The organism is Flavobacterium microcysteis (assembly GCF_006385255.1).
Taxonomy (GTDB): domain Bacteria; phylum Bacteroidota; class Bacteroidia; order Flavobacteriales; family Flavobacteriaceae; genus Flavobacterium; species Flavobacterium microcysteis.
This window is the reverse complement of sequence record NZ_VFJE01000051.1, coordinates 1-115,343: the sequence shown is the minus strand read 5'-3', so window position 1 is coordinate 115,343 and position 115,343 is coordinate 1. Positions and strand designations below refer to the sequence as shown.

Genomic DNA, 115,343 nt, shown 5'->3' with positions numbered 1-115,343 from the left:
CCAAAGACTCCGTAAATCCTTGTACGGCAAATTTGGTCGCACAATAGATTCCAAACCCAGGAAAAGCTCCCGTGAATCCTCCAATAGAAGATACATTAAAGATATGTCCTGATTGCTGCTCTCTCAGATAAGGCAATGCTTTTCGGATTACATTTAAAGACCCGAAAACATTGACATCGAAGTTCTGTCTTGCTTCCGCATCGCTCAGTTCTTCCAAAGCACCTGCAAGACCGTAACCTGCATTGTTTACGACTACATCAATACTTCCAAATTGGCCCACTGTTGCTTGTATGCTTTTTTCTATACTTTCTTCACTAAGAAGATTTACCTGCAAAGGCAAAAAGTTATCCGCATCTCCTATCGCTTTTCTAAGTTCTTCTAAACTTCTTGATGTGGCCGCCACTTTTTTACCTTCGCTTAGTAACTGTTTCACCAGAGCCAAGCCCAAGCCTTTTGATGCTCCTGTGATATACCAAACTTTCTGATTTGAATTTTCCATGATTTAGTTTTTTAAAGATTAATGATTCTGTTTGAATTTGATAAGGCAAAATTATTGTCAAAGTGGAATGCGGTTATTGCGCTGAGCAAAGCAAAAATTGCGAAATTCAAACAATTCTTAATTTCAGGTGGATTGTACTAAGCAAAAAGTAAATGGCTCACTTTAAGATCTCATAATAAACTTTGCGCCTCTGCGCCTTTGCGAGCAACTATTTTCACGCAAAGTCGCAAAGACGCAAAAGCCCGATTACTAAGCACTTTCCGAGGGCGATAAAAACTTTAATCAAAAATTAACAAATAATACCAATCGGTATATTTACCTTTGTTTCGAAATTTAATCCTATCATGGGCAAGGCAGAAAAAACCAGATCCTACATCATAGAAAAAACAGCACCCATCTTTAACGTTAAAGGTTATGCGGGCACCTCTATGAATGATATTACGGAAGCTACTGGTCTTACCAAAGGGAGTATCTATGGAAATTTCAAAAACAAGGATGAAGTTGCCTTGGAAGTTTTTGAGCACAACAAAAAGAAAATGCAGGACTTGTTTGCTTTGGAAATCAGCAAAAAGAAAACCTATAAAGACAAGCTCCTTACTTTTCCCGAATTATACGAGCAATTTTTCACCCGACATTTTATTCTTGGCGGCTGCCCGATTATGAATACGGCAATTGAAGCAGACGACACCCACCCACAACTGAAAGAAGCAGCCAAAAAAGGATTTTTGACATGGAAAGACAGCCTGGCGCATATTATCCAGAATGGAATTGACAACAAAGAATTTAAGCCCGAAACCAATCCCGAAGAAGCGGCCTTATTGATGTTATCTATCATAGAAGGTACCGTAATGATTGCAAAGCTTACCGGAAAAATAAATTACCTTAATACACTGATGCTTTCCTTGCGAAACATCATAAACGAATTCTAATTTTTTTTAATCAAAAATATACCGATTGGTATAAATAATTTACAACATGAAAACGAGCAAAAACACAATCTTAATTACAGGCGGCGGTTCCGGTATTGGATATGAATTCGCCAAAATATTCTCCCAAAATGACAATCAAGTCATTATTACAGGAAGAAATGAAGAAAAGCTTAACAAGGCTGCGGCTTCACTAAAAAATACTACAGCTATAGCTGCGGATATTACTAAAGAAGAAGATATAGACAGGCTGGCACAAATAATCGCAAAGGAATATCCTAATCTGAATGTACTAATCAATAATGCCGGAAATGCTTCATATTACGATGTTTTGGAATTAAATACCGACGCCTTTGCAAAAGCCTCAGATGAAATCAATACCAATTATCTTTCTATCGTACGACTTACGGAAAAATTGCTGCCGGTACTGAACTCACAAAAGGAATCCGCAATCGTAAACGTATCTTCTATCGTAGCATTGGTTCCAAGTAAAACCCTGATTACGTATTCTGCCAGCAAAGCTGCGTTGCATTCTTATACCCAATCTTTGCGAATTGCTTTGGACAGAAGCACTTATGCGACACAAGTCTATGAAATAATGCCGCCTTTGGTAAATACTGATTTTTCAAAAGAAATAGGCGGTGAAAACGGAATCAGCCCGGAAATAGTAGCACAGGATTTATTGCGTGCATTTGAAGAAAACCAATACGAAATTCATGTTGGACAGACATCCTATATCTATGAACTATCGCTCTCATCTCCAAAGGATGCCTTACTGACGATGAATTCTCAATCTTAAACAGAAAACGATGAATAACGACGCTTTTATTTTTTTAGAACAGCATATTGGCAAAGAAGTAACGCAATCTCCTTCTCCATTCATGAATTGGCTAAAACCAAAAATGCTTGCTGTTACTGAAGGTAGCCTTTCTTTTGAATATACAGTCAGGAAAGAAATGACCAATCCTTTTGGAACAATGCATGGTGGCGTCATAGGTGCTATTATTGATGATGCCATAGGTGCCACGCTAATTTCTTATGGCGAACCTCATTTTTATGTCACAATCAACAATGTGATCGATTATTTTGCTTCGGCCAAAGAAAACGATATCATTATTGCCACAACTGCCATCAACAAAAAAGGAAAAACCATTGTCAATGCCCAGTGCGAAATCTGGAACAACGATAGGACAAAATTGCTGGCAAAAGGCTATACCAACCTGCTAAAAACAGAAATAAAATGAAACGAGTAGCAATAACAGGCTTAGGAGCCATAACACCATTAGGAAATTCTGTCGATGAATTCTGGAACAATATCATTGCAGGAAAAAGCGGAGCAGGATTGCTGACCAAATTTGATACTTCAAAATTCAAAACCCAATTTGGATGCGAAGTAAAAAATTTCAACCCTGAAGACTATATGGATCGGAAAGAAAGCAGAAAATATGACCTGTTTACGCAATATGCCGTAGCAGCTTCTGATCAGGCCATTAAAGATTCTGGATTGGACTTTGCTTCCATGTCCCAAAAAGAACGCTCTGATGTTGGTGTTATTTGGGCCTCCGGAAACGGAGGTATTTCGACTTTTGAAGAACAGTTAAAAGAATTCTTTACAGGCGACGGCACGCCTCATTTCAATCCGTTCTTTATCCCAAAAATGATTGTAGATATTGCAGCAGGCGTGATTTCAATCCGACACAAACTACACGGCCCAAATTATGCCACCGTTTCGGCTTGTGCTTCCAGTAATACGGCACTGATTAATGCTTTTGACACCATCCGTTTAGGCAAGGCAAAAATCATGATTGCTGGTGGATCTGAAGCGGCAATCACAGCAGCTTCTGTTGGTGGTTTTAATGCATCCCAGGCATTATCAAAAAGAAATGACAAGCCTCAAAAAGCATCACGCCCTTTTGATCAGAATCGGGATGGTTTTGTTATTGGTGAAGGTGCCGGAGCGTTGATTCTTGAAGATTGGGATTATGCAATAGCCAGAGGTGCCACAATCTATGCCGAAATGGTGGGTGGCGGTATGGCAGCCGATGCCTACCATCTGACAGGAACTCCCGAAAATGGATTTGGAGCTGCCCTTGGTATGCAAAAAGCCTTGGATGAAGCCGGTATAACTGCAAAAGATGTAGATTATGTCAATGCTCATGCGACCTCAACACCGCAAGGCGATAGTAGTGAGTTGAATGCAATTCGTGAAGTTTTTGGGAGTCATGAAGTAGCTATTAGCGCAACCAAATCAATGACCGGACACTTGTTAGGAGCCGCCGGAGCCGTTGAAAGTATCATCACGGTTTTAGCCTTAAAAAATGATATCATTCCTCCTACTATTAATACAACAGACATTGATGAAGCCATGGCAGGACTGAATATTGTTTTGGGTAATTCTGTACGCAAAAAAATGAATTACGCCCTAAACAATACGTTTGGTTTTGGAGGCCATACAGCCAGTACCGTTTTCAAAAAATATACGGATGGAGCTACTGCCTCTTAAGGCGTTTTTCTATAAACAGGTTGATTTCATTGCTAACAGGAGAAACTTCAAGTTTTTCCTGTTCTTTCATTCTGTCCGTAAAAAGTATACCTTTAAGATGGTCGGTTTCATGCTGGAAGATTACTGCCGTAAAACCCTCAATGATTTCTTCTTGCTGCTTTCCGTTTTTGTCTTGGTAGGCTAATTTTATCGTATAATTTCTTAAGACATTACCGCTGATATCCGGAATGGATAGACAGCCTTCCATTCCTTTACGAAGCAAGGCTGAACTCCATACAATTTTTGGATTTAGATACAGTTCAAAAGGCTCACCTTCCTTATCAAAACGCTGTACCCAGATGACATTTCTATTAATTCCTACCTGTGGTGCCGCAATTCCTATTCCCGGATTGGCAGGATCACGCATTGCCAGGTACATTCTTTCTGCCAATAACGGAAGTAGCTTGTCTTTAGGGTCAATATCGGCAGAAACCGATTTGAGTATTTTTAATTCCTTTTCCTCCGTAATCTGGATTACCTTGAGCATTGCTTTTGTATCTCCGGACTGGATCAGGTCTTTTTCCGACTTTGTAAAGTTCTGAGCCGAAACGCCAATCGCCAGAAACAAAAACACATATAACAAGATTCTCTTTTTCATGATAAAAAGGTATTAATTTAATCAACTTCCTAAATTAGGTAATAGCTGCCAAAACAAAAACAAAAGCTAAAAATATAAGGAATAAAGAGCCTAGCGACAATCCGATAATAGCACAAACCCTTCCGGCACTTAAATTCGGATAACCGTCATATTCACCTGGATTTTCACGGTGCAATCGCATATCATTTTTAGAAATAACGAGTGCAATAATTCCCAACACAACTCCAAAAAAACCGTAGCAAAATGCTGCTACTATTGACATGATTCCTAAAATGAGTACAGTTACTGCATTAGGAAGTTGTTTTCTGTAATAGAGTTGCCTGTATTGTTCTTGCCTAAGCGGCTCTGGTCTGGGTGGTTCCGGCCTATATGATTCTGGTCTATTTGGTTCCGACCTATGCGATTCAGCCCCATAATTTCCCTGATGTTGCTCTTCCATTACTTATATTCCTGCTATTATTTTAATTTCATCTATAATTCTCAAAGCTAAAGCATCGGCTTCTGCCTGGCTTTTTGCTTCGGTATAAATCCTGATAATTGGTTCTGTGTTTGATTTTCTTAAATGCACCCAGTTTTGAGGAAAGTCTATTTTTACTCCGTCTACCGTTGAAATATTCTCCGATTTATACTTATCTGTCATAGCCGTCAAAATAGCATCAACATCAATCTGAGGTGTCAATTCAATTTTGTTCTTGCTCATGAAATATTCCGGATAAGAAGCTCTCAATTCAGAAACTTTCATCTTTTTATTGGCCAAATGCGTCAAAAACAAAGCGATTCCTACGATAGAATCACGACCATAATGCAACTCAGGATAAATAATACCTCCATTTCCTTCTCCTCCAATCACGGCATTATTCTTCTTCATCAGTTCTACTACATTGACTTCACCAACAGCACTTGCTTCATAATTTCCACCGTGATTGTTGGTCACATCGCTCAAAGCACGGGAAGAAGACATATTGGATACTGTATTTCCTGGCGTCTTGCTTAGTACATAATCAGCTACAGCAACCAAGGTATATTCTTCTCCAAACATTTCGCCATCTTCAGAAATAAAGGCCAAACGGTCTACATCCGGGTCAACTACAATTCCAAAATCTGCTTTTTCGCTTACAACTAGTTCGGAAATATCGGTCAAATGCTCCTTTAAAGGTTCCGGATTATGCGGAAAATGTCCGTTTGGCTCGCAATACAATTTTACAACCTCAACTCCCATCAATTCTAGTAATTTAGGAACAATTATTCCTCCTGAAGAATTCACGCCATCAACCACAACCTTGAATTTGGCTTGTTTCACGGCTTCAACATCTACCAAAGGAAGTTCCAACACTTCATCGATATGAATATCCATATAAGCGTCATTAGGAGTGATTTCTCCTAAGCTGTCCACATCAGAAAAATCAAAGGCTTCTCTTTCGGCAATATCTAAAATTTTAGCTCCTTCGGCACCGCTAAGGAATTCTCCTTTTTCATTTAGTAATTTCAAGGCATTCCATTGTTTCGGGTTATGGCTGGCTGTCAAGATAATTCCGCCATCTGCTTTTTCCAACGGAACGGCAACCTCAACAGTTGGTGTTGTCGATAATCCCAAATCAATAACATCAATTCCCAATCCGATAAGTGTATTCACTACCAGATTATGAATCATAGGCCCTGAAATTCTGGCATCACGGCCAATTACTACAGTCAGTTTTTCTTTCTTAGAGTAGTTTTTCAACCAGGTTCCATAAGCCGATGCAAATTTTACAGCGTCAACCGGAGTCAGGTTATCTCCTACTTTACCTCCGATAGTGCCTCGGATTCCTGATATTGATTTGATTAATGTCATATTTTAGGTTTGATATTTTGTTTAAAATTTAAATTGTTAGCAAATATATGAATTGCACTTTAAGTAATATAAAATTCATAAATTAGGCGAATGAATTTTCTAGCCCATATTTATCTTTCAGGCAATAACGACTTCATGAAAATAGGTGGTTTCATGGCTGACGGCGTGCGTGGAAAAGATTACGAACATTTCCCTGACGATATCCGAAAAGGAATTATCCTGCATCGTGCCATCGATACGTTTACGGATGCACATTCCGTTTTTCGAATCAGCAAACATAGGCTTCATGAGCGCTATGGCCATTATTCCGGAGTAATTATCGATGTTTTTTACGACCATTTTTTAGCCAAAAACTGGCACGTCTATTCGGATGAAAAACTAGATGTTTTTGTGCGAAATTTTTATCAGTCCTTAGAAGACAATTTTGATGTCCTCACCCCTAAAGTCCAAAATATGCTGCCACACATGGAACGAGGCAACTGGCTTTGGAACTACCAGTTTGTTGATGGAATTGGAACTATTTTATCGCAAATGGACCGCCGTACCAAAGGCACTTCTAAAATGGGCGAATCTGTAAAAGAATTAGAAGAATACTATATCCAATTCGAACAGGAATTCACCTTGTTTTTTAAAGAGCTAAGGGAGTTTGTAGCTGAAAAAATTAAAACTTTATAGTAGTTTTATCAGTAAGATTTTAACAAAAGGCTTATTTTAGCGATTCTTAATCGTAATTTTTCCAAAAGAAAAAATGTCAGCCAAAAAAGCACCTAAAATAAAAGTATTTTTCAGAAATATCTTCCGACAAATTGAAACCTTGTTTTTTTTGTTCAAGAATTTTCTTTCTGAAAGGCATTTTATTTATTTATCCTGCGTTGTCGTAGGGATTTCGTGTGCTTTTGCCGTAATTGTGCTGAAAGGTTTTGCACACTCCGTTTTTGTGTTTGCTACCTATGTCAATGGATATTTAAAGCTGCCTTATATCAACAGTATACTTCCCATCATAGGAATCCTGCTGACGGTTTTTGTTGTCAAAAATGTATTGGATGGAAGTTTAGAAAAGGGAAGTTCCAGAATATTGTATGCTGTTGCAAAAAAAGGAGGCATATTACCAAAAAAGCAGATGTATGCACAGATAATCACCAGTTCCTTAACTGTAGGTTTAGGTGGATCAGCAGGATTAGAGTCACCTATTACGATTACCGGAGCTGCTTTTGGTTCTAACTTTGCCCAAAAATACCGACTCTCTCAAAAAGACAGGATACTATTGCTCGCCTGTGGTGTGGCTTCGGGTATTGCAGCGGCCTTTAATGCTCCTATTGCCGGAGTATTATTTGCTATTGAAGTCGTATTGACCGATGTTGCTATTACCGCTTTTATTCCGATTATGATTTCTGCTGCGACAGGAGCCTTGATTTCAACAATCGTTTTAAACGAAGACGTGCTTTTGTCCTTCAAACAGCAACAAACGTTTGACTATCACAATATTCCTTTTTATGTCCTTCTAGGAATTTTGGCCGGATTGGTTTCTGTCTATCATGCCAGAAAGTTTCAAAAAATAGAAGGCTTTTTTAAGAAATTTAAAAACGGAGCTTATAAAAAGGCGTTGTTTGGTGCTTCTATATTGGCCGTGCTTATTTTCTTCTTTCCAACACTTTTTGGTGAAGGTTATGAAAGCATCAAAACGTTATCTAATGCAAATCCCCAGATGCTTTTAGAAAACACCTTACTCGACGAATATAAGAGCAACGAATGGATTTTACTGTTGTTTGTAGGAATTACGATGTTATTGAAAGTGTACGCCACAGGACTCACGCTAGGCAGTGGCGGTAACGGAGGTAACTTTGCTCCTTCCCTTTTTGTGGGTTCTTATCTGGGATTTTTTGTTGCCAAATTCTTCAACATATTAGGCGTTGGAAAAGAACTTCCGGTTGGAAACTTCACCATTGTAGGAATGGCGGGAATATTGAGCGGATTGTTTCACGCACCATTAACAGCCATCTTCCTTATTGGCGAAATCACAGGAGGTTATAATTTGATGGTACCTCTGATGATTGTATCGTCTATAAGCTTTGCCGTTTCCAAACGATTTGAAACGCATTCTATGGATGTCAAGCATCTGGCAGATAAAGGCGATGTGTTTACCAGCGACAAAGACAAAAACATTCTTTCTAATATTGATATCTTAAGCCATATCAATTCAGAATACAAGACCGTTAGACGGGAAGACAAACTCGATAGTCTGGTCGAATACCTTACCAATTCCAGACAGGAAGTTTTCCCGGTTGTTAACACCAAAAATGAATTGATTGGAATCATTGACTTTGAAGACCTTAAACCTATTGTATTCAATGCTTTCCGATTAAAATACACAACCATTCCTGAAGTCATGAAACCGCCTTTGGACGTGATTTCTTATGAAGACGGAATGGAAGTAGTTATGGAAAAATTTGAAAATGCCCATCTGGAACAGCTTCCCGTTACCAAAAACGGCAAGTATTTCGGGTTTATCTCTAAGGTTCATGTGCTTGAAACCTACAGGAAGAAATTAAAAGAAATGGTTATCGAATAAAACCAGGCAGCGAAACGGTTTAAACGCTAAACTTTGCGGCTCTGTGCCTTTGCGTGAAAATAATTGCTTGCAAAGCATACAGATCTAAAAACTTTAAACCAAAAGCCTTACCGTTTTTCGAACTCATTTTGTTTTTAATAAATTTTAAGTTTTGGACATCAGTCTTTAACTAAAAATAAATTACAAAAACGTACCTTTGCGTTTTGCAAAAAAAGCTATGCTAGACACTGAAAATACGATTGAAGTTTTGGGCGCCCGCGTCCACAATCTGAAAAATATTGACGTTACAATTCCGCGTGAAAAACTGGTAGTAATTACCGGACTTTCGGGTTCGGGAAAATCGTCTTTAGCCTTCGATACGATTTATGCCGAAGGACAACGCCGTTATATTGAGACTTTTTCTGCTTATGCAAGACAGTTTCTTGGCGGTTTGGAACGTCCGGATGTAGATAAAATCGATGGACTTTCGCCGGTTATCGCAATCGAACAAAAAACCACAAGCAAAAGCCCACGCTCTACTGTAGGAACCATTACGGAAATTTACGATTTTCTGCGTTTGTTATACGCCAGAGCAGGTGACGCCTATAGTTATGTGACCGGAGAAAAAATGGTGAGCTATAGCGACGAACAAATCAAGGAGCTTATCTTCGAGCAGTTCAAAGGAAAGCGAATCAACATACTGGCTCCAATAATCCGTTCCAGAAAAGGACACTACCGTGAATTATTTGAGCAGATTACAAAACAGGGATTCCTGAAAGTCCGCATCAATGGCGAAATCAAGGATATTACTGCCGGAATGAAGCTGGACCGTTACAAGACACATGATATTGAAACGGTTATCGACAGAATGCAGATTGAAAATACGCCAGAAAATGACAAGCGTCTGACGGAAAGTATCAAGACAGCGATGTATCACGGTGATGATATTTTGATGATTATCGACCAGGACAGCCAAGAAATACGCTATTTTAGCCGAAACCTGATGTGTCCTACCTCAGGTATTTCCTATCCAAATCCGGAACCGAATAATTTTTCGTTCAACTCGCCTAAAGGCGCTTGCGACCATTGCAATGGCTTAGGAACCGTGAACGAAATCAACATGAAAAAGATCGTTCCAAATCCGAAACTTTCTATCAAACAAGGCGGTTTTGCTCCTTTGGGAGAATACAAAAGCTCTTGGATTTTCAAGCAGTTGGAAATTATTGGAGAAAAATTCGGTTTTAAATTGACGGATCCTATTGAGAAAATCTCTGACGAAGCCATGGAAGTTATCATGTATGGCGGCAAAGAGAAATTTGAGGTTTCTTCAAAAACATTAGGTGTTACAAAAGACTATAAGATTGATTTTGAAGGAATTTCAAACTTTATAAAAAACCAATTTGACGAAAGCGGTTCTACAACCATCAGACGTTGGGCTAAAGAATTCATGGACGAAGTAAAATGTCCTGTTTGCGAGGGTTCCCGTCTGAAAAAAGAATCCTTATATTTCAAAGTAAACGGAAAAAATATTGCAGAACTGACCGATATGGATATTTCTGATCTGGCTGTTTGGTTTGAGCAGCTGGACAAAGACTTAACTGAAAAACAAAGGAAAATTGCTTCAGAAGTTGTCAAGGAAATCAAATCCAGATTGAGCTTTTTGGTCAATGTAGGATTGAATTATCTGGCCCTAAGCCGAAGCTCAAAATCACTTTCCGGTGGAGAAGCTCAGCGAATTCGTCTGGCTACTCAAATCGGTTCGCAATTGGTTGGAGTGCTTTATATTCTGGATGAGCCAAGCATTGGGTTACATCAAAGAGACAATGAAAAGCTAATCCACTCATTAGAGCAGCTACGTGACATCGGAAATTCAGTTATTGTTGTAGAACACGACAAAGACATGATTGAAAGAGCTGATTATGTCATCGACATAGGTCCCAAAGCAGGACGATTTGGCGGACAGATTATCAGCAAAGGAACACCAAAGGAACTTTTGAAAGAACATACGCTTACCGCCTCCTATATCAATGGAGAAATGGAAATTGCAGTTCCGAAAAAGCGACGCGAAGGCAACGGAAAACTCCTAAAATTAACAGGAGCAACCGGAAATAACCTGAAAAATGTTTCTATTGAACTGCCTTTAGGCAAAATGATATGTGTGACGGGAGTTTCCGGAAGTGGAAAATCAACGCTCATCAATGAAACGCTTTATCCTATTTTAAACGCCCATTTCTTTAATGGCGTCAAAAAACCTCAGCCTTATAAAAAGATTGAAGGATTGGAGAATATTGACAAGATTATTGATATTGACCAGTCGCCAATTGGAAGAACACCACGTTCGAACCCTGCGACCTATACCGAAGTTTTTTCTGAAATCAGAAGCCTGTTTACGCAAACACCTGAAGCCATGATACGCGGTTACAAACCGGGGCGTTTTAGCTTTAATGTTTCGGGAGGAAGATGTGAAACCTGCGAAGGTTCAGGTGTACGCACCATTGAAATGAGCTTCCTGCCGGATGTTTATGTAGAATGCGAAACCTGTCAGGGAAAACGTTTTAACCGTGAAACTTTAGAAATACGATATAAAGGAAAATCCATTTCTGATGTATTGAACATGACTGTTGATGAAGGCGTGGAGTTTTTTGAAAATATCCCTAAAATCTATAGAAAGGTCAAAGCCTTGCAAGATGTTGGTTTAGGATACATTACACTTGGACAACAAAGCACAACATTATCCGGAGGAGAAGCCCAACGAATCAAGCTGGCAGGCGAACTGTCTAAAAAAGATACCGGAAATACGTTTTATATTCTGGATGAGCCAACAACAGGTTTGCATTTTGAAGACATTCGTGTTTTGATGGAAGTAATTGACAAGCTGGTTGACAAAGGAAATACCGTCCTGATTATTGAACATAACATGGATGTAATCAAGTTAGCTGACTATATTATTGACATTGGACCTGAAGGTGGAAAAGGTGGCGGACAGCTGATTGCCAAAGGAACGCCGGAAGAAGTAGCTAAAAATAAAAACAGCTACACCGCCCAATTCCTGAAAAAAGAGCTATCTTAGCAGGCTGATTAATTTTTTAAGAAAGATGAAAAAAGAGACATTCGAAAACGAAGACGACAAAATACAAGAAGTATTTAAACAAAAAACCTGGAACGAAATACGAAGCAATGATTCTTGGGCAATTTTCAAGATCATGTCCGAGTTTGTTAACGGTTACGAAAATATGGGAAGAATAGGTCCTTGCGTTTCCATTTTTGGATCGGCAAGAACCAAACCGGAAGACAAATATTACCTGCTTGCTGAAAAAATTGCCTATAAAATAAGTAAAGCCGGCTATGGCGTAATTACTGGCGGTGGTCCTGGAATCATGGAAGCCGGAAATAAAGGTGCCCACTTAGGCGGTGGAACCTCTGTAGGTTTAAACATTGAATTGCCATTTGAACAGCATTTCAATCCTTATATCGATAAAGACAAAAACCTGAACTTTGACTATTTCTTCGTACGCAAGGTAATGTTCGTAAAATATTCACAAGGTTTCGTGGTTATGCCGGGAGGTTTTGGAACTTTAGACGAACTTTTTGAAGCGATTACATTGATTCAGACCAAAAAAATCGGGAAATTCCCTATTATCCTGGTAGGAAGAGATTTCTGGGCAGGACTTATTGACTGGGTTAAGACCGTTCTGATTGAAAAATACAGCAACGTAAGCCCTGGTGATATGGATCTTATCAAAATTGTAGACAATGAAGACGAAGTATTGGATGTACTGGATAACTTCTACAAAAAATACAATTTAAGTCCTAACTTCTAATCCAAGAATTAATAGTTATACAATAAAGAGCATCCTCAAACAGGATGCTTTTTTGTTTTTGCATCTTTAAGCCAATCTTAAGCAACCTTTATTAGGAATTGTATCTAATTATAAGTAAACTTGCTATACTATAAAATCATAATTTGAGGACTTTCGCTAAAATTGCTATTGCTTGCCTGTCTTTATTTTTTTCCTTTAAGGGAAATGCCCAACATTATTCAAGGATGAATGTTGAAATCAACAGCGAAGAAAAGTCTGCCTACGTTCAGCAAGAAATCACTTTTAATAACCAGACTGGCGATACGCTGACCTCCATAATAATAAACGATTGGAATCAGGCCTATTCTGATAAAAACACGCCTTTGGCCAGACGATTTTCGGATGAATTTGTACGAAGCTTTCATTTGGCCCATGATGAAGATAGAGGAAAAACAGAAAACATAACCATTATCGATCAGGAGAACCTGTTTTTGAAATGGCATCGTTTTGAGAAACATCCTGATGTTATCGAAATCAATCTTCGAGAAAGAGTAGCACCAAACGAAAAAATAACGCTAAAACTGACCTATAGTGTCAAATTCCCCAATGATCGTTTTACCAAATACGGATGGAACGACAAGGGCGAATTCAACCTAAAAAACTGGTGCCTCACTCCTGCCCGTTATGAAAACCATCAGTTTATAAAATACAGCAATAACAATCTCGATGATATTGCTAATGCCGCTACAGATTTTGACATAACCTTAAAACTGCCTCCCGGACTTGTAGCAACCTCGGACCTGGATCAATTAAATTTGGTAAAAGACGCTGCTTTTTCGACCTATGAGTTGACAGGAAAAAATCGCATGGACTTTAACTTGTTTATTGAGCCAAAAATGACATTTTACAGTTACAAAAACAATAACGTTACTGTAGAAACCAATTTGAAGGAAAATAGACTAAATGATATCCAAAAGGCTATTGTTATTGACAGAATTGTAAATTTTGTTCACGAAAATATTGGGAATTATCCGTTTGAAAAAATAACCGTCTCCCAAACCGATTATGAAAGGAATCCTTTTTATGGGCTTAACCAGCTTCCTTCTTTTATAAGTCCGTTTCCGGATGAGTTTATGTTTGAGATAAAATTCCTGAAAACCTATCTGAACAACTTCCTAAAAACCAGCCTGCACCTGAATGCCAGAGACGACAACTGGATTTATGACGGTATTCAGATTTATACCATGATGAAATACATAGACGAAAACCATCCCAACAGCAAAATGATGGGCAACTTGTCACAATGGTGGCTTTTGCGCGGCTATAACCTCACTACTATTGACTTTAATGAGCAATACAGCTATTTCTATATGCTGATGGCCCGAAAAAATCTGGATCAACCTATTGGGGACCCTAAAAACACTTTTATTAAGTTCAACGAACAAATTGCAAGTAAATACAGAGCCGGACTCAGCCTTAAATATTTAGACAATTATCTTGGAAACGATGTGGTAGAAAACAGCATCAGGGAGTTTTACAACCTCAACGAGCAACATATTGCTTCGAGGGCAGATTTTGAAAACATCCTCAAGTCCAACGCCAAACAAGACATTAACTGGTTTTTCAAGACTATTATCGATTCCAGAGACATAGTAGATTACAGATTTACTGATGTTTCAAAAACAAAAGACAGCGTCACATTTACCGTACGAAACAAGGCAAACACCGTTGTACCTATTCCTGTTTATGGAATTAAAAAGAATGAGGTCGTTTTCAAAAAGTGGCTCAACAATATCAAAACCGACAGTACTTTTACCGTTCCACGCAACGATGCAGACAAAATCGTACTGAATTATAAAAATGAAGTTCCGGAATACAATCTTCGTAACAACTGGAAATCTTTAAAAGGATTCTTTTCACAGAACCGACCGATTAAGTTCAATTTCATGAAAGATCTTGAAGATCCGTATTATAATCAGATACTTTACATACCAACAATAAGCTATAATCTTTATGATGGACTTTCGCCGGGTATTCGTTTCAACAATAAAACCATACTCGACAAACCTTTTATTTATGAAATAAATCCTATTTATTCACCCAATACGCAAACACTGACTGGTTCATTTTCATTTCTCGTAAACCAGCAGAACCGCGATAGAAACCCTTTTAATATCCGTTATCAGTTAAGCGGTTCCTATTTCCATTATGCACCTGATGCTGCCTATACAAAATTAACACCTACAGTAACAATGCTTTTCCGTGAAAACAATTTCAGGGACAATAGAAAACAGGGGATTCAATTTCGGGAAGTGCTTGTAAATAGGGACAAATCGGCTTATAGCGTAGAAAGGACTGAGAATTATTCTGTCTTTAATGCCAAATATTATAATATAAAAACAGAAGTAACCAACCATTTTAATTTTTTAACCGACCTGCAGCTTTCAGGGAAATTTGGTAAAATCTCAACCGAAATTGAATACCGTAAACTGTTTGAGGACAACAGACAGCTCAATCTTAGGTTGTATGCAGGATCATTCTTTTACAACAGAACCAATACCGATTATTTTAGTTTTGCACTCGACCGTCCTACCGACTATTTATTTGATTATAACTATTATGGGCGTTCAGAAAGTACCGGATTTTTTAGCCAGCAATTGATTCTTGCCGAAGGTGGTTTCAAATCCAAACTCGATACTCCATTTGCCAATCAATGGATGACTACCCTTAATGGTAGTTTTAATATCTGGCAATGGATTGAAATTTATGGAGATGCCGGATTGGTTAAAAACAGACACACAGATCCTAATTTTGTGTATGATAGCGGTATCCGTCTTAATCTTGTAACCGATTATTTTGAACTTTATTTCCCGGTCTACTCCAGTAACGGATGGGAAGTAGGACAACCTCATTACAATGAAAAAGTGCGCTTTATCATTACTTTCAGTCCAAGAACATTGATTAATCTCTTTACCAGAAAATGGTTTTAAAATCCAATTTTGGCGCAAGAATATTGAGAATCAATTATTTCGTCTTAAAATTACATATAAAATAATTTTAAAGAGGTTTTACTGATTATTCTCTATTCAAAACATCATTCTTAGCTGTTTGGTTGAAAATATCAAAATTAAAACTTGCTTGTTTTATAAGAAGAAATGATTAAATTTGTTTTCTATTCAAGAAATTCCATTTTATGACACAGATAGCTTCCAAAAAAGAACTTTCGTTTGAAGATTTCAAAACCGAAGTATTGAATGACTATAAGATAGCCATTATCAGCAGAGAATGCAGCCTATTAGGACGCCGTGAAGTTTTGACCGGAAAAGCCAAATTCGGGATTTTCGGTGACGGAAAAGAAGTACCTCAACTGGCTATGGCTAAAGCTTTCAAGAATGGAGATTTCCGTTCCGGCTACTACCGCGACCAGACTTTTATGATGGCAATTGGCCAAATGACAATCCAACAGTTTTTTGCAGGACTATACGGCCATGCTGATATTGACCATGACCCGATGTCTGCAGGACGTCAAATGGGTGGTCACTTCGCTACACATAGTTTGAACGAAGACGGTTCATGGAAAAACCTTACTTTACAGAAAAACTCAAGTGCCGACATCTCTCCTACTGCGGGCCAGATGCCTAGATTGTTAGGATTGGCACAGGCCTCTAAAATATACAGAAACGTTTCCGGAATCAACAACAAGACCAATTTCTCTATCAACGGTAATGAAATTGCCTGGGGAACAATTGGAAACGCAAGTACATCTGAAGGTTTGTTTTTTGAAACAATCAACGCTGCTGGAGTCTTACAGGTTCCTATGGTTATGAGCGTTTGGGATGACGAATACGGAATTTCTGTACATGCAAAATACCAGACTACAAAAGAAAATATCTCAGAAATCCTGAAAGGTTTCCAAAGAGATAATGAAAATAAAGGCTATGAAATCATCCGTGTAAAAGGATGGGATTACCCGGCTTTGGTAACTGCTTACGAACAAGCAGCCAAGATTGCAAGAGAGGAACACGTTCCGGTGTTAATCCACGTTCAGGAACTGACTCAGCCGCAAGGTCACTCAACTTCAGGTTCACATGAACGTTACAAAAATGCTGACCGTTTGGCTTGGGAAGCTGATTATGATTGCATCCGCCAGATGAAATTATGGATGATTGCTATCAATATTGCTACTCAGGAAGAATTAGATGAGATTGATAATGCCGTTAAAAAAGATGTTCTTGAAGGTAAAAAAGCAGCATGGAGCGCTTTTGTAGATCCTATCAAAAAAGAGCAAAAAGAATTGGTTGCCTTATTGGAAAACATTGCAGCATCAAGCGAAAACAAGGTTTTTATCGAAAAACTGACTTCTGATTTAGCAAGTATTAAAGAACCAATCCGTAAAGATATCATCGTAACAGCACGAAAAGTGTTACGCCTTATTGCTAAAGAAAATGGGAAAAACCAGTTGGCGCAATGGATTACGGCCTATATTGAAAAAATACAGCCAAAATTCAGCTCTAACCTATTCTCAGAATCTACTCAAAATGTTCTTTCTGTAGAGGAAGTACGCCCTGAATATGCAGAAAATGCAGAAGAAGTTGACGGAAGAATCATCATCCGTGATAATTTTGATGCCATTTTCAGCAAATATCCTGAAACGCTTGTTTTTGGTGAAGATGCGGGTAATATTGGTGATGTTAACCAAGGTTTGGAAGGAATGCAGGAAAAATATGGCGAACTGCGTATCGCCGATGCTGGTATTCGTGAAGCTACAATTTTAGGACAAGGAATTGGAATGGCAATGAGAGGATTACGCCCTATTGCCGAAATCCAATACCTGGATTACCTGCTGTATGCTATCCAGATCATGAGCGATGATTTGGCTACATTACAATACAGAACCAGAGGAAAACAAAAAGCACCGCTAATCATCAGAACCAGAGGACACCGTTTGGAAGGTATCTGGCATTCAGGATCTCCAATGGGAATGATTATCAATGCTATTCGAGGAATACACGTTTTGGTTCCTAGAAACATGACCAAAGCTGCCGGATTTTACAATACCTTGCTAGAAACTGACGAGCCTGCTTTAGTTGTGGAATGCTTAAACGGCTACCGACTAAAAGAAACAATGCCAGTAAATATGGGTGAATTCAAAACGCCGATTGGTGTTGTGGAAACACTTAAAGAAGGAAAAGATATTACTTTGGTTTCTTACGGATCAACATTGCGTTTGGTAGAACAGGCAGCCAAAGAACTCCTGGAAATAGGTATTGATGCTGAAATCATTGATGTACAATCGTTATTGCCTTTTGACATCAATCACGATATCGTAAAATCGTTAGCAAAAACCAACCGACTGTTAGTAATAGATGAAGATGTTCCTGGTGGAGCTTCGGCTTACATTTTACAACAGATTCTTGACGAACAAAACGGATATAAATATCTTGACAGCAAACCGGAAACACTAGCTGCAAAAGCACACCGTCCGGCTTACGGAACTGATGGAGATTATTTTTCTAAGCCATCTGTTGAAGATATTTACGAAAAAGTATATGCTATTATGAATGAGGTGAATCCTGAAAAATTCCCTAATTTGTATTAATAATATTTCGTTATAAATGAAAAATCCAGCCAATGGCTGGATTTTTTTATTGGATACAATTTCAATTTTCTTTTGTCAATACTCTCTCAAAAATGTTCTGCATGAAACTTTTTGATGCTTACTACTCTTCCTTGAATCTTTCTTTGAAAATAAAAATTATTTCTTTTTCTTCAATTTAAGGGTTTTGGGATCAAAGGTTTTGTATGATAAAACATCAGTTATAGCTCTTGTAGGATATTCTCTGCCATTTCTTGTAATAAAAAGTGATTTATGAGGCAGTCCCTGATGGTGCAGAACAGGCAAAAATATTCCCCTGAACATTCCTTCCATAACAACTTCAAAACCGTTTGGGGTAAGTTTGGAACTATACCATTCCCATTCTCTAAGCCTTTTTAAACTATCAATCATAGCAGGAATATGTGATAATAAATCATCTTTATGATAATCATCTTCTTCAAGCTGATTTGTAAACTCAACAAGCTTTTTGGGTAGAAGCTTTTCCCATTTAGAACTTTCTTCTTTTAAATCTTTATTATCGAGAAAAGCTATTATAGTTTGCTTAAAAGTATTTAACTCATCTTCAGGATTAACTACACCTCTAACACTTATTATATCATATGTTGCTGTATTGGGTAACTCTCCTTCTTTATTATTTAGTATTCTTTCTTTTTCTGTCATGACTACTATTTTTTTAATGTTACAAATTTTTTATTAAATACTTTTTCAAAATCCTCGATGGTTATACTATAACTCGATCCTTGATTTAAAGGTAGCGGGTCTCTAACAAAGACTCTTCCTTTTTCAATTTTATCAACAACAATAGCATGGGAACCAAATTCTTCGGTTCTGACACTGACAATGGCTTTCTTATCACCTTTTTTCAGCAGTTTTTCCAAAGTTCCAACAGTAATGTTTTTATCTTTTATACCTCCTCGGGAAATGGTTTTAATTCCTTCAACATAGGCATTATCCAATGCTTTTGGAATGTCCAGAATGTTGGCTCCATTTCTCGTGGTATTCAAAGAATCAGCTAAATATTTTTCTGAACGGACAATTCCCAAATCTTCTAATGCCATTCTTAATGAATTAGCCGCACAGGTATATCCTTCCGTCTGTCCTAAAACAGCTCCTGTTGCAACTTCTCTTCTTAATGTTATGCCGGCATTTTCAAAAAAGGATTTATTGATATCGCCAAAATTATCGACATGTTTTCCTAATTCGTCTAATAGTTTGCCTTCCTCTTTAGCAAGATCATCTGTTTTATTAGACATTAACTTTTTAAGGAAGTCTCTAAATCCTGCCCAGCCGTTTTTGCACGCCTGAACAAATTTAGTAATTAGAACCCTGAAAAGCTGCAAAATATCTATTATTCCCATTGTTGCTACCGAAAAAGCTTCTCTGGCAACTAATTTCAAAGTTGCCATTACTTTTTCAAACATAGAAGCAGCTTCCGCTATTGCTGTAGCTCCTCCAGTAAATATTGCTAATACAACAGCAAGAACGACTTCAAAAATAAAACAGCCCGCATAATAAGCATAGTGATATGGTGTCAGTTTGCTTGCCTTACCCGCAAACACACTCAGAATCTCTTTCATATTTTCAAGACTGAAATCCAGAAAAAGTGTTTTTACTGCTGCAAAAAAATCAGAGGCTTTATCACTTATGAGGTCGATGATATCTTCTACAAATTCAAACTTGCTCTGCATGTCTCGATAACTTTCGCCAGTCAGCTTTTTATAGCTGTTAATCCCGCTTGTAAATTTGATAAGCCAGCCTATCAGCTGCAATAACATCTGTATGGTTGAGATAAGTCCGTTTACAAATCCCATCAACAATGCTTTGAAAAGCAATAAGGCTTCTCCAACAAGCTCTGCTAATTTTTTACAACCTTCTTTAAAAAAGTTAAGACATTCCTGGATTGTGGCATATGCCTTTTCAAACAATCTCAAAACACCCTTGGGTAGTTTTTCTTTCGCATATTGCTTGATGTTGGTAAGAGCCGCATCAAAACTTTGGGCAATTACTTTTTCAACTTCATCCGGAATTGCGTAGTCAATAACTTTTTTTATAGCCTCAACCTCCAGTTCGACCAATAATTCCAAGTATTCGATAAAACTCAGCCCTTCTTGTTTTTTTTGAGGGACATAATCTTTCTCCGTGAACTTGATTTTTTCCAACTGGTCACTCAATCCTATTGTAACCCAATCGATAAGCTCTTCCAATCCGCCAAAGATAGTCTTGAGCATAATACCTTCTGAACTGGTAATATTCAGTTCCGTATTCATAGCAAATTCTACCTTATCTCTATCAATGGTTACTCCATTATTTTGCAGAATTGAATGGTTATCAGTTACTTCATCACTGAAAGAATCGATTTCAACACCATTGATTTGTCCTCTGCGTGAAACAATAACCCGTTTCACATTATTCTTCAAGTCGCTGACTAAACCCCTATATTTCTCTCCAAACTTTATCAAGAGGAAAGTCCCAAATAAGTTGGACTTATTCGGATCATCTTTTTCGCAGATTATTACCATTTCATTAGCAGTCGTAACTGTCTTTTGGTAAGTATCCAGTACCTGCGAGCCATTGTCACACAATATAACCCTATAGGTGTACGAAAAATTATTGGTCACATTAGTGTCTCCTGCAAAAATGGATAAAGACTCATTCAGTTTCAGCAAGCTGCCATCTTTGGGTTTATTCCTTTCGTACAGCGGACTCACATAGGGACTGCTTCTTTGCGTATTTTTAAAGGCATCTTGGGTTTCTTCAAAATCTCGCATAGCAAGCCTATCCCAAAGACTCTGGCTTTTTTCGCCAAAATCTTCAAATATATCTGTTGCCATATTTAATATTTTTATGATTAATAATCTTAAATCTCCAACTTATAGCTTGGGAACAGCTCGATTACTGAGCTATTGTTTTGCAAAAAATTTTTGATTTTATGTTCTGTAGTAATGGTCAGGTCGATATGATAGTTCAGCGCTGTAGTCCACAGTTCCGAATTTACGATTGGAAAATCGCATACCATCATCACATCCCAATCCTTGCCTTCCAATTTGTGCCAATCCTTGGGCACTACTCTACCTCTGCTACCGTATAAGTATATGGCTCTTACGGGAGTAATTGCCTCAATCTTAGCTTTCAGATCTTCTAAAATATATGGCAGCACGAGTTCGTGCTGCCATATGGCTTCTGCCTTTATTTGGCTCATATAGAAAATCTAGAAATCGGCAATAAAGCATTTAGGTCGGCAGAAGTTAATTCAGTCCCATAAGCATCCAACAGCCTATTTGTGTAGGAAGTAGGACTTGTAACCCTTACAGAATCCGTATTGAAAAGGATTTTTATCAAATCAATTTCTGGCATCATAGGAGTATATGGAGTTTCTTTCTCAAAAACGAATGTCGGAACCACGCTCGTGTCCACAATAAATCGGATTGATGCTTCATTTCCATCTTCAGAGGTAAATTGCTGGGCATCTATTCCTGGAATCAATGACAGCTGTTCTGCCAGCTTTTTATAGATAACTATTGCAGTATCTGTAGGCTGCCATGCCGCATTCCTGTGAATAACGATTTCCTGACCCATGCAACGGAAAGTTCTTGGGAAACTCGATTGCGAATCATAATATCCGATCGTTTCCATTCCGTAGTTATCCATCCTTTCATACGAGAAAGTAACCGTTTTTGAAGCGCTACCATTCATCTGTGCTCCTGTAATCTGGAAATTAGGAGAATGTGGCACAGAAGCAGGATCTTCAAAGTCTGACAAATCTTCGTCATATGGAAGTGCTTTATCGACTTTCAGTCCGATACTATCTGCCTGAAGGATTGTTAAAGAAGTAGGAATTCTTGTTGCCCAAGCTTTACCTTCTTTCAGTCCTTCTGGCTGGCGTAATTCATCGACAATAGAAAGGAACAATTTGTCTTCTATCACCGGTACCTCACCACCATTCCAGATTTGGCCTGTCTGCATATAATAGCTTACCGCTTCTTCAAATCCTGGTCTAACCGTTACGATTACTCTTGCCATACCTGCCTGCATAAAGCTGCGGAAAAGTGGGTCATTGTTATCATATTGGTATAGGTTTGCCCAGCTTTCTCTTGCTCCCCAATAGTAAGGATAGAAATTATAAGACATAATATCCCATTCAAAAGCCTGTTCAATGAATTTTACAAATGCTGAATAGTCATCCAGGTTGGCATCCACTTTTATTTCATGGTTGCCAAAATTTCTCTTTATTCCGGCAGCCAGCGATTTGCTCATGTCTTTTCCATAAGTTCTCTTTGCTGACGGAGTCTGGTCTACGATATAAGAAATACAGTTTTTACGTAATACCATATTTTCAATCTGACGGTAGAATCCTGGATTGGCTTCTCTGATTGCTCCACCTTTAGCATTCTCTTCGGCTAATTTCTGGTCATAATCAATCTTAGCTTCTTCATAAGCCTCGATAATTGCCCTGAATGTTTCTTGTTGCCATGCTAATTTAGTTTCTGGCAATACAGTAAGCTTGATTTCAAAGTTGACACTTCCGGCATGGTAACCTAATGAAGAGAACGATACTGGCACAGCTCCAACAAATTTTGAAATTGCCTCTTCATTAGACGAACCCGTATTGGTGATATTCATTAATCTTCCACCTGCAATTGCCTTGAAACCTACTCCTGGCTCGTTAGAAACATAAGCTCCAACTTTTGCATGTGTTGCATAGTAACCTTCTGGTAATGTAATGTTTTCACTTCCTGATCCGGATTCTTCCCATTCAGCTCCCATCGATTCTGGTGTTGTAAAAGCAAATGATTTACCTACCGTCATGGTTTCTACAGGTGCCGGCTCTAACTCTACATTGTACATTCCGCCCCAATATTTTACTGTGGCATCATTGATACTTGCATAGTCTTTCAGCTTTAGCGGCACAATTGTTCCAGTTGGATCAACGTATTTTCTAGGATCTACCGGTTCTACCAATTTGGTACCAATCGGATTTTCAGCCATGCCTAAAAGATGAAGTTTTGCCGGTTCCGGAATCATAAACTCAAACATCAAGCGTTTTCCATAGTTGAAAATCTGGTTCTTGAAAATCTTATCTACCCAACGGTAAACACCAACAACATGCTTGTCACCTTTGGTGTTATCAAAGCCGTGTTTGTTATTTTCTTCAAATTCCTCGACAATTTTTTCAATACGCTCTTCTTTTACCTTGGCAATGATTCTTTCCATTGCACGTTCCGTAACTTCTTTAGCCTGATTTACTGCCTGGCGTGTACTTTCTTCTTTTGAAGAATGCGTTGCCATATTTACATTAGCACCAAGATTAAAGCTGGCACCACCTGGTACTGACCATTCTGCACCAAAAGTTGCTCCTGCTGAAAAATCTTTGCTTTCCTGCAATACCTTGGCTACTTCGCTTTGCATATCAAAACGGCTGGTGTTGGTTGTATCAGACAGCAATTCCTTTTCATTTTCAATCGTAGTTGATGTCGTATTTTCGCTTCTGCGCAGTCTTCTTGTGGCTTTCTCTTTATATTCACGAGCCATGATGTTTTCTATCGCAGCAACTTCACCTTCTACATATCCTTGGACACTTTGTTGTACTTTTTTATAGTCGGCAATACCCAATTGCTTCACTCCAAATCCTGAAGGAATAAAAGTTGTATCGGCTCCTGTTAAAGGCACACCAGGAATAGTTGGAATTGTTGGAACTTCTTGGATTGGATCCAATACGATCAGCAACTTTCCTGTCGCACAGTTTAACGAATTCCAGAAGTTAGTCGTAAGTGATTTTTTAGCTCCATTCGAGAAGGTAATCAATACAGAGAAATTTTTCATTGTATAGTAAAAATCACCTAAGCTCAAAGCATCATGATGCAGGTTTGTCAAGGTAATCTTGTTCAATACTCTATTCTGGGTAAAAACCGTCTTTTTGATTTTTTCTCCTGAATGCTTCTCTACTGTTGATTCTACGCCTACTACCTGCCAAGAAGAATCTGGCACACTAAAACTAACATCAAAATTTACAAACGATCCTCCCGTTGCTCCGCTATACGTTTTAGGGCAAGCCTGATAATTAAACGGCAACGCCACAGCTCCTGTGTTAGTCGCAGGAATTACCACACCCCCAATACTTACAGAAACATTTCCTTGGTTTGGCGTATTGGCAATAAGATTCTGAGTATTATGAGAAACCCCGCCGTCAATCATTGTAAAGACATTTTGAAAACTAAGTGAGCTGGTTTCATATGCCAAAGGAGACAACGATCTGGCAGCTAATTTACCATCTCTCTGCTGCATTGGCTCTCTTTCGATTTCTAAAACATCTAAAAGAGTTTCAAATGCTCCTGGTGATAGTGTTCCCTGCAACGATTCTAAATCGATTTCATCCCTAAACTGGAACTCAAACCTAGGCAATCTTGGTTCTGGAACAACAGGAGGCTGATTACATGGATCTGCAGGATTATACGGAACCTGAGGATCCCTCACGCTGCACCATCTTGTGTTGGCATCTTGAACAGCTCTTTCATGCTCTTCTAATATTGGCCTAATCTCGTCCTGATAGGAAGCCTGAGCTCTCTCGTAATTTTTTTGATATTCCTTTTTGTGGCTATTTTCAGCTTTCTCAAGTTCTTTCTTGAGCGTCTTGTGCCTTTCAATGTTGATGTTGGCTAAAGAAACTGCTTGATACTGTTCCATATCAGCACTAGGAAGCGTCATAACTGGCTCATCACCTGTAGCTAATGCTTCTACAGCCATCCTCGCCATAGCCGTCCCGCCTGAAGCTGATTCTTCTACAAAAAGCGCTTTTGGAAGCACAACTTTACCATTCATCAGAAACTTGGTCAGCTCTTTATTTCCTTCCTCATAGTTTTTGTAAAGGTTGAAAGCCACCAATAACTGCATGATGATTTCTTTTACATAAAAATCTTTTTGCGTAATTACCTGATAGAAGAGGTTGTTCCATAACAAAGGAGCGTCGATTGTAAGATTTTGAGGCAATTCTGATAGTTTATTTTTTACTTCAGAATCTACATAGGAATACTTGTTTTTGGCAATCCAAACAGCTAGGCTGTAAAGCTTTTCGTTAACCGAAGTCTTAATGGCTGAATCAGTAGCCGGAGTAAAGGTCACTCCTTTCATTGCCTGCCATTTGGTTTTGTTTCCTCTGTTGGTCACAGCCGTATCAAAGACTCCGTTAACACCGGCAGCTCGATACACAAAACGTTTGTCTTTGTTAGTCTCTTCCGACAATTCCGGTGATCTCATTGTCACAAATCGGAAAAGCGTGTTTTTAATTTCTGTACTCATTTTTTTCGTGTTTAAATTATAAGATTAATTTCCTGTAATATTCGTGGCGAATAGAATTCTTTGTATTGTTTTCCGGACAACAAGGTTTTTGAATGGCTATTAGTGAATGATTACAGTACAAATATAGAAGAAATAAATCTTAATTACAAATAAAAAATAAGATTATTTTCAATTATTTTTTAACTCATTGAATACTACCTTATTTGCTTATATTACTTATTTAGCAATTATCAAACTATAACGTAAGTATCTAATAATAATACACTTAAAATCATTAGTTGTATTAAAAATAAAAGTCTATCAAATTGATTTTTCTAAAACAAAAAGGAGAATATTTTCTAATAACCGTTTATTTTACGGTTTCCGCTGAATTCTTATATTGCATCATTAACAGTATAAGATAAGCCATGCTCAAAAAGCTCCTTTTTCTATTTTTCGGATTTCAGACTATTTATGCTCAAGAAAAAACACCTCATTTAAATGGTAATGTGAAAATTTCAATTGCTGAAGGTACATTTGAATGCGATTTTACACTCAATGACATTCCCAACATCAAAGATTATTATATCCGTATTAATGCCGGAATGAATATCCTTAATTTTAAAAGCCTGAAACCAAATGAATTTTTAATCGGCTATAGCTTTTCTCCTAATGACAAAGCTTATGAATCAAGGGGTTATTATTTTCCGGCTAACAACACAAATGATAAGTTTTTACCTAAGGTAGTACAGGTAAAATATGTAGGGAAATTTCCTATCATAAAAGACACTATAAGTGATTATAGCCGTAAAGACTGGAAAGGCAATATTGCATTTAATTCATTTTCGGTACGTGCCGATGGAACACAGAGCGCGTGGTATCCAATCTTATACGACGTTACAAACGACAAGATATACGACCAGATGACCTATGATGTGACTATTGAATGTGTAGATTGCAATACTTTATATGTCAATGGAAATATTCCGGTAAAAACATCTAAAAATCGATTTATAAGTGATACTCCAAAAGAATTGATGCTATTTTGCGGAAATTACGATTACAAACAAATCAATTCGACCTATATCCTAAATCCCGATATTGGTATTGACAAACTAAAAGAGTTAGAAGCTTTTACAGGTACTTTTAAAAAGTACTACGAAAAAAAACTGTCGATTCCTTTTGGACAACCAATTACCTTTATACAGACGACACCAACTTCTAAAAAAGACGGCTGGCTTTTTGTTGCCTATCCGACTATCGTTAACGTTGGATACGGAAATAACAGCCTAAGCGGTCTTCTCGATAAATGGTTCAAGCCTTTTATCGCTCATGAATTGGGGCATTATTATTTTGGCACTTATAAGGTATTTAATTCTGAACTGGGTGATATGCTAAGCGAAGGTTTTGCAGAATATTTGTCATTAAAACTCTCCTTAGACATATTAGGTAAAGATGTCTACCAGAAAGAAATCAATGAAAAATTCGAATTTCTAAGTGATTTTAAAGCGATTCCATTCCAAAAAGTAAAAACTACAGCAGATTATACAGACCGAGAGACTTATGTATACGATTATGCCCCTGTAGTATTCCTTGCAATTGAAAAAGAAATTGGCGAAAAACAGATGTGGCAATGGATAAGCACTCTATTACAATCTAAAGTGGAAATGACTAATTATGATTTTATGGTTAAGACACTCAATAGTACATTAAAAGACAAAACAAAGTTGGAAAATATCATCTCAAAATATTTCGCTTCGGACGATTCAGTTGAAAATGCTATTAAAAAACTAAAAAGCTGATTCTATCAAATCAGCTTTTCTTTTCTAAAGTAAATAATTTTTCCAACTGTTTTCTATTAAGATAATCCGGCGTCATCTTCATCACAAAATCCCTAAACGCAATAGCTAACGGATTCCTGAGTTGTGACAGTTTTCCTATTTTCCAGCTCATATTAACTACAGCATGCGCTTTCTTCTTTCGTAATAGCGGATATAAGCGGAAAGCCTCATTTATGGAATGTTTTTGAAGTAGTTTTCCCAAAACATAAGCATCTTCTATAGCCTGGCAGGCACCTTGCCCCAAATTAGGTGTTGTGGCATGAGCCGCATCACCAATAAGGCAAACGTTATCCAAATTCCATTGCTGTATGGGTTTTAAATCCATAATTGACGATACAAACCAATTTTCCTTTGGAGTGGCTTTTATTATCTGCGATACAGATGGATGATATACGTTTAAAAAAGGCATAATGTCAGAATCAGCCTCTGCCATATCTTTATCAGCCAGAAAATACCAATACAATTGGCGGTCGTTAAGCCGTACAAAGCCAAATCTGGTGCCTTTTCCCCAAGCCTCGTTTGCTTCGTGTCGGTAGGTTCCTAACATCTCTATATTAGAGACTACGCCTCGCCAACACCATTGCCCAGCATCCCGATACTCGCTTTCCGGAAATAATTGAGTCCTTACAACTGATCGTATTCCATCAGCACCAATAAGATACGGAACATCAACGAAAGTTCCGTCTTCAAATTCAAGACGGGGATTATTTTCAATGGGGATTATTTGCTGTACTCTTTTACCCAAAACAATATGCTCCAGCCCTACTTCTTCTGCCAATACTTTATGAAGGTCAGCCCTATGAATGGCTGTAGTACTGACATTAAATTGTTTTTCGAAAAAACTGAGGTCGTTTGAAGAAAGCTTATCAAAGTTAGGCTTGGTAAGATGTATTGCCGAAATCCGATTCCCATTTTTGGCTACTTTATCTGCCATACCTAAATCAGAATAAACCTGCATGGCATTCATTGCCAATATAATCCCTGCTCCTACAGGTTTTAATTCGTCTGCGCTTTCATAAACCTTAAAAGATATTCCTGCTTTTTTTAGAGCTAGGGCAGTTGTCAACCCTCCAATTCCTGCTCCGATAATAGCTATTTCCATTTGATGTTGTTTTTGATAAGGCAAAATTGCACTGCCGGAAATAAAAAAACGTTCACTAAAGTTAATTAATTGCTTCGTTTTCGGATACGACTCAACGATTGAGCAGTAATGCCGAGATAGCTGGAAATGTATTTCTGGGGAATCTTCCGAATAATTTCAGGTGATTTTCGTAAAAGGTTCTGATACCGTTCTTCCGGACTATAAAACAGCAAGTCTTCTATTCTGCGTTTGGCTTCCAAAAAACAGATATCCGACATTGTACGGCTAAATTTAATCCAGAAAATATCACTATCGATTAGCTCATCCAGTCTTTCTTTATCAAAAACCAGGATTTCCGTATCTAAAGTAGTCTTGATAATAAAGTTGGATTTTTGATGGGTTATATAACTTTCGTAATCCCCGAAAAAGTCGCCATTTACCTGTAACAGAAAACTTATTTCTTCTCCCAAATCATTCACACAGTAAGTTCTTACGGCTCCATTGATAATATAGCCCAGCCAATCGCAGACTGCATTACCTTCAAATAGGACACTATTCTTTTTAAACTTCCTGTATTCTGAAACCGACAGAAATTCTTTTAGCCGATCAGCACTTAGTCCCAACCGCTGGGCCAGTTCTGTTTCATTTATCATGGATACGATAATTTATTAAGACAAAAGTAGTAATTTGGAAAGCAAATTCTTTTGTGCTGATGGACAATTCAAAAGACCTACTCAAACGGCTGGACATACCTGAAAAACAGGCTGACGATCTATTGTCTATTTCAAAAATCAAGCAAATAGGCAACGGAGAAGCTTATATTTCCGAAGGACAGATACCCAAAACATTTGCTATCGCCATCCAAGGGCTTTTCCGGTATTATTATATAGACGACAAAGGAAATGAGTTCACTAAAGGTTTTATTCTGCCTGAGACAGTTTTAAGCGCCTATTCGGCCATGTTACATCAAACACCATCGTTTTTTTATATCCAGGCTCTTGAAGATTCTGAAATACTGGAAGTGGATTATAAAAAATGGCTTGAATTGCAGCAACAGGATTCTTTTTGGGACAAGTTTCTTATCCGTGCCTTGGAAAAAGGGTATTTTACCAAAGAAAAAAGAGAGCGAGAATTGCTTTTGCTCGATGCAGAGGCACGCTATAAAATTTTTACCACAGAATTTCCTGGTATGGAAAAAAGAATAAAATTACAGATTGTGGCTTCTTACCTTGGCATACAGCCCGAATCGTTAAGCCGTATCCGAAAAAAATAGGTCCACTTAACATATATCAATTCCTTAGCCAATCCCCAATCTTATTTTTGGTTCCTAAACCAATAAATAAGAATCTTATGATTTTACAAAACAACACCATTCTGATTACAGGCGGCAGTTCTGGCCTGGGATTGGAAATGGCAAAACAATTTATCCGTAACGGAAACAGAGTCATCGTTTGTTCAAGAACGCCTGAAAAATTACAGCAAGCATGCGAAATAGCACCTGAAATAATAACCTATACTTGCGACATTTCAATTGAAGAAGAACGTAAGAAACTCAGCCAATGGATTGCGGAAAATCATCCCGGAATAAACATATTGATCAATAATGCAGCTATCGTGAATCGGACTCATTTTGCAGAGGACAGAAATAGCTATGAGAAATCGGTCAATGAAATAGATACTAACCTACAAGCTCCAATTCATCTGTCTAAGTTATTTTTGCCTCTATTATCTGCCAATCCAGAGGCAAAGATTATCAACATCACTACCGGATTGATTTATGTGCCCAGAACAGATTATCCGTTTTACAACGCGACTAAAGCCGCCCTGCATTCGTTTACACAAGTCTTAAGAAGTCAACTCAAAAACAAATCTATAGAAGTGATTGAAGTATTGTTTCCGGTTGTCGACACGCCTTGGCATGAGGGCAATGCTCCTAAAATAGCTATAACTGCTGAAAAAGCTGTCAATGAAATGGTAAAAGGCTTAATTGCCGGCAAAGACGAAATAAAGGTCGGAAAAGTCAAGCTACTGTATTATCTGTCACGTTTTGCTCCAAAGTTTGCCTTTCGAAAAATCAATTCTTTGAAGTAAACCAAATGATTAAGACAATCGCTTATATTTGCAGTAAAGCCTACTTCATGAATTCGAAAATAATCTTGTTTTTCTCTTTATTCTTGCTCTTTTCCTGCAAAAAAGAAACTGAAGCCCGAAAAATTGAGAAAGAAAAAGAACCGGTCGAAACTATCGAAACCGTTGCAAGCCAACCAGAAGAAGGTTTTCATTTTGAAAATTTCCCTATCGAAAAAGGACAATTGGGGCCGATAAAAGTAGGCACATCATTAGAAGATGCCGAAAAACACTTAAAAGAACTCACCCGAAAAAGATGTGATCCGTTTGATTTTGGATATGATGGTGGTGGTGATGCTTATATTTACTATTGGAAAGACCAGCCTATTGTAGCACTTGTTCCTGAAAGAGACAGTAACACGCTACTTGCCATAGCAGCCCTACACAAGAAACTAAAAACAGACAAAGGATTACATCCCGAAGCTACCATAAAAGACATACTACAACTCTATGGAGATCTTCCTATACATCAGAATCTTATGATGAGCTGGGAATTTATGCATGACGAAAAAACAGATTGGGAATTTGTATTCATGAAAGATCCTGAACATCAGGTAGGCACTTATGAAAATACTGATTCTCCAGGCAAAGTAACAGATACCAATGCCAAAATAGATTGGATTACAATTCGATAATTACTGGCTACAGGAAGGACAATAACCCGAGATAAAGCCGTTAAAATTAGCTACACGATAGCCTGAAGGCAGATTAAGATCCGCTTCATTAGCCAGGCATTCTACTTTGCCACATCCTAAACAGCGAAAATGAAAATGATTGTGGTGATGCTTTTTTTTCTCACAATTGATACAGATGGCAAAATACTGTTTTCCATCATCACCCACAATCCTATGCGCAATACCATCCTCACAAAAACGATTCAACACCCTGTAAATAGTAGCCCTATCCACCTGACCTTCCAATGAAGCCAACAGGTTTTCATGGCTTAATGCCTGTTTGGATTTTTTAAGCGAATCGAGGATTATTCCTTTTGTTTTTGTGTTTCTGGTATTCATGTCATTATTTTTTAATGCGACTTAGTTGCAATAGTACGAAAAATATTTATCTTTGATGAAGTTTTCAGGAGATACCTTTTCAGATATCGCGCCTTTTACCCATTTTTTTTCAAATCTAAAATAAAACACAATGGCAGACAACAGCACTTTTGAAGTTATTATCATAGGCGGCAGTTATTCGGGTCTTTCCGCAGCAATGAGCCTTGGACGCTCATTACGAAAAGTCTTAATCATTGACAGTGGTAAACCTTGCAACAGGCAAACGCCACATTCCCATAATTTTCTGACTCAAGACGGTGAAGCGCCTGGAACAATTGCTCTAAAAGCCAAAAAACAAGTATTAGACTATCCTACGGTGAGTTTCCACGAAGGATTGGTTACAAAAGCTCAAAAAACAGAAAATGGGTTTGAGATATTGACCGAAGTTGGAGAAAAATTTACTTCAAAAAAAATGATCTTCGCTGCCGGATTAAAAGATATTTTGCCCGAAATAAATGGTTTTGCAGAATGTTGGGGTATTTCTATTTTACATTGCCCCTATTGTCATGGCTACGAAGCACGAAGTACCAAAACAGCCATTTTCGCCAATCAGGACAGCGGGTTTCACTATGCACAACTGTTATCCAATTGGACAAAAGACCTAACTCTTTTTACTGATGGGATTTCTATTCTGACAGCAGAACAGGCCGAAACAGTCAAAAAAAATGGAATTAAAATCATTGAAGAACCTGTCAGCCATATCGAACATGACAATGGCAAAGTACAGCATATCGTATTTAAAGATGGCTCTAAATTTCCTGTAGAAACCATTTATTGTAGGCCCAATTTTACACAGCACTGCCCTATTCCCGAAGAATTGGGTTGCGAAATGACCGAACAGGGACTCATAAAAACTGATGCTTTTCAGAAGACAACCATTGATGGCGTATTTGCCTGTGGTGACAGTACAAGCGGAAGATCTGTTGCTGTATCCGTTTCAACAGGTTCAATTGCAGGAGTTTTTGCCAATAATGAATTGACAGGAGAAGCATTTAATAGCTAACAAAAAAAACGACGATAATTTATCGTCGTTTTTTCTTCCCTCTTATTTCTTAGATTTCTTTTTCTTTTTGGCTTTTGCTTTAGCTTTAGCTACTTTTTTTGCTTTAGCTTTTTTTCTGGCTTTTTTCTTTTTTTCCTTCTCTTTTTTCTTTTTAGCTTTTGCTTTTTCTTTCTTTTTCTTCTTTTCTTTTTCGGCTTTCTTTTTCGCTTTTTTAGCCTTTTTAGATTTTTTCTTATCCTTTTTTACTTCTTCAGTATTTTCTTGAGCTGCTTGTGCAACTACAGGCTTTTCTGCCTCTGGTGAAGCTGCTTCTGTATTTTCTTTAGGTTCTGCCTTTGCAGGTACAGCTTTGTTTGCGGTAGTCGTTTTTGCAACAGGCGCTGTTCTTGTTGCCGCTGGTTTAGTCGTAGCCGTTACTGTTTTAGTCGCTGTTGTTCTTGCAGCAGCTGGTTTTGCTGTTGCTGGTTTTGCAGCAGTTGTTCTTGTTGCGGTTGGTTTTGCCGCTGTGGTTTTAGCTGCTGTACCGGCTGGTCTTGCTGTTCTAGCCGTTGAAGCTGGTTTTGGACTCGCTGGTTTAGTTGCGGCCGGAGTTGCTTTTGGAGCATCCTGGCTTATTTCCGGCGTATTTCCTGAATTGGTTCCATCTATCTGACTCATACTATTGGATTTACTATTTGTTTATATTATTAGAAATTCGTTGAGGTTTCTATCTGCATTTCGTTAAAGTTAAATCATTGTAAATTTAACGTTAACAAAATTAAGACTTAAACAGATACGCCAATGTTAAGTTTTCACTTACGGCAAAAACTTAACATTGGAAATTTTTAGGAAAAAAATAACACGTTTGACGGGCTGTCTCAAATTCGCAAAAGTGATTCGTTTCTTATCTTTACAAATATGAAAAATATTAAATTGAGTATCCTTGATCAATCCCAGATTAGGAGAAACGGAACGGCAAGACAAGCTTTGCTGGAATCCGGAGAATTAGTACAACTAGCAGAAAAATTAGGGTATACACGATATTGGGTTTCAGAACATCATAACTTCAAAATGGTAGCCGGAACGGCACCTGAAATATTGATTCCTTATTTAGCATCCAAAACAGCAACTATAAAAATTGGTTCAGGCGGTGTCATGCTGCCCAATCACAGCGCTTTCAAGGTGGCAGAAAACTTTGGGTTGCTGGAAACGCTTTTTCCAAAAAGAATCGATTTGGGAATTGGACGTGCTCCTGGAGGCGATAGGGTTTCATCTCATCTGCTTAATCCATCAAATACCTTTAGCGAAAAAGAATTTTTCCAGCAATTAACAGATGTCCAGGCCTTTCTTAGAAATGAAAGTATACCGGATTCCGTACATGAAAAAGTAAAATCATATCCATGCCCGGATGAAATTCCCAATCTGTGGATTTTGACCTCCAGCGGTGGCAGTGCGCAATTTGCAGCTCACTTTGGAATGGCATTATCTTTTGCACAATTTATCAATCCGGATAGTGGTCCTGAAGTTGCAGCCTTTTATCGTCAGAATTTTAAGCCTTCAGCTGAGTTAAAACAGCCAAAAGTAAACGTAGGCATTTTTGCTTTCTGCTCTGAAGACGAACAGAAAATAGCCGATTGGATTACGGAATTCGATTATAGAATGCTTTATATTGAAGCTGGAGCGGCGGGAGAGCTTCCTTCTTTTGAAGAAATCAAAAATATGGGCTACACATTACAGCAAAAAGCAAGAATAGCCTATAACAAAGGACGCTATATAGCTGGTACTCCGGAAAAACTCAAGGCCGCTATCGAAAAAATTGCTGATGCCTATGAAACGGATGAAATCATGATTGCTACAATAACAGAAAATTTCGAAGACCGAAAAAAATCCTACGAATTACTAGCGAAGCAATTCATAATGTCTTCATAAAATTGGTGATTTGGGCCATCTATTTTAGGGTTTTTAAATAAAATTGAGTAAATTCAAACTAGAAACCTTCAAATTCCTATTCCAATGAAAAAATTAATCATCATAACAGGCCTAATAGCACTATTTGCATTTGCCTCATGCAGAGAAGATAAAAAAATTCCTGAGCCGGCTCCTAAAACGCCACCAGTAGATAATCCTACCCCACCGCCTTCTCCAAAAACGGGTATTCCTGCCGAAACACCGGAAGAAGATGGAACCAGCATTTCAGTAAAGAAAGACGGGGCTTCGGTTGAAACAAAAGACGGCAAAAATAAAACAGACATCAGCGTTTCAAAAAATGATGCTTCTGTCGAAATCAAGAAATCTAAAAACTAAACAAATAAGCCAGCATAACCAGCTGGCTTATTTAAATTGTATTTAAAAAAACAACTCCTTATACTCCATTTTTATATTTTTAAATAATTACATTTTCACTTTACATAAATTTAATTATTTACTTGTAAATAAGTTGCTTAAAAATATAATTTAATTAAAAACACATTAGAAATACCATCATGAAAAAGCTATTCTTACTCTTGCTCTGCATCGCTATTCTCGGTGCCTGTAAATCCAAACCATCAGCTCCAAAAATAGCGAAACTAGAACTTTCAGAAGTGAGTCCATCACAAAAAAACAGAGCCTACGAACTCGGAAAAAGAATGCTGAATGCTTGTAACACTTCCAAATTCAAACCGTTCACAAAAGAAGAAGCGACAGAAAAAGTAATACAGAATGTAACTTTAGATAAACTATCCAGTACCTGCAGGAAGTTCTCAATCAAATACGGAAAATTTGAAGACATCCGATTGGTTGAAGTGATTAAAAACAAAGCTGACGAATCGCTTATTTTCCGTTACAAAGCCGATTACCAAAGGAAGTTTGCTCAAAAAGAACTGCAAGTTACCCTTGACAAAGAAAACAAGGTGTCTTCGATACGATCTACGGATTGGTCTGATGTATATGTTCCGTAGGAAATATTTACCTATTTTTAGCCTATCAAAACCCAGAAGATGAACACCAACGAACAGATTATCGAAGAATTTTATGGTGCTTTTGCAGCCCAAAACCCGGAAACCATGGCCAGCTGCTATCATCCGGATATCGTTTTTGAGGATCCTGCTTTTGGAAAACTGCACGGAAAAGACGCCTCAGACATGTGGCATATGCTTATTGAACGGGCAAAAGGCAACCTTACAGTAGAATTCTCTGAGATACATGCTGACAGCCATACCGGTACAGCAAAATGGACTGCTATTTATCATTTCGCAAAAACCAACCGTAAGGTAGTCAACAAAATAAACGCTTCCTTTGAGTTTAAGGACGGGCTTATCATCAAACACACAGATAGTTTTAACTTCTGGAACTGGTCCAAACAGGCACTTGGAACAACAGGTTTATTGCTAGGCTGGTCTTCTTTTCTTCATAAAAAAGTACAACACCAAGCTTTAGAAGCATTGAGAAAATACCAACAAAAACTATAATTCACGCTTATTTATGAAAAAAGCAGCCTACTTAGCATTATTATTCCTTTCAATAACTGCCTATAGCCAAGACTCGTATAAGAATTTTCAAGAGGCTTTGAAAGCAAAAGACACGACGAAACAGTTGCAAATCCTAACCCAGTGGGAAAAGTCAAATAATAATGACCCTGAATTATATACGTCTTATTATAATTATTTTTTTTCAAAAAGCAGACAGGAAGTCGTTTCTATCAATAAAGAAAACAAAGGCTCAGAAAGCCTGAAATTAGTAGATTCTACGGGAAATGTTGCCGGTTATATGGGCAGTTCAATTGCATATGATATTTACTTCCGGAAAAAAGCTTTTGAAAGCATCGATAAAGGAATTTTAAAATTCCCTAACAGGCTCGACATGCGTTTTGGTAAAATTTACGGCCTGGGCTTAACCAAAGATTATGAGGCTTTTACAAAGGAAATAATCAAAACCATTGAACAATCAGGCAAAAACAATAACAAATGGCTTTGGGCATTGAACAAGCCGGTCGATGATCCGGAAAACTTTATGCTTGGAAATATCCAAAGCTATGTCGAACAGCTATACAATACAGGCAATGATAATCTCCTCAAAAACATCAAGCGAATTTCGGAAACCGTTTTAAAATACTATCCCAAACATGTAGAAAGTCTTTCAAATATTTCTATATTCTATATCATCAATAAAGAATACGATAAGTCATTGCAGTATTCTCTCAAGGCGTATCAAACAAATCCAAAAGATGCAATTGTTTTAGGCAATATTGCCTATACCTATAAAGAAAAAGGCGACAAAGCCAATGCCATTAAATTCTATGAACTTACTTTAGAATACGGTGACGAAAATGCAAAACAACAAGCACAAAAAGCTCTTGACAAACTCAAACAAGCTAATTAAATTAACAAACATTTAAAATCCTACGCCGCCATAATTGCTTAATTTTAAGGAAATATCATTTCCTAGAATTTTACATTATGGCAAATCCCATCCTTAAGTCTTTCCTACCCCTATTTTATATCGCCTGGTCTGATGATGTACTCACAGAAAAAGAAGCTACTCTGCTTAAAGAATCGATTAATTCTCAAGATTGGCTGACAAAAGCTGACAAAAAAGAACTCCTTTCTAAAATAAATATCGACAATCCGCCAACACGAACAGAACTTCTGGAATGGAAAGAATCTATACAGAAAGCCGTAAATGAAGATAGCGAAGAGGAATTGCTTACGGATGTCGCTCTAAAACTTGCTCTGCTAGATGACCCAAAAATCAGCAACGAAAAACTAAAACCACTTTATTTCTACCTGCAAAACTTAGAAAAGTCACTAGGAATCATAAGCCTTGAGGCAGTTTATGCATTTAAGGAAAAACACGATACCATTACCTCTAAATACAGTACCGAAGCCACTTTTTCAGTCGAAAAATTAACCGAGATACTGGATGGAAACCAAGCCAAAACCATTAATACTGTCAAAAAAATAATCAGTCGCCCTGCTTTTAAATACGAAACATCTACTGATATTGAGGTTTATCGTGCAAAAGTACTGGAATGGTGCAAAATACTGGCCAAAGAAGGACTTGGAGCTACGGCCTACCCTAAAGAACACGGAGGACAAGATGATGTTGAAGCTTATTTTTCTATTATGGAAACCCTGAGTTACCACGACTTGAGCCTCGTCATCAAATTTGGTGTGCAGTTTGGACTTTGGGGAATGAGCATCCAATCGCTCGGAACAGAAAAGCATTATGCCAAATACTTGAAAAACGTAGGTTCTCTTAAGCTTCCCGGTTGTTTTGCCATGACCGAAACCAACCATGGTTCCAATGTAAAGTCACTTGAAACAACGGCTACTTATGATCATACAACAAAAAAAATAACCATAAACACACCACATAAGCTTGCCAGAAAAGAATATATTGGCAATGCGGCACGTGACGGGCAAATGGCTACCGTATTTGCAAAACTGATTATTGAAGGTAAAGATCATGGCGTAAATGCCTTTATTGTACCTATACGTGATTCAAAAAACAAGGTACTTGAAGGCGTTACGATTGAAGATTGCGGTCATAAAATGGGATTAAACGGCGTAGATAACGGAATCATTTATTTCAACAATGTTGTTATCCCAAAAGAAAATATGCTGGATCGATTCGCATCCATCAACAGCAAAGGACAATTTACAAGTCCAATTGCCAGCGACAACCGTCGTTTTTTTACCATGCTGGGCACTTTGGTCGGAGGAAGAATCGGAGTTCCACGTTCTGCATTAGCTGCGGCCAAATCAGCTTTAACGATTGCCGTACGTTATGGTGACCAAAGACGACAGTTCGGGCCTCAGGGAGGCTCAGAAGTGCCTATATTGAATTACAGGATACACCAACGCAGACTTATGCCTTATCTGGCAAAGTCATATGCTGTTCATTTTGCATTGCAATATGTCACACAGCGGTTCGTCAAAAGACAAGAATCCGAAATGCAGGAAATCGAAGCTCTGGCTGCCGGAATGAAAGCGTATTCTACCTGGAACACACGAGACACCATCCAGGAATGCAGGGAAGCTTGTGGCGGAAAAGGATATTTGTCTGAAAACAGGTTTGATGCATTGAAAAATGACACCGAAGTCTATACGACTTTTGAAGGCGACAATACCGTATTGATGAATCTGGTGGCTAAAAACCGACTTACGGAATTCAGAAATCAGTTTGGAGAAATGAATGTCCTCAGCCTTTTCAATTATGTAGTCGACCAGGCCAAAACTTCCATTACCTATAAAAATCCTTTTGCTACAAGGAATACAGACGAAAGTCATCTGATTGACAGTGAATTCCATATCCATGCCTTTATTTTCCGCGAAAAGGAAATACAAGCTTCCGCCGCAAAACGTATCAAAAAACTATTGGACAGCGGGCTGGATTCTTTTGATGCCTTTAATATTGCTCAGCACCATCTGATCAATGTAAGCCAGGCCTATCTGGAAAGAATCGTATTGGAACAGTTTCAACTTCAGGTTGAAAACACAAAAGACGAAGGCAGCAAGGCTATTTTGAAAAAACTCTGCCAGCTTTATGCACTTTCAACACTTGAAAAAAATGCCAGTTGGTATCTGGAACAAGGCTATATGGAAGGCGTAAAGACAAAAGCCATCCGAAAAGAAGTAAACCAATTATGCTGGGAAATCAGGCAAAATGCAGTGCCTCTTGTGAATGCTTTCAACATTCCAGAAAGCTGCTTGAGCGCACCGATTATCACAAAGCAGTAAATCAGGAATCCAGAAGCTGGTCAATATTCCACTCCAAGTTGGGATTATAAACCAATTCGCCATTTTTTACTTCCAGCGGACAATCAAAATTGTTTGTATAAAGACCTCCTGTGCCCAAACCTTGCGGCATTGGATTTTGCTGCAGGAATGTCCATTGGGCAATTGCATTCAATCCGATATTGCTTTCCAAAGCTGAGGTAACCCACCAACCAATATTGTATTTTTCGGCCAGTTCAATCCATTCTTTTGAACCCCGAAAACCACCCACAAGACTTGGCTTTAAAATGATGTATTGAGGCTTAATTTTTTGCAACAAAGCTTCTTTTTCAGCATAACCAAAAACACCTATGAGTTCTTCATCCAAAGCAATAGGAAAAGGAGCGTTTTTACACAATTCTGACATACTGTCATGTTGTTTTTTTTGTATAGGTTGTTCTATGCTATGTATTTTAAATTCAGATAATTGATTTAATTTAAACAAAGCTTCACTTGAAGTAAATCCGCCGTTAGCATCAACACGTATTTCAATAGTGGAAGCATCGTAATTTTCACGTATTAAACGCAATAATTCGAGTTCTTTTTCAAAATCTATGGCTCCTATTTTAAGTTTTATGCAATGGAATCCTTCTACTAATTTTTCTTCAATTTGGGACTTCATAAAAGCCGGCTCACCCATCCAAACCAAACCATTGATTGGGATGTTTTTTTTGCCGTTTGTAAAATCCGAAGGGAACAATAAAAAAGGTGTTTCGCTTTCTAAAGATTGGAAAGCCATTTCAACACCAAATTGCAAAGAAGGAAATTCAAGAAGCATTTCCCAAAGCTTTTCTTTTCCAAGATGGATGTTTTCGCAAACCCATTTTAGCTTTTCTTCATAATCCGGTCTGTCATCAGCACTTAACGTTCTGAGGATGCCGCACTCTCCTATCCCAAATTTGCCATTTTCCTCAAGAATAAGGAACCATGTTTCCTTTTGAGTTAAAACACCTCGTGATGTACCTGAAGGTCGCTTAAAATCGAGTATGTATTTTTTATAAGACGCTTTCAGCATTGTTTTTAATTTAATCTTCAAGCAGTTTTAGAATCCTATCAAAATCGTCATTTACAAATCCGGCCTTTCTAAGGTCTTCAATATCAAATTGCGTCTTGGCTTTCCACGACAGGGTTGTCGTAACGTTCTGTCCTTTGTATTTTTTATGGATTTCCTTCGCTTTTTTATAATCGCCTTTCAGCAAGTATACATGCGCCATATTCAATTGAATAAGCAATTCCGACTCATCCCTGCTCTCTCCATCTTTTAAAGCTTTTAAAGCCTTGTCAAATTGCCTAGAATACAAATAGTATTGTCCTAGGGCATTATAATCCAACACGGTCGCATTTCCGTTCTCAACAACTCCGGTCTGCAGCAAATCGATTGCCTGTTCGTACTTTTTGTTTTTAAAGTACTGCATGGCATCCAGCCGTATAGAAGTCAGGATTGATTTGTTCGCCGGCTTTTCTGAAAGGCAAGCATTACCAAAATCCTTAAATGCTTTTGCTTTTTCTATCATCAAAAGGTTTTGGAATTCCTGAAACTTATAGCGTTTCTGCATTTTTTCAAGAATACAAAGTGAAAAATCATCTGAATTAAGCATTTTTTTAGCCAAATCAGATGTTTTGATCTGCTTGATAATTGTTTGCCTGTTTTCTAATGTCCAGCCACGGCTTAATTTATTGTCTACCCAAGGCACAATTTCAAGGACAATTTTCTGTTTCATGATCCAGTTCATGCTTTCAAAACCAAACCATAAGTATTCCTGCCCTGTTTTTAGGCAAGAGGATTTGTCTATCGAAAGGCGTCGGGCTTCTTTATTTACGGCAGTATTCTGAAAAAGGCAGGCATTATCTGTTTTTCCTTTTTCTTTATATTCTTTCGCAAAGACATTACTTGAAAATATCCCGTATTTGCATTTATCATCACCGGAAATCTTAGAAGTCAGGAATACGGCACCGGCAGCACCCTGGCTAATCCCACTTGGATCTGGTATTGCTTTTAGCAGTGAACTAAGACTGCCAGCCATTTGCTGGTTTTCATCCAGAAGAGTAATTCTATAAACGATTTCCGTTGTGCCCGCAGGAAGATCTTCCGTTCTCACCGTTATCTTTTCTCCCGCAGAGACAACAATCTCTTTTGTTGTAGCACGATCTTTGTCCCAATAGCCATCTTGCTGCGAAAAAGCAGACTGGACTAAAAATGACAGCAAAAGGATCGTAATTTTTCGTGTAAGCATTTGCAAATAATTCATTAGTAGCCCCGTATTTAGAGCATAAAAAAAGAAAAAGGACTTTTGAAATCCTTTTTCCTTATCATTTAATTGTATTAGATATCGATTGAATCTCCTATTTCTAACAACATCAGGTCTTTTCCTTTGTCAAAAAATTTCTTTTTGGCTTCTTCTTTGTCAATCTTAATATACCCGAAAGTATCATAGTGACAGCCTAAAATCTTATCGCATTCTACAAAATCAGAAGCAATGATAGCATCTTCTACATCCATCGTAAAATTGTTTCCTATCGGGAAAATAGCCAAATCAAGTTTGGTTCGCAACGGAATCAACTTCATATCAAAAGTCAAGGCAGTATCACCGGCAATATAGATGTTCTTATGTTCGCCTTCAATAACAAAACCGCCTGGATTTCCTCCGTAAGCACCGTCATTAAAAGAACTGGAATGAATCGCATTTACATATTTTACGGTTCCAAAATCAAACTTCCAGCTTCCTCCGTGGTTCATAGGATGGCTTTTTAGCCCTTTTGCCTCAAAATACCATGCTATTTCAGCATTAGAAATAATAGTCGCTCCTGTGCGCTTGGCAATAGCTTCTACATCCAGCACGTGATCACCATGAGCATGCGTTACTAAGATATAATCCGCTTTAAGTTCATCAATATTGATATGGCTAGCCAATTCGTTGGCCGTGATATAAGGATCTACAATAATATTTTTGCCTCCTACTTCAATACCGAGGCTTGCGTGTCCGTAGAATGTAATTTTCATAATTCTTTATTTTAATTATTTACAATAATGTCCGAAAGGAAGAAAATAAGACATAGCGAAAGCAGTACAGACAAAAGGAACGTACTGATAGCCAGCTTTTTTAATTCCGGATCTAATTTTTTAGGGTCTTTATTTTTATAAACCGTCATCAGATGGCTGATTAGAGGAAAATAAGCCACGACAAAAATATACTGGTCAAATTGGAAATTATTCAATACTGCAAAAACCAGCACCAAAATCATAGCCGAAATCACCAAAAAGTAATGGTATTTTTTTGCTTTTGCACCACCTATCTTTACAACGATAGTGTTCTTTCCTGATTTCTTATCCGATTCTTCGTCTCTCATATTGTTGAGGTTCAATACTCCAACACTCAAGAAGCCTATTGCAATTGCCGGAAGAAAAAGCTTATAATCCAATTCTTTCGAGTACAAGAAGTTAACACCCAGCGTACTTACCAGTCCGAAAAATACAAAAACGAAAAGATCACCATAGCCACGATATCCGTAGGCCGTATTCCCTACCGTGTATCGAATTGCTGAAGCAATAGCCAGAAGTCCCAATATCAAAAATAAAATAGAATAACCTATATTGTTTTCTCCAAAAGCGAAGTAAATCAGTAAAACGGCTGAAATAAACGTCAATACGGAAGTAATGATAATGGCGCGCTTCATGGCCTGTGGAGAAATGACACCGCTCTGGATGGCACGTTTCGGCCCAATTCGATCTTCATTATCAGTACCCTTAACACCGTCTCCGTAATCATTTGCAAAATTGGAAAGCACCTGAAGTCCCAGTGTTGTCAGTATAGCAAAACCAAATAGCTGCCAGTTGAATACTTCCGTAGGCGTCAGCACATTAGCTGTTGGATATGCCAAAGCATAAACGCTTCCCACAATTATTCCTGATACCGAAAGTGGTAATGTTCGCAGACGTGCTGCTTCAACCCAATGTCTCATTTTTAGTGTTTATTCGTAAATAGTGTTTTCTTTTTATCGGCAAAGTTACATCCAATTTTCTTTAGATGTCTCCACCTGATACAGCCAATAATTGACCAATTGTTTTATATGCGTGAAATTTCCAAATCTAAAATCAACATCACCGGCTGCCGTATGCAAAATCAAATGGCCTACATCTGAGCTTTTATGCCAAAAATACTGTTTGGCAGTAATCGACTGGATTTTATGAGGCTCGATGATTTCATGCTCTACATCCCAGGCACCGTGTCTTTTTATGATAAAGTCCTGATTTACATACAATGCATGATTTTTATAGCCGAAATAAATCAGGCAGCTTATAAGACATAAATATACAAAAACAAGCGGTATATATATCGTCATATTTCCAATTTCCGAGTAATGCAATAGGGTTAAAATAGCAGCCAAAAAGGCAACTGCAGAAAATGTCCTAAAAATCAGGTAGCGGAAATTGGAACGGTATTGAGCTCCTTTTTCTGGAATTTTTCCAAGGATAATTTTAAGTATCTCATCCCTTTCTTCCGTATTACAACCCGGAACTTCAATTGCATTGCTTTTTTTCTTCTGCTCTTTCACTTCATCACTCGATGCCTGCTTCATGTTCATATCCAGAATTCGGAATTTTTTCTGGAAATAATTCTGGCTATACGATGTGATTTGAACCTTATCAGGATTTAGAAGCGTGTTTTTCTTTGCAAATAGTCCGGCCGTAATAACCAGCGACTGTTTTTGCTTGATCATTACAAAATCAAAATGTTTGATAAAGGTTCTAACAATATTGATAAGCAATACCAAAACCAGTAATCCAAAAATTAATATCCCGGCAGAAAAGAAACCTGCACCTCTTTCAAAAACAGTATCTACCTGTTTCTCGTCAATTTCAAATGTGCTTATTGCATCTTTAAAACTTTGATACAATGTGATGGCAAAAGTTATCAAAAGCGCTATGGTTCGCCCGTAATTGGATGTAATCCCTACTTTAAATAAAGTATTGTAACTTATTTTAAGAAAGGTTTTTGTGTCCGATTTTATTTCTTGATTCTCATCCAGAATTTCTGATTCTTTATCACCATAATCCAACAATCTTTCTTTGAGCAACAATGCCAATTTTTGATCAATTGCTCGAATGCTGATTTCTTTTTTATCAGTACCAGCGGTATCGATATCCAGGCTATAAACCCCGATTATTTTTTGGATTATGGATTGATTGATGTCTACTTGCTGGATTTTTGAAAGCTGAATACTAATCTTGCTTTTATTGATGACGCCTTTGCTCAATACAAATTCCTGCTTTTCTTCATCCAGAAAAAAGGTAAAATTTCTATATTTCAAATAGCCAATAACCAAGGTAAGCAACACCAATCCGAAAAAGCCAAGTCCAACAACCAGATACTGGTCTTCTTTAAGCTTGAATAGAATAAGCAATAAAGGAACCCACATTGCACGGACAATGCTCTGGAAAGTATCGGCAAACATGATTATTATTCCCGTAACCGATTGCCGCTGCGGGGTCGTAAAATCAAGCCTCATCAAATCTGATTTTGGATTTTCTGCATCAGCATTTCCTTGATACTTTCTGCTTTTTCTTTTTCGATTCCTGAAATTTTCACATCACTGGTACTACCACCAGCTGTAAATATCTGGATTTGCGCCAGATTGTATATTCTGGAAAAAGCGCCTTCATGCATGGCTACATGCTGAATTCTATTGAAAGGCATTATGGTAGTTGTGGTTGAAAGTATGCCTCTTTTATAAAGGATATCTTTTTCTCTTATTGCAAAAGCACGCCTTTTTACGGCTATAATCGAACTGAAATACAAAAACAAAGCAAAAACCACATACGAAATCCCAAAAAACAAATAGGTTTGAGTATCCTGAAATTCTTCATTAAAATAAATCAACGCACCTATACCAATAGCCACAATCAATAAAACAATAGCAATATTGATATAAACGACCTTGATGTAGTTTTTATTTAATGAAGAAAAAGGTACTTCTTCAAACTTTGGTAGCTGATTGAGGTCAATGGTTTCGTTTGTAAACTCCATTTCGTTTGGGGGTTTTCTGAAAATTGTATGTTATGGCAAATATTTTTTCTCGAAGTTAGGCTTTCTTTTTTCCAAAAAGGCATTTCTTCCTTCTTTTGCTTCATCTGTCATATATGCCAGACGAGTTGCTTCACCTGCAAAAACCTGCTGTCCAACCATACCATCATCTGTAAGATTCATGGCAAACTTGAGCATTTTTATAGAAGTTGGCGATTTAGCCAAGATTTCCTGAGCCCATTCATAAGCTGTATCTTCTAATTCAGCATGAGGAATTACGGCATTAACCATTCCCATTTCAAAAGCGTCCTGAGCTGAATAATTTCTTCCTAAAAAGAAAATCTCTCTGGCTTTTTTCTGTCCGACCATTTTTGCCAGATACGCAGAACCGTAACCTCCGTCAAAACTTGTCACGTCAGCATCGGTCTGCTTAAAAATAGCATGTTCTTTACTTGCTAATGTCAAATCGCAAACTACATGAAGGCTATGTCCGCCTCCAACAGCCCATCCCGGAACTACAGCAATAACAACTTTAGGCATAAAACGAATCAGACGTTGCACTTCTAAAATATTTAGACGGTGCATTCCGTCATCGCCTACATATCCTTGGTGTCCTCTCGCCTTTTGGTCTCCACCGCTGCAGAAAGAATAAACACCATCTTTTGAGGATGGTCCTTCAGCAGAAAGCAGGACAACGCCAATTGATGTATCTTCCTGTGCATCGTAAAAAGCCTGATACAGTTCGCTTGTCGTTTTTGGACGGAAAGCATTCCTTACATCCGGACGGTTAAAAGCGATTCTTGCAACGCCATTAGACTTTTTATAGGTTATATCTTCAAAATCTTTAACAGTTTCCCAGTTTATTGAACTCATTTTTATACTATTTTAGCGTAAAAATAAATCATTTTTTACAGACTACGAATAACAAAAATTAAAATATAAATGAGACAGACTTTCTTACCTATTGCTTTGCTTGCATTTGCTTTTTCAGCATATTCTCAAAAGTATGAATTCCAAACCGTTAAGGACATTGAAGCGACTCCTGTGATTTCTCAGGATATTACCGGAACTTGCTGGAGCTTTTCGTCTACTTCTTTTCTGGAAGCTGAAATTATCAGAACAACCGGCAGAAAAATTGACCTTTCTGAGATGTACAATGTCCGTAATACCTACCCTAAAAAGGCATGGAATTATGTGATGCGTCAAGGAAAAGCGCAATTTGGCGAAGGCGGACTTAATCATGATGTTATCAATAGTGCCAAGGAATTTGGTATCGTGCCTTTGACTGCATATTCAGGATTGGTAGGAAATGCTACCAAACACGACCATTCAAAAATGGCGAAGGAATTAGAGGATTTGCTAAAGAAATATGCCAATCCGTCCAAAAAACTAGATCCGAAATGGAAAACGGATGTAGAAGCTATATTGGACAAATATATGGGCGCTACAGTAACTGAGTTTACTTATGATGGAAAAAAATATACTCCAAAGAGTTTCCTGGAAATGACCAAGCTTAATATGAAAGACTATATTACGATTACGTCTTTTACAAACGAGCCTTACTACAAGACTTTTATCCTTGACATTCCTGACAATTTTTCTAACGGAAGCTTTTACAACATGCCGCTTGACGAGTTTGTACAAAACGTAGACAATGCTTTGGATAAAGGTTATACACTGGCTTTGGATGCTGATGTAAGTGAAAAGACTTTTTCAGGGAAAAACGGAATTGCTGTCATCCCAGAAAATGAAGCTGATGAGAAAACGATTCTTACAGAAATCAAGGCTGAAAAGAGCATCACTCCTGAATTCCGTCAGCAAGAATTTGAAAATTACAATACTACTGACGACCATTTGATGCATATTGTTGGAAAAGTAAAAGACCAAAAAGGTAATATTTACTATAAGGTAAAAAATTCATGGGGTTCTAAAAACCTTGGAAATGACGGTTATATTTACATGAGCGTTCCATATCTAAGATTAAAAGCTATTTCCGTATTACTACATAAAGACGGACTTATGAAAAAAACTAAAAAAGAGCTAGGAGTCTAATTCTTTTAATTCTAAAAAAAGAGTCGGGATTTTTTAATCCCGATTTTTTTGTTTGATCTATTTTCTTAAATTTAAAGATGAAAAAATTTTATTCTGACCATCATATTCCTACTGTCACTATGCTGTGGCTGATTGTCGTATTTTTAATCGCAACTCCTTTTTTTACGCCTAATCAAATTTGGGGCGAAATGTTTATCCCTATTATTATCGTAGCACTTTGTGCTCTTCTCATTCTATGGATTCTTTTGGATACCAAATATGCAATCAAAAACTCTTTTCTTCATTATACCTCAGGCCCTATACGTGGGAAAATTGATATTTATAAAATCAACGCCATAGTACACCAAAAGAAATGGTTTGTACATTCAAGCCTCAAGCCTGCCCTGGGAAGTAAAGGTCTTGTTATCAAATATGGCAAATTTGACGACATTTATATTTCGCCAAAACGCAAGCAGGAATTCATCGATGCGCTGTTAGAAATCAATCCTCACATCGAAATCGAATAGAAAAACTGTTAAAGTTTGCTCTTTTAAAATTATACAATGTGTAATTTTGAAAAGCTTATTTTGCTGACTCTTCAGAAAATGTTTCTTATTGTTTCCCTTTCGATAAAATGCGACCGAATTTCGGAAATTTATGAACAGCGGTTGATAAGTTGCTTATCCAGTCCTCTACTTTTTTTTGATAACTTTATCCTACAAAAGCTCTAAAAATGAGCCTTTTATAAAGTACCACTAAAACATAATGGGATATGGAAAACATTAATTTTCTGGCATTTGCGATGCCTGCTTTTTTCCTTTTCGTCTATTTAGAATATAAATTAGCACAACGCAGGAAACGTCCGGAAATCTTCAATTACGAAAGTTCTGTTTCAAACATCAGTATTGGTCTGGCAGAACGCCTTATCAACCTTTTTATAGCAGCAAGTTTCTACCAGCTTTTCTACTATATCTATGAGCACTACCGAATTTTTGATATCCCGAGCAATTTCTGGATTTGGGTCGGGCTTATTCTAGCTACCGATTTTGTATGGTATTGGTATCATAGGCTCGGGCATGAAGTAAACTTTTTTTGGGCAGCGCACATTGTACACCATCACAGTGAAGAATTCAATTTTACAGCTGCTGCCAGAATTACGACTTTTCAGGCTATAATCAGGACTGGATTTTGGTGCATACTGCCTTTTATCGGTTTCCACCCGAAAATGGTTATTACAATGCTGATTGTTCACGGGGCTTACTCCTTTTTCACGCATACGCAGGTCATCGGACGCATAAAATGGCTGGAATATATCTTTGTAACTCCATCTGTACATGGCGTTCATCATGCTTCGGATGAAAAATACCTGGATAAGAATTATGGCGATATGTTTACTTTTTGGGACCGAATGTTTGGAACTTTCCAGGAAGAAGAAGAAAAACCAAAATACGGATTGACCCATCCACTAAAAAGCTATAGCTTCTTATGGCAGCATTTCCATTATTATTTTGAAATATATGAGCTTTGGAAACGTTCCAAAGGATTTAAGGCAAGATGGGATGCCGTTTTTGGTAGTCCAGCAGCAATGGATCAAGATATCCGACCGATGTTGGAAGAACGTTTTCTTCAAGACAAAACCGATCGTAGCCACCGACTTAAGTTTCGAAATTATTTATACATACAGCTTGCCGTCAGTACGCTTATCCTGACTGTTTTTACGTACTATTTTAACAGCCTTGGCTTCTATGACAAGATTTTCGGACTTTCTTTTATCATTATTACGCTAATCAACTGTGGAGCACTGTTGGAACAGCGCAAATGGATTTATTATCTGGAATATTCAAGACTTTTTATCCTTTCCACCTATTTGCTTTATATTGAAAATCTTGCGGAATATTTCCTTGTTCCTGTAATTATCATGGTAGCTGCGGAGAAGATGTTCTCATTAAGTCGAAAATATCAAAACCTCGTATTGCAAATGGAAACGGCTAAAAGATAATCAGCCTATTTTTACGGATGTCATGTTTAAGGAACCGCCTACGAGCTTATCGTTAAAGAAAGTCGTGTCTTCCTGATTATCTTGCAAGGCAAGCGAATACAGCATCGGATAATAATGATCTGGTGTTGGCACGGCTAGTTTTGATGCTTTGCTTAGATTTTCGTAATCGATTAGGGCTTTGTGGTCTCGGTTTTCTATTTTCTGCTTAAAGATGTCATTCATTTCGATGGCCCAATCAAAACCATATTCGGGTTCTCGTAATTTTTTCCAGTCAACCATACGGAGGTTATGCACCATATTCCCGCTTCCGATAATCAATACGCCTTTTTTGCGAAGCAGCGCTATTTGTTTTGCCAGATCGTAATGATATTGTGCTGGCTTGTTATAATCAATACTCAATTGCAGTACCGGAATATCAGCATCCGGATACATATGCCTTACTACTGTCCAGGTGCCGTGGTCGAGTCCCCAATCATGGTCAAGGCCAACATCTGTAGAATGAATCAATTTGGCAGTTTCTGCAGCCAACTCCGGGTTGCCTTTCGCCGGATATTGTACATCAAACAACGCTTGCGGAAAACCTCCAAAATCATGGATTGTTTTGGGGTTGTTCATGGCCGTAATATGCGTACCACGTGTGAGCCAATGTGCTGAAATGACCAGAACTGCTTTGGGTTTGGGAATTTCCTTTCCCATTTTGGCCCAGTTTTGGGAAAACTCATTGTCTTCTATCCCATTCATGGGCGAACCATGCCCAATAAATAATACCGGGTGTTTTATATCTTCTTCGTTTAAGCCCTGTGTCCAATTATAAAAAGGCTGTAGTGATGCCATAGCTATTCCTCCTGTTATCGTTTGTATAAAATGCGAACGTTTCAATTCTATAATATTTGTATATACAAATGTATGAAATATTCTTTTATAAAACTCAAAACACCTTTACCTGTAAAAAACACAAAAACTCAGCACCTCAGAATCTTAGCGTCTTAGCACCTTTTTTTAAAACGCTGATCAATGCGGATTAAAGAAATTAACGCAATTTGAGAAGTCAATAAACTTAGTGCCTCAGAACCTTAGCAACTTAGCACCTAAAAAAAAGCTCCCTCTTAATTGAGAAAGCTTTTTAAATTATTTTTTTCTTGAACTTTTAAAGGTATATCCTATTCTTGCATGAAGGTCGAGCCAAACTTCTCCAGAATCATCAAAAGAATGTTTTTTGTTTAGCATAAAATTATATCCTAAACCTGCACCAAGTTCATAGTTAAAATCACTTTTTCCTATATTTCTTTTGATTCCCCATTTTGGAACAACAGCTACCTGATGATTCAAATAAGCATTTTCAACTCCTGTAATGACAAACCAATCCGGACGATAGCTTACCATAAGAGTTACAAAGTTTGCTGCATTATTATGTATGTTCTTTCCGTCAGTTCCTCTTTTTTCAAGATTATAATACCAACGTGGCTCAAAAGTAATTACAGGTACGAGAGCATCGAAATCGGGATTCTTATCATTATCTTTCTGTGTAAAAACATCGAGTCCTATCTCAGTCCTTAGCGTAAATTTATCAGAAAGCCTGCTTTCATTATTCAACCAAAAACCGACAAGTCCGGTCTGGAATGAAAATGTTGATTTTTCAACGGAAAAATCCTGAGCAAAAATTGTGTGGGCAGAGAGAAGAAATAGAACGTAAATTTTTTTCATTTTGGATGAGATTTTAATTAGTCGGCAAAAGTAGTAAAAAACTCTCTTTTTCTATTTAAAATCTTATTACTTTACAAGGTAAATTCCGTCTTCTTTTATTTCAATTAGTTTTTGCTTATACAGCACCCCTATTGCCTTTTTAAACGTTTTTTTACTCATTTTCAACACCGTTTTGATGTCTTCCGGATGGCTATCATCGTTCAGTCGGAGAAAACCTCTACTAGCACGAAGCTCATCCATGATTTTTTCGGCATTGGGTTCTACGGCATCAAAGCCTTGTTTCTGTAAAGCCACATCGATTTTGTTGCCCGGACGGATGGCTTTGATATAACCACGCAAACGGTCGCCGGTTCTGATACGGTCATCGTATACTTCATCCTTATAGATCAGTCCTTTGTGCTGTTCGTTGATAATGACATTGATTCCCAAGTCTGTAATATGCGAAACAATAAGGTCGACTTCCTCTCCTACTTCAACAGTAAGTTCTTCATTATTCAGGAATTGGTTTGTCTTGCTGGAAGCAACGAGTCGGTTTGTTTTTTCGTCCATGTAAAGGAACACCAGATAGCGTTTTCCTTTTTCCATTGGGCGTGCTTGTTCTTTAAACGGAACAAGGACATCTTTTTCCAGTCCCCAATCCATAAAAGCTCCCACATTGTTAATGTAATTGACTCTTAAAAGTGCAAATTCATTAAGCTGGATGTAGGGTCTTAAAGTCGTAGCTACTGGCCTTTCTTCGTGGTCAAGATATACGAAAACTTCAATTTCTTCTCCTATTTCAAATACTTTCGGGACATATTTATTGGGTAGCAAGACATCGTCTTTACCATCGGTTAAAAACAGTCCGACTTGCGTGTCCCTGTCAATTGTCAGCGTATTGTATTTTCCTATTTCAATCATTTCTTTTCTATTGCAAAGTTTCTAAGTTGCAGAGGGCAAAGGTACAATCTTATATGCAAATAATATTGAACCTGTTAAATTAAGGCTATTCTTAAACCAATTCTTTAAAATACTGCAGCAATATCTTATCGTTTTCTAATGTAGGCGTAAAAATCTCCAATATTGAAGGCTTTTTGCTGTCATAAAACTCTTTAAGCCCTTTTTCTAAAGTCGTTTCATTGCTTGCGGAGAAATAATCAAAAAAGTACATTTTTGCCAAATGTTCTCCGGTCAGGCAATGCGAGGTTTCAAAATAGGTATTAAAAACCGGTGTTTCCTGATGTCCCGGAAGAATCCTGAAAATGCCTCCACCTCCATTATTAAGCAAGATAATTTTGAAGTTTTTAGGAATATAGTTGTTCCATAAGGCATTACTATCATAAAGGAAACCGATATCACCCGTAATCAGGATTGTTTCTTGTCCGCTGGCTAATGCAGCACCAACTGCCGTTGAGGTACTTCCATCAATACCACTTGTTCCTCGGTTGCAGAAAACGGCTATGCTTGGGTCGATGTCGATCAATTGGGCATAACGGATTGCAGAACTATTGCTGATTTGTAACTGGCTGTTTTTTGGCAAACTTGGAATTACCTTATCAAAGACAGTAAAATCTGAGAATGGTATTTTAGAAAGATACAGGTCGTGTTTTTCTTTTCTGATTGCTTTTAGCCCTTGTGCTTTCGCATTATAATCAGATACTACAATCGTTTCAGACAAAAATCGGTTTAGGAAATCATTCGGTTGGGTGATAAAATGCTTGGTTAACGCTCCAAATGTATCATAAGCCCGTAAAGTATCAACATGCCAGTGCGCTTTAGGCCTATATTTCCTTAAAAAAGCCTTGATTCTTTTTGACACGACCATTCCGCCAAAAGTCAGTAGGATTTCCGGCTGGAAATCTTTAAAATCTTCATCAGTAAACGGCGTGATTATGGTGTCGATATTGTTTATAAAATTGGGATGGTGCAGATTTGATGTCGTTTCGGTCATCACGACTACCGACGGGTCTTGCGCCAGATGGTTTATCACTGCTTCATCAATCGAATCCGGATCGTTTACTCCTACTAAAACCAATTTCTTTTTTGCAGTATTCCATTGCGAAATAAACGGTCCTAAATCTTCATCAGAAGATACATCTTCAAAGGTGGTTTCAGAAATAACCGGGCTTACTTCCAATTCAGAAACGGTTTCATACAAAGGTTCTTCAAACGGGGCATTGATATGAACCGGCCCTTTTTTAGCTAAAGCCAGAGTTATTGCATCTGCAATTTTAAGATCGTTTTCCTGAGAAGCTTCTTCAGTCAGGTTTGCGGTATAGATGATATGATTGGCATAGACATTTTCTTGTCGGATAGTCTGTCCATCGCCTATATCAATCTTGCTCAAAGGCCTATCTGCCGAAATCACAACTAAAGGAATCTGACTGTAAAAAGCCTCTGCAATAGCCGGATAGTAATTGAGTAAAGCAGATCCTGATGTGCAGACAACTGCCACCGGTTTTTTAGTCTGTTGTGCCATTCCCAAGGCAAAAAAAGCAGCACACCTTTCATCGGCTATGCTATAGCATTTAAAGTCTGAATTGTTGGCAAAACCAATAGTTAGCGGGGCATTTCGGGAACCTGGAGAGATTACAATATCGGTGAGTCCTTTAGCCTTGCAAATTTCAAGTATGCTTTGTGCTAAAGGTATTTTTGGGTAAATCATTCTTTATAGTATCAAGACCTCAAAGATACGAAGTTAGTAAGGCTTTCTGCGCATTCTTGCCAAGTTTTTCTATCTTTGGAAATGAAAATATTAAGAAATGGAAATCCATATCCGAGCTGCCCGAATTGAAGACATAGAAACTATTTTAGAAGTCGTAAATGACGCCATATTAAACACCACGGCCATTTATGATTATGATGTCAGAACCCTGAACAATCAAATCGATTGGTTTACTGAAAAACAGGAACAGGACTTCCCTATTGTTGTTGCCGTAGATGAAAATGACAGTGTACTGGGATTTGGAACGTATGGCAGTTTCCGCCTAAAAATTGGCTATAAATTTACGGTAGAACATTCAGTGTATGTCAAAGAAGGCTTTTCTGGAAAAGGAATTGGCAGGCAAATCTTATCGGAATTAATCGAGATTGCTAAAAAACAAAAACTGCACACTATAATCGGGCTGATTGATACCGATAATGCCGGAAGTATTGCCTTTCATGAAAAATTAGGCTTTGAAAAAGCAGGTGTTCTCCAAGAAGCCGGATATAAATTTGAAAGATGGCTTGATGTACAGCTTATGCAGTTGATTCTGAAATAAAAAAAGCTTCCAAAATCGCTGACTTTGAAAGCTTTCTTATTTAAGTTTTAAACTATCTTATGCTTTAATCCAATTTACAATTTCAGGATCGGTTGGCAATGTTTTTGGAGAGATTACTTTTACCAATTCTCCTTTTTCGTTGATTAGGTATTTCTGGAAATTCCATTCTACTTCTGAATCCTGCAAACCATTTTTAGATTTCTCAGTCAGGAATTTGTAAACGGCATCCATATCATCCCCTTTTACAGAAATTTTGCCCATCATAGGGAAAGTCACACCATAATTTCGTTCACAAAAAGCCCCGATTTCTTCATTACTTCCTGGTTCTTGAGAAGCAAAATTATTAGCCGGAAATCCAACGATTACAAAGTTCTTTCCTTTGTATTGGTCATAAATTGCCTGCAAGTCTTTGTATTGCGGTGTGAGTCCACATTTTGAAGCCGTGTTTACGACTAAAATTTTCTTCCCTTTTAGAGAAGCAAAATCAAAATCGTTTCCTTCCAAATCTTTTACCTTAAACTGGTAGATTGTTTCTTTAGTCATTGTCTTATTTTTTTGTGTTGCCGTTTTTGCATTTTTCTCCTGTGCCTGATTCTGCTGGCACACCAAGCAGCTTAGCAAAGCAAAGGTGAAGGCTAGTTTTTTCATCTTTTTATTTTTTATAAAATTAGAAAATTAGGCCACTGTTTTCGTTTAAACTTTTGTTAAATAAATGACACCGAAATCCAACCAACCCTACTTCCAAAAATCTCAAATCAAAAATCTGAAATCAAAAAATCTAAAATCTAAAATCTAAAATCTTAAGTCTGCAATCTAAAATCAGAAATCTACTTCATAGGTTCATCATTTTCACTTTATAAACCTTTTTGTTTATATTTGAACATCTCCCACGCCAAAATAAGTATTTAAAAGCCAATTAATATGAAACAGCAACTTAAGCGTGCGCCCTATTTTGTCGTCGGACTCTTCTTGTTCGTGGGCTGCCAGACAGAAGAAATCCCTTTTACCGAATGCGAGCAGCAGGACATTCGAAAAGTAACAAAAGTGTCCTTCACTACATTCAAGAACCTCACCGGACTCACCGATTTCAAAACCACTTTTGTACTTCCTAAAAACAACAACGGCCTTGTAGCAAGACGATCCAGCAGCGGCTATGTTCCCAATGATTTTATCATAGATACTGACCAGATTACCCAAACTGTAGTGGACGGAAAAACATCTTATTCTTTCCCGATAACTCCCAAAGAAGGCGAAAAGGAAGACAGTCGGTTCTATCTCGTAGTCTATGACAAGGAAGGCAGCTGGCTGGACATGGTTATAGAATCTGATTTTTCTAAAGATGCTTTTGGCAACCCAAACGAAACCGGATACCGTGAAATTTATGCCAGTGCCGCCAGAGGCACGGGTTGCACCACTATCTTTACTTGGGTTATCAAATGCAACCGCAGAGGCAGATGTTCTACTGGTATCTGTGATCGTTGCTCCATCTGCTTAAAAACAGACAGCGAGAGAATCTGCGGAAAAGATGATGGCGGTTATGGCGATGGTGCTGGCAAGCCGTTAGAGCCAATAGAAGGCGGAGGCGGAAGCAGTAACATCAAGCCGGGACTCACAAAAGGTGAAGTTGTAGTTACCTTGCCATCACCTGGTAATACGGACACGCCATGCCGGCAATTAAAAAGCCTTTTGGAACCTGACCATGACAACAAGCAGCTGGTACCCAACATCAAGCCGCAGATACTCTGGCTACAAGAATTGGTAAATGAAAAAGTGGAATATGGCGTAGAAATTAAAAAAGGCATTAATTTTAATGGTGATATGGTATATACTCCAACACGTGTGGAATCTGAATCGAGTTCAGAAGTCACTCTTAATACCGGTAATCGTATGATGGGATGGTTGCACAGTCACCCGAAAAGTGGCTTTGGAATATTTTCTTTTCAGGATTTAAAATTCTTAAAAGAAGCCTACGAAGAAACTTCTGAAGATAACAAAGCTGAAATTTTTACGATTATGGTTTGCCGTGACAAGACAGATCCGACGAAGATTAATACTTATGCTATAAAAATAGATGATGTTTTGGCTTTAAGAGCTAAAATTGATGCCGTATGGAATGACCAAGAATATTCAGCGTCAAATGATGATATAAAACTTGGAAAAATTCACGCAAAACAAAAAGAGGATTATCATTATTATACTGATGAACTCGAGTTCGGTTTTTTGATGCAGTTTGCAAATTCAGGCATATCTTTATATAAAGCAAATGTACAACTGACAAGCTGGACCAAACTTGAACTTGAAGCAGATACGGGACATAACCCTCCTTTTAAAGTAAAACAAACATCTTGTAATTAAAAAAATTATGAAAAACATATTTAAAATACTATCAATATTCCTTATTACAATAAGCTGTAAAGCACAAAGTCCTGTCTTTGACATTATGGATTTACAACATAGGGTACAAAGAATCAGAGGTGCATATCATAAAGATATGAACGACTTGTTAAACCCATTTGAAGGAACATACGTCTATACTAATGGCAATACCTCGTTAAAAATAGTATTACAGAAAAAAAAGTCTTTTAACACTAAATATTATGAGGACATGATTATAGGTGAATATCAGTACATAGAAAATGGAATTGAAAAGATTAATACTTTAAATAAACTATCTATAAATTTTACGGACGCTTGGAATTATAGTGTCGGAGCAAATCTTATAATTACTGCAGGACAGGTAGGTTGCGATGAATGCCTTCCAAATGAAAAAGCACTATCCGGAGGACTTGTAGATGAATTAACACATAATAACGCAGATTTAATCATAAGAAGAATAACTGTAAACGGCATCCAGGCAATCAAAATATTGGTTGTGTGGAGAATGAAATACAAAAAAGAAACTGACCCCATGCCTCCAAGAGCAAGCTTTCCGGGAGGAGAATATATCCTGACAAAGCGACTTGAACGATAACTCCGCTATCTTTTTTAATTATATGCCATGAAACAACTTTCTAAAATACTGCCAATATTCCTTATTGCTCTAAGCTGTAAAGCACAAAGTCCTATATTAGATATATCTGAGAACCGAGGCACAGACAATATTACTGGTGCCTATTATAAAGATACCCATAATCTATTAAATCCTTTTGAAGGGACATACATCTATACAAATGGTAATACATCTTTAAAAATTGTACTACAAAAGAAGATAAAATCAACAGTCAACAATAACAGATATTATTATGACTATTTGATAGGAGAATATCAATATATAGAAAATGGAATTGAAAAGATTAATACTTTAAATAAACTTTCTATAAATTTTTCAAATGCTTGGAATTATAGCATTGGTGGAAGTCGTATTATTACTTCCGGAAATACAGGATGTGATGAGTGTTTACCAAATGAAAAAGCATGGAGAGGTGGACTTGTAGATGAATTAACACATAATAACGCAGATTTAATCATAAGAAGAATAACTGTAAACGGCATCCAGGCAATCAAAATATTGGTTGTGTGGAGAATGAAACACAAAAAAGAAACTGACCCAATGCCTCCAAGAGCAAGCTTTCCCGGAGGTGATTATATCTTGATAAAACAGCCGGATAGGTAATTTTGATACTCAGTCAAATGATTATTAAATAAAAAAGACTCTGGTATCAGAGTCTTTTTTGTATTATTTTATTTGTCCGTCTTTATAGTTTAAAACTTCAAGTATGGAATCTTTTAGGATTTGGGTTTCATATATGATTAAAGTTCCTTTCCCATTTTCAATCGTTCCTTTATCTATATCCTGCCCTTTGAAATTTTTAGCAAAATCTACTGAAACCAGTTTCCCATTTTCATAATTCCTGATGGTGTGGATTTGTCCGTTCGGGAAAAACCATTGCCAAACGCCTTTAAAATTTCCATCTTCTGCCCTACCTAATCCATATAAAGTACCATTTTCATGGTAAAACTTCCAAAGACCATTAATCTTTCCATTTTTAAATTTCCCGATCTGTCTTAAAGAACCATTGGAATGAAAAACTTTCCAGCTTCCGGTTTCCAAATTATTATTGAATCTTCCTACTTGATATAGCTTTCCATTTTCATAGCTATATTTCCATTTCCCTACTTTCTTGTTATCCTTAATTTTTCCTGACTCTGTATAGCCCTCTTTTTGAATCTGTATCTTTTGAGAGTGACAGGAAACCAATAAAAAAGCAATCAGTAGTATTCCAAATTGTTTTAAAACCATTGCAGCAAGGCAAACTAAGTTTAGCTTCTTAGATATTTTTTCTGCTTGAAATAGGCTAAAATTGAGATCAGTGTTACTATTCCAATAGAAACAAAGACAAAATTAGGCGTTACTACTTTATCACCGCTGGCATAAGAATGCAGACCAGTCAAATAGAAGTTCACTCCAAAGTAAGTCATCATAATGGAATAGAAAGCAAAAACGCTAAACACGTTAAAAATCCATGTTCCTTTTAATGCCGGAACCAATCGTGCGTGGATTACGAATGCATATACCATGATACTGATTAATGCCCAGGTTTCTTTTGGATCCCAACCCCAGTAGCGTCCCCAGCTTTCGTTAGCCCATTGCCCTCCAAGGAAGTTTCCTATGGTAAGCATAACCAAACCAACAGTCAATGATAATTCTGTGATATAAGTAATTTCTTTGATGTTTAATTCCAGTTTCTTGCTGTTCTTTTCATTTGCAAAAATCATCAGAAACAGCGAAACCAGTCCGAGTATCATCCCTAATGTGAACGGTCCGTAACTTGCTACAATAACAGCCACGTGAATCATCAACCAATATGAATTTAATACCGGTTGCAGGTTAGCAATAGCAGGATCCATCCAGTTCCAGTGTGCAATCATCAGAATCATCGAAGCGACAAAAGCTGTCGAAGCGACTGTCAGTTCTGATTTTCTTCCAAAAGCAAGACCGAAGAACATCGTAGCCCAACCTACATAAATCATCGATTCATAAGCATCACTCCACGGTGCGTGTCCAGAAATGTACCATCTCATAATCAATCCGGCTGTATGGAGTACAAAAAAGAAACCAATAAGAGCGTGTAAAGCTTTTACGGTAATGCGAATCGCTTTTCTGTTATTGAATATTTTTACGATAGTAAACAACAACATTAAAACTCCCGCCGTCATGTACAAATAGTACAGTTTTTTAAAAATATCGTATTTGTTATAAAGGATTTCAGAGTTGATCTTGTCATCGCTCGGACGCACCTCTTTACCGTATTTCTTTTGGAAAAGCGTAATACTTTCCAGAATATCATCTGCTTGTTTGTAACCTCCTGATTTTCTCGCTTCATTCAGGAATCCCATATAGGCAGGAAGTACATTTTTAGTATAAGTAGAATCAACACCTTTAATGCCTGTTTCATTCAGTTCCAGATACGAAACCCATTTATTAGCTTTGTTGTAAGGAATAGGGAAAATTCTCAGTATTTTTCCGCTCAATGCAGCATTTAACAGTACTACTTTCTTATCAACTTCAATAAAATCTTTTTGGAATTGGTTTGGAATAGCTGCTTTATAAGCTTCATCCAAATAAGGCGATAGTTTGTAGTTTCCTTGCTCGTCAAAGAAGCTGATAAACGGAATGTGTTTTGCTTTCAGGTCAACACCTAAAATCTTATGCAAGCTGTCGTTGTCTTTTTTCAAATAAACGAAAGGCACATTAAACCATACTTCCGGATATTGTGACATTGATAAAAATACCTGATCGGAATTATATCCTTTATAGTGGTCGCTCTTGCTTACTTTTCGCAATAATTCTGAAGAGAATGTATTGATTGGCTTCATTCTTCCGCCATCGTCCTGAATTACGATTCTTCCGAATTTTGCAGCATGTTCCGGCTTTACTTCAATAATCTTTAATAATGAATCCACCTGCTGCTCTGTTGGCATTACTCTTTTTAAAGGAGCCGCATTTCCTTTTGCATGATTGTGTCCAGGCGTGTTGTGGTCATGGTCATGTTGAGCAAAACTTCCAACGCTAACAAACAATAACAATACGGTAATTAGTTTGGCTTTTCTTGCCTTAATCTTGTCTAATTTTTTCTTCACGATTCCAAATCTTGAATTTTTATCAAATAAGATAGCCATCATCCCTATGTATAAAAGGAAATAGCCAATATAGGTAATCCAGGTTCCCCAGAAATCGTGATTTGCAGAAAGTACAGTAATATTTGGTTCGTAAGTATCTCTTAAATGATTGTCTGTATAATCATAAGATGCCTGGAAAAAACGGTAACCGCCGTGATCCAAAACATTATTCATGAAAATCTCATAATCAAAAGGTTTTTCGTCTTCAACGGTAATCTTACTTCTAAAAGCCGAGAAGCTTTTCAAAGTTCCAGGATATTTTTCTGCAATAAAATCATTCAGCTTGATTTTGAAAGGCAATGTATATACTTTACTTCCGTAGAATAATGTAAAATCAAGACCTCCAACCTTAAAGGATTGAGGCTCTCCCATTTTTCCTTTAGAACCAATTAATGTCACGTCCTGCGTCTTTCCTCCTGCCTTAATTGTAACAATCAAAGCATCGTCAGTAGCTTTATCTTTATAATCATTATTCGATTCGTAGCCTACTTTCCCATTAATAGCTGCATCCGGGAAAACAAACTGTGCCCCACCAACATTATACAGGGAACGGAACATCAAATCCTGAACAGAATCTTTTACAACCGAACCCTGGAGTTTGTCTGCCATACGCATAAACTCACCGCCAAACGGAGCTTTGAAAGTATATTTATCGCCTTCTTTAGTAACATTGACTGCACCGTCTGTTGGCTTATTGAAAGCAAAAAGTACATTATGGATGTTCTGCACTTCGCCTGCTTTAAGGTAATGCTCATGGCGTGATCCGTCGCCAGATTCTACCATTTTTAAATATAGTGTGCCTTTCGGGTCTTCCTTGATAACCTCTTTGGCATTCATGATAAAGTCCTTATACTCTATTTCATAAGGAGTTTCCGCAAATTTGCCTTTGATTGAGAAATCATTGTTGGTAACCTGAGATAACAACAATTCTTTTTCTTCAACACGGCGTTTCATTTCGCCTTTATATTCGCCGTCAACAAAAACATTAAGGTATGTCTTTTCAGAGTATATCTGATTTTCAGAAGCGCCTTCAGCAATCGACATCATACCCTCATAGCTGATATAACGGGTCACAAAAGCTCCTATTAAAATAAAAATAAAGGAAAGATGGAGTAATAACGTAGTCCATTTTTCCTTCTTATGTAATTGGTATCTCTTGATATTTCCTAAAAAGTTAATCAGAAAGAGAAACATGATTGCTTCAAACCACCAGCTGTTGTAAATTAGGATTCTGGCGACATCCGTATTGTAGGCATCTTCAATAAAGGTCCCGATTCCCATTGCAACTGCAAAAACAATAAATAAAACAGCCATTAAACGGGTAGAAAACAGGAAGGAAAAAATTTTATCCATGAGAGTGGAATTACGATAGTTTAAAAAGTGCCACAAAAATAAGGAAAAATGTTTGATGAAACCGTTAATCCTAGGCCTGCGTTTTTCGTAATTCCTTGTTAATTTTTTCTAAATATTTTATGCATATCTCTACCGTGCGTCAAAAATCCTGACACATGATAAATAAATTGATATATTTAGGCTTACCATTTAAAGCTGCAAGCTGCTGCACATTTCCTACAAGACTCCGCACATTCTCTGCAATGGGCATGATGGGCAAATTTTTCGCATTCTACAGCACAAGCCGTACATATTTTGGCGCATAATTTCATCAAGGCTGTAGAAAAACCGGAGTTTCTGGAACAAAACTTGACACAAAGTATACAAATTTCTGCACAATCACGACAAAGCAAGATACAGTTCAGGTGATTTTTATCGTTCATTTCGATACAATTGGCCGCACAGACCTCACAGGCGCCAAAACAGGCCAGGCAGGCTTCAACTGCCAGTTTAAACTTTTTCATACTCTCTTTCATTAAAACTTTATAAATCCTTTTATTCTTGGCTATTATAAATGTAATGATTTAATTGCCCTCTTTATTGTAAGGGTCTGTTAAACCTGCTTAATTTATTGGAAGAAAACCTTTCCAATATTTCATAACTAATCCCTAAATTAGCGCCATGATTACAGCAACTATAATCGGTTCCGGAAATGTAGCACAGCATCTTATCCATGCTTTTAAAAAAAGCAGCGGAATTCAATTGTCACAGGTCTTTTCAAGACAAAAGGAAAGTATTTCTCATTTGGTGGAAGATTCAAAAATCATTACTGACCGAAGCCAGTTTTTGGAAGCCGACATCTATATCATTGCCGTTTCTGACAGTGCCATTGCTGAGGTTTCATCAAGCCTTCCGTTTGAAAACCGATTGGTAGTTCATACTTCGGGAAGCATCCCATTAGAAGAATTAAATCCGAAAAACCGTAGAGGCGTTTTTTACCCACTACAAACTTTCACTAAAAATAAAGAGATTGACTTTGCTGCAATTCCAATATGCCTGGAAAGTGAATTCGATGACGATTATATCGTTTTAGAGAATGTTGCCGAAGCTATAGGCTCCAAACATTATCTTATCAGTTCAGACCAAAGAAAATCGCTCCATGTTGCCGCTGTTTTTGTAAACAATTTTACCAACCATCTTTATCAGATTGGAAAAGAGATTTGCGCAGAACATCAGCTGCCATTTGAAATTCTTAAACCTTTGATTGCTGAAACGGCAAGCAAGGTACAACGTCTTTCACCGTTAGAAGCCCAAACCGGACCTGCAAAAAGAAACGATCTGAATACGATACAGACCCATTTGGCGTTACTTACAGACAATACACAAAAAGAAATTTATAAAATACTAACACATTCCATTCAACAATCTAATGTCAAAAAGTTATAAAGAAATCATGAACGACATCACGACTTTTATTTTCGATGTCGATGGCGTTCTAACTGATAGTTCTGTCCATATTACACCAACAGGCGAAATGCTTCGTGTTATGAATATTCGCGATGGTTTTGCCATGAAAGCAGCCGTAGAAAGCGGGTATCATGTTTGCATTATTTCTGGCGGAAGTAATGAAGGTGTCCGAATCCGACTTAGAAATCTGGGCATTACCGATATTCATCTGGCTTGTCCTGACAAAGTCGAAACTTTTAAAGAGTATACTGATATATATAATATCAAACCGGAACAGGTGCTTTATATGGGTGATGACATTCCTGATTATCATGTAATGAAATTGGTAGGACTTCCTACTTGCCCATTGGACTCAAGTCCTGAGATTAAAGAAATCTGTTCTTACGTTTCGCATAAAAATGGCGGTCGTGGTGCCGTACGTGATGTTATCGAACAGGTAATGCGTGTCCAGGGAAAATGGATGCAGTATTTCAATGGAAAACACGATTAATAATCTGCTGAACACTAACCTATGTCTTTTTTAAAACTAATACGCTACCAGAACCTGATTATGCTTGCCATAATGCAATTGGTTTTCCGATACGGATTTTTAGAATCACAGTCTATTCCACTTGCTTTAAATGACTGGCAGTTTGCGCTTCTCGTATTTTCAACCGTATGTATTGCAGCAGGCGGTTACCTTATAAACAACATTTTTGACCAGGCTACGGACAAAATTAATAAGCCTGATAATGTTGTTATAGGAAAGCAGATTTCTGAAGCTATGGGATATAATATTTATATCGCCCTGAATGTTATTGGTGTTGGTGTTGGTTTCTATTTGGCTAATGCTATCCACAAACCCAACTTTGCGGCGATATTTGTCATTATCGCTGCTACCTTATATGTGTATGCCAATGGTTTAAAGCAAACATTATTGATTGGTAATATTATCATTGCCCTGCTTCTTTCGTTGAGCATTTTAGTTATCGGGATTTTTGATCTATTGCCTATGGTTGTTCCTGAAAACCAGGCTGGCATGGGTATTATTTTTAACATACTCATTGACTATGCAGTATTTGCCTTTATCATCAACTTTATCCGAGAAATCGTTAAAGACATGGAAGATGTCAACGGCGATTATAATCAAGGAATGAATACGCTTCCAATTGCTTTAGGCATTGGCAGAACAGGCAAAATAGTTTTCGGATTGAGTTTTATTCCTATAGGACTTATCATTTATTATATTAACGAGAACCTGTATACTAACAACTTGTTCTATGCTTCGGGCTATGGCTTTCTGTTTATATTAGCTCCACTACTTTATTTTACTATAAAGATGTTTTCAGCCAAAAAACAAAAAGATTTCCATCATTTGAGCAATGTATTAAAGTTTGTTATTTTCTTCGGAATCCTTTCAATTGCAGTTATCAATCTCAATATCAAATATGCTTAATCCTCATTTAAAAGATTATACTATTCTTTTGGCATCAGGATCGCCAAGAAGACAGCAGTTCTTTAAAGACATGCATCTGGATTTTGAGGTGCGCTTAAAGGAAGTAGACGAAATTTATCCTGATCATCTCAAGGCTTCTGAAATCACCGATTTTCTGGCCAAGCTAAAAGCGGATGCTTTTCAGGAAGAATTAGCTCCAAACGATATTTTGGTGACCAGCGACACTATTGTCTGGCATAACGGAAAAGCTTTAGGAAAACCTAAAGATTATGAGGATGCTTTCCAAATATTAAGATCGTTGTCTGATTCGACCCACGAGGTCTATACTTCCGTATGTTTCAGACATAACGGAAAGACGGATATCATTAACGAAACTACAAAAGTCACTTTTGCCTATTTACCAGATGAAGCTATTGCTTACTATTTGGACAATTTTAAGCCTTATGATAAGGCCGGAGCTTATGGCATTCAGGAATGGATTGGCATCATCGGTATAAGCAAAATTGAAGGCTCCTACTCCAATGTGGTGGGGCTTCCCGTCCAAAAAGTTTATGAATATTTCACTACCTTTGGGAAAAACCGCTAGAGAATGTCCTTTTTTGAAGAAAATACTCCAAAGATCGTAAGCACGATCATACTGCTAGTTTGCGTGACAATTATCCGTTTTATTATTACTGCCCTGATAAAACGTTACGCCAAGCATGCCGAAATTAATGAACACCGTGCAATTTTGGTTAGCAAATACATCAGCTTTGTGATTATGGCGATGACTTTAGCTGGTGTCTTTATGATTTGGGGCGTTCGAACAAATGATGTTTACCTTGCCTTTACTTCTGTCATCACTATTATTGGTGTTGCTTTCTTTGCCCAATGGTCTATTCTTAGCAATATAACCGCAGGAATAATATTGTTTTTTTCATTTCCTTTCAAGATTGGAGATACAATCCGTATTCATGATAAGGATTTTCCGCTTGAAGGCGAGATTGACGATATCAAGGCTTTCCATACGTATTTGAGAACCAAAGAAGGAGAACTCGTAACCTATCCTAACAATCTTCTGCTACAAAAAGGCGTTTCTATTGTGAATACGACACGGGAGGAACGGGAATTCATGGATTAGCATCTTACTTTGCTTTTAGATAAGCATAATCTGGATGCTATTTTGTAACTTCACTCTAACCAAGGTACTCTCAAATAGTAAAAATTGCCAATGCCGAAGAAAATCAGATTCTTTTTACTCTTACTGACTGTCTGCTGCTGCCAACTTTCGCAAGCGCAGGACCAACCTGTGAAAAAAAGAGATTCCCTGAAAGGCTACCGTGATATTGAGCGTTATTCTAAAAAAAGAGGCTTTACCAAATTCATACATAAACTTATTTTTAAGCCAGTAGATTCAAAAAAACCTAAAAACAGGCAGAAAGACAAAGTTGTCTTGAAAAGCTATAGTGAATACGAAGGGAAAATTATCCGAAATATTAATATTACAACACTAGACCCATTTGGCTTTTCAGAAAAAGATTCGACCAAAAAAGCCCGTAACGGATTTGAACGGTTTGGAAATAGAATACATATCAAATCGAAGCAACTTACAATAAAAAACCTGCTGCTTATTCGAAAAAACAGACCGCTGGATTCACTTCTTGTTAGAGAATCAGAACGTTTAATCAGAAGCCAAAGATATGTGCGTAGTGTTGACTTTACGACCAAAATCGTAGGAACAAGTGCTGATTCTGTCGATATTTATATCAGAGTATTGGATTCCTGGAGTTTGATTCCGAATGCTTCCGGATCGACTTCGAAAACCACTTTTGAACTTACGGAACGAAATTTTCTGGGAACAGGACATGAGTTAGACAATACGTACCGACAACGATTCGACAATGGTAGAAGTGCCGTCAGTACCCGATATACGATTCCCAATATCATGAATACTTATATCAGGACATCGTTTTCTTATCGTGTTGATGAACATAATAATTACTCCAAAAGCATTTCGGTTGACCGTCCTTTCTTTTCTCCTTATGCCAAATGGGGAGCCGGAGTTTATATTGGACAGGATTTTACGGTAGACTCGCTGCCCGATGTTACCGGGCGTTATGCAGCACAAAACTTTAAAGTGGGAACTCAAGATGCCTGGGTAGGAAAATCGACCCAAATATTCCGAGGAAATACTGAAGAAGACCGAACCACCAATTTCATCACTTCTTTCCGATTCTTGAGAAAAAATTACAGCGAGTTTCCAACTCCGGCATACGACAGCCTAAAGTTTTTCTCTGATGAGAATTTTTTTCTCGCAGGTTTTGGTATCACTTCCCGAAAGTTTATCCAGGATAAATACCTGTTTAATTATGGCATTACGGAAGACGTTGCTATTGGAAAAGTCTATGCCCTGACGGTAGGCTATCAAAATAAAAATCATATCAACCGACTATATCTCGGTGGCCGATTCTCATTTGGGCAATATTTCAAATGGGGTTATTTTAGCACCAATGTCGAATATGGTACCTTTTTCAGAGGCCCTATCACACAGCAGACAGTTTTTTCTGTTGAAGCCAACTATTTTACGAACCTTATCGACTTGGGCGATTGGAAGCTGAGACAGTTCGTAAAACCAAAATTAGTAATAGGCAACAACCGTTTTCCTACCGTTGCAGACAGAGTGAATCTTAATGAAGAAAATGGTATACCCGGTTTTAACAGCTATAAGTTGCGAGGTACTAAAAAAGCATTGCTCATGCTGCAAACCCAATCCTATTCGCCCTGGAATTTGGGAGGATTCCGTTTTAATCCTTTTCTAACCTATACGGTTGGCGTATTAAGCAATGAAAATGACAACCTTTATAAAGGAAAAGCATACTCACAAATCGGGATTGGAGTTCTTATTAGTAATGACTTCCTTGTGTTCAATTCATTTCAGTTTTCTTTCTCCTATTATCCTAGCGTTCCTATTGATGGTAGTGGCAATACGCAAACCAATTCCTTAAAAACAACCGACTTCGGAATGCCCAATTTTGAGTTCGGAAAGCCACAAACCGTACCTTACAATTAGTTAAATATTTCTTAAAAAAATCCTGCTGGCATCATTATTGGTTTTTGTTCACTAGAAAAGAACCTAAAAATACAGCGCTATGAAAACTCTAAAAGTATTAATTGCAGGATTCGCCATTTTAATGGCTGGTACATTGGAAGCACAAGTATCCGTTAATGTAAGTATCGGAGGTCGTCCGGACTGGGGACCGGTAGGATATACTGAAGCTAATTATTATTATCTTCCTGACATTGAAGCTTATTATGATGTTAGAGCCTCAAATTTCATCTATATCAGCAATGGAAACTGGATCAGAGCCCGATATTTGCCAAACCGATACCGAAATTATGATTTGTACAATGGCTACAAAGTAGTATTGACAGATTATCACGGTTCAAGACCTTATGCCCTTTTCAATACCCATAAGGTAAAATACTACCGAGGTCCAAGACCACGTCCGGTTGTAGTAAGAGAAGTCCACCACCATCATGACAACCACAAACATTACAAAAAACATAAAAAACACCACAGGCATCATGATGATGACTAAATAATAGAATAAGGAGAGCCAAATAGCTCTCCTTTATTGTTAAAGTCTTAGCAAGAAAAACACATCAGAAAAATTAATTATTATATTTGAAAGTTAGTTCCATAAAATCAAAATGATACCAAAAACTGCTTACCACTCTCTCCTTCTTTTTCTCCTTTCATTCTGCACATTAAGTGCACAGAAGCCGCAAAAATTAAGTTCTGGCGAAATCTACGAACAGGTACAAAAACTAAACTTTTTAGGATCGGTTTTATATGTAGCCGCACATCCTGATGATGAAAACACCAAACTGATTTCTTATTTCTCCAATGAAGTAAAAGCGAGAACTGCTTATCTATCATTGACACGGGGTGACGGCGGGCAAAACCTGATTGGTTCTGAACTTCGGGAATTGCTTGGCGTTTTAAGAACACAAGAACTATTGGCCGCAAGAAGAATTGACGGTGGAGAGCAACTATTTTCCCGTGCTAACGATTTTGGCTTTTCAAAAGAACCTAACGAAACTTTTTCTATTTGGAATAAAAATCAGGTACTAAGCGATGTAGTCTTAGCTATTCGCAAATTCCAGCCTGATATTATCATTAACCGTTTTGATCACAGAAGTCCGGGAACTACGCACGGACATCATACCGCCTCTGCCATGCTCAGTATGGAAGCTTTTGATCTGGCGGGAAACAAAAATAGCTTTCCGGAACAGCTTTCTTCCTTAAAAACCTGGCAGCCAAAACGAATATTCTTTAACACTTCGTGGTGGTTTTATGGCTCAGAAGAAAAATTTGAACAGGCTGATAAAAGCAAAATGGCCACTATCAATGCTGGTGTTTATTTTGGAATAAAAGGCAAAAGCAATGGCGAAATAGCCGCCCTAAGCCGAAGCCAGCACAAATGCCAGGGTTTTGGCACTATAGGAACACGTGGTGACGAAATGGAATATCTTGAATTTCTAAAAGGTGACTTCGCTAAAGATAAAAATAACCTGTTTGAAGGTATTAATACCACCTGGTCAAGAGTAAAAGGTGGCGAAGCTATTGGAAAAATATTAAACGATATTGAAGCCCATTTCAACTTTAAAGATCCATCTGTCCATATTCCTAAATTAATAGAGGCCTATCAATTGGTTAGCAAACTGGAAGATGAACATTGGAGAACAATCAAAAAACAAGAACTAGAAAACATCATCCTGGCTTCTGCAGGATTATTCTTTGAAGGCGTTTCATCAGAACAAAGCACCAATCCCGACAGTGATTTTACTTTAAAACTTGAAGCTGTAAATCAAGGTGGACAAGATATTGAACTGGTTGATGTTACTTTCCTTAATAATCCTGAGAATGGAATAATCCAAGGGAAAAAACTGAATAAGAACAAACCGTTCAAAACTGAAAAAAGACTGCACACCCTTGCTTCTACCTCTTACACTTCTCCGTATTGGCTGAATGAAAAAGGAACATTGGGAATGTATACCGTTAAAGACATGGCCATGATAGGCAGGCCGGACTCCGAAAAACTCAAATTAAAATGGAGCCTAAAAATTGCCGGACAGCCTTTTGATATCTATAAAGAAATTGTCTATAAAATCTCCGATCCTGAAAAAGGCGAAATCTACCAGCCTTTTGAAGTATTGCCAGAAGCTACGGCTACGGTAATTGATGAAGTGACCATCTTTTCTGATTCTAAAACAAAACCAATTTCTGTAAAAGTAAAATCAGGTAAAGCCAATTTAAAAGGAGCTATTAGCTTACGAATTCCTCAAGGCTGGACTGTTTCTCCTGACAAGATCGATTTTGACATCGCTATGAAAAACGATGAAAAGATTGTTGTATTTAACGTAACGCCACCTTCTTATGAAAACAAAGGCATTATTGCTCCGGTAATTACTACTGATGGACAAAAATATACGCAGAAGCTGACTACTATTCAGTATGACCATATCCCGAAACAATCGGTACTGATGCCATCTGAAGCTTCTGTTGTCAGACTAAACATTAAAAAAAGCGGGCAGGTTATTGGTTATATTGAAGGAGCTGGAGATGAAATTCCGCAAAGCCTTAAACAGATTGGTTATGATGTAAGGATTATAAAACCAAATGAAATCACCGAAACTACTTTGAATGGGTTTGACGCTATAGTCATGGGAATCAGAGCCTACAATGTTATTTCTGACCTTCAATTTAAACAACGTTATCTTTTAGATTATGTCAAAAATGGAGGAACTATGGTCGTACAATACAATACTTCCGGTAGACGCGGACTTAGCGGATTTAACGTACCCGATTTTTCTCCTTACGAACTCAATCTTTCCAGTGACAGGGTAACCGACGAAAATGCAAAAGTTTCATTTTTGAACGCAACGCATTCGGTTTTAAACCATCCTAATAAAATAACAGAAGCCGATTTTCAGGGTTGGGTTCAGGAAAGAGGATTGTATTTTCCTGACAAATGGGCTTCCGAATTTACGCCTATATTGGGCATGAAAGATTTGGGAGAAACTGAAAAACAAGGAAGCCTTTTAGTCGCAAATTACGGAAAAGGATATTATATTTACACAGGATTAAGCTTTTTCCGTGAACTTCCAGCAGGAGTTCCTGGGGCATTTAAGCTGTTTACCAACCTTATTTCAATAGGAAAAAAGGACAAATCATAAATTAATGAAAGAAAAGAAATTAAGAAGCTGGAAAAGAAATTACACCCTGGTGCTTGTAATGAATGCTCTGTACATTCTAATTTTTTATTTTATAATGCAATATTTTTCATAAATGCAGGCAATTGACTGGGTAGTTTTAATCATTACGCTTTTTTTCATCGTTTTTTACGGTGCCTGGAAAACGCGAGGTAGCAAAAACGTACAAGATTATATTCTGGGTAATAATGAAACCCCATGGTATACCGTAGGGATTTCTGTAATGGCAACCCAGGCCAGCGCCATTACTTTTCTTTCCACTCCGGGACAAGCTTTTAATGATGGTATGGGCTTCGTACAGTTCTATTTTGGATTGCCGCTGGCAATGATTATCATCTGTATTACCTTTATTCCTATTTACCACAGACTCAAAGTATATACGGTTTATGAGTTTTTAGAACAGCGTTTTGACCTTAAAACCCGTTCGCTTGCTGCCATATTATTCCTGATACAGCGAGGTTTCTCAACCGGAATCACGATTTATGCACCTGCCATCGTATTGTCATCCATATTAGGCTGGAACCTGAATCTGATGAATATCGCCATTGGTATACTGATTATTATTTATACGATGACGGGTGGTACGAAAGCCGTTAACGTTACCCAAAAACAGCAGATGTTTATCATCATGTCTGGAATGTTCATTGCTTTTTTCATCATCTTAAGCCTATTACCGGAAGAAGTGTCTTTCAATAATGCATTGCAAGTTGCCGGTGTAAACGACAAGATGAATATTCTTGATTTTTCGTTAGACAAAGAAAAAAGATATACAGTTTGGACCGGAATCACGGGCGGTTTGTTTTTAGCCCTCTCCTATTTTGGAACAGACCAATCACAGGCTCAACGCTATTTATCGGGGAAATCTGTGAGGGAAAGCCAGATGGGACTTGTTTTTAATGCCCTTTTGAAAGTTCCGATGCAGTTTTTTATCCTTTTGGTCGGAGTTATGGTATATGTCTTTTTCCAATTCCAGTCAGTTCCGATTAACTTTAACCCGAACAGCAAGGCAAGTATCGAAAAATCAGTATATGCAGGCGATTACAAACAGCTGGAAAACCAATTGGTCGATATTGCCGCTGAGAAAAAAGAAGTAACCCTGGCTTATGTCAATCAACTGAATATAGAAACAGACAATAAGGTACTTAAAAACAGGATTATCGCCTTAGGAGAAAAAGAAAAAACGATTCGTGAACAAGCCAAAGTCCTGATCAGCAAGGCCAATAAAAAGAACAAGACTACGGATAGTGATTATGTCTTTATTCATTTCATAATACATTACCTGCCAAAAGGATTTGTCGGGTTGTTACTAGCAGTGATTATTTGCGCAGCCATGTCATCAACAGCCGCTGGAATCAACTCCCTGGCTTCGACAACTGTAATCGATATTTATAAACGAAACATAAAAACGGAAAAATCCGAAGCCCATTTCGTGCGAGCTTCAAAAGGCTTTACGCTGCTTTGGGGTGCAATAGCTATTATGTTTGCCTGTTTCGGAACCTTATTTGAAAACCTGATTCAGTTTGTAAACATTATCGGTTCTATATTTTACGGTACCATACTGGGTATTTTCCTGGTTGCTTTCTATGTGAAATATGTCAAGGCACAAGCCGTATTCTGGGCAGCCGTGTTCAGCCAGATAGCAATATTTGTAATCTATTATTTTGCGATATACATCTTCCCTCCGGGTAAGGAAAAATTAAGCTACTTATGGCTTAACTTTATTGGAGTCCTGATTACGATCATCATTTCTGTAAGCTTCCAATATTTCAAAAACTCTAAAGAAGTCAAAGCATAAAAAAAGCCGATTGCAATTGCAATCGGCTTTTTTGTTAAACGTTTTATGGAATTATTTTTTGCTCCACTCGTTAATGCTATCTTTGTTCATTTTTACATAATCAGCATTGTTTGCTTTTTCTGCAGCAGCCAATGATAATTTTGCCGTTTCGATAGCACCTTTCTTATCTCCTAATTTTGACTGGATCAATGATTTTTGTCTTAGGAACCAAAAAGGAGCTTCACCTTTTGTCTTCTCGATTGCAGCATTTACCCAAGTCAAGGCTTTGTTCATATCACCGTTAGACTGATAAAAATACTGAGCTGAAGCAAAGTAATCATCTGCTGATGGTCCTGCCAAAGTAGACTCAATACTTGCCATTGCTGTTTTTTGCGTTGGAACATCAAATTTAACAGCTACAAGCGTCTTTTCCCAAGAAATTTCAAGGTTTCCTGAATCATTACCTATTCCGTTTACTGCAATAGTAAGAGTTTCAACATTTCTGTTCAGGTTTTCTGATTTAACAGTTGTTCTTAAAGCCACTTTATTTTCATTCCACTCAGCTGGCAATCCCCAGTTGTTTGTGTCTTTGTAGAAAATAACATCCCATGAATCAGCTCTTGGAACTGTAAATAAGCTATAGCTTCCTTTTGGAAGGTCTTTCCCTCCTATTTTTACATCTTCGCTAAATGTAACAATGGTATTACCATTAGCACCGGTTCTCCATGTCTTTCCAAAAGGAACCAAGTCTCCAAAAACGGCTCTGCCTTTAGCACTAGGGCGAGAATATTCAATATGTACATCTGTTAATCCGACAACTTGAGTAACGTCAGACTTTGGACTTGCCTGTGGTGTTTTTACCTGAGCTTCTGCAGTCAAAGTGATTAAAAGCAATCCAGCGGCAATAATTATCTTTTTCATATAAATTATAGATTTTGATTTTTGCGAATTTAAGAATTTCAAGTCATTTAAATGTTAAATAAAACTAAGAAAAAACCTCATTTTGTTTAACTTATTCTAATTTTAATTAAACAATATTGTATTTTTGTAGTATGAAATTATATGCAATACATACAACACAAAAACTTCCTATTTCAATTGAAAAAGCCTGGGAATTCATTGCCAATCCAAAAAATCTGGAACTCATTACTCCCAAATCTATGGGATTCCGTACACTTTCAGGCGATGAAAAAGAGATGTTTGCCGGCCAGATAATTCATTATAAAATTACTCCAATTTTGGGTATTTCCATGCAATGGGTCACTGAAATCACCCATGTACAAGACCAGAAGTTTTTTGTTGATGAACAGCGTTTTGGGCCTTATGCTTTTTGGCACCATAAGCATTTTTTAAAGGCAATTCCGGGTGGTGTTGAAATGGAAGATATTGTACATTATAAATTACCTATGGGCGTTTTGGGCCGATTGGCACATCCTTTTCTGGTCAAGCCCAAACTGGATGAAATCTTTGCGTTCAGACGAAATAAACTCACAGAACTTTTTGGCGAATTTAAATCCTAAATTATGAATATATTCTGGTACAGACGTGATTTGCGATTAGACGACAACAAAGCTTTGTTTGAGGCATTATCAGATGCTAGCACACTTCCTATCTTTATATTTGATAAAAACATTCTTTCTGAGCTTCCTAAAGATGATGCTCGTGTGACATTTATCTCTGAATTGCTCGAAAACATACAGGCAGTTCTAAAACAAAATCACAAATCGCTGGCTGTATTTTATGATGAACCTATAACTGTTTTTGAAAAACTCATTTCAGAAAACCCAGAAGTTACTGCCATATACACCAATCACGATTACGAGCCTTATGCCCGAAAACGAGATGCTGAAATTGGTACATTCTTAAAATCCAAAAACATTGCTCTCCGTACGTTTAAAGATCAGGTTATTTTTGAAAAAGAGGAAGTCATAAAAGAAGATGGGAAGCCTTATGTAGTATTTACGCCCTATTCTAGAAAATGGAAAGAACATTTTAATGAAAAACTTGCGGAATCTTATGATTCGGAAAAAAAACTAGATCAAGTGGCCCAACATTCTTATCCATATCTTTCATTAAAGGATATCGGGTTTGAAAAATCAAAGATAAAGGTCGATGATTATGATGTTTCAGGTACGCTAATCGAGAATTATGCTGAAACCCGTGATTTTCCTGGTTTGGATGGTACTTCTCATTTGAGTCCTCATTTACGGTTTGGCGCTGTTAGCATCCGAAAAATTGTAAAGACGGCAATTAAATACCGAAAAGAAACCTTTTTGAATGAGCTGATTTGGAGGGAATTTTTTATGCAGATTCTTTGGCATTTTCCAAATACGGTTACAGAAAATTTCCGTCCAAAATACGACCATATCCAATGGCGCAACAATGAAGCCGAGTTTCAAAGCTGGTGTGAAGGAACTACGGGTTATCCGATAGTCGATGCAGGAATGCGGCAATTGAATACAACAGGAACCATGCACAATCGTGTACGGATGATTGTTGCTAGTTTTTTGTGCAAACATCTGTTGATTGACTGGCGTTGGGGCGAAGCTTATTTCGCAGAAAAATTATTAGATTATGAACAATCCAGCAATATCGGAAACTGGCAATGGGCAGCCGGCAGCGGCGTAGATGCCGCTCCTTATTTCCGGATTTTTAACCCAAGCGAACAGGTCAAAAAATTTGACACCGATTTTAAATACATCCGAAAATGGGTTCCTGAATTTGAACACCTGGACTACAGACCTATAGTCGACCATAAAGAAGCACGCGAAAGATGCTTAGAGGTATATAAAAAAGCAGTCGGATAAAATTACCCGACTGTTTTTGTTTTATGCATTTATGTTTTTAATTTTCTCAAAATTCAAATCCCGGAAATCGGTTATGACCATATCTGCTTTTGATTGGTCTTGTCCTTTTCCACTTTCACCTTTGTAGGCAATGCAAAAAATTCCCGCTGCTTTTGCTGCAGTAATCCCATTAGTACTGTCTTCAATAACAATACATTCATGGATAGGCGCTTTTGAATAAGACGCTGCTTTTATGAAAATAGCCGGATTTGGCTTGGATTCAGGGAAATCTTCACCGCTGACTTTGTGAGTGAAATACGGATTCAAGTCGAAACGTTCAAAAACTTTGTTGATAATAGCCATTTCCGAAGAAGAAGCCACAATCAGCTGTATCCCGTTATTATATAAATCAATAATAAGTTCCTTCACTCCCGGCATCAGATACAAATCTTCCTTTTTATCAAAAGCGTCCAGGAAAAGCTTGTTTTTAGCTTCAATCAGTTCTTCCACTTCATGTGCTAATTGGAAATTATCTTTGATTTTCTGATAAATCATCTTATTTGAGTTTCCTGTGAAGGTGTGGTACATTTCATCCGGAACTGTAATATCCAAATCTTTAAATTGCAATAAACTCACATCATAATGAACAGGTTCAGTGTCGACTAAAACACCATCCATGTCAAAAATTACGGTCTTAACCATTTTTTATTTTACTTTAAATTCTTAATCTTTTCGGCGTTTAGCTCGTTAAAATGATTGATAATCACATCTGCTTTTGACAAATCCTGAAGCTTTGTATTCGCACTTCTGTAACCTACACAAAAAATTCCGGCTGCATAGGATGCTTCTATACCGTTGGTACTGTCTTCTATAACAATACATTCGTCTTTCTTCCCTATTGCTAAAGAAGCTGCATGCTCAAAAATAGCCGGATGAGGTTTTGACTTTGGAAAATCTTCACCACTCACAATATCCGAAAAATACTGATGTAGCTTAAAACGATTAAAAACGCGTTCTATTGTTACTTTTGAAGCTGATGAAGCTACTATTAGCTGTATGCCGTTTTGGTAAAGGTCTTTAATCAAATCTTCAACGCCTTCTATAAGATGCAGGTCTTTTTTGGTATCAAAGGCATCGTTAAAAATATTCCTTTTTCTCTGTATCAAATCCTCCACATCATGGTCCAGGCCAAAAGCATGTTTTAATTTCTGGAAAACATTACGTGTAGAGTTTCCGGTAAAAGTAGCAAACAGGTCGTCGGTTACAGAAATTTCCAGTTCATCAAAATGTTGGAAATAGGCATATCTGTGAACGGGTTCCGTATCAACGATAACGCCGTCCATGTCAAAAATTACAGTTTTTATCATTGTGTGTTGTGTTGTAGGTTTAGGAGCTTAGTCTTCCTTTTTCAATAGGTATCGGATAACTGTTTCTGCTGCGTGAAGTCCAAACAATCCTGGCATATAGCTATTGGTTCCGTAGAATGATTTTTTGAAATTAGAACCATCTGTAATTCGTAGACTATTCGGGTCCTGAATTTCTGAAGAATACACAGCCTTTACGCCTTTATCGATTCCTGCTTCTTTTAGCCTTCTTTTGATCGTTTTTGCCAAAAAGCAGTTTTCAGTCCTGCTAATATCGGATACTTTTACTTTGCCCGCTTCCATCTTTCCTCCGGCACCCATACTGCTGACGATTTTTACTCTCTTACGCTTGGAAGCGATAATCAGGTTTAGCTTTGGCGTCACGCTATCGATGCAGTCCATGACATAGTCAAATTCATTGGTAACAATTTCAAAAGCTCTTTCAGGCGAAAGGAACTCTTTTATTTTTGTAAGCTCTAATTCCGGATTAATATCCATCAATCGATCTCCTACAATATCAATTTTCGCTTTGCCAACGGTGGAGTGCAATGCTGGAAGCTGACGGTTAATATTGGTAATATCCACAACATCACCATCAACAATGGTCATTTTTCCAACTCCTGCTCTGGCAATAAATTCAGCTGCAAAAGATCCTACTCCACCTACTCCGACAATCAATACATTTGAATTTTTTAATTTTTCAAGACCTTCTTTTTTGAACAACAATTCGGCTCTTTCTGTCCACTGCGCCATTTTCTATAATTTATTTTATATTTATTTTTTAAAAACGTTTTTAAAGTTCCGTTGTACGATTTCCTGCAAATCTTCCTCGCTTATAGCTTTATATTTTGAAGCTAAGGCATATACTTCTTCAATAGTTTCTTCGATTGTATCTGTTTCTAAGAAAAACCGATTATCCGGAACACTTTTGAAAACCGATTCCAATTCCGGGTTTCTCAGTAAATATTTTCCAAAAGAAAGATAAAACCCATTATCTAGTAGTTGTTTTGCCAACTGTTCGTTTTTGGAGAACCCATGAATAACCATTGGAACCGTAATTTTTACATCATTTTTGATTGCTATTAATTCCTGAAACGATGCTACGCAATGAATTACGACAGGCTTTTGGTATTTTTCTGCTAAAGCCAATTGTTTTCGGAATACCTGTTCCTGCAAACTAAATGGAATCTCAATTCTTTTGTCCAATCCGCATTCGCCAACAGCCAGACAATTCGCAGTTTGTATTTTATCTTCTATAATCGCAAGGTCGGCTTCCATCCTATCTTCTACAATATACCATGGATGTATCCCTATCGAATAGAACGGAATCGAGGCGTCAAATTCCTGCGGATATTGATTGACCAGCTCCAGACAATCGGGATGGTTTGAGAATTTGTGCGTATGGAGATTGTATAGCAAAACTTATTTTTTAAATTTTTTCACTCCGGCCCTGATTTCAATCGCAAGATCATTTTCTTGTGGAGGAATCGGGCATGAATATTTATGATTGTAGGCACAATACGGATTATAGGCCGTATTAAAATCAATCACAATCGTATCACCTTGCGGTATTTTCAAATCGATATACTTTCCGCCACCATAACTGTCTACTCCTGAAGTCAGGTCCGTAAAAGGCAGGAAAAGCGCATCCTTATATTCTTCTATTTTCTTCAAATCCAGGCTCTGGTATAGATTCACCTTGAGTTTTTTTCCGTCAATTGAAAAATGAGCTTCACCATATTTCACATACATCGGTTTTCTCGAAGTAGATGTTGGCATCTCAAAAGGCTTTTCATCCGGTGTTCTTACAAACTTTGCATTGACAAAGAACTTTTCGTTTATCGGATAAAAACTCAATGCCTTGAACGTTTTCAAATCTTTCTTGAGCAGCGGACTTTTTACAGAATCGGCATATTCAGCATTTAATTCTTTCTGAAAGGCAATAACGGCTTCTTTATCAAAACTTTTTTGTGCAAACAAAATTGTTGATACTAATAAAAATAGCAGGCTCAGGAAGCTTTTCATAAATTTCAATTTTTATGCAAAAATAAGCAAAATTATCGATTACACTTTCCAAAAAAAGGGAAGCAAACTTTGTAACTTTGTGTCGAAAACTCACAATCTGATGCTCCAAAAAGCCTTCAAGCGCTACATTGATTCCTTTAGAGGCTTTTCTAAAGAAATCTGGATACTGGCACTCATTACTTTTATCAACAGGACAGGAACAATGGTTCTTCCGTTTCTTTCAAAATACATGAAAGAAGATCTTCATTTTGATTATGACCATATTGGAACGGTTATGGTCTTTTTTGGTTTAGGGTCTATGTTTGGTTCCTGGATTGGCGGAAAACTTTCGGACAAGATGGGTTTTTACAAAATAATGATCTTCAGTTTGCTCACCAGTGGCATGCTATTAATTTTTGTACAGTTTGTTACCTCATTTATAGGGATGTGTTTTGCGATGTTTGGAATCATGTTGATTGCGGATATGTTTCGTCCTGCGATGTATGTGTCTTTGGGAGCTTATGCTAAACCCGAAAACAGAACCCGGGCATTTTCATTAGTACGTCTTGCTGTCAATTTAGGTTTTGCCGCAGGTCCGGCATTAGGCGGACTAATTATCATGGGAATTGGTTATAAAGGCTTGTTTTGGGTTGATGGTGCTTCCTGTATTATTTCCATCTTGATTTTTGCCACATTGGTAAAAGAAAAGAAACTATCAACTCATGAAAACCATGAGGATACTGAAAAAGCTGTTGTAAAATCTGTATTTCAGGATGGTCCTTTTTGGATATTCCTTTTCGGAAGCTATTTGACGGCCTTGATTTTCTTACAGCTGTTCTCAACATTGCCTCTCTACCATTCCGAATGGTATCATATCACTGAATTCCAGACCGGATTGCTAATGTCGCTAAATGGACTGCTTATTTTCTTTTTGGAAATGCCAATGGTTACTTTTCTCGAAAGAAAACAAGTGAATCGCCTAAAACTCATATTGTGGGGAACCTTTTTATTAAGCCTCAGCTTTTTTGTGCTGCTTTTTGATAATTGGGCGGGTATACTGATTGTCAGCATCATTTTTATGACATTTGGAGAAATGTTCAATTTCCCGTTTACCAACTCATTTGCTATGAGTCGAGCACCAAAAGGACATGAAGGTCGGTATATGGCCCTGTTCACAATGAGCTTTAGCCTGGCACATATTACAAGTGCCAAATTGGGATTAGGAATCGTTTCCCGCCATGGCTATACTACAAACTGGTTGGTAATGGGGATTTTAGGACTTCTCTCCTGTGCCAGCATACTGTATCTGAAAAGGATCGTAGCACAAAGCAAATAAATTAATTTTAAATGTCTTTCGGGAAGCTTATGTCAAATGAAAGAAAGTGCAAAAAGTCTATTTTTCAATAATTTTTCTTTTGGTAAGTAGTACAAAATTACACCAATTAAAATAATTCGTATCTTTATAAAAGCAGGGTGGGATTGAGAACCTTTCTCTCAGACAGAGGTATTTGTGATTTCATTTCTCAACTTGATCACAAAAATAACCCTCTGAACGAGTTCTATCTAAACAATGAGACAATCTCTAAGAACGATCTTACGAACTCAATAAGAGTTGAGAGTTTCTTTTTTGACGGCAGAGATAACCGCAAGGTAATTTTTAATTCCATGTTTTGATGGTATTAATTGATAAATTATCCCACCGCTTTTATTAATCAAAAATAAAGGTTTTTGCTAAGAGAAAGATTAAAAATCCGACAAAGAAGACAACAACTGCTATCATTCCAAAAAACAAAATATAAAGGATTTTATCTCCTAACGTATTTAAAGTCTTATTGGATAGCTTTTCAATATTTTCATATCGGTTATTGATAGCGGGGCGTTTTCTAATCTTTTCCCTGATGTTTTCAAAAAGATATTCGGCAATACCAAGAATTAGGGCAACAACAGCCAGTCCGACAAAAATCATGACATACTCCATAATGGAAAAGGTTTAAATCACCCAAACCCAAAAGTGAAGTTATAAAACAAAGAAGCGTGGGTTTGTAACCTTAAATCTACCATTAGAGGTTCTGGTAAAACCCAACGACATAGAATAAGTACGCCCCACGCTAAAGCATGAGCGTATAACTTATCCATCCTGTGTCGTTTAAAATTTACCAGATTTCTAATGACAGAATGATAGCTAACGCTTTATTTTCTAAAGTTATGTAAAGGTAGCTTGCCCGTTCCTCATCGTGGACTGACAGGTACACCCTTGTCAATCGTTTTTCATTGCTCTCAATAGAAATTGGATCGAAAAACATCAGATACGGGCATGTCTACCCTAACACAAAAATAGTCAAATACATTAAAACAAGGCAATATGTTTAATACAAACTTTAAGTCAATGTTAGAATTGATACAGGCTTTTCCGACAGAAGAGTCATGTATCAAATACTTGGAACAGATATTATGGGATGGTGAGCCTGTAAGTCCATTTGATCCGGAGTCAAAAATCTACAGATGCAAGGAAGGTAGATACAAGTGTAAGAATACCGGTAAATATTTTACTGTTAGGACGGGTACTATGTATGATGGAACAAAGATTGGATTGCAGAAATGGTTTTTGGCTATTTGGCTTGTCACATGTCATAAAAAAGGCATATCTTCATTGCAGTTGGGAAGAGACTTAAACATCTCCCAAAAAGGAGCATGGTTTCTATTACAAAGAATCAGGGTATGCCTCTCTGTAGAAAATGATAGTGAACTTGAAGGAGTTGTAGAGATTGACGAAACGTTTGTTGGAGGAAAAAACAAGAACAGGCATAAGGACAAGAAAGTTCCGATGTCACAAGGCAGGAGTTATAAGGATAAAGTACCGGTTTTGGGAATGCTCGAAAGAGGAGGAAATCTGACCTGTGTTGTTGTATGTGATACCAAAAGAGAAACTATACAGCCATTGGTTAGGAAGTTTGTCAAGCCGGATTCAAAGGTAGTTACTGATGAGTGGCATGCGTATAACGGATTAAATGACATATTTGAACATCACATAGTCAATCATGGGAAGAAAGAATATGTAAATTTGCAAGACAATTCAATACATTCAAATTCCATTGAGGGTTTTTGGGGGATATTCAAAAGAGGAATGATAGGTATTTATAACCATACCTCAAAGAAACACCTTCCATTATATGTAAATGAATTTGTATTCAGATATAATATGAGAAAACATCCTGAAAGCGACAAATTCAATTGGATGGTCGCAAACTCAGGAATAAGAACTAAATACATGGATATAAAATGCCAAGAGAAAAGTTAACAGAGGAAGATTTGCTGAAAGCCGGAATCGGGTATTCCCTAATTGCAGACACCAAATATTTCAGTGTCAAGGAAATCAAAAATGTATTTCCGAATATGAAATTTAACATCGATAATATTAGGGATCATCCTGAAATTGGAAGATGTGTAAGAGTTGTAGATATTGAACCTATGACTGATTTTGATATCAGCATTAGGAAATTTAATCGTAAAAAATAACTTAAGTAGTGTAAACTTGTACTACTTACCTTTCTTTTATACATAAAGTTAGTACCTCAGAACCTTAGTACCTCTTTTTATTCCTGCCACAGATTTAAAGAATTATACAGATTTAAAGCTGCTATACAAAATGAAAGAAAACAGGAAAAATTAGACTTCAACGATTTCTGTATATAAATTTTGCGGCTCTGCGCCTTTGCGAGCAACTATTTCACGCAAAGGCGCAGAGGCGCAAAGCATAAACATGGAATTTTTTGGCAATCAATTTTAAATTATTCTTCTGTTTTTCAAACACATAACTCACAAAAAATCATTATTTTCGTGGGTATCTTTTTTATAGTCCTACAATAAAAAACTAAAAATTACGTTAATTAACTAAGAAAATAGTTTGCAAACTAAAAAATTAGTTGTACGTTTGTCTTGTTAGAGTTAGGAATTGGATTATCTCCTGAATAAAATCTAAAAAAAGCTATTCAGGAGAAAAGCCATAAAAACAAAATGAGATGCAGAAATTGACAAACAAAGAAGAAGAAGTAATGCAAATTTTATGGAAGCTGGAAAAGGCTTTTGTAAAAGAGATAATGGCTGAAATCAAGGAAGATCAACCACATTACAATACGCTTTCTACTATTGTGAGGATTTTAGAAGAAAAAGGATTTGTTGGACATACTGCTTTTGGAAATTCACACCAGTATTATCCAATCGTAGCATTGGAGGATTACAGAAAGCGCTTTATGACAACAGCAATTAATAATTATTTTGACAGTTCCTATAAAAACCTGGTCTCGTTTTTTGCCGAAGAAGAAAAAATTTCTGCTGACGAACTACGCGAGATCTTAGATATGATCGAAAAAAAGAAATAAGTATGGAAAGTTTCATCTTCTATTTTGCTAAAACATCTGCCTTGTTGGCCATTTTTTTCCTCGCCTATTATTTTCTGCTTAGGAAAGAAACTTTCTTTACCGCCAACAGATGGTTTCTTTTGGCCGGAATAGCGACTTCATTGTTTTTGCCAAAGGTGATTTTGGTAAAAACAGTCTGGGTTGAACCAGCAGTTACAGCACGCTATACTCCAATTGAAACAGCGAAAGCGCCGATTGCTTTTGAAGCAATTCCAAATGCTGGTGAAGAATTAGTTTCTCCTTCGTTTACGGAAGCTGAAAATTCTGTTATAACCACTGAACCTCTTGTGGTTCAAGAACCGGCTTTTAAAATCAATTGGCTGTATGTTATAATCGGAGTATATCTTATAGGAATGCTTTTCTTTTTAGGGAAATTTATCAGGGATTTTAGAGCCTTGCAAAAAATCATCCGAAACCAGACGGTAGAGCTTCACGAAGGTTTCAAATTTTTGGATACCGATAAAATACAATCCCCTTTTTCATTTTTCAGCTATATTGTCTATAACTCTAAACGCTTTAGAAAAGAAGAACTGGAAAATATACTGGAACATGAAAAAGTACACAGTTCGCAAAAGCATTCTGTGGATATGATTATCAGCCAGCTATTCTGTGTTGTATTTTGGTTTAATCCTTTTGCCTGGCTGCACAAAAAAGCTATAGCACAGAATTTAGAATTTATTGCCGATTCAATAGCACTAAAAGCCGTTCCAGATCGTATAATTTATCAAAAAACATTATTAAAAGTAAGTGCACCTCATCAATGCATTCCAATTACTAATCATTTCTTTCAATCATTAATCAAAAAACGAATCGTTATGTTAAACACAGATCAATCCAAAAAGAGGAATTCCTGGAAGTATGCAATCGTATTGCCTTTGCTAACTGTCTTTATGCTTCAATTCCAGGTAGAAACCGTTGCGCAGGAAAAAGAAGACGAACAAGTTCAGGCTCAACAAAGAAGCAATTACGAAGTTAGAGTAGATAAAAACTCTACTGATGACTATCTAACTGCACAATCAAAAATCTTTAAGAACAATCACGGAATTGACTTGAAATTTTCCAAAGTCAAAAGAAATTCTGACAAAGAGATTGTTGCTATCAAAACAACTTACAAGGATAAAAATGGTAATTCTGGTGATTCCTACCTAAAAGGCAAGGAACCAATTCAACCTTTCCTTTTAAGCAGAGAAGACGACAAGGTTGTCGTTTCAAATGTGCCGGCTGTTTACGGAAGTTTTAATACACCAACCGTTTACGGAAAATACAAAAATAATTCGTCGCCGGTAGCTTTGACATACAAAACAGGAATGCCGGTAATGCCGACACCTCCTACTCCTCCAGTAATGCCAAATATACCAACATTACCAAATGCGCCAACATTTCCACAATTGCCTGCTCCGCCAACACCTCCAACTACACCTTATGATGAAAATAGCGCTGCCTGGAAAAAATTTGACGAGCAGATCAAAAAATTCGAAGCGGAAATGAACTCAAAAGAAGGTGAAATAGCAAAATTTGAAGAAGCTATGGAAAAATTTGCCGCACAAGTTGAAGCCACCTATACAAAAGATGTTGAAAAGCAAATGGAAGAGTTTGAGAAAAAAATGGAAGTTTTTGAGCAGCAAATGGAATTATATGCCAAACAATTTGAAGAGCAAATGGAGAAAGATGCCAGAAACAGATAACCAAAATACAAATAAAAAAAGCTGTCAATAGACAGCTTTTTTTGTATCTTTAAGATAAAAAGTAATGTTTAAGATATTAGCAAAACTAAATAAATGGCTATTGCCTAATTATACCAAGCAAGGTTTGGATTTGGCTAAGGCAACAAAATTTCAAAAAGCGATAGTGGCATGGAAATATTATGTTACCATTCATGCGTTGGATTAATATTTCAAAGGAGAAAAAATATCGTATTGCTTGATTTTTTCTCGTCCGTTGAGGAATGTAAGCTCCATCAGGAAATTACATTGCACAATCTCCCCTCCTAATTTTTCTACCAATTCGCATACTGCTTTTGCAGTTCCGCCAGTAGCCAGTACGTCGTCATGTATCAGTACCTTATCTCCTTTTTGTATGGCATCCGTATGGATTTCTAACGTGTCCTGTCCGTATTCCAGGTCATAAGTTGCAGAAATTGTCGTGTAAGGAAGTTTTTTTGGCTTTCTTACCGGAACAAAACCTGCATCTAATTTATACGCCAAAAGTGTTGCAAAAAAGAATCCCCTGCTCTCTACTCCTACCACTTTATCGATTTTCACATCAGGCAAACCATTGATTAGCAGTTCCAAAAACACTTTTGAGGCTTCCGGATTGGCTAAAAGTGGTGTTATATCTTTAAAAACAATTCCGGGTTTTGGAAAGTCCTGAATATCACGGATGTACTTTTCTATTGACATTTTATTTACATTTAATTTAAAAATTGATTTGCAAGATAAACATAATTTCCTATATTTGCACCCGCATTAAGGCCTCGTGGCGCAACTGAATAGCGCATCTGATTACGGCTCAGAAGGTTACTGGTTTGAATCCAGTCGAGGTCACAACTTTTGATAAAGCATAGCTTTCGAAGATAACAAAAACCCAGTTTTACTGGGTTTTTTTATTTCTACTTACCTCATTCTTATGTCATGTAAATCAATAATCAAAACTTATACTCATTTTGTCTTATAAAGCGTCCCGACTTGATTTTTCTTATCATAATCAAATATTCTTTTTTCTACTTGTCTAGCAGTTAAATTTAAATCCAATGCCAAACTTCTTATGACTTCATAATAATTTTCACATTGAATCAGTGTAAAATTTTGTCCTTTTGGATTACTATCTAATAATTTTGAATTATATAATTGACGCCAAACTCTAATATCAAGTACTGGGTATAAAATTGGATTATAAAACATCAAAATAGCAGAAGCTGCAGGATAACTAACACCTTTAAGAGCTGTTAAAGTATGTATTTTTAGCTTATCGTTAGTTAAAGAAAAAGCTAATGTTGTTATTTCTTTTATTTCTTCTTCAGAATTTAACATATAAAGATTTAATGGTCTGGGTGATTTCCACATCAGAATTTTCAACAACTGCTCTTTGTTTAGAAAATTTTGATTTGATAAATCCTTGAAATAATCAAAAAGTATAGATGTTTTTGAATCTTCTGAATCCCCAACTGAGCCTATAATATCTTTCATACATTTTGAAATAAATATTGCTTGACATTTTTTATTTAAAATTTATCCCAAAAGATTAAAATTAATGGAATCTATTTGTTTGGAGTCATTTTTTTTGTAGATTTAAATCTTCAAAAAAATATAATTCTTTGAAATATTGCAATGTGTAAACGGGGCTGGATAACACGTTTTATAAACTACTGCTTGTTGTAATTGGACAATGAGGAAAACTGATACAAATAAAGCAAATAATTTGAAATATAATTACTGCTAATTTGTCGAGGGCGTTCCCTAAGAAGAACCCTTCAATCAATTTGGATGCCGTTTCTAACATATCATTCATTAAGTTGTTAAGATACAAAGATACTAATTCTATACCTGACATAAGAGGGAGCGATTCAACCGTAAGGAAGTATCGACTAGGCATGTGTTATCCCATTAAGTAAAGCATGCTCCCCCGTTACCGTTTACCATTGCTTTTTTTACCATATGGAAAACAGCAAAGATTGGTTTCGACTCAAGAAATATCCTCATATAGGTTTACCTCTTAAACTCAAGCATAAAGCTTGGGTTGAAAATTATGTTACTAATCCTGATTTAGTAAAAAAACATTCCTTCTATCCTTTTATTCACAGGAAACTTTCTGTTAGAAAATTTAGACAAAAAAAGCTTGAAGATGGAACCAAAACAAAGGAACGATTTGAAAGCTATAAAGAACGAGAAGTCTTTTACGCAAATCATTTAGATTCAAATATCTATAGTTACTATTCCAGTTTACTTGGTGAATTATATGAAAAAAAATTAGATTATTTTGGCATTGCTGATTGCGTCACAGCTTATCGCAGTATAAGATTAAACGAAAAATCGGAAAGTCGAAACAAATGCAATATAGACTTTGCAAATGATGTTTTTTCATATATTAAAAGTAATAAAAGAAGAAATCTTGTAGCAATAACATTTGACATTACTTCATTTTTTGACAATCTAAATCATCTGAAATTAAAAAAAGCATGGTGTTCGATTTTGCAAACCCAAAAACTTCCAGATGATCATTATGCCGTATTTAAAAATTTAACTAAATTTTCATATGTAGAAATAGATGATTTGTATAACGAGTTTAAAGATGAAATAATTGTTAACACTAAAACTGGTATTTCTAAAATTAAAGTAAGTCAACTGGGGCTTCTTAAAGAAAAAAATGCAGTTGCATTTTGTGAACTTAAAGATTTTAATTCTAGAATACGCAAAAAGAAATTAGTTAAGAATAATAAATTTTCCGACAAAGAAAATTTTCGAAAAGGCACACAAAGAACTAAAGGAATTCCTCAAGGTTCTCCTATAAGTGCTACTTTGGCAAATATTTATTTACTTCAGTTTGATGCCAAAATAAATTCCAAGATAATTGATTTGGGAGGTATTTATCGACGATATAGCGATGATATGATAGTTATAATTGATGAAAATCATAAAGACGAGATATATCAATATTTTTTAGATGAAATTTTAAAAGAAAATTTATTGATACAGCCTAGCAAAACACAAATATTTTATTTTAAGGAATTCAATGGAGTATATGGCTGTAAAGAACTAAACCAAATTACTGATGTATTAACTTCTAATACAAAATTCGAATATCTCGGATTTTCATTTAATGGAAGTGATGTTTATCTAAAATCTTCTGGACTTTCTAAATTTTATCGAAAAATGAAAAGGTCAATCAGAAGAGGTGGTTTCTATGCAAAATATGGAAGTAATAATGTCCCTCATTTATTTAAAAACAGATTATATAAAAAATTTACTCATTTAGGCTCTCAAAGGAAAAAAATATTTAAACCTGACCCACACAACCCTAATAAATTCTTAAAGACTGGAGAATATGATTGGGGTAATTTCCTATCTTATGCAAATTTAGCTGAAAGAATTTTTAAAAGTAAAAAGATAAAAAACCAAGTCAAAGGTCATTGGAAAAAGTTTGATATGCTTCTAAAATCAAAAGAAAAAGAGATTACAAAATTTCATCACAATTCAAAATAAGAATTTTTCAAGGTATGATTATTAAATAGAGATTAAAGCGTAAATTAATTGGATGCTTTAATCGCTTTATTTTAGTTCTCTCTTTTTAAGATTCTCCTGAAATTATCCATGACATTGTTTGCATATTGGGTAACTTCTTCAATTTCATCATTAGATAATCTTCCTATGTTCTCTTGAATTACTCCACGAATTACAACATCAAATTCTAATATTGTTGAATCTATCTTCTCGCTTCTCAACATCATATTAAATAAAACGTCATCTTCTATAATATAATTGTTTCTATACTGATTGTAAACAGCATCAATTTCTCTTTTTGTTTCCTGCATATTATTATTCTTCTTCTTTTAATAGTTCTACATTCCGTAATTCGTTTGCTACATCATCAAGAACCATAGTATAGTCTTCATAGAAGCCTTCTTCCTTCATTGCTAGTAATATATTCAGATTTGAATTTAACCCTTCTCTATATTTCACATTCTTATCTTCAGATTGAAGTGATTTTAAATTCTTTCTGATTTCATTTTCTAAATCTTGACAAAGTTTCTTATTTGCTAAATAACGTGCTTCTATATTTCGCATTACTTGTACTCTTGCATTAGTTGGTGGAGCAATGTATGTTCTTGATGAATTACTGTATGTTAGCTTAGATAAAACTTGTGAGTTTCCTAGATTACAGTTTGCTAGTAAGATGATTGAGTATAGATATTTCATATTTAGACAATTAAACCGTAAATATATTGCTTTAACTTCATTGATTAAGGAAAATCATAATTTAAAAAATAATGAAAAGGTTTTACTTCTGGACCAAGTTTAGATTTAATAAATAATCTTAGTAATGCAACATTTATACCCCTAGATCTACCTCTATAAAATTTGAGTTGCTAAAAAAAGTAAGTCACAATAAGTTATAATCCAGTCGAGGTCAAAAAATACTTTAAAAAGAGGCTTTTAGCCTCTTTTTTTTATTTCCCCTCATTTGGAATCTATATCTTTCCAACTCTCGAATTCCTCATTAACTTTAAGTATTTTGTAACTATAGGTTGTTCCTCTCATCAATAATTTCAGACAAAATCTGATACGATGTTACTCTATCCTTGTGCGCATGCATATTGGAAACCACCATAAGTTCATCGACACCGGTTTCTAAAAGGAATTTATTCAACTGCTTGGCAACCGCTTCCTTTCGTCCTACAAATGAATATTTAAGCATCTCACGTACTGCAGGATTGTGCTGTATCATCATTAGCTCGTCTGTCATTTCCATTGGCGGTTGCAATGGCTCTCTTTTTCCTGTAAGAATACCGAGAAACATTCGTATAAGCGATGTAAAATTTCTTTCGGCTTCATCATCGGTATTGGCAGCTATGACATTGACTCCGGCAATAGTATAAGGCTTGTCAAGCCACTCCGAAGGCTGAAACTCCTTTCTGTAAATATCCAAAGCTTCATTTAGGAAACCGGTAGCAAAATGGCTTGCAAAAGCGTAAGGCAATCCCATTTTTGCAGCAAGATGCGCACTGTCCAGGCTTGAGCCTAAAATATACAAAGGGACATTTACACCTTCAGCTACAACAGCTCGTACCTGTGACCACTCATTTTCGTCTGAAAAATACTTTTGTATCTGCTCAATTTCTCCGGGAAAATTGTGCACCGCCTGCATCCTATCACTGCGAATGGCATGTGCCGTAATCTGGTCTGTACCCGGTGCCCTGCCTAATCCTAAATCAATTCGGTTAGGATAAAGCCTGCCCAGCGTACCAAACTGCTCCGCCACGATAAGCGGTGAATGGTTGGGTAACATAATGCCTCCGGAACCTACTCTTATGGTTTTGGTATTTCCTGCTATGTGTCCGATAAGGATTGAAGTAGCTACACTTGCTACATGAATCATATTATGATGTTCTGCGAGCCAAAAGCGTTTGTAGCCCATTTCTTCAGTTTTTTGGGCAAGGTCTACGCTGTTCTTAAATGTCTGCTCTAGTGTCACCCCGTTTGATACGATGGCAAGTTCCAATATCGAGTAGGCTACTTTTTTATTTGTTGTTTCCATAATGTATTATGCATCTAATTGTTTTAGATGCCTTAGCTTATCAGTATCGGCAATTTTAGAAAACCGTTCCATGATAAGTTTTAGTTTGGGATTGATATAAAGTTCGCAAAAAGGCTTTTGAGGATCATTAAAATAATAATCCAACAGTTCCTCCCTGCTTGAGGTAAACTCACTGTAGGGTAAGACTTCCGTAATAATAGGCTTGTCAAACTCTGGTTGCAAAGACTGAATAGCTTCTTTGGCCAACTCCGCATCCTTATCTTCAAATGTATAGATTGCCGAACGGTATTTGCCTCTCATGGAATGTTGCGAAGTACTACTGTGCGTATGCAGGTGGATGGCAATGAGTGTTGCAAAGGAAATAACATCGTCATCAAACCCGACAATTACTCCTTCTGAAAATGATGTATCTGTACCTGTAGAAGCAATCCATCCCTGTTGTACCGATAGTATGCCTTTGAGCGAGGAAAATACCGCTTCCGTACACCAATGACAGCCACCACCAAATCCCGCCTGCCTAACCATGGTTATTTTAACTCTCCTTCCTTGGTGTCTTTCAGTTTGTTCTTAAAAAGCTCCCTGAATTTCCTTAGTTTCGGATCGATAACCACCTGGCAATAGCCTTCCTCAGAATTGTTTGAATAATAATCCTGATGGTATTCTTCCGCTTTATAAAAGTATTCCAATGGGGCTACTTCTGTAACGATAGGTTCATCGTAGGCTGACTGGATTTCTGCAATGGCTTGCTCTGCCGCTTTTTTCTCAGCTTCATCCCTGTAAAAAATGACGCTTCTGTATTGCGTACCTACGTCGGCACCCTGCCTGTTAAGTGTTGTCGGGTTATGCGTACTTAAATGTATGCGAAGCAAATCGTCATACGTTATTTCATCAGGATTGTAAGTGACTTCTATAACTTCGGCATGACCTGTCAGTCCGCTGCAAATTTCTCTGTAGGTAGGATTGGCAATTTTGCCACCGCTATAGCCGCTTTCTACTTTTGTTACGCCTTTTAGTTGGTTAAATACTGCTTCGGTACACCAAAAACAGCCTCCTCCAAAAGTCGCTTTCCTTTCATTGCTTTCTACCTTCTTTAAGGCAACAGCATTCATGCAATACCTTAATCCACCTGGACCAGGCCCATCGGGAAAAACGTGTCCCAAATGCGCATCACATGTATTGCATAGGGTTTCAACACGCACCATCCCATAACTTATATCCTTGTGATAGGCAATGGCATTTTCGGTGACAGGTTGGGTAAACGATGGCCAACCAGTACCGCTTTCAAATTTTTCATTGGCATCAAAAAGCAATGTACCGCAGCAAACACAAGCATATTTGCCCGGTTCAAACAGGGAACACATCTCTGAACTATGCGCTCGCTCAGTACCTTTTAAGCGGGTAATCCTGAACTCTTCAGGTGTCAGCAGCGTATGCCACTCTTCATTTGTTTTTACAACTTTTTTGTCTGGAATAGGATTACCAGTACTGGCAAATCGTATAACATCAATCCATTTTAGCATTTTAAATTTCCTTTCTTTTTTTACTTTGGATGTATATCTATAGTATAAAAAGTATGCCAAATAGGGCTGAATTGTTTATCTAAAAAAAATCAGCCCTTTTGTCATGTAGCTCAGGAAACTAAAAGGCAGTAATTGATAGTCTAGATTAAGGCTTGATGATCATGCCTGTGACAGAACCAAAAACACTCTTTCGAAAGGCATATTCTAACTGCTTCATTGTAGTTGGTATCTCACCTGGGAAAAAAGGAAAATACTGTGGCGAATCCTCGATTACAGTTGGGCTCACGGCATTGATACGGACACCGTTTTTAAGTTCAATCGATGCTCCTCGTACAAATCCCTCAACAGCTCCGTTGGCAGCTGATGCATTAGCAAAGTTTTTCTGCGGTTCATGGGTTAGTGCACCCGTAATTAAAGTAAATGATCCTTTTGGGTTGATGTACTTCTGTCCGATGAGAACCAGATTAATCTGCCCCATCATCTTACCTTCTACACCTTGACGAAATGTCTTGTCATCCAATTTTTCCCAGGGACCTACAAAGGTCGGGCCGGCGGTTGAGATTAGCGCATCAAAAGGTCCTATTTTCCTGAACATGTCTTCGATGGATGCAACGGATGTGATATCTACAGTTACATCGCCACCTTTGGATGCTACCCTAACAACTTCATGTTCTTTTTCGAGTGCTTTTACCAAATAGGATCCCATGGTGCCTGTGGCACCAACAAAAATAATTTTCATATACGAGTTTTTTTTAAGTGATTATTTATTGAATTGTTCCAGTATGAGTTTTTTGCTTGCCGCCATACCAGCAGCGGTCCCCATTGCTACCGCATTGGCAACTGTCCGGGTGCGTGTTGTATTATCACCGCAGGCATAAATACCCGACACGGAAGTTTGCTGAAATCCGTCGGTTTTGATATATCCTTCACTGGTTATTTCGCAGCTCAAGGATTCCGGAATAGTACAATGCTGTTTAAAGGGACGAGGGGCATATAGAGCGTTCAGGCTCCTATGAGTTCCGTCGGTAAAGAGTACCTCACTTATCTGACCATTGGTATGCTCAAGTGCTTTTATCTCTTTTTCGACAACACTGATTTTGTTTTTTTCAAGCAAGGCAAGCTGATCATATGTGAGGCTGGCAATACCATTCGTAAAAAGCGTAAGATCTTTTGTCCAGTTTGAGATTAGCTTGGTAAACTCATAGCCCTGCTCACCGTTGGCAAGTATGCCTGTGGCGGTATTCCTTACTTCATAACCGTGACAATAAGGGCAATGGATGGCTGAAATGCCCCAACATTCTGAAAACCCATCGATATTGGGCATTATATCCCGTATACCTGTCGCAAAGATTACAATGTTTCCCTTTACAATTTTATCCGTTTCGAGTCTTATCTCAAACCCATCTTCCGTTTTTCTGCCGCTCGTGGCAAGACCCTTTATGAATTTTACATTTGGGTATTGTCTTAGCTGTTCTTTGGCAATACTCGCAATTCCTGCGGGAGTGTTTCCATCCTGGGTAAGGAAGTTGTGGGAATGAGGTGTCTGTGCATTACAAGGCTTTTCGCTATCAATGACAAGTACCTGCATCAAAGCCCTTCCCATAGCCATGGCCGCCGCAAGCCCAGAGTAGCTTCCGCCAACAATTATGGCGTCAAATCTTTCTATATTATTCATGGTAGTAGATTTTAAAAGTTTTAGAAATGGTGGCATCGGTGCCAAATAGGCTACCGCTAGACTGCCATGTTTTATGAATTTCCGTCTGGAATATCCTTCTGAGAGATACATCTCTTATTTTTTCTGATTCGGAGATTGCCCTATCTTGAAAAATTTGTCGATAAGGGGAATGCCTATAAAGACCACCCACGGCACAAGGGCTAGAGTAAGGATCAGCGTCCTGAGATATAGCGGAAGGCTTGATAGTGCTTCACCAAATAGAAACAGAAACAATGTGATTGAAGGATAGATGGCAATCCATATCTTAAGAGCTGCCATGAGTTTCATTCTTGTTTTCATACCGATGTCATTTGATTAATTAGTATAGGACAAAGGTATAGACGCCTCTATATCAAAGGATAGGATGAAAACGAGGTTGAATAGGACTTATCTTGAAATATTTCTGTAGGATTCAGGAGAGTGCCCGGTATGTTTTTTAAAAAACCGTATAAAGTAAGACGGATCCTCATAGCCCAGATTATAAGCAATCTGATTAACCTGGCCTGAAGTAGCCAGCAAGAGCCTTTTAGCTTCGAGAATAACCTGTTCACTAATTACCTCCGAAGGTGTCTTATCGAGCAGGGATTTAGTAATCGTACCCAACTGATATATTGAAAGATTTAGTTTATCGGCATAATAGGAAACTTGCTTTTGTGACGTGATGTCTGTCTCCAGCAAATCGAGAAACCTTTCGAGCTTTTCCTGAGAATAGCTATTGTCGGTCATAGCGATAGTATCTCGGTTACGGCGATGGCGAACGAGTTCAATAAAAAAAATACTAAGATTGGATTTTATGACTTCTTCATAGCCTTCCTGCTTTTCTGAAAACTCTGTAACTATATAATCCAGAATGGTTGTCAGTCTTGTAAAATTTTCCTTTTCAAGGGTACAGATTTTCTTATGGCTTACCTTTCTCAAAAGTTCTTTGGCGGGAAGGTTTTGTAAATAGAAAAAATCATTTTTAAACTGAACCATATATCCTTTACTACCCGCCTGCAAATCCAATTGATGGACTTGCCCCGGACGCATCAGGAATAAGGAATGATCCACTACTTCATAAGGAACAAAATCTATTTCATGGCTTCCTGCACCTTTTGTAATGATGAGCATGTAAAAAAAATCATGCCTATGAAGGCTTTCTTTCATTGGGGCGCCATTGGTGAGAGCTTCTAGCGTACGAATACTGAAATTACCCGATAAAGCCGGTTCCGTTCTATTTTCCTGTATATGTCGTATCGGAATATTTTCCATTTTTGGAATTAAATCTGTTGTTACAAATTTATAGAATAAAAGCGTTCGAAATTTGTTCAGTCGAGGTTACAAAATATTAAAAAAAGAGGCACTTAGCCTCTTTCTTCTTATTTATTAATTATGATATGAGAATGATTTTATAGGCTTAAAAACCGTATATCCCACCTCCAACAGTAATTTTCTCACCAGTAATCCAAGCGGCGTCATCGGATGCAAGAAATACGGCCACTTTTGCGATGTCATCTGGCTGACCAGTTCGGCCCAATGGTGTTTTAGAAACAAAATTTGCTTCGGCCTCACTGCCAATAAATCCTGCGCTGTGCGAACCCTCGGTCTCCACAATACCCGGAAGAATTGAATTGATACGGATGTTCCTACCGGAAAATTCCTTGGACAGGGCAATAGTAATAGCATCCAATGCGGTTTTTGTTGCAGAATATACCGAGCCTGTAGGCAATGGTGAATTGCTCGCACCAGAACTGATATTGATAATGTTTCCGCCCTTGTCTCCAAAAAGCTTAAGAGATTCCTGAATTGCAAGTATCGATCCCAGTACATTAATATTGAACGATTTGTGAAACGTTTCCGCAGATATCTGTTCAATAGGTTCATACAGATAAACACCAGCGTTGTTCACTAGAATATCCAGTGATCCAAATATATTTTTAGTCTCTTCAAACATCTTTACCACATCGGCTTCTTTCGACACATCACCATGAACAGCTATAGCAATTCCTCCTTGGCTGGTAATTGACTTGACTACTTTGTCAGCTCCTTCTTTGCTCGAAGCATAATTTACTACAACCTTTGCGCCCTCGGCTGCAAAATATTTTGCTATCGAAGCCCCAATTCCTTTGGATGCTCCTGTAACTATCGCTACTTTGTCTTTTAATTTATTCATTTTTAAATCTATTTAAATTGTGAGCTACAAAGCTATTGACATCTAATTAATTTAAGTAACTTTGTAACTAAAAGTAACAGTAACCTTGAGGTAACAAAGTAACAAAAACATGGAATGCACAAACCGCATAGAGGAACAGCATAAAAAGGAAATGATGGCCGTTCAGGATTCAATGGATGTATTGAACGGTAAATGGAAGATCGCCATACTTTCCTCTATTTGCTATTATAATAAAAGAAGATTTTCAGACATACTAAACGATGTCAAAGGTATCTCGAACAAGATGCTTAGTAAGGAATTAAAAGAATTGGAAATAAATAGATTGGTTCGACGTACAGTTCTGGATACACAGCCCATTTCGGTTTTGTACGAACTTACAGAACATGGCCTTACTCTAAAGACACTAATTACCCATCTGGTAGAATGGGGAATTCAGCATCGGAAAGAAATTACTAAGAAATAGTCGATATCAACCTTTATATATTCGGTAGCATATATCTATAAAACGGGCTGTACGGAATGCAGTTAAAATACTTTAACCATATTAATTGTTTGATTTTTGCAATTATCCCTTTGTTTATTACAAAAAAATAAATGCCTATCCCGGCTAACTTTGCCTTATAATTTTTAATTTTAAAAAAAACAAAGATCATGAATAAAATAGCATTAGTTACAGGAGGTAGTCGCGGACTCGGAAAAGACATGGCGCTCAATCTCGCTAAAAAAGGCATTGATGTGATCCTAACCTACCACAGCAATAAAGATTCTGCAGACAAAGTTGTTTCTGAAATTGAAAGTATGGGCCAAAAAGCACTTGCAATCCAATTGGATGTAAGCAAGCAAAATACCTTTGCTGCTTTTTTTAATGAATTGGAAAAGGCTCTGAATCCAAAATTCGGCACTACTAAATTTGACTTTTTGATCAATAATGCCGGAACGGGTATTGCAGCTCTATTTACTGAAACCTCAGAAGAACAATTTGATGAGATGATTAATGTCCAATTCAAAGGTCCTTTTTTCTTTACCCAGAAAGCATTGAACCATATGAATGACGGTGGAGGAATTGTAAACGTTTCATCCGGATTAACACGCATTATCATTCCTTATTATCCTGTTTATGCCTCTGCAAAGGCTGCCATGGAAAACCTGACCAAATATTTAGCAAAAGATTTAGGTTCAGCTCGTAAAATCCGAGTAAACATTGTTGCTCCGGGAGCTATCGAAACTGATTTTGGCGGAGGAGTTGTTCGTGATAATCAGGAAATGAATAATTTTATTGCTTCGCAAACTGCTCTTGGACGTGTGGGACAACCTACCGACATAGGCAGCGTGGTAGCATTCCTCTGCACCGACGAAGCAAAATGGATTACTGCACAGCGTATCGAAATTTCTGGCGGACAGAGTCTATAATAAAATAAAACATAATAAAAGGGTCGCCGAATTTTGGCGACCCTTTCTTTTTTTAGAAATAAAAAATGCTTCGGAATTAGTCTTTTATATTTTTATCTTTTCTGAGTATGCCTTTCTCTACGCTTTCGTTTAATAAACGTTCCGCATAGTTCCAAATTGAAGCAGAACCATCTTTTATCGCTTTTTTCTTATTATAAACGGTATGATATTCCACATCATATTCCGCCCAAGTGCCACCTTTATTACTTGTATTTTGCAATAAAGGCTCAAAGCGGTCCATTGCCCGGGCAAATTTGGCCTCATGGGTACTTCCTTCTTCAAACTCTTCCCAGATTGCAAGGAATTCCTGTGCCTGTTTTTCAGGTAAAAGTCCGAAAATACGTTTTGCTGCTACTAATTCTTCTTCTGTATTGGTATGATTTTTTGAGGTATCATATATAAAAGTATCGCCGGCATCTATTTCAACCAAATCATGTATCAATACCATCTGAACGACCTTAAGTATATCAACAGGCTTGTCCGAATGCCCGGCCAGAACCACTGCCATCATGGCTAAATGCCAGCTATGCTCGGCATCATTTTCGTGCCTGTCACTTTCAAATAATCTGGTTCTGCGCTGAATGTACTTTAGTTTGTCAATTTCTTTGATAAAAGCTACTTGTTTCAGCAAATCATTTGTGTCCATTTCCTTTTAGTTTATATACTTTAATACCTGGTTTAAAGTCAGCATAAATATACTTCAATTATGGTTTATACAGCCTGATATTATTTGAACTTTTTAATAAACAATCTCTCCTGATTACTAGTTACTTTATAACTTTGGCTAATCCGTTAACTTTCTTTTGCTTGATGTACTGGTAAACAGAACCTGCAATAAAAAGGACAAAAAGAAGCAACAGTGTTTGCCCAATTACCGGATCGCTGATATCCTTAGCCAAAGGATGTCCGATTGGAATTCTTGTAAATGTTTCATTCACGGTTGGTACCAACGACAGAAAAAAACTAAATGATAAGAGAAAGTTTTCAAAATACCGGGCCTTCATACTGGCTTTCTTTTTCGAAAATAAAAAATAAGCCACGACTAGCAAGAGAACGATAAATAGAGAAAACACATGTCCCGCATTGAAGCCTCCATGTTTTGAAATTCCTAATGCTGTTAGGCTGGTAACAAGGGTTGTGTAAAAATACAGCTTACCTGATAATTTATCCATGCTGATCTTGCCATATTTGATAAAGCCTGTTAAGGCGGCTACAATTGCCACGATGCCAATGATCGTGTGAAAAATTCCTAAACTTGATAATCCCATTTTGATACTTCTTTAATAATTACAATGCAAAGTTGTATCAGAAAGAAGAAAATGGTTTTGCGAATTAGTTCAATTATTTGGCATTTTAGTCCATAACCTATTCGCATTAATTTGAAAATATTCTATGTTTTCATGACTGTCTCAGAACCTCTTATTTTTTGGCTCCGTTTCGGTAATTTGTGGGTGTAACTCCATATTTATCACTAAAGCTTTTGGTGAAATTTGCGAGATCATTAAACCCGCAATCAAATGCGATATCAGTAATTCGCTGGTCAGAAACTACTAACAATTCAGCGGCTCTTTCAAGCCTTTTGTTTTTAATATAATTTGCCGGGCTATCATTGTATATTTTGGCAAACTCCCTTTTGAAGGAAGAAACGCTTAAATTATTCTGCTCTGCCAGTTGTTCAATCGTTAATTGCGAAAACAGATTTGCTTCGATAACCTGCTTAAAAGTGTAAGTAGCAGGAGAAAAAAGCTGTGAAAGAATAATTTGTATAGCCTCAACATTCTGCGTTTGAGACAGCAAAAGTATGATTTCCTTTAGTTTCAAGACAAGTATATCCTCATTGATAAGCGTAGGATTTTCAAAATAGAATAATAGTCCTTCAATATACTTTCGGATCAGGAAATCGTTATTTATTTTTTCATTTGACTTGTTTGAAATGATATTCTTTGGAGCATGAAGTAACATTGGCAACTCTCTGTCGTAGATCTTCTTCAATATATCCGGATAAAACGTAACGATTACTATCTCACACTTGCTTTCGGGATTTACACTATGAATCTGTTTTCCTGATGTGATACAGTTCAGTAATAAGGAGTAATTAGCAGGAATATTTATTTCATTTGTGTCCACCTGATATTTAAATTCTCCTTGCAAAACATAGAGAAAGCAAGCCTGTTCTGTAACCGGAAAGTCAAATTGAAACGGTGCAGTAAGTGCTATTTTTTGCAGTAGCGTCTTACCAAATAAGTCGTGTTTCTTATAATCGTTTACCATGATTATATGGATTTAGCCATGAGTCTACAAAGTAAGATAAAAAATCTGTACTGCTGATTATTTAATCGATGTATGATAAAAGCTCATACTATTTAAAGAACACTCAGTGAAGCTGACCTTTTTCACTCACTACCTACTCTTTTTATAATTACACTCGATTCATAACTATAACATCTATAGCTATTTTGCCCTTTTTTGGAGTTAGAGCTCTTGCCTATACAGCAATATCTAGGGTTTTGATTTTAAACCAAAATATTTCATAAACATTAATAGAAATTTCCTACATTTGATTTATCTAAATCTTGATAATGCGTCTTTTATACCTTTTGCTATTATGTGCTGTTTCGCAATTAGCGTATGCACAGCCGCCACAAAGTATCAGCTATCAGGGAATAGCATACAACAATTCCGGGGCAATTATTGCTAACAGTACGTTTACAGTATTGGTAAGCATAATTCCGGGTAGCGCTACAGGTCCAGCCTATTTTGAGGAAACGCATTCCGTTTCTACGAATGCTCAGGGCATATACAGTATTTCTATTGGCAGCGGTTCACAAATGTCTACACCTACGTTCAGTTCTATCAAATGGCATGAGCAAAATATGTTCTTGAAGATCACAATTTATCCCTGGACAACAAATGCTACAAGTTCGGTTGCCCAGCTATGGAGCGTGCCCTATGCCTTGTTTTCAAAAACTTCAGGATCTGTAACAGGCTATTCTGTTTACGATAACATTAATATCCTCCGCCTAAATGCCGGACAAACTGATGGCGATGTAGCCTTACTTAAAGGTTACCATTCATCAGGAGATAATGGAGGCGGAATCTTTATTTGGAAAACCGGCCCCGTATTTAGCAGCCAACCAACACCCGGTTATTACAGCGTTGATAATGGCGGTACGGTAATTAAGTCATACAGTAGTGACAGTGGAAGATGGGTGCGCCAATATAGCGGTTATACAAGTCTTGCTTATTTTGGCATAACAGGTTCTTATGAAGATGCAACACTGGGTTTACAAAGCGCAATTGATTTTTGTAAAAAAGTGTCTCTTGGAAGTCCAGATTATGTATCGCATTTTTCAAGTTCGACAGTTTTTATACCTAATGGAGTCTATCTCCTTGATAATATCATCTTAAAAGATGGTGTCAGCCTTGTAGGAGAAAACATTGAACAAACCGTAATATGGCCGTCACAAAATGCGGCATCTCCCTATCTGTTTTCGCTAGATAGCGGTATCGTACGAACAAACGTTTCTAATCTGAACATACAAGGCAATTACTCAGGACTATCCTCTCCAAGTCAAAAAACGGTTTTCTATCTTCAGGGACAACCTGGAGAATTTGGTAGTGGAGGATTGCATAATTCAACTTTCAAAAATATAAAGATAGGTTACTTTAGAGGGAACGGCATCCATTTAGCGGGTGGAATAACCACATTCACGACTTCCCATTTTAATAATGTATTTGAAAATGTCAGGGTTTCAAAGGGTAGTCTTAATGATTTTAAAATTGCATTGATTATTGAGGGTCTTAACTCCAAACTATCTTTTATTAATTGCCAGTTTGACGGTGGAACACCCGGAACGACCAATATGAGTAACTGGCATAACGTTCAAATTAAAGGATACTTAAATAACGGACAATTTCTAAATCCATCGGGTATTAACTTCCTGAACAGCACTTTCCAGAACTCGGACTATGGAATACATATTGATTTTGCAGATAATGTTACCATAGACAATTGTTGGTTCGAAGATTTAGGTGTAGGCATTACTGTGCTTGGAGACACCTTTGTGAGTAAAGGTATCAATATAACAAATAACAGGTTTGCTAACGTAGCAGGCTATGGTGCCACAACACCTGGCGGCGGCGGCGTAGTAAAAGATAATGGTACATGCATAACTGTCAGGAATGCTTTTGTTAATGTATTTGGAAACCATTCACTTGCAGGAGGCTCAATTTGCAGTTCATGCAGTTTCATGTATATATTTGAGAATAATGTAGGCGGAGTAAATCAATGGGGCAATAGCTCACCAGATGCGGCCTTGGTAAAATCCGGTAATACAACACAAGGCGGCTATATAAGTGGTAACACGCTTAGTTGCAGGCAGGCCAAAGAAATTATTGTGCAAGGAGCAGGAAGCCAAATCTATATTATTTCTTCAGACATAAATACTGGGGAAGTATTATCTATAAAAGCAACAACAAACATTTCTTTTTATATAACTGGTAATATTTCTTTTCCGGGAACCACCAACAGTGTGCTAAATCTTGCAGCAGGCGACACTGCCGAATTCATTAAAACTGATGGCAATAATTATCAACTTATATCCGTAAGACACTAATATGAAACATCTAATTATCCTAGCCTTTTTTCTGCTTTCAGTAAGCACAAAAGCGCAGACAAATTCTTCTTCTGAAGTGCTCAAAGGCGGCTATTTTTCCGTAGGAGTCATTTATGTCGAAATGAAACAGGATTCGGATAAGGCTGAAAACTTGGCTATCCCTGTTTCAGGACTGTCATACTACCCCAATCCTGTAAAAGATTATGTTACTTTTCTTACTGATATAGAGATCAAAGAAGTTGTAGTTTATGATATGAGTGGACGTATCGTTATACAAACCGTTGCAGATAATAATAAGATAAATTTAAGCCCACTTCCAAAAGGTACCTACATTATAAAAACCTCCGGAGAAATTGAAGGCAGTTATAAAATAATAAAAGAATAATGACATATAAGCTAGCCATGAGACATATCTTGCTATTGTGCTTCCTGTTTTGCCTTAAACTTCATGCCCAGCAGCCACCTGAGGGAATATCATATCAAGGTGTGGCACTCAATTCTGCCGGTACTCCCTTGCCTGTCGGAAGTCCTGTTGGTTTAAGGATCAGTATTCTATCGGGAACCCCGACTGGTAGTGTAGACTATACAGAAACTTTGACTGTGACAATTGGTGCACAGGGCGTGTACAGCATAATTATTGGACAAAGCAATGTCAATTCTTTTTCAAATATACAATGGGATACTGAAAATAAGTTCCTAAAGATTGAGCTTGACCCACTGGGAGGCAGTTCTTATAGCCAGACCGGTATTTCTCAACTGATGAGCGTACCCTATGCATTCCATACAAAATTCACTAAAAATGTCAATTCGCATTCGATTACAAATACAATAGCAGATTTGCGGTCAAAAGCGGGTAAGCCAAATGATGTGGTATACTTAAAAGGTTACTATACGAGTGGCGATGGTGGTGAAGGATATTTTATCTGGAAAACCGACTCTATCTTCTTAAATTCTTCTTCAGGACTTTATAAGGATGATAACGGAGGGACTATTATCAAGGTTACCAATAACGATACTGGAAGATGGGTTCGCCAATATGAAGGATACATAAACGTTCTTTATTTTGGAGCCACAGGAACTTGGGGCAATTATACGCAACAAATTCAAAATGCAATCAATTTTGCCAAACTTACTTCCGATGGCAATCGACAATTTTTTAAAAGCACAACAGTATTTATACCTAGCGGGAATTATATTATCGATAAGCTGATTCTAAAAGATGGAGTATCGATTATAGGTGAAAGTATTGATAAAACGACCCTCTACCCTTCCAATAGCCCGGACGCTTATTTGGTGACAATGGATGCGGGAAGAATCCGCCTTAATATGTCTAACCTGAATTTTATAGGTGCTTATGGCGGAAATAGCAACAGCCCAAAAGGTGTGTTTTTCTTTCAGGCAACAGGACAATCCTATGATACAGGAATGGACGGTGGTCTTCAAAATTCGACATTTAAGAATATCCAAATTTCAAATTTCAACGGCCATGGAATTTATTTAAAAGCAACCGCCAGTCAAGGTGTTGGATATAGGAATCATAACAATTATTTTGAGAATGTAAAAATTACCAAAGGCAGCATAAGCGCTCACAGCTCTGCTCTCAAGATAGATGAATTAAATGATAATCTAACCTTTACTAATTGCCATTTTTCAGGGGGTGGCTGGGCTATATACAGCTTTGGAAGCATTATTGATTTAAAAGGATCTTTGGGAGGATTATTCATTCCTCAAAATATAAGCTTTATAAACTCTGTAATAGAAAATGGAGATATTGGCCTAAACCTATCCAATGCAAGTAGTATTACTGTAAATTCGTGTACCTTCCAATACTTGGGCATTGCAGTAAAAGCAGATGGAAGCATACAAGAATGCAAAGGCATTAATATAATTAACAATAAATTTTTCGATGCTGCCGGCTATGGTACTTATACTCCTGGCACAGGCCATATTAAAGATAACGGATATTGTATCAGCACAAAAAAATCATTTCTCAATGTCAGAGGTAACTATTTCATATCTGCGGCAATATGCAACAGCTGTGGGTTTTTATATTCTGACACAGATAATTTGGGTGTTGTTCTGGAAGGCAATTCATTCCTTAACAGCAATCTTAATCGAACAGTGGGGGTTACAAAATCGGTAACGCAAACTGGAAGTACGCTAGAATGCGGCCAACATTCTTACATCAAGGCACAAAGCAGTACAGGCAATATCACTACCTTAAATTCAACAGTAAATACTGGAGAATTCATAACTATTGAGGCTTCTTTTCTAGCAAATCTTGTATTTGCCAAAACCGGAAATATCTCTTTTCCTGGAACGAGGGCAACATTCACATTGACTACCGGTCAGGTAGCCCGATTTAGGAAAATGGACATTGGCGGACAGCAGGTGTTTCATTTAGTATCGTATGTAAAATCTAATCTGTAAAAAATGGCACGAAAGATATTCTCCTTGTTACTATTATTTATGGCATTTATTACATATGCCCAACCTCCTGAAGGTATAACCTATCAAGGTGTCGCCTATAACCAACAGGGTAATCCGGTTGTCTCGTCTACAATTGGGGTAAGAGTTAGTATTTTAAATACGACAGCAACAGGAACTATTATATTTTCTGAGGTACATTCACCTGCAACAAACAATCAGGGAGTGTACAGCTTTACAATCGGAAGTCAAAATACGCAAGATTTTGCGCAGATTGATTGGGGAAATCAAAACAAATTTTTAAAGATTGAAATCGACCCATCAGGAGGAACTTCCTATAGCCAAATAAGTACGACCCAACTAAAGACAGTACCTTATGCTTTTTACTCTAAAAGCACAGCAAAAGCAGGTACATTTTCTGTTGTAGATAATATCAGTGCCTTGCGTAACATCCAGAATTTGCCTAATCCCGGTGATATGATTTATGTCAAAGGATATAATGTACCTGGTGATGGCGGAGGCGGTAATTTTGTTTGGAGAATAGATCCTGTATTTCAAAACTTAGGCACTGGTACGCCCGGAGTTTTAAGCGACGATAATAATGGTACCCTAATAAAAATTGCAGGAAGGAATAACGGAATGTGGGTACGCCAATATGATGGATACATCAATGTGGCTTATTTTGGAGCCATTGGAATATCTCAAAATTATACACAGCCTATCCAAAATGCAATAGATTTTGCAGAAAAGATATGTGTAATTCCAAATAATTATTTTGGATCATCATCAGTATTCATTCCGGCAGGTAAATATATCATTGATAACATTGTTCTAAAACATAGAGTATCTGTTATAGGAGAAAGCATGGAAAAAACCATTATTTATCCTTCAAATTCCAGCCATCCTTATCTTGTGTCAATCGAACCCGGCAGAATTGAATTAAACATTTCGAATCTGGCATTTGTAGGCGCTTATGTGGGTTCCGGTTTTTCAGGAAACAGCAGTAAGGGTGTTATTAATCTTAGTGCTTCACAATCGGCTGAATTTGGTGATGGAGGTGTATGGGATTCAACCTTTAAAAACATATCCATTTCAAATTTTAAGGGTATCGGAATATACCTTCTGGGCGGAACCACCAACTATATGTCACCCAATCAGTTTTCGCTGTTTGAAAATATAAAAATTGTACACGGAACTGATTTGGACTCTACAAATCCTTTACGCATAGAAGGTCAAAACGGTCAGTTAACTTTCATCAATTGCGAATTTATTGGGGGAAATAGTACAACTCCTCATAAAGGAGCCGGAGTTTTCATAAAAGGCCACAGACCTAACGGCATGGTGTTGCATCCGGCGGTAGTGACATTCCTAAATTGTGGATTTCAATACAGTAATTATGGAATATCAATGGATTATGCTGAAAGTATTACCATTGATGGATGTAGCTTTAACCGTACCGGTATAGGTATAAATGTAAACGGAAACACAAATGCCTGTTCCGGAATAAACATTATCAATAATAAGTTTGTCGATAGTGCAGGTTTTGGAAATTTAAGCCTTGGTACGGGATATATCAAAAGCAATGGCTATTGTATTTCTTCTACAAAATCCTCTTTAACCATCACTGGCAATTATATCGCCACAAGCGTAGGGAGTATCTGTACTAGTTGTGGTTTTTATAATGGTGCTGGCACGAGTACAGTCAAAATTGCAGCAAACTCATTCCAAAACGCCGAAGACGGAAAAACTATTGGGGTTTCAAAGAATGTGACTGCCACATCATTTGTGCTCACAACAGATAATGACCTTGTGTATCTTAGTGGTTCCGGCTCAAGTATCAGCCACATAAGTTCCAGAATAAATTCAGGAGGTGTTATTACTGTCATAGCTGCGGGGCCTTTAGTGTTTGCAAATGGTAATATTAAAACCTCTGGAGGCAACATTTCTTTAGCTACTGGCGAAATTATACAGTTTAAAAAGACTGATTATCAGAGTACTATTCAATATGAAGTTATATCAGTAGTAAAGAATAATCCGTAAAAGAAGTGTTTATAAAATCGGCTATTAATTTTGTGATGTTTTCAAACAGAAAATTTCAGCAACTCCCTTTCTATTAAATCTACAGAAATACGCAAGGCATTTATTCGTCGTATCATCAATGTATGCTGTGGCGAATTTTCTTTTAATTTGACGAATGCCTTCTCACATTTGCTTAATGTAGAATCGAGAGATTTTTTTGCTTCAATAAGTTCTTCAAAGGTAAAACTTGACATACAGTTAAGGTATTTATACAACAAAGATAGTATCGAAATCTGTTTAGAAGTTTTAAAAGCGAACAAATATCAGATAACAATTACATAAAAGCCAACTGAATACTTTGGGTTTTCAAATCAAAAATAGATATCACAAAATCAGCCATTTAATTTTTTAACTAAAATTATAGTTGTGCAACTAAAAAATTAGTTTTATGTTTGGTTAATCAATCATCAATCAAATCATGAAACAGTTTACATTATTCTTTACGCTGATTATTATCAGCAATTTTGCATGGGCTCAGAAAAGCCAATCAGAGCGACTTGACAGTCTTTTTACGGTACTTTATAATCAAAGTCAGTTTAATGGAACTGCGCTTATAGCAGAAAAAGGGAAAGTTATTTTTAAAAAAAGCTATGGAATCGCTAATGAAGATACCAAAGCCCCAATTAATGAAAAGACCTTATTTGAGCTGGCCTCCTGCTCCAAACAGTTTACGGCTACCGCTATTATTTTGCTTAAAAGGGAAGGCAAATTACAGTATATCGATAAAATTTCGAAGTATTTGCCGGAGCTAGGTTTCTGGGACACTGTTACAATCTATGATTTATTAAGGCACACCAGCGGTATTCCTGATTTCTTAGCTTACCTGCCAGACAAATGGGATCATAGCAAAATAGCAGATAATAATGATCTTATTAAAGCATTTGCAACTCATAAGGATACCTTACAATTTACTCCTAAAAGCAGACATAGTTACAGCAACTCGAATTATATCTTACTAGCCAGCATAGTAGAAAAGGTATCCGGTAAAAAGTTCCCTGATTTCTTATCGGAAAAAATCTTTAAACCTCTAAAGATGAACAATACGTTTGTCTACTGTAGGCATAAAAACCCTAAAAAGATTGACAATTTTGCTTATGGGTATGTGTTGGAAGATGGCGGGTTTAAGAAAATCCTATTGGAAAATAGCGGACCCGAAACCTCGGAAGTCTATTATTTGGATGCCATTGTTGGCACTTCAAAAGTACATTCTAATGCGGAAGATCTTTATAAATGGATGAACAGCCTGAAGAACAATACCCTTCTCACAAAGAAAGAGTTCGATGAAATGACAGAAATTTCTAAAACATCCAATGGCAGAGATATCCCTTACGGGTTTGGATTAGACCTCAGAAAAGGTGAAAACAAGTTTACCTTTGGGCATACTGGTAGTTGGGATGGATATAGTACTTTTATGTCTCATGATGTGATAAGGGACAGAACGTTTATTATTTTACAAAATTTCCATTTTGGCGCCGTGCCTTACACTAATATATTCCAGATAATGGAAGGTCAGCCGCTCCAATTACAATATCCTAAAAAAATTACACTGTCTGATGATGAAATAGCTCAGTATACCGGCACCTATACCAATGATGAAGGCGAAACCCATATCATAACCAGCAAAGAAAAACACTTGCTTTATAATACTCCTACTGTTCCCTGGAATATGAGATTTTTTCCTTATTCAGACCATGAGTTTAAAGGAATCAGACAAGGTGGAGCTGATGCTGTATTGAATTTTACCAGGCTCGACAATGGAGATATCAAACTTGAAATGCTTCAGGATAAGCAAATTGTAGGCAGTGGAGTGAGAAAAGGAAAGTAATACGACTAAAAAAATTAGGTAATTATATACCAGTTTACACTGGTCGGTTAATAAATAAGCCCCTCACTAACGAAAGGGGCTTTATTTTTTGTGCTTCATGAACTTGACCACGTTCTTGTCAAATTCGGTCATTTCTTCTATGTCTTCTGCCTTGATTACGTTTACCATGAACCCTCCAACTGGCAGCTTTACCATCTTGTCGGGAGGAAACTTTAAATCGGCATACTTCTGCCTTATCTCGTTTACTACGAAGTAATGCTCTCCTTCATGGATTACCCATGTTATATTTCCAGCCATTAATTCTATAAAAGTAGGTTTCATTTTATCAAATCTTTATATTTTGTCCTGCTGACTCCCGCATTAGCCAAAAGCCAGTTGAACTTGTCGCTATCGGGATGCTTTCTCATGTTATAGCGGTATACGAACTCGTCTACATATTTTTGCATATGCTTTTTGCTCCACCAGTTGTATATGCCGTTATATGACCTTTTCATAATACCCCACACTCCCTCGATTGTGTTGGTGTGCATGGTATTATCGTCCAAATTTACATATTCTTTTCTACCATGATTAACAATATCGTGATTATATTGAGAATTAAGCCCAGAATAACTAACCCATTCATCAGAAATAACCCTTGTGTTGCTCTTTACAAACCTCCTAATGATTGGCTGTAAAGAATCCTTTTTTACATTACTTACAACAAATGCGTTCAATTTGCCTCCTCTCTGAACCATTCCAAATACAGGTGTTGTTTTACAATTTATTGCCCTACCTTGCGAGTTTGGAATTTTATTTTTGGCATGGCGGTTCTTATTCTTTCCCGAAAAATAACTCTCATCAATTTCGATTTCACCTTCCAGCTCATTATAATTTTCAATTCCAAAAACAGCTCTAACCCTGTGAGCCATAAACCAAGCACTTTTCTGTGTAATTCCTAGCATTTTGGAGAGCTGTATAGATGATACCCCTTTATTCGCTATGGTTAAAATCCATATACAAAGCAGCCACTTCTGTAACGGTAGCTTGGTGTTTTCCAAAAACGTTCCTGTCTTGATATTGAACCTCTTGCCAGTGTTACAGCATTTGTATTGATTGTCAGCACATTTATAAACCTTGCTTTCAGAATCGAAAGGGCTTACAGGAGTTCCTGCCCAGATAATATGCTCCAAATAATCAATACAAGCCTGCTCATTTGGAAAGGCTTTCTGCAAATCGAACATCGACTTTATGTTAGTATCAAACACCATGACTTAGGAATTTTTTCAACTTACAAGTTACGAAAAATCCTTCAATCTAGTGCTGACAGCTACTATAAAATTATCCTAAAATTTCAGTATATTTGAGCAGAAAATATTAGTTAGCGTTAGCTATTACTCTGTCATTTAGGAAATCTGGTAAATTTCAAACACGTAACAGGTAATAAGTTCTACGCTCATGCTTAGGCGTGGGTGTACTTATTCCATTACGTAAGGTTTACCAGAGCCTCTAAAGGTGGGATATAGTTACAAACCCACGCTTTTTTGTTTTGAATAACCAATAATCTACTTAGGGTTTGGGTGGAATTAAACAATTTCACTTATGAAAAAAATTCTCCTATTTATCCTCTTATTTTATACCTTAGCAGGTGTATCACAGACCCTTACAAAGAAATACAACAGCGTAAACAACAGGTATGAGTATTTTGACAGTCGTGGTAACATGGTTGGTTATCAATTTTATGACAATCTGGACAAGTCTTGGAAATATTACGAAGTTCCACAGAAACAGCAGAGTACATATGTCCAGCCTATCAATCACAACCGAGTAAATCAGGCTCTGGCTACAAAGCAAGGTAGATATGATGCAAATGTGCAGAAAATCCAAAATGCTATAGAAGACATAGCCGATAAAATCATGAGTCTAGAGATAAATGAGAGTGCCAAAGAACGAATATCAGAAAGGTTTGACATAATACTGAACAATCTGAACGCCTCTAAGTATAATTATTCAAACTCAACAACAACAAATAACGTCATCAATTGGATGTATAATGAGATAAACAAAGCAATCAAACAAGAAACCGAATAGATATTTATGGATATTAAAATTGAACAAACACGTACACCAGAAGAATTAGAAGCTTTAATTAAACGAATTAGCGAACAATACACAGATGAAGTTAAGAGCATTTCAGACCTAGAATTTGGTAAATTTATTGATTCATTAACTGCTAGTGGCAATAGACTTAAATCAGATTTAGAGACAGCCCTAAATTTGTACTATCCAAATGTAAATAGCTCGCTAGAGGTTAGAGCTGCAAGACTTGCACAACTGTATCAAATATTTACTCCATATCTTTCTTTTTCCAAACTAGTGAATGAGATAATATCTCAACGGGAAGCAAGGAGAGAGAATCAAGATTAAAACTGAATTCTACCTCAACTCCTAAAGCTTTTAATTGTTGTACTTTTACTTTAGTGTCTAAAAGGAATTCAGTAATATCATGTAAACCATTAATAGTTAAGAGTTCCATAATTTTAAAGTATTAAAAAAGCCACTCCAATTACGGGTGGCTTTTGTTGTTAATAATGAGTGATTTAGCAACGAAACTATATTATTTGTAGCTTAGCAAAAATTTGTTTTTATGAAAAAAGAATACACTTATGAGGAAATATGGGAGCATCAATCAATAATTGTTTATATAGCGAATTATCGATTTAGCACACTCAAATATCTCAAAAATCAGTATGAATTGAATAATCCTGCTACCTACAGCAGATTTATTCGTGAATCTATGTATGCTTTTAGAGAAACAGTAATAATTGATTTGTGTAAGTTATTTATCAAGCCGAGTCCAAATGAGGATATAGAAAGAATGTATAAAGGTTTCAACAGTCAACTTAATTTCTACTATAACATACACAAATACAAAAACGATATAGAAGAAGAAAAATTCAATTCTATATCCAAAACTTTAGAAGACAATCAAGAAAAGGTAAATTACCTGTTAACAGTTCGTGATAAAGAAATTGGACATAAAGATTTAAGTCATAGTGATAGGCATAAATTTCATTTAAACGATTTATCTATACTTTCTGAATTGCTAGAGATAGCAAAACAAATTATTCTAACTCATTCATATAGGCATGATTTTGATGAATACTCAGAGGATTATACTCAACCTAAATGGGCAATAGATGTTCTTGATGCAATAAATTTTCAAAGAAATGAAACCGAAAGCATGAAGTTTATCAATAACTTAAAATCAGACAATAATTAAAAATCTGGTGTAACCAACGTAAAATAAAATCATGATAGAAATATTCAACAATAAAACAAACTCCAAAATAACAATAGATGATTTAGATGTTGACGTACAGTTATTGCCTAGACACTATGAAGATATACCATATGTAATAATAGAACTTAATAATATTGATTGGGTGAGGCATTCATATGCATGTAAAGACTGCAAAAGTTTTAGAGAATCTTTTGGTTCTGGTGATGTAAATTGGCATATAAGCTATTTGGGCAAAACCTATAGGCTGAATATGGATTCTTTAGGAGGCGACAAATATCCTTCAAATCAAATAGTTTCTAAATTATCGGATTATCAATCTGGAACATTTCTTACTCTAATTTTTAGTGATATTCCTATTGAAACAGATGAGATTCAAAAACTACTTAATAAAGAAGTAGATAATGAAAATTATGAAAAGGCATGTATTTTAAGGGACATTATAAAAGATTCTACCTCTACTTAGTGTAAATTAATATTTTGTTTTACCGTAAAAATGGTATACTTACCTAAATTTTTCAATAAATAATGGATAATTCAGAACTTTTTAAATGGCTAGCAATAGCTTCACCAATCTTTAGTGGTGTAATAGTAGGTATTGTTAGTCATACTCTTTCAAATCGTTCAAAGCGTATAGAACTACTCTATCAACACAAGATTCCAGCATTTCAAGAAATCTATAAAATACTTACTGACTATAAATTTGAATTAGAATCAAACGTATATGATAGTGAGTTTCTTGAAAGCAATCCTGATTCAAAAGGGTCTTTGGAAACAGTTAGTTTGTTAAACAATGCTTATATACGCAATAGTATTTACTTGAATAAAAAGAGTAGGCAAGCAATTATGGACTTAGTAGGTAAAATACATTTTATGTGTAGTTTTCAGCTTACTGCATTACAGGAAAATTTCAAAATTCAAAAGCCACCTTATGTGGAAATGACAATTGAAGTTAACAAAGTGATTGAGATTTTATATAAAGACCTTAATATTAAATAGACTTTTAGTGTAAACTGCTACATAGTCACCAAAAATTATTACTGTATGTAATTGGACATGCAATTACAGATTATTAAAAAAGAGGCCAAGTGCCTCTTTTTTATTTCAAACTCGATTGAAGATTATTGTTTTTTATTCTGATTTTCATATACAAGATCTATTATTTTTTCAAGTGCTCCTTTAATCTGTTGCGTTCCCTCCTCTTTTGTCAAATCGATTCCACAAAATGTTTCTGCGTTCACTCCTTTATACATATTCAGATAATAGATTCCGGAAATTAGTATTGCCATAATTGACCTGTATTGTACTGCGTTTTCGCTAAAGTACGGATCTGCAACCTGGCTAAAAAGTTGTTCCCCGTTTTGTTCCCGATTGTCTGCGATAGTTCTTAACGAATTGCGTTTTTCAGCAACACCCCAAAGTAATATTTTCTGAAGGTTTTTATTATGGGAAACATAATCAAATTGTTGCGTAAGTAGCTGTTTCGAAAATTCTTGTCCTCCATCTGTAATTTCAGGAGTTGATTGTCCATCCACATTACTCCAAAAATCCAGTGAACTTATGTATTCATCGATAAGCTGGTCTGTTCCACCAAAATAATTGTAAATCATTTTTTTATCCACACCGGCTGTGGCGGCAATATCGTTTACTTTTAAACCCGAGTAGCCTTTTGTCTCCAGGATTTGACCCACTGCATCCAAAAACTTTTCTTTGCTTCTTTCTTTATTCCGGATAGTGCCGGCTGCTGCTTTCCTTTTCATAGCGATTATTAATCTGTTTGCAATTTAGCAAATTTCGATTAAGTTTTAGACACTAGTTAGTGTTTTATTTTTATACCTTTGCGGAAAAATATACCCATTACGATGAATCCAATAACAAAAAAAGTAAAAACAATTACCTTATTCTTCCTGTGCATTATAGGCCAAACTGCAACTGCCCAAAACAAACTGGATGCTTATTTTGATCATCTTGCTGCTAATAACAAAATGATGGGAAGTGTGGCAATCTCTTTCAATGATAGTATTATCTATAAAAAAGCGATTGGTTATGCCAATGCAGATACCAGGACAAATAATACAACCGAGACAAAATTTCGTGTGGGGTCCATTACTAAAACCTATACGGCAGTTTTAGTATTAAAAGCAGTAGAAGAAAAACTGCTTACGCTGGACACAAAACTGAGCAATTATTACCCGGAAGTAAAAAATTCAGAAAAAATAACGATTGAACAATTACTAAAACAAAGAACGGGAATTTACAATTTTACCGAAATTGCCGATGAGGTACAATGGGGACAGCAATTTCATTCACAGCAAGAATTCATCAATTACTTTATCAACCAAAAGAGCAATTTTGAGCCTGGAACGGATTACGAATACAGTAATACCAATTATGCTTTATTAGGATTTATACTAGAGAAAATTTATGGCAAGACCTATACTGAAATCTTAGACGAAAAGATTGTCAAGCCATTGCATTTGCGCAATACCTATTATAGTTTTGAAACAGACGAAGCCAAAAACGAGGCACTTTCCTATTCTATCCAGGATAAGTATGTTCGAAATGAAAAAACTAATTTCTCCAATCATCCGGGAAGTGGCGGAATTGTTTCCAATCCAACAGAACTAAACAAGTTTCTTTTTGCTTTGTTCAACGGTAAACTCATTACACCGGAAAGCCTTAAAATAATGCTTCCAGAGGAAAGAGGCACGTATGGTATGGGAATCATAAAATTAAGTTTTAAAAACCCTGAGGGATATACACATAGTGGAAGAGTCGAGAATTATATTTCTGATTATTATTATTTTCCTGAAGAAAACATAGGAATTGTTTCCTTAACCAATGCCGTCAATATCATCACTGACGAAGTCATGAATTCTATGTTAATGTTTCTTTATAAGCAGGCTCCCGAATTAGCTAATTTTAATGCAACGGCTGAGGTTTCAGAAAAGGATTTTATGGCTATAAAAGGAACCTATCACTCAAAGAAAACCGAAGCAACAGTAACTATTTCCTCAGACGGTCAAAACCTAATCTTTCAGGATTCCAGAGCCGGACAAGCGTATGTTCCGCTAAAATATAAAGGAACGAATGAATTTGAATATGAAGATTTAAAACTTGTGTTTGTACCTAAAAAGAAAGAAATGATTTTTGAGCAAGGTGGAGTAAAGGTTGTTTATAAGAAGAGATAATACTTCTATCTAAATTCATAACTGAAAAGAATAGTACCAAAATCATTAATTCTGGTACAAACAGCAACATTGCCAGATGTTGGAAGGTTCTCTCCAAAATTTTGAAAAAATTAAAACCAAAGAAGCCATTGTTAATGGCTTCTAAAGACAATATAACTTACAAGAAAAGCGGTACCTGCCGGACTTTACTAAACATTGCCCTTATTAAAACCTTAACAATTTTTACATATTTTCTGTAATTGGAGATTTCCAAATAGGTTTAGGTTTGTAAAAAATATATTTTTTTACATGAATTGTTATATTTCTATACTAAAAATTTATTTCTTTGCGTTTTAATACAAATTAACAGGACTTAACTTAAACAAATACAGACACATGACCCTCATCAAACCCTTCCCGGCACGCCTGGCAGTT

The 115,343-nt window shown here is 37.0% G+C and carries 112 protein-coding genes and 1 tRNA gene (1 of these 113 running past the window's edge); 60 read left to right on the top strand and 53 right to left on the bottom strand.

The window, feature by feature from the left end:
* Window positions 1-499, bottom strand: the 5' portion of a protein-coding gene (locus FJA49_RS04655; RefSeq protein ID WP_139999357.1) for an SDR family oxidoreductase. The gene continues 350 nt to the left of window position 1, outside the view; the window shows 499 of its 849 coding nt (coding positions 1-499); its start codon is at window positions 497-499; the stop codon falls past the left edge of the window.
* 344 nt (window positions 500-843) lie between these two features.
* Between FJA49_RS04655 and FJA49_RS04650 the strand changes: the two genes are divergently transcribed.
* From FJA49_RS04650 to fabF, 4 genes are read left to right on the top strand one after another with little or no spacing between them, the layout of a single operon-like run.
* Entirely contained in the window at window positions 844-1,428 is a 585-nt protein-coding gene (locus FJA49_RS04650; protein WP_139999355.1) for a TetR/AcrR family transcriptional regulator, read from the top strand.
* Window positions 1,429-1,474: 46 nt separating this feature from the next.
* Complete coding sequence (locus tag FJA49_RS04645) at window positions 1,475-2,224, top strand: SDR family oxidoreductase (RefSeq protein WP_139999353.1); 750 nt, start codon at window positions 1,475-1,477, stop codon at window positions 2,222-2,224.
* Between the two features lie 10 nt (window positions 2,225-2,234).
* Window positions 2,235-2,669 carry a PaaI family thioesterase gene (locus tag FJA49_RS04640; RefSeq protein ID WP_139999351.1) on the top strand — a complete coding sequence of 145 codons (435 nt, stop codon included), beginning with the start codon at window positions 2,235-2,237 and terminating at the stop codon, window positions 2,667-2,669.
* Window positions 2,666-3,928: a beta-ketoacyl-ACP synthase II gene (gene fabF, locus FJA49_RS04635; RefSeq protein ID WP_139999349.1), complete on the top strand. Its 1,263-nt coding sequence runs from the start codon at window positions 2,666-2,668 to the stop codon at window positions 3,926-3,928. Before FJA49_RS04640 ends, fabF begins: the two co-directional genes overlap by 4 nt.
* Here fabF and def read toward each other — a convergent pair.
* Genes def through glmM form a run of 3 tightly spaced genes read right to left on the bottom strand, consistent with a single transcriptional unit; the run spans window position 3,915 to window position 6,396 of the window.
* Entirely contained in the window at window positions 3,915-4,565 is a 651-nt protein-coding gene (gene def / locus FJA49_RS04630) for a peptide deformylase (RefSeq protein WP_139999347.1), read from the bottom strand. The two genes, fabF and def, sit on opposite strands and share 14 nt — an antisense overlap.
* 34 nt (window positions 4,566-4,599) lie before the next feature.
* Window positions 4,600-5,004: a CCC motif membrane protein gene (locus tag FJA49_RS04625; protein ID WP_139999345.1), complete on the bottom strand. Its 405-nt coding sequence runs from the start codon at window positions 5,002-5,004 to the stop codon at window positions 4,600-4,602.
* 3 nt (window positions 5,005-5,007) lie between these two features.
* On the bottom strand, window positions 5,008-6,396 hold the full coding sequence (glmM, locus tag FJA49_RS04620) for a phosphoglucosamine mutase (RefSeq protein ID WP_139999342.1): 1,389 nt from the start codon (window positions 6,394-6,396) through the stop codon (window positions 5,008-5,010).
* Window positions 6,397-6,486: 90 nt separating this feature from the next.
* Here glmM and FJA49_RS04615 point away from each other — a divergent pair, with 90 nt between their 5' ends.
* The 6 genes from FJA49_RS04615 (at window position 6,487) to FJA49_RS04590 (ending at window position 18,343) form a co-directional block, all read left to right on the top strand.
* Window positions 6,487-7,071 carry an acyl carrier protein phosphodiesterase gene (locus FJA49_RS04615; protein ID WP_139999340.1) on the top strand — a complete coding sequence of 195 codons (585 nt, stop codon included), beginning with the start codon at window positions 6,487-6,489 and terminating at the stop codon, window positions 7,069-7,071.
* Window positions 7,072-7,144: 73 nt separating this feature from the next.
* Complete coding sequence (locus FJA49_RS04610; protein ID WP_139999338.1) at window positions 7,145-8,965, top strand: chloride channel protein; 1,821 nt, start codon at window positions 7,145-7,147, stop codon at window positions 8,963-8,965.
* A gap of 217 nt (window positions 8,966-9,182) precedes the next feature.
* On the top strand, window positions 9,183-12,014 hold the full coding sequence (gene uvrA / locus FJA49_RS04605; RefSeq protein ID WP_139999336.1) for an excinuclease ABC subunit UvrA: 2,832 nt from the start codon (window positions 9,183-9,185) through the stop codon (window positions 12,012-12,014).
* 25 nt (window positions 12,015-12,039) lie between these two features.
* On the top strand, window positions 12,040-12,765 hold the full coding sequence (locus FJA49_RS04600; RefSeq protein ID WP_139999334.1) for an LOG family protein: 726 nt from the start codon (window positions 12,040-12,042) through the stop codon (window positions 12,763-12,765).
* Between the two features lie 224 nt (window positions 12,766-12,989).
* Window positions 12,990-15,734 (top strand): gluzincin family metallopeptidase, encoded by a 2,745-nt coding sequence (locus FJA49_RS04595; protein WP_139999332.1) that lies wholly within the window; start codon window positions 12,990-12,992, stop codon window positions 15,732-15,734.
* A 203-nt stretch (window positions 15,735-15,937) separates the two neighbouring features.
* Window positions 15,938-18,343, top strand: coding sequence for an alpha-ketoacid dehydrogenase subunit alpha/beta (locus FJA49_RS04590; RefSeq protein ID WP_139999330.1), 2,406 nt, complete (start codon window positions 15,938-15,940; stop codon window positions 18,341-18,343).
* A 156-nt stretch (window positions 18,344-18,499) separates the two neighbouring features.
* On the opposite strand, the gene FJA49_RS04585 is transcribed toward FJA49_RS04590, so the two are convergent.
* The 4 genes from FJA49_RS04585 to FJA49_RS04570 are packed head-to-tail and all read right to left on the bottom strand — an operon-like array spanning window position 18,500 to window position 25,654.
* Complete coding sequence (locus tag FJA49_RS04585) at window positions 18,500-19,021, bottom strand: hypothetical protein (protein WP_139999328.1); 522 nt, start codon at window positions 19,019-19,021, stop codon at window positions 18,500-18,502.
* Window positions 19,022-19,026: 5 nt separating this feature from the next.
* Window positions 19,027-21,192, bottom strand: coding sequence for a cysteine peptidase family C39 domain-containing protein (locus FJA49_RS04580; protein WP_139999326.1), 2,166 nt, complete (start codon window positions 21,190-21,192; stop codon window positions 19,027-19,029).
* 26 nt (window positions 21,193-21,218) lie between these two features.
* Complete coding sequence (locus FJA49_RS04575; protein ID WP_139999324.1) at window positions 21,219-21,560, bottom strand: hypothetical protein; 342 nt, start codon at window positions 21,558-21,560, stop codon at window positions 21,219-21,221.
* Window positions 21,557-25,654 (bottom strand): hypothetical protein, encoded by a 4,098-nt coding sequence (locus tag FJA49_RS04570; RefSeq protein ID WP_139999322.1) that lies wholly within the window; start codon window positions 25,652-25,654, stop codon window positions 21,557-21,559. The genes FJA49_RS04575 and FJA49_RS04570 overlap by 4 nt, the downstream gene beginning before the upstream one ends.
* Window positions 25,655-26,061: 407 nt before the next feature.
* Between FJA49_RS04570 and FJA49_RS04565 the strand changes: the two genes are divergently transcribed.
* Complete coding sequence (locus tag FJA49_RS04565; protein ID WP_139999320.1) at window positions 26,062-27,435, top strand: gluzincin family metallopeptidase; 1,374 nt, start codon at window positions 26,062-26,064, stop codon at window positions 27,433-27,435.
* Window positions 27,436-27,445: 10 nt separating this feature from the next.
* Here FJA49_RS04565 and FJA49_RS04560 read toward each other — a convergent pair whose 3' ends face one another.
* Window positions 27,446-28,576 carry an FAD-dependent monooxygenase gene (locus FJA49_RS04560; protein ID WP_139999318.1) on the bottom strand — a complete coding sequence of 377 codons (1,131 nt, stop codon included), beginning with the start codon at window positions 28,574-28,576 and terminating at the stop codon, window positions 27,446-27,448.
* 65 nt (window positions 28,577-28,641) lie between these two features.
* Window positions 28,642-29,208 (bottom strand): Crp/Fnr family transcriptional regulator, encoded by a 567-nt coding sequence (locus FJA49_RS04555; protein WP_139999316.1) that lies wholly within the window; start codon window positions 29,206-29,208, stop codon window positions 28,642-28,644.
* A gap of 59 nt (window positions 29,209-29,267) precedes the next feature.
* Here FJA49_RS04555 and FJA49_RS04550 point away from each other — a divergent pair, with 59 nt between their 5' ends.
* The 3 genes from FJA49_RS04550 to FJA49_RS04540 all read left to right on the top strand — a co-directional run bounded on the left by FJA49_RS04550 (window position 29,268) and on the right by FJA49_RS04540 (window position 31,317).
* The gene (locus FJA49_RS04550; protein ID WP_139999314.1) at window positions 29,268-29,828 is read left to right on the top strand and encodes a Crp/Fnr family transcriptional regulator; all 561 of its coding nucleotides are present in this window, start codon (window positions 29,268-29,270) and stop codon (window positions 29,826-29,828) included.
* Between the two features lie 77 nt (window positions 29,829-29,905).
* Window positions 29,906-30,646 (top strand): SDR family oxidoreductase, encoded by a 741-nt coding sequence (locus FJA49_RS04545; RefSeq protein WP_139999312.1) that lies wholly within the window; start codon window positions 29,906-29,908, stop codon window positions 30,644-30,646.
* Between the two features lie 5 nt (window positions 30,647-30,651).
* Window positions 30,652-31,317 carry a hypothetical protein gene (locus FJA49_RS04540; RefSeq protein WP_139999310.1) on the top strand — a complete coding sequence of 222 codons (666 nt, stop codon included), beginning with the start codon at window positions 30,652-30,654 and terminating at the stop codon, window positions 31,315-31,317.
* Here the strand turns inward: FJA49_RS04540 and FJA49_RS04535 are convergent, their stop codons facing one another.
* On the bottom strand, window positions 31,318-31,695 hold the full coding sequence (locus FJA49_RS04535; protein ID WP_139999308.1) for a Fur family transcriptional regulator: 378 nt from the start codon (window positions 31,693-31,695) through the stop codon (window positions 31,318-31,320). It lies immediately after the preceding gene.
* A 130-nt stretch (window positions 31,696-31,825) separates the two neighbouring features.
* Here FJA49_RS04535 and FJA49_RS04530 point away from each other — a divergent pair, with 130 nt between their 5' ends.
* The gene (locus tag FJA49_RS04530; RefSeq protein ID WP_139999306.1) at window positions 31,826-32,737 is read left to right on the top strand and encodes an NAD(P)/FAD-dependent oxidoreductase; all 912 of its coding nucleotides are present in this window, start codon (window positions 31,826-31,828) and stop codon (window positions 32,735-32,737) included.
* A gap of 42 nt (window positions 32,738-32,779) precedes the next feature.
* Here the strand turns inward: FJA49_RS04530 and FJA49_RS04525 are convergent, their stop codons facing one another.
* Window positions 32,780-33,394 carry a hypothetical protein gene (locus tag FJA49_RS04525; protein ID WP_199758350.1) on the bottom strand — a complete coding sequence of 205 codons (615 nt, stop codon included), beginning with the start codon at window positions 33,392-33,394 and terminating at the stop codon, window positions 32,780-32,782.
* A 240-nt stretch (window positions 33,395-33,634) separates the two neighbouring features.
* Here FJA49_RS04525 and FJA49_RS04520 point away from each other — a divergent pair, with 240 nt between their 5' ends.
* The 6 genes from FJA49_RS04520 (at window position 33,635) to FJA49_RS04495 (ending at window position 39,435) form a co-directional block, all read left to right on the top strand.
* On the top strand, window positions 33,635-34,645 hold the full coding sequence (locus tag FJA49_RS04520; RefSeq protein WP_139999304.1) for an LLM class flavin-dependent oxidoreductase: 1,011 nt from the start codon (window positions 33,635-33,637) through the stop codon (window positions 34,643-34,645).
* Window positions 34,646-34,729: 84 nt separating this feature from the next.
* Window positions 34,730-35,020, top strand: coding sequence for a hypothetical protein (locus FJA49_RS04515; RefSeq protein WP_139999302.1), 291 nt, complete (start codon window positions 34,730-34,732; stop codon window positions 35,018-35,020).
* Between the two features lie 179 nt (window positions 35,021-35,199).
* On the top strand, window positions 35,200-35,655 hold the full coding sequence (locus FJA49_RS04510; protein WP_139999299.1) for a hypothetical protein: 456 nt from the start codon (window positions 35,200-35,202) through the stop codon (window positions 35,653-35,655).
* 39 nt (window positions 35,656-35,694) lie between these two features.
* Entirely contained in the window at window positions 35,695-36,165 is a 471-nt protein-coding gene (locus tag FJA49_RS04505) for a nuclear transport factor 2 family protein (protein WP_139999297.1), read from the top strand.
* 13 nt (window positions 36,166-36,178) lie between these two features.
* Complete coding sequence (locus FJA49_RS04500) at window positions 36,179-37,075, top strand: tetratricopeptide repeat protein (protein ID WP_139999295.1); 897 nt, start codon at window positions 36,179-36,181, stop codon at window positions 37,073-37,075.
* 77 nt (window positions 37,076-37,152) lie between these two features.
* Entirely contained in the window at window positions 37,153-39,435 is a 2,283-nt protein-coding gene (locus tag FJA49_RS04495) for an acyl-CoA dehydrogenase family protein (RefSeq protein ID WP_139999293.1), read from the top strand.
* Window position 39,436: 1 nt separating this feature from the next.
* Here FJA49_RS04495 and FJA49_RS04490 read toward each other — a convergent pair whose 3' ends face one another.
* From FJA49_RS04490 to FJA49_RS04460, 7 genes are all read right to left on the bottom strand, one after another.
* Window positions 39,437-40,483, bottom strand: coding sequence for an o-succinylbenzoate synthase (locus tag FJA49_RS04490; RefSeq protein ID WP_139999686.1), 1,047 nt, complete (start codon window positions 40,481-40,483; stop codon window positions 39,437-39,439).
* A 13-nt stretch (window positions 40,484-40,496) separates the two neighbouring features.
* Window positions 40,497-41,720 carry a tetratricopeptide repeat protein gene (locus tag FJA49_RS04485; RefSeq protein ID WP_233590068.1) on the bottom strand — a complete coding sequence of 408 codons (1,224 nt, stop codon included), beginning with the start codon at window positions 41,718-41,720 and terminating at the stop codon, window positions 40,497-40,499.
* A gap of 74 nt (window positions 41,721-41,794) precedes the next feature.
* A complete protein-coding gene (locus FJA49_RS04480) occupies window positions 41,795-42,472 on the bottom strand; it encodes a metal-dependent hydrolase (RefSeq protein ID WP_139999291.1) in 678 nt (225 codons plus the stop codon).
* A gap of 11 nt (window positions 42,473-42,483) precedes the next feature.
* Window positions 42,484-43,431, bottom strand: coding sequence for a 1,4-dihydroxy-2-naphthoate octaprenyltransferase (menA, locus tag FJA49_RS04475; RefSeq protein ID WP_139999289.1), 948 nt, complete (start codon window positions 43,429-43,431; stop codon window positions 42,484-42,486).
* 45 nt (window positions 43,432-43,476) lie between these two features.
* Window positions 43,477-44,979, bottom strand: a complete 1,503-nt coding sequence (locus FJA49_RS04470; RefSeq protein WP_139999287.1) for a PH domain-containing protein — start codon at window positions 44,977-44,979, stop codon at window positions 43,477-43,479.
* Window positions 44,979-45,497, bottom strand: coding sequence for a PH domain-containing protein (locus FJA49_RS04465; RefSeq protein WP_139999285.1), 519 nt, complete (start codon window positions 45,495-45,497; stop codon window positions 44,979-44,981). Before FJA49_RS04465 ends, FJA49_RS04470 begins: the two co-directional genes overlap by 1 nt.
* 30 nt (window positions 45,498-45,527) lie before the next feature.
* Window positions 45,528-46,367 carry a 1,4-dihydroxy-2-naphthoyl-CoA synthase gene (locus FJA49_RS04460; protein WP_139999283.1) on the bottom strand — a complete coding sequence of 280 codons (840 nt, stop codon included), beginning with the start codon at window positions 46,365-46,367 and terminating at the stop codon, window positions 45,528-45,530.
* A gap of 69 nt (window positions 46,368-46,436) precedes the next feature.
* On the opposite strand from FJA49_RS04460, the gene FJA49_RS04455 reads away from it, so the two are divergent.
* From FJA49_RS04455 to FJA49_RS04445, 3 genes are all read left to right on the top strand, one after another.
* Window positions 46,437-47,546 (top strand): C1 family peptidase, encoded by a 1,110-nt coding sequence (locus tag FJA49_RS04455; RefSeq protein ID WP_139999281.1) that lies wholly within the window; start codon window positions 46,437-46,439, stop codon window positions 47,544-47,546.
* Window positions 47,547-47,623: 77 nt separating this feature from the next.
* A complete protein-coding gene (locus tag FJA49_RS04450) occupies window positions 47,624-48,052 on the top strand; it encodes a PH domain-containing protein (RefSeq protein ID WP_139999279.1) in 429 nt (142 codons plus the stop codon).
* Between the two features lie 245 nt (window positions 48,053-48,297).
* Window positions 48,298-49,524: a sterol desaturase family protein gene (locus FJA49_RS04445; protein WP_139999277.1), complete on the top strand. Its 1,227-nt coding sequence runs from the start codon at window positions 48,298-48,300 to the stop codon at window positions 49,522-49,524.
* Here FJA49_RS04445 and ygiD read toward each other — a convergent pair whose 3' ends face one another.
* The 4 genes from ygiD to menD form a co-directional block, all read right to left on the bottom strand.
* Window positions 49,525-50,358 carry a 4,5-DOPA-extradiol-dioxygenase gene (gene ygiD, locus FJA49_RS04440; RefSeq protein ID WP_139999682.1) on the bottom strand — a complete coding sequence of 278 codons (834 nt, stop codon included), beginning with the start codon at window positions 50,356-50,358 and terminating at the stop codon, window positions 49,525-49,527. It lies immediately after the preceding gene.
* 294 nt (window positions 50,359-50,652) lie between these two features.
* Window positions 50,653-51,228: a hypothetical protein gene (locus FJA49_RS04435; RefSeq protein ID WP_139999275.1), complete on the bottom strand. Its 576-nt coding sequence runs from the start codon at window positions 51,226-51,228 to the stop codon at window positions 50,653-50,655.
* Window positions 51,229-51,294: 66 nt separating this feature from the next.
* On the bottom strand, window positions 51,295-52,128 hold the full coding sequence (locus tag FJA49_RS04430) for a CvfB family protein (protein ID WP_139999273.1): 834 nt from the start codon (window positions 52,126-52,128) through the stop codon (window positions 51,295-51,297).
* A gap of 91 nt (window positions 52,129-52,219) precedes the next feature.
* Window positions 52,220-53,872, bottom strand: a complete 1,653-nt coding sequence (gene menD, locus FJA49_RS04425) for a 2-succinyl-5-enolpyruvyl-6-hydroxy-3-cyclohexene-1-carboxylic-acid synthase (protein WP_139999271.1) — start codon at window positions 53,870-53,872, stop codon at window positions 52,220-52,222.
* Between the two features lie 97 nt (window positions 53,873-53,969).
* Between menD and FJA49_RS04420 the strand changes: the two genes are divergently transcribed.
* Entirely contained in the window at window positions 53,970-54,470 is a 501-nt protein-coding gene (locus tag FJA49_RS04420) for a GNAT family N-acetyltransferase (protein ID WP_139999269.1), read from the top strand.
* 57 nt (window positions 54,471-54,527) lie between these two features.
* On the opposite strand, the gene FJA49_RS04415 is transcribed toward FJA49_RS04420, so the two are convergent.
* Window positions 54,528-55,118, bottom strand: a complete 591-nt coding sequence (locus FJA49_RS04415) for a glutathione peroxidase (protein ID WP_139999267.1) — start codon at window positions 55,116-55,118, stop codon at window positions 54,528-54,530.
* Window positions 55,119-55,391: 273 nt separating this feature from the next.
* Here FJA49_RS04415 and FJA49_RS04410 point away from each other — a divergent pair, with 273 nt between their 5' ends.
* The 3 genes from FJA49_RS04410 to FJA49_RS04400 are packed head-to-tail and all read left to right on the top strand — an operon-like array spanning window position 55,392 to window position 58,083.
* Complete coding sequence (locus FJA49_RS04410; protein WP_139999265.1) at window positions 55,392-56,825, top strand: hypothetical protein; 1,434 nt, start codon at window positions 55,392-55,394, stop codon at window positions 56,823-56,825.
* A 7-nt stretch (window positions 56,826-56,832) separates the two neighbouring features.
* Window positions 56,833-57,441, top strand: a complete 609-nt coding sequence (locus FJA49_RS04405; protein WP_317131697.1) for a DUF6705 family protein — start codon at window positions 56,833-56,835, stop codon at window positions 57,439-57,441.
* Between the two features lie 27 nt (window positions 57,442-57,468).
* Window positions 57,469-58,083, top strand: a complete 615-nt coding sequence (locus FJA49_RS04400) for a DUF6705 family protein (RefSeq protein ID WP_139999261.1) — start codon at window positions 57,469-57,471, stop codon at window positions 58,081-58,083.
* Window positions 58,084-58,146: 63 nt separating this feature from the next.
* Here the strand turns inward: FJA49_RS04400 and FJA49_RS04395 are convergent, their stop codons facing one another.
* From FJA49_RS04395 to FJA49_RS04385, 3 genes are all read right to left on the bottom strand, one after another.
* Window positions 58,147-58,710, bottom strand: a complete 564-nt coding sequence (locus FJA49_RS04395; protein ID WP_139999259.1) for a toxin-antitoxin system YwqK family antitoxin — start codon at window positions 58,708-58,710, stop codon at window positions 58,147-58,149.
* 20 nt (window positions 58,711-58,730) lie between these two features.
* Complete coding sequence (ccsA, locus tag FJA49_RS04390) at window positions 58,731-61,943, bottom strand: cytochrome c biogenesis protein CcsA (RefSeq protein ID WP_139999257.1); 3,213 nt, start codon at window positions 61,941-61,943, stop codon at window positions 58,731-58,733.
* Between the two features lie 182 nt (window positions 61,944-62,125).
* Window positions 62,126-62,446 (bottom strand): four-helix bundle copper-binding protein, encoded by a 321-nt coding sequence (locus tag FJA49_RS04385; protein WP_139999254.1) that lies wholly within the window; start codon window positions 62,444-62,446, stop codon window positions 62,126-62,128.
* A gap of 157 nt (window positions 62,447-62,603) precedes the next feature.
* On the opposite strand from FJA49_RS04385, the gene FJA49_RS04380 reads away from it, so the two are divergent.
* The 9 genes from FJA49_RS04380 to FJA49_RS04340 all read left to right on the top strand — a co-directional run bounded on the left by FJA49_RS04380 (window position 62,604) and on the right by FJA49_RS04340 (window position 72,874).
* Window positions 62,604-63,368, top strand: coding sequence for a Rossmann-like and DUF2520 domain-containing protein (locus tag FJA49_RS04380; protein ID WP_139999252.1), 765 nt, complete (start codon window positions 62,604-62,606; stop codon window positions 63,366-63,368).
* Window positions 63,352-63,879 (top strand): KdsC family phosphatase, encoded by a 528-nt coding sequence (locus FJA49_RS04375; RefSeq protein WP_139999250.1) that lies wholly within the window; start codon window positions 63,352-63,354, stop codon window positions 63,877-63,879. Before FJA49_RS04380 ends, FJA49_RS04375 begins: the two co-directional genes overlap by 17 nt.
* A gap of 21 nt (window positions 63,880-63,900) precedes the next feature.
* A complete protein-coding gene (locus FJA49_RS04370; RefSeq protein ID WP_139999248.1) occupies window positions 63,901-64,824 on the top strand; it encodes a geranylgeranylglycerol-phosphate geranylgeranyltransferase in 924 nt (307 codons plus the stop codon).
* Window positions 64,817-65,410, top strand: a complete 594-nt coding sequence (locus FJA49_RS04365; protein WP_139999246.1) for a Maf-like protein — start codon at window positions 64,817-64,819, stop codon at window positions 65,408-65,410. The genes FJA49_RS04370 and FJA49_RS04365 overlap by 8 nt, the downstream gene beginning before the upstream one ends.
* Window positions 65,411-65,413: 3 nt before the next feature.
* Complete coding sequence (locus tag FJA49_RS04360; protein WP_139999244.1) at window positions 65,414-65,944, top strand: mechanosensitive ion channel domain-containing protein; 531 nt, start codon at window positions 65,414-65,416, stop codon at window positions 65,942-65,944.
* A gap of 90 nt (window positions 65,945-66,034) precedes the next feature.
* Window positions 66,035-67,873 carry a BamA/TamA family outer membrane protein gene (locus FJA49_RS04355; RefSeq protein ID WP_139999242.1) on the top strand — a complete coding sequence of 613 codons (1,839 nt, stop codon included), beginning with the start codon at window positions 66,035-66,037 and terminating at the stop codon, window positions 67,871-67,873.
* Between the two features lie 79 nt (window positions 67,874-67,952).
* A complete protein-coding gene (locus FJA49_RS04350; protein ID WP_139999240.1) occupies window positions 67,953-68,402 on the top strand; it encodes a hypothetical protein in 450 nt (149 codons plus the stop codon).
* 112 nt (window positions 68,403-68,514) lie between these two features.
* Window positions 68,515-71,043 carry a PIG-L family deacetylase gene (locus FJA49_RS04345; protein ID WP_139999238.1) on the top strand — a complete coding sequence of 843 codons (2,529 nt, stop codon included), beginning with the start codon at window positions 68,515-68,517 and terminating at the stop codon, window positions 71,041-71,043.
* A gap of 112 nt (window positions 71,044-71,155) precedes the next feature.
* Window positions 71,156-72,874, top strand: a complete 1,719-nt coding sequence (locus tag FJA49_RS04340) for a sodium:solute symporter (RefSeq protein WP_139999236.1) — start codon at window positions 71,156-71,158, stop codon at window positions 72,872-72,874.
* A 51-nt stretch (window positions 72,875-72,925) separates the two neighbouring features.
* Here the strand turns inward: FJA49_RS04340 and FJA49_RS04335 are convergent, their stop codons facing one another.
* Window positions 72,926-73,774 carry a DUF2911 domain-containing protein gene (locus FJA49_RS04335; RefSeq protein ID WP_139999234.1) on the bottom strand — a complete coding sequence of 283 codons (849 nt, stop codon included), beginning with the start codon at window positions 73,772-73,774 and terminating at the stop codon, window positions 72,926-72,928.
* Window positions 73,775-73,905: 131 nt separating this feature from the next.
* Here FJA49_RS04335 and FJA49_RS04330 point away from each other — a divergent pair, with 131 nt between their 5' ends.
* Both FJA49_RS04330 and FJA49_RS04325 read left to right on the top strand, forming a co-directional pair.
* Window positions 73,906-74,373, top strand: coding sequence for an SRPBCC family protein (locus tag FJA49_RS04330; protein ID WP_139999232.1), 468 nt, complete (start codon window positions 73,906-73,908; stop codon window positions 74,371-74,373).
* A gap of 3 nt (window positions 74,374-74,376) precedes the next feature.
* Window positions 74,377-75,660: a cryptochrome/photolyase family protein gene (locus FJA49_RS04325; RefSeq protein ID WP_139999230.1), complete on the top strand. Its 1,284-nt coding sequence runs from the start codon at window positions 74,377-74,379 to the stop codon at window positions 75,658-75,660.
* A 21-nt stretch (window positions 75,661-75,681) separates the two neighbouring features.
* Here FJA49_RS04325 and FJA49_RS04320 read toward each other — a convergent pair whose 3' ends face one another.
* From FJA49_RS04320 to FJA49_RS04300, 5 genes are read right to left on the bottom strand one after another with little or no spacing between them, the layout of a single operon-like run.
* Entirely contained in the window at window positions 75,682-76,341 is a 660-nt protein-coding gene (locus FJA49_RS04320; protein ID WP_139999228.1) for an HAD family hydrolase, read from the bottom strand.
* 8 nt (window positions 76,342-76,349) lie between these two features.
* Window positions 76,350-77,006: an HAD family hydrolase gene (locus FJA49_RS04315; protein WP_139999226.1), complete on the bottom strand. Its 657-nt coding sequence runs from the start codon at window positions 77,004-77,006 to the stop codon at window positions 76,350-76,352.
* Between the two features lie 27 nt (window positions 77,007-77,033).
* A complete protein-coding gene (locus tag FJA49_RS04310; protein ID WP_139999224.1) occupies window positions 77,034-77,756 on the bottom strand; it encodes a tRNA threonylcarbamoyladenosine dehydratase in 723 nt (240 codons plus the stop codon).
* A 21-nt stretch (window positions 77,757-77,777) separates the two neighbouring features.
* Window positions 77,778-78,422, bottom strand: coding sequence for a TatD family hydrolase (locus tag FJA49_RS04305; protein WP_139999222.1), 645 nt, complete (start codon window positions 78,420-78,422; stop codon window positions 77,778-77,780).
* Between the two features lie 3 nt (window positions 78,423-78,425).
* On the bottom strand, window positions 78,426-79,028 hold the full coding sequence (locus FJA49_RS04300) for a DUF1684 domain-containing protein (protein WP_139999220.1): 603 nt from the start codon (window positions 79,026-79,028) through the stop codon (window positions 78,426-78,428).
* A gap of 100 nt (window positions 79,029-79,128) precedes the next feature.
* Between FJA49_RS04300 and FJA49_RS04295 the strand changes: the two genes are divergently transcribed.
* A complete protein-coding gene (locus FJA49_RS04295) occupies window positions 79,129-80,343 on the top strand; it encodes an MDR family MFS transporter (RefSeq protein WP_139999680.1) in 1,215 nt (404 codons plus the stop codon).
* 372 nt (window positions 80,344-80,715) lie between these two features.
* Here FJA49_RS04295 and FJA49_RS04290 read toward each other — a convergent pair whose 3' ends face one another.
* Window positions 80,716-80,985: a hypothetical protein gene (locus FJA49_RS04290; protein WP_139999218.1), complete on the bottom strand. Its 270-nt coding sequence runs from the start codon at window positions 80,983-80,985 to the stop codon at window positions 80,716-80,718.
* 384 nt (window positions 80,986-81,369) lie between these two features.
* On the opposite strand from FJA49_RS04290, the gene FJA49_RS04285 reads away from it, so the two are divergent.
* The 5 genes from FJA49_RS04285 (at window position 81,370) to FJA49_RS04265 (ending at window position 85,315) form a co-directional block, all read left to right on the top strand.
* Window positions 81,370-82,305, top strand: coding sequence for an IS1595 family transposase (locus FJA49_RS04285; RefSeq protein WP_139999215.1), 936 nt, complete (start codon window positions 81,370-81,372; stop codon window positions 82,303-82,305).
* The gene (locus FJA49_RS04280; RefSeq protein ID WP_139999213.1) at window positions 82,287-82,523 is read left to right on the top strand and encodes a hypothetical protein; all 237 of its coding nucleotides are present in this window, start codon (window positions 82,287-82,289) and stop codon (window positions 82,521-82,523) included. Before FJA49_RS04285 ends, FJA49_RS04280 begins: the two co-directional genes overlap by 19 nt.
* Window positions 82,524-83,026: 503 nt before the next feature.
* Complete coding sequence (locus tag FJA49_RS04275) at window positions 83,027-83,386, top strand: BlaI/MecI/CopY family transcriptional regulator (RefSeq protein WP_139999211.1); 360 nt, start codon at window positions 83,027-83,029, stop codon at window positions 83,384-83,386.
* Between the two features lie 2 nt (window positions 83,387-83,388).
* On the top strand, window positions 83,389-85,110 hold the full coding sequence (locus FJA49_RS04270) for a M56 family metallopeptidase (protein WP_139999209.1): 1,722 nt from the start codon (window positions 83,389-83,391) through the stop codon (window positions 85,108-85,110).
* A 64-nt stretch (window positions 85,111-85,174) separates the two neighbouring features.
* On the top strand, window positions 85,175-85,315 hold the full coding sequence (locus FJA49_RS04265) for an SsrA-binding protein (protein WP_139999207.1): 141 nt from the start codon (window positions 85,175-85,177) through the stop codon (window positions 85,313-85,315).
* On the opposite strand, the gene FJA49_RS04260 is transcribed toward FJA49_RS04265, so the two are convergent.
* The gene (locus tag FJA49_RS04260) at window positions 85,312-85,824 is read right to left on the bottom strand and encodes an adenine phosphoribosyltransferase (protein ID WP_139999205.1); all 513 of its coding nucleotides are present in this window, start codon (window positions 85,822-85,824) and stop codon (window positions 85,312-85,314) included. The two genes, FJA49_RS04265 and FJA49_RS04260, sit on opposite strands and share 4 nt — an antisense overlap.
* Window positions 85,825-85,894: 70 nt before the next feature.
* Here FJA49_RS04260 and FJA49_RS04255 point away from each other — a divergent pair.
* Window positions 85,895-85,968: transfer RNA gene (locus FJA49_RS04255), tRNA-Arg, on the top strand.
* A gap of 114 nt (window positions 85,969-86,082) precedes the next feature.
* Here FJA49_RS04255 and FJA49_RS04250 read toward each other — a convergent pair.
* Window positions 86,083-86,610 (bottom strand): hypothetical protein, encoded by a 528-nt coding sequence (locus FJA49_RS04250; RefSeq protein ID WP_139999203.1) that lies wholly within the window; start codon window positions 86,608-86,610, stop codon window positions 86,083-86,085.
* A 468-nt stretch (window positions 86,611-87,078) separates the two neighbouring features.
* On the opposite strand from FJA49_RS04250, the gene FJA49_RS04245 reads away from it, so the two are divergent.
* Window positions 87,079-88,623 carry a reverse transcriptase domain-containing protein gene (locus tag FJA49_RS04245; RefSeq protein ID WP_139999201.1) on the top strand — a complete coding sequence of 515 codons (1,545 nt, stop codon included), beginning with the start codon at window positions 87,079-87,081 and terminating at the stop codon, window positions 88,621-88,623.
* A gap of 71 nt (window positions 88,624-88,694) precedes the next feature.
* On the opposite strand, the gene FJA49_RS04240 is transcribed toward FJA49_RS04245, so the two are convergent.
* From FJA49_RS04240 to FJA49_RS04195, 10 genes are all read right to left on the bottom strand, one after another.
* Entirely contained in the window at window positions 88,695-88,952 is a 258-nt protein-coding gene (locus tag FJA49_RS04240; RefSeq protein ID WP_139999199.1) for a hypothetical protein, read from the bottom strand.
* 4 nt (window positions 88,953-88,956) lie between these two features.
* On the bottom strand, window positions 88,957-89,337 hold the full coding sequence (locus tag FJA49_RS04235; protein WP_139999197.1) for a hypothetical protein: 381 nt from the start codon (window positions 89,335-89,337) through the stop codon (window positions 88,957-88,959).
* A 322-nt stretch (window positions 89,338-89,659) separates the two neighbouring features.
* A complete protein-coding gene (locus tag FJA49_RS04230; protein ID WP_139999195.1) occupies window positions 89,660-90,676 on the bottom strand; it encodes an LLM class flavin-dependent oxidoreductase in 1,017 nt (338 codons plus the stop codon).
* Between the two features lie 6 nt (window positions 90,677-90,682).
* Window positions 90,683-91,201 (bottom strand): peptide-methionine (S)-S-oxide reductase, encoded by a 519-nt coding sequence (locus FJA49_RS04225; RefSeq protein ID WP_139999193.1) that lies wholly within the window; start codon window positions 91,199-91,201, stop codon window positions 90,683-90,685.
* Between the two features lie 2 nt (window positions 91,202-91,203).
* Window positions 91,204-92,196: a bifunctional methionine sulfoxide reductase B/A protein gene (locus tag FJA49_RS04220; RefSeq protein ID WP_139999191.1), complete on the bottom strand. Its 993-nt coding sequence runs from the start codon at window positions 92,194-92,196 to the stop codon at window positions 91,204-91,206.
* Window positions 92,197-92,341: 145 nt separating this feature from the next.
* On the bottom strand, window positions 92,342-92,935 hold the full coding sequence (locus FJA49_RS04215) for a short chain dehydrogenase (protein ID WP_139999189.1): 594 nt from the start codon (window positions 92,933-92,935) through the stop codon (window positions 92,342-92,344).
* Between the two features lie 21 nt (window positions 92,936-92,956).
* Entirely contained in the window at window positions 92,957-93,871 is a 915-nt protein-coding gene (locus FJA49_RS04210) for an NAD(P)/FAD-dependent oxidoreductase (protein ID WP_139999187.1), read from the bottom strand.
* 114 nt (window positions 93,872-93,985) lie between these two features.
* Window positions 93,986-94,210 (bottom strand): hypothetical protein, encoded by a 225-nt coding sequence (locus FJA49_RS04205; protein ID WP_139999185.1) that lies wholly within the window; start codon window positions 94,208-94,210, stop codon window positions 93,986-93,988.
* Between the two features lie 87 nt (window positions 94,211-94,297).
* Entirely contained in the window at window positions 94,298-95,161 is an 864-nt protein-coding gene (locus tag FJA49_RS04200) for an AraC family transcriptional regulator (protein ID WP_139999183.1), read from the bottom strand.
* Window positions 95,162-95,306: 145 nt separating this feature from the next.
* Window positions 95,307-96,062 carry an SDR family NAD(P)-dependent oxidoreductase gene (locus FJA49_RS04195; RefSeq protein ID WP_139999181.1) on the bottom strand — a complete coding sequence of 252 codons (756 nt, stop codon included), beginning with the start codon at window positions 96,060-96,062 and terminating at the stop codon, window positions 95,307-95,309.
* A 109-nt stretch (window positions 96,063-96,171) separates the two neighbouring features.
* On the opposite strand from FJA49_RS04195, the gene FJA49_RS04190 reads away from it, so the two are divergent.
* Together FJA49_RS04190 and FJA49_RS04185 are read left to right on the top strand one after the other, a co-directional pair.
* A complete protein-coding gene (locus tag FJA49_RS04190; RefSeq protein ID WP_233590067.1) occupies window positions 96,172-96,525 on the top strand; it encodes a winged helix-turn-helix transcriptional regulator in 354 nt (117 codons plus the stop codon).
* A gap of 188 nt (window positions 96,526-96,713) precedes the next feature.
* Window positions 96,714-97,472, top strand: coding sequence for an SDR family oxidoreductase (locus FJA49_RS04185; protein WP_139999179.1), 759 nt, complete (start codon window positions 96,714-96,716; stop codon window positions 97,470-97,472).
* Window positions 97,473-97,548: 76 nt separating this feature from the next.
* Here the strand turns inward: FJA49_RS04185 and FJA49_RS04180 are convergent, their stop codons facing one another.
* The 3 genes from FJA49_RS04180 to FJA49_RS04170 all read right to left on the bottom strand — a co-directional run bounded on the left by FJA49_RS04180 (window position 97,549) and on the right by FJA49_RS04170 (window position 99,782).
* Complete coding sequence (locus FJA49_RS04180; RefSeq protein ID WP_139999177.1) at window positions 97,549-98,157, bottom strand: HD domain-containing protein; 609 nt, start codon at window positions 98,155-98,157, stop codon at window positions 97,549-97,551.
* 121 nt (window positions 98,158-98,278) lie between these two features.
* Window positions 98,279-98,779, bottom strand: coding sequence for a hypothetical protein (locus tag FJA49_RS04175; RefSeq protein ID WP_139999175.1), 501 nt, complete (start codon window positions 98,777-98,779; stop codon window positions 98,279-98,281).
* 151 nt (window positions 98,780-98,930) lie between these two features.
* A complete protein-coding gene (locus FJA49_RS04170; protein ID WP_139999173.1) occupies window positions 98,931-99,782 on the bottom strand; it encodes a helix-turn-helix domain-containing protein in 852 nt (283 codons plus the stop codon).
* A 308-nt stretch (window positions 99,783-100,090) separates the two neighbouring features.
* Here FJA49_RS04170 and FJA49_RS04165 point away from each other — a divergent pair, with 308 nt between their 5' ends.
* From FJA49_RS04165 to FJA49_RS04150, 4 genes are read left to right on the top strand one after another with little or no spacing between them, the layout of a single operon-like run.
* Complete coding sequence (locus FJA49_RS04165; protein ID WP_139999171.1) at window positions 100,091-102,127, top strand: right-handed parallel beta-helix repeat-containing protein; 2,037 nt, start codon at window positions 100,091-100,093, stop codon at window positions 102,125-102,127.
* Window position 102,128: 1 nt separating this feature from the next.
* The gene (locus FJA49_RS04160; protein WP_139999169.1) at window positions 102,129-102,512 is read left to right on the top strand and encodes a T9SS type A sorting domain-containing protein; all 384 of its coding nucleotides are present in this window, start codon (window positions 102,129-102,131) and stop codon (window positions 102,510-102,512) included.
* Window positions 102,512-104,557 (top strand): right-handed parallel beta-helix repeat-containing protein, encoded by a 2,046-nt coding sequence (locus FJA49_RS04155; protein WP_139999167.1) that lies wholly within the window; start codon window positions 102,512-102,514, stop codon window positions 104,555-104,557. The genes FJA49_RS04160 and FJA49_RS04155 overlap by 1 nt, the downstream gene beginning before the upstream one ends.
* A 3-nt stretch (window positions 104,558-104,560) precedes the next feature.
* The gene (locus tag FJA49_RS04150; protein ID WP_139999165.1) at window positions 104,561-106,594 is read left to right on the top strand and encodes a right-handed parallel beta-helix repeat-containing protein; all 2,034 of its coding nucleotides are present in this window, start codon (window positions 104,561-104,563) and stop codon (window positions 106,592-106,594) included.
* A 41-nt stretch (window positions 106,595-106,635) separates the two neighbouring features.
* On the opposite strand, the gene FJA49_RS04145 is transcribed toward FJA49_RS04150, so the two are convergent.
* On the bottom strand, window positions 106,636-106,827 hold the full coding sequence (locus FJA49_RS04145; RefSeq protein ID WP_139999163.1) for a hypothetical protein: 192 nt from the start codon (window positions 106,825-106,827) through the stop codon (window positions 106,636-106,638).
* 224 nt (window positions 106,828-107,051) lie between these two features.
* Here FJA49_RS04145 and FJA49_RS04140 point away from each other — a divergent pair, with 224 nt between their 5' ends.
* Window positions 107,052-108,458: a serine hydrolase domain-containing protein gene (locus tag FJA49_RS04140; RefSeq protein WP_139999161.1), complete on the top strand. Its 1,407-nt coding sequence runs from the start codon at window positions 107,052-107,054 to the stop codon at window positions 108,456-108,458.
* An 81-nt stretch (window positions 108,459-108,539) separates the two neighbouring features.
* Here the strand turns inward: FJA49_RS04140 and FJA49_RS04135 are convergent, their stop codons facing one another.
* On the bottom strand, window positions 108,540-108,779 hold the full coding sequence (locus FJA49_RS04135) for a hypothetical protein (RefSeq protein ID WP_139999159.1): 240 nt from the start codon (window positions 108,777-108,779) through the stop codon (window positions 108,540-108,542).
* Window positions 108,776-109,708 carry an IS1595 family transposase gene (locus FJA49_RS04130; protein WP_139999157.1) on the bottom strand — a complete coding sequence of 311 codons (933 nt, stop codon included), beginning with the start codon at window positions 109,706-109,708 and terminating at the stop codon, window positions 108,776-108,778. The genes FJA49_RS04135 and FJA49_RS04130 overlap by 4 nt, the downstream gene beginning before the upstream one ends.
* A gap of 331 nt (window positions 109,709-110,039) precedes the next feature.
* On the opposite strand from FJA49_RS04130, the gene FJA49_RS04125 reads away from it, so the two are divergent.
* The 5 genes from FJA49_RS04125 to FJA49_RS04105 all read left to right on the top strand — a co-directional run bounded on the left by FJA49_RS04125 (window position 110,040) and on the right by FJA49_RS04105 (window position 112,737).
* On the top strand, window positions 110,040-110,528 hold the full coding sequence (locus tag FJA49_RS04125; protein WP_139999155.1) for a hypothetical protein: 489 nt from the start codon (window positions 110,040-110,042) through the stop codon (window positions 110,526-110,528).
* Between the two features lie 6 nt (window positions 110,529-110,534).
* Window positions 110,535-110,864: a hypothetical protein gene (locus tag FJA49_RS04120; protein WP_139999153.1), complete on the top strand. Its 330-nt coding sequence runs from the start codon at window positions 110,535-110,537 to the stop codon at window positions 110,862-110,864.
* 220 nt (window positions 110,865-111,084) lie between these two features.
* On the top strand, window positions 111,085-111,720 hold the full coding sequence (locus FJA49_RS04115; protein WP_139999151.1) for a hypothetical protein: 636 nt from the start codon (window positions 111,085-111,087) through the stop codon (window positions 111,718-111,720).
* A 31-nt stretch (window positions 111,721-111,751) separates the two neighbouring features.
* A complete protein-coding gene (locus FJA49_RS04110) occupies window positions 111,752-112,204 on the top strand; it encodes a hypothetical protein (RefSeq protein ID WP_139999149.1) in 453 nt (150 codons plus the stop codon).
* 62 nt (window positions 112,205-112,266) lie between these two features.
* Window positions 112,267-112,737, top strand: a complete 471-nt coding sequence (locus FJA49_RS04105; RefSeq protein WP_139999147.1) for a hypothetical protein — start codon at window positions 112,267-112,269, stop codon at window positions 112,735-112,737.
* Window positions 112,738-112,859: 122 nt separating this feature from the next.
* Here the strand turns inward: FJA49_RS04105 and FJA49_RS04100 are convergent, their stop codons facing one another.
* Window positions 112,860-113,498, bottom strand: a complete 639-nt coding sequence (locus FJA49_RS04100; RefSeq protein ID WP_139999145.1) for a TetR/AcrR family transcriptional regulator — start codon at window positions 113,496-113,498, stop codon at window positions 112,860-112,862.
* A 102-nt stretch (window positions 113,499-113,600) separates the two neighbouring features.
* Here FJA49_RS04100 and FJA49_RS04095 point away from each other — a divergent pair, with 102 nt between their 5' ends.
* A complete protein-coding gene (locus tag FJA49_RS04095; protein ID WP_139999143.1) occupies window positions 113,601-114,929 on the top strand; it encodes a serine hydrolase domain-containing protein in 1,329 nt (442 codons plus the stop codon).
* Window positions 114,930-115,343 lie beyond the last annotated feature (414 nt).

Excerpts from the sequence above, each read along its gene's own strand:
- FJA49_RS04180 (WP_139999177.1), bottom strand. The coding sequence starts at position 98,157 with ATGGACACAAATGATTTGCTGAAACAAGTAGCTTTTATCAAAGAAATT.
- FJA49_RS04450 (WP_139999279.1), top strand. The coding sequence starts at position 47,624 with ATGAAAAAATTTTATTCTGACCATCATATTCCTACTGTCACTATGCTG.
- FJA49_RS04550 (WP_139999314.1), top strand. The coding sequence starts at position 29,268 with ATGGACAATTCAAAAGACCTACTCAAACGGCTGGACATACCTGAAAAA.
- FJA49_RS04100 (WP_139999145.1), bottom strand. The coding sequence starts at position 113,498 with ATGAAAAGGAAAGCAGCAGCCGGCACTATCCGGAATAAAGAAAGAAGC.
- FJA49_RS04645 (WP_139999353.1), top strand. The coding sequence starts at position 1,475 with ATGAAAACGAGCAAAAACACAATCTTAATTACAGGCGGCGGTTCCGGT.
- FJA49_RS04220 (WP_139999191.1), bottom strand. The coding sequence starts at position 92,196 with ATGCTAAAATGGATTGATGTTATACGATTTGCCAGTACTGGTAATCCT.
- FJA49_RS04260 (WP_139999205.1), bottom strand. The coding sequence starts at position 85,824 with ATGTCAATAGAAAAGTACATCCGTGATATTCAGGACTTTCCAAAACCC.
- FJA49_RS04135 (WP_139999159.1), bottom strand. The coding sequence starts at position 108,779 with ATGAAACCTACTTTTATAGAATTAATGGCTGGAAATATAACATGGGTA.
- uvrA (WP_139999336.1), top strand. The coding sequence starts at position 9,183 with ATGCTAGACACTGAAAATACGATTGAAGTTTTGGGCGCCCGCGTCCAC.
- FJA49_RS04535 (WP_139999308.1), bottom strand. The coding sequence starts at position 31,695 with ATGAATACCAGAAACACAAAAACAAAAGGAATAATCCTCGATTCGCTT.
- FJA49_RS04290 (WP_139999218.1), bottom strand. The coding sequence starts at position 80,985 with ATGGAGTATGTCATGATTTTTGTCGGACTGGCTGTTGTTGCCCTAATT.
- FJA49_RS04420 (WP_139999269.1), top strand. The coding sequence starts at position 53,970 with ATGGAAATCCATATCCGAGCTGCCCGAATTGAAGACATAGAAACTATT.
- FJA49_RS04545 (WP_139999312.1), top strand. The coding sequence starts at position 29,906 with ATGATTTTACAAAACAACACCATTCTGATTACAGGCGGCAGTTCTGGC.
- menA (WP_139999289.1), bottom strand. The coding sequence starts at position 43,431 with ATGAGACATTGGGTTGAAGCAGCACGTCTGCGAACATTACCACTTTCG.
- FJA49_RS04245 (WP_139999201.1), top strand. The coding sequence starts at position 87,079 with ATGGAAAACAGCAAAGATTGGTTTCGACTCAAGAAATATCCTCATATA.
- FJA49_RS04460 (WP_139999283.1), bottom strand. The coding sequence starts at position 46,367 with ATGAGTTCAATAAACTGGGAAACTGTTAAAGATTTTGAAGATATAACC.
- FJA49_RS04230 (WP_139999195.1), bottom strand. The coding sequence starts at position 90,676 with ATGGAAACAACAAATAAAAAAGTAGCCTACTCGATATTGGAACTTGCC.
- FJA49_RS04455 (WP_139999281.1), top strand. The coding sequence starts at position 46,437 with ATGAGACAGACTTTCTTACCTATTGCTTTGCTTGCATTTGCTTTTTCA.
- FJA49_RS04175 (WP_139999175.1), bottom strand. The coding sequence starts at position 98,779 with ATGGGATTATCAAGTTTAGGAATTTTTCACACGATCATTGGCATCGTG.
- FJA49_RS04300 (WP_139999220.1), bottom strand. The coding sequence starts at position 79,028 with ATGAAAAGCTTCCTGAGCCTGCTATTTTTATTAGTATCAACAATTTTG.
- FJA49_RS04235 (WP_139999197.1), bottom strand. The coding sequence starts at position 89,337 with ATGAAATATCTATACTCAATCATCTTACTAGCAAACTGTAATCTAGGA.
- FJA49_RS04465 (WP_139999285.1), bottom strand. The coding sequence starts at position 45,497 with ATGGAGTTTACAAACGAAACCATTGACCTCAATCAGCTACCAAAGTTT.
- FJA49_RS04365 (WP_139999246.1), top strand. The coding sequence starts at position 64,817 with ATGCTTAATCCTCATTTAAAAGATTATACTATTCTTTTGGCATCAGGA.
- FJA49_RS04495 (WP_139999293.1), top strand. The coding sequence starts at position 37,153 with ATGGCAAATCCCATCCTTAAGTCTTTCCTACCCCTATTTTATATCGCC.
- FJA49_RS04585 (WP_139999328.1), bottom strand. The coding sequence starts at position 19,021 with ATGACAGAAAAAGAAAGAATACTAAATAATAAAGAAGGAGAGTTACCC.
- FJA49_RS04615 (WP_139999340.1), top strand. The coding sequence starts at position 6,487 with ATGAATTTTCTAGCCCATATTTATCTTTCAGGCAATAACGACTTCATG.
- FJA49_RS04625 (WP_139999345.1), bottom strand. The coding sequence starts at position 5,004 with ATGGAAGAGCAACATCAGGGAAATTATGGGGCTGAATCGCATAGGTCG.
- FJA49_RS04355 (WP_139999242.1), top strand. The coding sequence starts at position 66,035 with ATGCCGAAGAAAATCAGATTCTTTTTACTCTTACTGACTGTCTGCTGC.
- FJA49_RS04330 (WP_139999232.1), top strand. The coding sequence starts at position 73,906 with ATGAAATTATATGCAATACATACAACACAAAAACTTCCTATTTCAATT.
- FJA49_RS04505 (WP_139999297.1), top strand. The coding sequence starts at position 35,695 with ATGAACACCAACGAACAGATTATCGAAGAATTTTATGGTGCTTTTGCA.
- FJA49_RS04410 (WP_139999265.1), top strand. The coding sequence starts at position 55,392 with ATGAAACAGCAACTTAAGCGTGCGCCCTATTTTGTCGTCGGACTCTTC.
- FJA49_RS04275 (WP_139999211.1), top strand. The coding sequence starts at position 83,027 with ATGCAGAAATTGACAAACAAAGAAGAAGAAGTAATGCAAATTTTATGG.
- FJA49_RS04225 (WP_139999193.1), bottom strand. The coding sequence starts at position 91,201 with ATGGTTAGGCAGGCGGGATTTGGTGGTGGCTGTCATTGGTGTACGGAA.
- FJA49_RS04435 (WP_139999275.1), bottom strand. The coding sequence starts at position 51,228 with ATGAAAAAAATTTACGTTCTATTTCTTCTCTCTGCCCACACAATTTTT.
- FJA49_RS04580 (WP_139999326.1), bottom strand. The coding sequence starts at position 21,192 with ATGGCAACAGATATATTTGAAGATTTTGGCGAAAAAAGCCAGAGTCTT.
- FJA49_RS04110 (WP_139999149.1), top strand. The coding sequence starts at position 111,752 with ATGATAGAAATATTCAACAATAAAACAAACTCCAAAATAACAATAGAT.
- FJA49_RS04370 (WP_139999248.1), top strand. The coding sequence starts at position 63,901 with ATGTCTTTTTTAAAACTAATACGCTACCAGAACCTGATTATGCTTGCC.
- FJA49_RS04325 (WP_139999230.1), top strand. The coding sequence starts at position 74,377 with ATGAATATATTCTGGTACAGACGTGATTTGCGATTAGACGACAACAAA.
- FJA49_RS04310 (WP_139999224.1), bottom strand. The coding sequence starts at position 77,756 with ATGGCGCAGTGGACAGAAAGAGCCGAATTGTTGTTCAAAAAAGAAGGT.
- FJA49_RS04280 (WP_139999213.1), top strand. The coding sequence starts at position 82,287 with ATGCCAAGAGAAAAGTTAACAGAGGAAGATTTGCTGAAAGCCGGAATC.
- FJA49_RS04375 (WP_139999250.1), top strand. The coding sequence starts at position 63,352 with ATGTCAAAAAGTTATAAAGAAATCATGAACGACATCACGACTTTTATT.
- FJA49_RS04320 (WP_139999228.1), bottom strand. The coding sequence starts at position 76,341 with ATGGTTAAGACCGTAATTTTTGACATGGATGGTGTTTTAGTCGACACT.
- FJA49_RS04575 (WP_139999324.1), bottom strand. The coding sequence starts at position 21,560 with ATGAGCCAAATAAAGGCAGAAGCCATATGGCAGCACGAACTCGTGCTG.
- FJA49_RS04400 (WP_139999261.1), top strand. The coding sequence starts at position 57,469 with ATGAAACAACTTTCTAAAATACTGCCAATATTCCTTATTGCTCTAAGC.
- FJA49_RS04565 (WP_139999320.1), top strand. The coding sequence starts at position 26,062 with ATGCTCAAAAAGCTCCTTTTTCTATTTTTCGGATTTCAGACTATTTAT.
- FJA49_RS04600 (WP_139999334.1), top strand. The coding sequence starts at position 12,040 with ATGAAAAAAGAGACATTCGAAAACGAAGACGACAAAATACAAGAAGTA.
- FJA49_RS04340 (WP_139999236.1), top strand. The coding sequence starts at position 71,156 with ATGCAGGCAATTGACTGGGTAGTTTTAATCATTACGCTTTTTTTCATC.
- FJA49_RS04165 (WP_139999171.1), top strand. The coding sequence starts at position 100,091 with ATGCGTCTTTTATACCTTTTGCTATTATGTGCTGTTTCGCAATTAGCG.
- FJA49_RS04485 (WP_233590068.1), bottom strand. The coding sequence starts at position 41,720 with ATGAATTATTTGCAAATGCTTACACGAAAAATTACGATCCTTTTGCTG.
- FJA49_RS04380 (WP_139999252.1), top strand. The coding sequence starts at position 62,604 with ATGATTACAGCAACTATAATCGGTTCCGGAAATGTAGCACAGCATCTT.
- FJA49_RS04530 (WP_139999306.1), top strand. The coding sequence starts at position 31,826 with ATGGCAGACAACAGCACTTTTGAAGTTATTATCATAGGCGGCAGTTAT.
- ygiD (WP_139999682.1), bottom strand. The coding sequence starts at position 50,358 with ATGGCATCACTACAGCCTTTTTATAATTGGACACAGGGCTTAAACGAA.
- FJA49_RS04500 (WP_139999295.1), top strand. The coding sequence starts at position 36,179 with ATGAAAAAAGCAGCCTACTTAGCATTATTATTCCTTTCAATAACTGCC.
- FJA49_RS04095 (WP_139999143.1), top strand. The coding sequence starts at position 113,601 with ATGAATCCAATAACAAAAAAAGTAAAAACAATTACCTTATTCTTCCTG.
- FJA49_RS04430 (WP_139999273.1), bottom strand. The coding sequence starts at position 52,128 with ATGATTGAAATAGGAAAATACAATACGCTGACAATTGACAGGGACACG.
- FJA49_RS04345 (WP_139999238.1), top strand. The coding sequence starts at position 68,515 with ATGATACCAAAAACTGCTTACCACTCTCTCCTTCTTTTTCTCCTTTCA.
- FJA49_RS04540 (WP_139999310.1), top strand. The coding sequence starts at position 30,652 with ATGATTAAGACAATCGCTTATATTTGCAGTAAAGCCTACTTCATGAAT.
- FJA49_RS04190 (WP_233590067.1), top strand. The coding sequence starts at position 96,172 with ATGGAATGCACAAACCGCATAGAGGAACAGCATAAAAAGGAAATGATG.
- FJA49_RS04415 (WP_139999267.1), bottom strand. The coding sequence starts at position 55,118 with ATGAAAAAACTAGCCTTCACCTTTGCTTTGCTAAGCTGCTTGGTGTGC.
- FJA49_RS04515 (WP_139999302.1), top strand. The coding sequence starts at position 34,730 with ATGAAAAAATTAATCATCATAACAGGCCTAATAGCACTATTTGCATTT.
- FJA49_RS04445 (WP_139999277.1), top strand. The coding sequence starts at position 48,298 with ATGGAAAACATTAATTTTCTGGCATTTGCGATGCCTGCTTTTTTCCTT.
- FJA49_RS04265 (WP_139999207.1), top strand. The coding sequence starts at position 85,175 with ATGTTTAAGATATTAGCAAAACTAAATAAATGGCTATTGCCTAATTAT.
- glmM (WP_139999342.1), bottom strand. The coding sequence starts at position 6,396 with ATGACATTAATCAAATCAATATCAGGAATCCGAGGCACTATCGGAGGT.
- FJA49_RS04120 (WP_139999153.1), top strand. The coding sequence starts at position 110,535 with ATGGATATTAAAATTGAACAAACACGTACACCAGAAGAATTAGAAGCT.
- FJA49_RS04405 (WP_317131697.1), top strand. The coding sequence starts at position 56,833 with ATGAAAAACATATTTAAAATACTATCAATATTCCTTATTACAATAAGC.
- FJA49_RS04105 (WP_139999147.1), top strand. The coding sequence starts at position 112,267 with ATGGATAATTCAGAACTTTTTAAATGGCTAGCAATAGCTTCACCAATC.
- FJA49_RS04185 (WP_139999179.1), top strand. The coding sequence starts at position 96,714 with ATGAATAAAATAGCATTAGTTACAGGAGGTAGTCGCGGACTCGGAAAA.
- FJA49_RS04285 (WP_139999215.1), top strand. The coding sequence starts at position 81,370 with ATGTTTAATACAAACTTTAAGTCAATGTTAGAATTGATACAGGCTTTT.
- FJA49_RS04610 (WP_139999338.1), top strand. The coding sequence starts at position 7,145 with ATGTCAGCCAAAAAAGCACCTAAAATAAAAGTATTTTTCAGAAATATC.
- FJA49_RS04240 (WP_139999199.1), bottom strand. The coding sequence starts at position 88,952 with ATGCAGGAAACAAAAAGAGAAATTGATGCTGTTTACAATCAGTATAGA.
- FJA49_RS04650 (WP_139999355.1), top strand. The coding sequence starts at position 844 with ATGGGCAAGGCAGAAAAAACCAGATCCTACATCATAGAAAAAACAGCA.
- FJA49_RS04145 (WP_139999163.1), bottom strand. The coding sequence starts at position 106,827 with ATGTCAAGTTTTACCTTTGAAGAACTTATTGAAGCAAAAAAATCTCTC.
- FJA49_RS04205 (WP_139999185.1), bottom strand. The coding sequence starts at position 94,210 with ATGAAAACAAGAATGAAACTCATGGCAGCTCTTAAGATATGGATTGCC.
- FJA49_RS04115 (WP_139999151.1), top strand. The coding sequence starts at position 111,085 with ATGAAAAAAGAATACACTTATGAGGAAATATGGGAGCATCAATCAATA.
- FJA49_RS04250 (WP_139999203.1), bottom strand. The coding sequence starts at position 86,610 with ATGAAAGATATTATAGGCTCAGTTGGGGATTCAGAAGATTCAAAAACA.
- FJA49_RS04560 (WP_139999318.1), bottom strand. The coding sequence starts at position 28,576 with ATGGAAATAGCTATTATCGGAGCAGGAATTGGAGGGTTGACAACTGCC.
- FJA49_RS04595 (WP_139999332.1), top strand. The coding sequence starts at position 12,990 with ATGAATGTTGAAATCAACAGCGAAGAAAAGTCTGCCTACGTTCAGCAA.
- FJA49_RS04510 (WP_139999299.1), top strand. The coding sequence starts at position 35,200 with ATGAAAAAGCTATTCTTACTCTTGCTCTGCATCGCTATTCTCGGTGCC.
- FJA49_RS04140 (WP_139999161.1), top strand. The coding sequence starts at position 107,052 with ATGAAACAGTTTACATTATTCTTTACGCTGATTATTATCAGCAATTTT.
- FJA49_RS04570 (WP_139999322.1), bottom strand. The coding sequence starts at position 25,654 with ATGAGTACAGAAATTAAAAACACGCTTTTCCGATTTGTGACAATGAGA.
- FJA49_RS04270 (WP_139999209.1), top strand. The coding sequence starts at position 83,389 with ATGGAAAGTTTCATCTTCTATTTTGCTAAAACATCTGCCTTGTTGGCC.
- FJA49_RS04520 (WP_139999304.1), top strand. The coding sequence starts at position 33,635 with ATGAAAAATATTAAATTGAGTATCCTTGATCAATCCCAGATTAGGAGA.
- fabF (WP_139999349.1), top strand. The coding sequence starts at position 2,666 with ATGAAACGAGTAGCAATAACAGGCTTAGGAGCCATAACACCATTAGGA.
- ccsA (WP_139999257.1), bottom strand. The coding sequence starts at position 61,943 with ATGGATAAAATTTTTTCCTTCCTGTTTTCTACCCGTTTAATGGCTGTT.
- FJA49_RS04360 (WP_139999244.1), top strand. The coding sequence starts at position 65,414 with ATGTCCTTTTTTGAAGAAAATACTCCAAAGATCGTAAGCACGATCATA.
- FJA49_RS04125 (WP_139999155.1), top strand. The coding sequence starts at position 110,040 with ATGAAAAAAATTCTCCTATTTATCCTCTTATTTTATACCTTAGCAGGT.
- FJA49_RS04470 (WP_139999287.1), bottom strand. The coding sequence starts at position 44,979 with ATGAGGCTTGATTTTACGACCCCGCAGCGGCAATCGGTTACGGGAATA.
- FJA49_RS04170 (WP_139999173.1), bottom strand. The coding sequence starts at position 99,782 with ATGGTAAACGATTATAAGAAACACGACTTATTTGGTAAGACGCTACTG.
- FJA49_RS04160 (WP_139999169.1), top strand. The coding sequence starts at position 102,129 with ATGAAACATCTAATTATCCTAGCCTTTTTTCTGCTTTCAGTAAGCACA.
- FJA49_RS04555 (WP_139999316.1), bottom strand. The coding sequence starts at position 29,208 with ATGATAAATGAAACAGAACTGGCCCAGCGGTTGGGACTAAGTGCTGAT.
- FJA49_RS04385 (WP_139999254.1), bottom strand. The coding sequence starts at position 62,446 with ATGAAAAAGTTTAAACTGGCAGTTGAAGCCTGCCTGGCCTGTTTTGGC.
- FJA49_RS04350 (WP_139999240.1), top strand. The coding sequence starts at position 67,953 with ATGAAAACTCTAAAAGTATTAATTGCAGGATTCGCCATTTTAATGGCT.
- FJA49_RS04195 (WP_139999181.1), bottom strand. The coding sequence starts at position 96,062 with ATGAATAAATTAAAAGACAAAGTAGCGATAGTTACAGGAGCATCCAAA.
- def (WP_139999347.1), bottom strand. The coding sequence starts at position 4,565 with ATGAAAAAGAGAATCTTGTTATATGTGTTTTTGTTTCTGGCGATTGGC.
- FJA49_RS04295 (WP_139999680.1), top strand. The coding sequence starts at position 79,129 with ATGCTCCAAAAAGCCTTCAAGCGCTACATTGATTCCTTTAGAGGCTTT.
- FJA49_RS04525 (WP_199758350.1), bottom strand. The coding sequence starts at position 33,394 with ATGAGTCAGATAGATGGAACCAATTCAGGAAATACGCCGGAAATAAGC.
- FJA49_RS04590 (WP_139999330.1), top strand. The coding sequence starts at position 15,938 with ATGACACAGATAGCTTCCAAAAAAGAACTTTCGTTTGAAGATTTCAAA.
- FJA49_RS04640 (WP_139999351.1), top strand. The coding sequence starts at position 2,235 with ATGAATAACGACGCTTTTATTTTTTTAGAACAGCATATTGGCAAAGAA.
- FJA49_RS04215 (WP_139999189.1), bottom strand. The coding sequence starts at position 92,935 with ATGAAAATTATTTTTGTTGGTGCCACAGGCACCATGGGATCCTATTTG.
- FJA49_RS04155 (WP_139999167.1), top strand. The coding sequence starts at position 102,512 with ATGACATATAAGCTAGCCATGAGACATATCTTGCTATTGTGCTTCCTG.
- menD (WP_139999271.1), bottom strand. The coding sequence starts at position 53,872 with ATGATTTACCCAAAAATACCTTTAGCACAAAGCATACTTGAAATTTGC.
- FJA49_RS04315 (WP_139999226.1), bottom strand. The coding sequence starts at position 77,006 with ATGATAAAAACTGTAATTTTTGACATGGACGGCGTTATCGTTGATACG.
- FJA49_RS04395 (WP_139999259.1), bottom strand. The coding sequence starts at position 58,710 with ATGGTTTTAAAACAATTTGGAATACTACTGATTGCTTTTTTATTGGTT.
- FJA49_RS04210 (WP_139999187.1), bottom strand. The coding sequence starts at position 93,871 with ATGAATAATATAGAAAGATTTGACGCCATAATTGTTGGCGGAAGCTAC.
- FJA49_RS04335 (WP_139999234.1), bottom strand. The coding sequence starts at position 73,774 with ATGAAAAAGATAATTATTGCCGCTGGATTGCTTTTAATCACTTTGACT.
- FJA49_RS04150 (WP_139999165.1), top strand. The coding sequence starts at position 104,561 with ATGGCACGAAAGATATTCTCCTTGTTACTATTATTTATGGCATTTATT.
- FJA49_RS04130 (WP_139999157.1), bottom strand. The coding sequence starts at position 109,708 with ATGGTGTTTGATACTAACATAAAGTCGATGTTCGATTTGCAGAAAGCC.
- FJA49_RS04200 (WP_139999183.1), bottom strand. The coding sequence starts at position 95,161 with ATGGAAAATATTCCGATACGACATATACAGGAAAATAGAACGGAACCG.
- FJA49_RS04480 (WP_139999291.1), bottom strand. The coding sequence starts at position 42,472 with ATGAAAATTACATTCTACGGACACGCAAGCCTCGGTATTGAAGTAGGA.